Annotated in this window: 102 protein-coding genes, 1 tRNA gene and 1 pseudogene (2 of these 104 cut by a window edge); 57 read left to right on the top strand and 47 right to left on the bottom strand. The window is 47.3% G+C overall.

Annotation, left to right across the window (positions count from 1 at the left end):
• Together U0358_RS00765 and U0358_RS00760 are read right to left on the bottom strand one after the other, a co-directional pair.
• Positions 1 to 822 carry the 5' portion of a phytase gene (locus U0358_RS00765; RefSeq protein WP_322406679.1) on the bottom strand. 987 nt of this gene lie to the left of the window's left edge, so the window shows 822 of its 1,809 coding nt (coding positions 1-822); it begins with the start codon at positions 820 to 822; its stop codon lies off the left edge, out of view.
• Positions 823 to 851: 29 nt separating this feature from the next.
• Positions 852 to 3,392: a TonB-dependent receptor gene (locus tag U0358_RS00760; RefSeq protein WP_322406678.1), complete on the bottom strand. Its 2,541-nt coding sequence runs from the start codon at positions 3,390 to 3,392 to the stop codon at positions 852 to 854.
• A 202-nt stretch (positions 3,393 to 3,594) separates the two neighbouring features.
• Here U0358_RS00760 and U0358_RS00755 point away from each other — a divergent pair, with 202 nt between their 5' ends.
• The 3 genes from U0358_RS00755 to U0358_RS00745 all read left to right on the top strand — a co-directional run bounded on the left by U0358_RS00755 (position 3,595) and on the right by U0358_RS00745 (position 6,348).
• Positions 3,595 to 4,500, top strand: a complete 906-nt coding sequence (locus U0358_RS00755) for a GGDEF domain-containing protein (RefSeq protein ID WP_322406677.1) — start codon at positions 3,595 to 3,597, stop codon at positions 4,498 to 4,500.
• Positions 4,481 to 5,539, top strand: coding sequence for a helix-turn-helix transcriptional regulator (locus tag U0358_RS00750; RefSeq protein ID WP_322406676.1), 1,059 nt, complete (start codon positions 4,481 to 4,483; stop codon positions 5,537 to 5,539). Before U0358_RS00755 ends, U0358_RS00750 begins: the two co-directional genes overlap by 20 nt.
• Before the next feature lie 194 nt (positions 5,540 to 5,733).
• A complete protein-coding gene (locus U0358_RS00745; RefSeq protein ID WP_322406675.1) occupies positions 5,734 to 6,348 on the top strand; it encodes a hypothetical protein in 615 nt (204 codons plus the stop codon).
• Positions 6,349 to 6,371: 23 nt separating this feature from the next.
• On the opposite strand, the gene U0358_RS00740 is transcribed toward U0358_RS00745, so the two are convergent.
• Positions 6,372 to 6,620: a hypothetical protein gene (locus U0358_RS00740; RefSeq protein WP_322406674.1), complete on the bottom strand. Its 249-nt coding sequence runs from the start codon at positions 6,618 to 6,620 to the stop codon at positions 6,372 to 6,374.
• 138 nt (positions 6,621 to 6,758) lie between these two features.
• On the opposite strand from U0358_RS00740, the gene U0358_RS13185 reads away from it, so the two are divergent.
• From U0358_RS13185 to U0358_RS00705, 8 genes are all read left to right on the top strand, one after another.
• A complete protein-coding gene (locus U0358_RS13185; RefSeq protein ID WP_411161935.1) occupies positions 6,759 to 6,914 on the top strand; it encodes a potassium-transporting ATPase subunit F in 156 nt (51 codons plus the stop codon).
• A 9-nt stretch (positions 6,915 to 6,923) separates the two neighbouring features.
• Positions 6,924 to 8,648, top strand: a complete 1,725-nt coding sequence (gene kdpA / locus U0358_RS00735) for a potassium-transporting ATPase subunit KdpA (RefSeq protein WP_322406673.1) — start codon at positions 6,924 to 6,926, stop codon at positions 8,646 to 8,648.
• A gap of 2 nt (positions 8,649 to 8,650) precedes the next feature.
• Positions 8,651 to 10,669, top strand: coding sequence for a potassium-transporting ATPase subunit KdpB (kdpB, locus tag U0358_RS00730; RefSeq protein ID WP_317498064.1), 2,019 nt, complete (start codon positions 8,651 to 8,653; stop codon positions 10,667 to 10,669).
• A gap of 10 nt (positions 10,670 to 10,679) precedes the next feature.
• A complete protein-coding gene (gene kdpC / locus U0358_RS00725) occupies positions 10,680 to 11,288 on the top strand; it encodes a potassium-transporting ATPase subunit KdpC (RefSeq protein WP_322406672.1) in 609 nt (202 codons plus the stop codon).
• 10 nt (positions 11,289 to 11,298) lie between these two features.
• Positions 11,299 to 12,021 carry a TorF family putative porin gene (locus U0358_RS00720; protein WP_110012935.1) on the top strand — a complete coding sequence of 241 codons (723 nt, stop codon included), beginning with the start codon at positions 11,299 to 11,301 and terminating at the stop codon, positions 12,019 to 12,021.
• A 21-nt stretch (positions 12,022 to 12,042) separates the two neighbouring features.
• Positions 12,043 to 14,724, top strand: coding sequence for an ATP-binding protein (locus U0358_RS00715; protein WP_322406671.1), 2,682 nt, complete (start codon positions 12,043 to 12,045; stop codon positions 14,722 to 14,724).
• A 1-nt stretch (position 14,725) separates the two neighbouring features.
• Positions 14,726 to 15,409, top strand: a complete 684-nt coding sequence (locus U0358_RS00710; protein WP_322406670.1) for a response regulator — start codon at positions 14,726 to 14,728, stop codon at positions 15,407 to 15,409.
• A gap of 91 nt (positions 15,410 to 15,500) precedes the next feature.
• Positions 15,501 to 15,737: a hypothetical protein gene (locus tag U0358_RS00705; RefSeq protein WP_322406669.1), complete on the top strand. Its 237-nt coding sequence runs from the start codon at positions 15,501 to 15,503 to the stop codon at positions 15,735 to 15,737.
• Positions 15,738 to 15,761: 24 nt separating this feature from the next.
• On the opposite strand, the gene U0358_RS00700 is transcribed toward U0358_RS00705, so the two are convergent.
• Complete coding sequence (locus U0358_RS00700; protein ID WP_322406668.1) at positions 15,762 to 16,046, bottom strand: sll1863 family stress response protein; 285 nt, start codon at positions 16,044 to 16,046, stop codon at positions 15,762 to 15,764.
• Positions 16,047 to 16,263: 217 nt separating this feature from the next.
• Between U0358_RS00700 and U0358_RS00695 the strand changes: the two genes are divergently transcribed.
• From U0358_RS00695 to U0358_RS00680, 4 genes are all read left to right on the top strand, one after another.
• On the top strand, positions 16,264 to 18,384 hold the full coding sequence (locus U0358_RS00695; protein ID WP_322406666.1) for a methyl-accepting chemotaxis protein: 2,121 nt from the start codon (positions 16,264 to 16,266) through the stop codon (positions 18,382 to 18,384).
• Positions 18,365 to 19,042, top strand: coding sequence for a TorF family putative porin (locus tag U0358_RS00690; protein ID WP_322406665.1), 678 nt, complete (start codon positions 18,365 to 18,367; stop codon positions 19,040 to 19,042). The genes U0358_RS00695 and U0358_RS00690 overlap by 20 nt, the downstream gene beginning before the upstream one ends.
• A 71-nt stretch (positions 19,043 to 19,113) precedes the next feature.
• Positions 19,114 to 19,569 (top strand): MarR family winged helix-turn-helix transcriptional regulator, encoded by a 456-nt coding sequence (locus tag U0358_RS00685; RefSeq protein WP_322406664.1) that lies wholly within the window; start codon positions 19,114 to 19,116, stop codon positions 19,567 to 19,569.
• Positions 19,570 to 19,692: 123 nt separating this feature from the next.
• Positions 19,693 to 20,112, top strand: coding sequence for an organic hydroperoxide resistance protein (locus U0358_RS00680; protein WP_322406663.1), 420 nt, complete (start codon positions 19,693 to 19,695; stop codon positions 20,110 to 20,112).
• Between the two features lie 113 nt (positions 20,113 to 20,225).
• On the opposite strand, the gene U0358_RS00675 is transcribed toward U0358_RS00680, so the two are convergent.
• Positions 20,226 to 21,458 (bottom strand): ParB-like protein, encoded by a 1,233-nt coding sequence (locus U0358_RS00675; RefSeq protein ID WP_322406662.1) that lies wholly within the window; start codon positions 21,456 to 21,458, stop codon positions 20,226 to 20,228.
• 237 nt (positions 21,459 to 21,695) lie between these two features.
• Between U0358_RS00675 and U0358_RS00670 the strand changes: the two genes are divergently transcribed.
• The 4 genes and pseudogenes from U0358_RS00670 (at position 21,696) to U0358_RS00655 (ending at position 28,791) form a co-directional block, all read left to right on the top strand.
• On the top strand, positions 21,696 to 24,413 hold the full coding sequence (locus tag U0358_RS00670) for a TonB-dependent receptor (protein ID WP_322406661.1): 2,718 nt from the start codon (positions 21,696 to 21,698) through the stop codon (positions 24,411 to 24,413).
• 291 nt (positions 24,414 to 24,704) lie between these two features.
• Positions 24,705 to 25,718 (top strand): annotated as a pseudogene (locus U0358_RS00665) (NADH:flavin oxidoreductase/NADH oxidase); the annotation flags it as partial.
• Between the two features lie 206 nt (positions 25,719 to 25,924).
• Positions 25,925 to 26,440 carry a DNA starvation/stationary phase protection protein Dps gene (dps, locus tag U0358_RS00660; protein WP_322406660.1) on the top strand — a complete coding sequence of 172 codons (516 nt, stop codon included), beginning with the start codon at positions 25,925 to 25,927 and terminating at the stop codon, positions 26,438 to 26,440.
• A gap of 188 nt (positions 26,441 to 26,628) precedes the next feature.
• The gene (locus U0358_RS00655; protein WP_322406659.1) at positions 26,629 to 28,791 is read left to right on the top strand and encodes a S9 family peptidase; all 2,163 of its coding nucleotides are present in this window, start codon (positions 26,629 to 26,631) and stop codon (positions 28,789 to 28,791) included.
• Positions 28,792 to 28,877: 86 nt separating this feature from the next.
• Here the strand turns inward: U0358_RS00655 and U0358_RS00650 are convergent, their stop codons facing one another.
• Positions 28,878 to 30,260: an NAD-dependent succinate-semialdehyde dehydrogenase gene (locus tag U0358_RS00650; RefSeq protein WP_322406658.1), complete on the bottom strand. Its 1,383-nt coding sequence runs from the start codon at positions 30,258 to 30,260 to the stop codon at positions 28,878 to 28,880.
• A gap of 193 nt (positions 30,261 to 30,453) precedes the next feature.
• Complete coding sequence (locus tag U0358_RS00645) at positions 30,454 to 31,065, bottom strand: TetR/AcrR family transcriptional regulator (protein ID WP_273025370.1); 612 nt, start codon at positions 31,063 to 31,065, stop codon at positions 30,454 to 30,456.
• A 136-nt stretch (positions 31,066 to 31,201) separates the two neighbouring features.
• Here U0358_RS00645 and U0358_RS00640 point away from each other — a divergent pair, with 136 nt between their 5' ends.
• Positions 31,202 to 31,939 (top strand): methylated-DNA--[protein]-cysteine S-methyltransferase, encoded by a 738-nt coding sequence (locus U0358_RS00640; protein ID WP_322406657.1) that lies wholly within the window; start codon positions 31,202 to 31,204, stop codon positions 31,937 to 31,939.
• A gap of 31 nt (positions 31,940 to 31,970) precedes the next feature.
• Here U0358_RS00640 and U0358_RS00635 read toward each other — a convergent pair whose 3' ends face one another.
• Positions 31,971 to 32,306 carry a zinc ribbon domain-containing protein gene (locus U0358_RS00635; protein WP_011233331.1) on the bottom strand — a complete coding sequence of 112 codons (336 nt, stop codon included), beginning with the start codon at positions 32,304 to 32,306 and terminating at the stop codon, positions 31,971 to 31,973.
• 122 nt (positions 32,307 to 32,428) lie between these two features.
• Between U0358_RS00635 and U0358_RS00630 the strand changes: the two genes are divergently transcribed.
• A complete protein-coding gene (locus U0358_RS00630) occupies positions 32,429 to 32,845 on the top strand; it encodes a YqaA family protein (RefSeq protein ID WP_011233330.1) in 417 nt (138 codons plus the stop codon).
• Between the two features lie 67 nt (positions 32,846 to 32,912).
• Here U0358_RS00630 and trxC read toward each other — a convergent pair whose 3' ends face one another.
• A complete protein-coding gene (gene trxC / locus U0358_RS00625) occupies positions 32,913 to 33,341 on the bottom strand; it encodes a thioredoxin TrxC (protein WP_322406656.1) in 429 nt (142 codons plus the stop codon).
• 97 nt (positions 33,342 to 33,438) lie between these two features.
• On the opposite strand from trxC, the gene U0358_RS00620 reads away from it, so the two are divergent.
• On the top strand, positions 33,439 to 34,086 hold the full coding sequence (locus U0358_RS00620; RefSeq protein ID WP_322406655.1) for a cupin domain-containing protein: 648 nt from the start codon (positions 33,439 to 33,441) through the stop codon (positions 34,084 to 34,086).
• Positions 34,087 to 34,217: 131 nt separating this feature from the next.
• On the opposite strand, the gene U0358_RS00615 is transcribed toward U0358_RS00620, so the two are convergent.
• The 4 genes from U0358_RS00615 to U0358_RS00600 are packed head-to-tail and all read right to left on the bottom strand — an operon-like array spanning position 34,218 to position 39,817.
• Positions 34,218 to 34,526: a DUF3240 family protein gene (locus U0358_RS00615; protein WP_322406654.1), complete on the bottom strand. Its 309-nt coding sequence runs from the start codon at positions 34,524 to 34,526 to the stop codon at positions 34,218 to 34,220.
• Positions 34,516 to 37,584 carry an efflux RND transporter permease subunit gene (locus U0358_RS00610; RefSeq protein WP_322406653.1) on the bottom strand — a complete coding sequence of 1,023 codons (3,069 nt, stop codon included), beginning with the start codon at positions 37,582 to 37,584 and terminating at the stop codon, positions 34,516 to 34,518. The genes U0358_RS00615 and U0358_RS00610 overlap by 11 nt, the downstream gene beginning before the upstream one ends.
• A complete protein-coding gene (locus tag U0358_RS00605) occupies positions 37,584 to 38,624 on the bottom strand; it encodes an efflux RND transporter periplasmic adaptor subunit (protein WP_322406652.1) in 1,041 nt (346 codons plus the stop codon). The genes U0358_RS00610 and U0358_RS00605 overlap by 1 nt, the downstream gene beginning before the upstream one ends.
• Positions 38,621 to 39,817, bottom strand: a complete 1,197-nt coding sequence (locus tag U0358_RS00600; RefSeq protein WP_322406651.1) for a TolC family protein — start codon at positions 39,815 to 39,817, stop codon at positions 38,621 to 38,623. Before U0358_RS00600 ends, U0358_RS00605 begins: the two co-directional genes overlap by 4 nt.
• Before the next feature lie 98 nt (positions 39,818 to 39,915).
• Between U0358_RS00600 and U0358_RS00595 the strand changes: the two genes are divergently transcribed.
• Positions 39,916 to 40,425 carry a helix-turn-helix transcriptional regulator gene (locus tag U0358_RS00595; RefSeq protein ID WP_317498038.1) on the top strand — a complete coding sequence of 170 codons (510 nt, stop codon included), beginning with the start codon at positions 39,916 to 39,918 and terminating at the stop codon, positions 40,423 to 40,425.
• Positions 40,426 to 40,503: 78 nt separating this feature from the next.
• On the opposite strand, the gene U0358_RS00590 is transcribed toward U0358_RS00595, so the two are convergent.
• On the bottom strand, positions 40,504 to 41,814 hold the full coding sequence (locus U0358_RS00590; RefSeq protein WP_322406650.1) for a methyl-accepting chemotaxis protein: 1,311 nt from the start codon (positions 41,812 to 41,814) through the stop codon (positions 40,504 to 40,506).
• A 271-nt stretch (positions 41,815 to 42,085) separates the two neighbouring features.
• On the opposite strand from U0358_RS00590, the gene U0358_RS00585 reads away from it, so the two are divergent.
• Complete coding sequence (locus tag U0358_RS00585) at positions 42,086 to 45,292, top strand: S41 family peptidase (protein ID WP_322406649.1); 3,207 nt, start codon at positions 42,086 to 42,088, stop codon at positions 45,290 to 45,292.
• Between the two features lie 93 nt (positions 45,293 to 45,385).
• Here the strand turns inward: U0358_RS00585 and U0358_RS00580 are convergent, their stop codons facing one another.
• From U0358_RS00580 to U0358_RS00565, 4 genes are all read right to left on the bottom strand, one after another.
• Entirely contained in the window at positions 45,386 to 47,131 is a 1,746-nt protein-coding gene (locus U0358_RS00580) for a PAS domain S-box protein (protein ID WP_322406648.1), read from the bottom strand.
• 569 nt (positions 47,132 to 47,700) lie between these two features.
• Positions 47,701 to 48,444, bottom strand: a complete 744-nt coding sequence (locus U0358_RS00575) for a LytR/AlgR family response regulator transcription factor (protein ID WP_322406647.1) — start codon at positions 48,442 to 48,444, stop codon at positions 47,701 to 47,703.
• A 5-nt stretch (positions 48,445 to 48,449) separates the two neighbouring features.
• Positions 48,450 to 49,448 carry a sensor histidine kinase gene (locus U0358_RS00570; protein WP_322406646.1) on the bottom strand — a complete coding sequence of 333 codons (999 nt, stop codon included), beginning with the start codon at positions 49,446 to 49,448 and terminating at the stop codon, positions 48,450 to 48,452.
• A gap of 16 nt (positions 49,449 to 49,464) precedes the next feature.
• Positions 49,465 to 50,202, bottom strand: coding sequence for a hypothetical protein (locus U0358_RS00565; RefSeq protein WP_322406645.1), 738 nt, complete (start codon positions 50,200 to 50,202; stop codon positions 49,465 to 49,467).
• Positions 50,203 to 50,400: 198 nt separating this feature from the next.
• Between U0358_RS00565 and U0358_RS13180 the strand changes: the two genes are divergently transcribed.
• The 4 genes from U0358_RS13180 (at position 50,401) to U0358_RS00550 (ending at position 53,628) form a co-directional block, all read left to right on the top strand.
• Positions 50,401 to 50,565: an IS3 family transposase gene (locus tag U0358_RS13180; RefSeq protein ID WP_416182998.1), complete on the top strand. Its 165-nt coding sequence runs from the start codon at positions 50,401 to 50,403 to the stop codon at positions 50,563 to 50,565.
• Between the two features lie 422 nt (positions 50,566 to 50,987).
• A complete protein-coding gene (locus U0358_RS00560) occupies positions 50,988 to 51,743 on the top strand; it encodes an alpha/beta fold hydrolase (RefSeq protein WP_322406644.1) in 756 nt (251 codons plus the stop codon).
• A 27-nt stretch (positions 51,744 to 51,770) separates the two neighbouring features.
• Positions 51,771 to 52,457 carry a response regulator transcription factor gene (locus tag U0358_RS00555; RefSeq protein WP_322406643.1) on the top strand — a complete coding sequence of 229 codons (687 nt, stop codon included), beginning with the start codon at positions 51,771 to 51,773 and terminating at the stop codon, positions 52,455 to 52,457.
• Between the two features lies 1 nt (position 52,458).
• Complete coding sequence (locus U0358_RS00550) at positions 52,459 to 53,628, top strand: sensor histidine kinase (protein WP_322406642.1); 1,170 nt, start codon at positions 52,459 to 52,461, stop codon at positions 53,626 to 53,628.
• A 331-nt stretch (positions 53,629 to 53,959) separates the two neighbouring features.
• On the opposite strand, the gene U0358_RS00545 is transcribed toward U0358_RS00550, so the two are convergent.
• Positions 53,960 to 54,036, bottom strand: a tRNA-Arg gene (locus U0358_RS00545).
• A 150-nt stretch (positions 54,037 to 54,186) separates the two neighbouring features.
• Here U0358_RS00545 and U0358_RS00540 point away from each other — a divergent pair.
• Positions 54,187 to 54,990 (top strand): UDP-2,3-diacylglucosamine diphosphatase, encoded by an 804-nt coding sequence (locus tag U0358_RS00540; RefSeq protein ID WP_322406641.1) that lies wholly within the window; start codon positions 54,187 to 54,189, stop codon positions 54,988 to 54,990.
• 107 nt (positions 54,991 to 55,097) lie between these two features.
• On the opposite strand, the gene U0358_RS00535 is transcribed toward U0358_RS00540, so the two are convergent.
• The gene (locus U0358_RS00535) at positions 55,098 to 56,660 is read right to left on the bottom strand and encodes a serine hydrolase (RefSeq protein WP_322406640.1); all 1,563 of its coding nucleotides are present in this window, start codon (positions 56,658 to 56,660) and stop codon (positions 55,098 to 55,100) included.
• A 196-nt stretch (positions 56,661 to 56,856) separates the two neighbouring features.
• On the opposite strand from U0358_RS00535, the gene U0358_RS00530 reads away from it, so the two are divergent.
• On the top strand, positions 56,857 to 58,392 hold the full coding sequence (locus U0358_RS00530; protein WP_322406639.1) for a leucyl aminopeptidase family protein: 1,536 nt from the start codon (positions 56,857 to 56,859) through the stop codon (positions 58,390 to 58,392).
• Between the two features lie 167 nt (positions 58,393 to 58,559).
• Here the strand turns inward: U0358_RS00530 and cydB are convergent, their stop codons facing one another.
• From cydB to alr, 3 genes are all read right to left on the bottom strand, one after another.
• Positions 58,560 to 59,561 carry a cytochrome d ubiquinol oxidase subunit II gene (gene cydB, locus U0358_RS00525; protein ID WP_322406638.1) on the bottom strand — a complete coding sequence of 334 codons (1,002 nt, stop codon included), beginning with the start codon at positions 59,559 to 59,561 and terminating at the stop codon, positions 58,560 to 58,562.
• Between the two features lie 3 nt (positions 59,562 to 59,564).
• Positions 59,565 to 60,953, bottom strand: a complete 1,389-nt coding sequence (locus U0358_RS00520) for a cytochrome ubiquinol oxidase subunit I (RefSeq protein WP_322406637.1) — start codon at positions 60,951 to 60,953, stop codon at positions 59,565 to 59,567.
• A gap of 131 nt (positions 60,954 to 61,084) precedes the next feature.
• A complete protein-coding gene (gene alr, locus U0358_RS00515) occupies positions 61,085 to 62,176 on the bottom strand; it encodes an alanine racemase (protein ID WP_322406636.1) in 1,092 nt (363 codons plus the stop codon).
• Positions 62,177 to 62,314: 138 nt separating this feature from the next.
• On the opposite strand from alr, the gene U0358_RS00510 reads away from it, so the two are divergent.
• From U0358_RS00510 to U0358_RS00500, 3 genes are read left to right on the top strand one after another with little or no spacing between them, the layout of a single operon-like run.
• Positions 62,315 to 64,354: a S9 family peptidase gene (locus U0358_RS00510; protein WP_322406635.1), complete on the top strand. Its 2,040-nt coding sequence runs from the start codon at positions 62,315 to 62,317 to the stop codon at positions 64,352 to 64,354.
• A complete protein-coding gene (locus U0358_RS00505; RefSeq protein WP_322406634.1) occupies positions 64,351 to 65,172 on the top strand; it encodes a prephenate dehydratase in 822 nt (273 codons plus the stop codon). Before U0358_RS00510 ends, U0358_RS00505 begins: the two co-directional genes overlap by 4 nt.
• Positions 65,172 to 65,822, top strand: coding sequence for an alpha/beta hydrolase (locus U0358_RS00500; protein ID WP_317498340.1), 651 nt, complete (start codon positions 65,172 to 65,174; stop codon positions 65,820 to 65,822). Before U0358_RS00505 ends, U0358_RS00500 begins: the two co-directional genes overlap by 1 nt.
• Positions 65,823 to 65,858: 36 nt before the next feature.
• Here U0358_RS00500 and U0358_RS00495 read toward each other — a convergent pair whose 3' ends face one another.
• The gene (locus tag U0358_RS00495) at positions 65,859 to 66,947 is read right to left on the bottom strand and encodes an ATP-grasp domain-containing protein (protein WP_322406633.1); all 1,089 of its coding nucleotides are present in this window, start codon (positions 66,945 to 66,947) and stop codon (positions 65,859 to 65,861) included.
• Positions 66,944 to 67,435, bottom strand: coding sequence for a 5-(carboxyamino)imidazole ribonucleotide mutase (purE, locus tag U0358_RS00490; RefSeq protein WP_011233299.1), 492 nt, complete (start codon positions 67,433 to 67,435; stop codon positions 66,944 to 66,946). The genes U0358_RS00495 and purE overlap by 4 nt, the downstream gene beginning before the upstream one ends.
• A gap of 199 nt (positions 67,436 to 67,634) precedes the next feature.
• Here purE and U0358_RS00485 point away from each other — a divergent pair, with 199 nt between their 5' ends.
• From U0358_RS00485 to U0358_RS00475, 3 genes are all read left to right on the top strand, one after another.
• Complete coding sequence (locus U0358_RS00485; protein ID WP_322406631.1) at positions 67,635 to 68,180, top strand: hydrolase; 546 nt, start codon at positions 67,635 to 67,637, stop codon at positions 68,178 to 68,180.
• A 183-nt stretch (positions 68,181 to 68,363) separates the two neighbouring features.
• Complete coding sequence (locus U0358_RS00480) at positions 68,364 to 68,570, top strand: cold-shock protein (RefSeq protein ID WP_011233297.1); 207 nt, start codon at positions 68,364 to 68,366, stop codon at positions 68,568 to 68,570.
• Between the two features lie 168 nt (positions 68,571 to 68,738).
• On the top strand, positions 68,739 to 70,310 hold the full coding sequence (locus tag U0358_RS00475; RefSeq protein ID WP_322406630.1) for a methyl-accepting chemotaxis protein: 1,572 nt from the start codon (positions 68,739 to 68,741) through the stop codon (positions 70,308 to 70,310).
• On the opposite strand, the gene cysE is transcribed toward U0358_RS00475, so the two are convergent.
• The 4 genes from cysE to U0358_RS00455 all read right to left on the bottom strand — a co-directional run bounded on the left by cysE (position 70,307) and on the right by U0358_RS00455 (position 73,250).
• Complete coding sequence (cysE, locus tag U0358_RS00470; RefSeq protein ID WP_317498344.1) at positions 70,307 to 71,134, bottom strand: serine O-acetyltransferase; 828 nt, start codon at positions 71,132 to 71,134, stop codon at positions 70,307 to 70,309. The two genes, U0358_RS00475 and cysE, sit on opposite strands and share 4 nt — an antisense overlap.
• Before the next feature lie 9 nt (positions 71,135 to 71,143).
• Complete coding sequence (locus tag U0358_RS00465) at positions 71,144 to 71,602, bottom strand: DUF2489 domain-containing protein (protein WP_317498345.1); 459 nt, start codon at positions 71,600 to 71,602, stop codon at positions 71,144 to 71,146.
• Positions 71,602 to 72,015, bottom strand: coding sequence for a GTPase-activating protein (locus tag U0358_RS00460; protein WP_317498346.1), 414 nt, complete (start codon positions 72,013 to 72,015; stop codon positions 71,602 to 71,604). The genes U0358_RS00465 and U0358_RS00460 overlap by 1 nt, the downstream gene beginning before the upstream one ends.
• A 608-nt stretch (positions 72,016 to 72,623) precedes the next feature.
• Complete coding sequence (locus tag U0358_RS00455; RefSeq protein WP_317498347.1) at positions 72,624 to 73,250, bottom strand: c-type cytochrome; 627 nt, start codon at positions 73,248 to 73,250, stop codon at positions 72,624 to 72,626.
• Positions 73,251 to 73,445: 195 nt separating this feature from the next.
• Between U0358_RS00455 and yihA the strand changes: the two genes are divergently transcribed.
• Positions 73,446 to 74,066 (top strand): ribosome biogenesis GTP-binding protein YihA/YsxC, encoded by a 621-nt coding sequence (yihA, locus tag U0358_RS00450; RefSeq protein ID WP_011233291.1) that lies wholly within the window; start codon positions 73,446 to 73,448, stop codon positions 74,064 to 74,066.
• Positions 74,053 to 74,964: a DMT family transporter gene (locus U0358_RS00445; protein WP_317498348.1), complete on the top strand. Its 912-nt coding sequence runs from the start codon at positions 74,053 to 74,055 to the stop codon at positions 74,962 to 74,964. Before yihA ends, U0358_RS00445 begins: the two co-directional genes overlap by 14 nt.
• A gap of 127 nt (positions 74,965 to 75,091) precedes the next feature.
• Here U0358_RS00445 and polA read toward each other — a convergent pair whose 3' ends face one another.
• The 7 genes from polA to dprA form a co-directional block, all read right to left on the bottom strand.
• Positions 75,092 to 77,857 carry a DNA polymerase I gene (gene polA / locus U0358_RS00440; protein WP_322406629.1) on the bottom strand — a complete coding sequence of 922 codons (2,766 nt, stop codon included), beginning with the start codon at positions 77,855 to 77,857 and terminating at the stop codon, positions 75,092 to 75,094.
• A gap of 399 nt (positions 77,858 to 78,256) precedes the next feature.
• Positions 78,257 to 79,096, bottom strand: coding sequence for a shikimate dehydrogenase (gene aroE / locus U0358_RS00435; protein ID WP_322406628.1), 840 nt, complete (start codon positions 79,094 to 79,096; stop codon positions 78,257 to 78,259).
• Positions 79,093 to 80,007, bottom strand: coding sequence for an oxygen-dependent coproporphyrinogen oxidase (hemF, locus tag U0358_RS00430; protein ID WP_322406627.1), 915 nt, complete (start codon positions 80,005 to 80,007; stop codon positions 79,093 to 79,095). Before hemF ends, aroE begins: the two co-directional genes overlap by 4 nt.
• Positions 80,000 to 80,560, bottom strand: a complete 561-nt coding sequence (locus U0358_RS00425; protein ID WP_317498352.1) for an L-threonylcarbamoyladenylate synthase type 1 TsaC — start codon at positions 80,558 to 80,560, stop codon at positions 80,000 to 80,002. Before U0358_RS00425 ends, hemF begins: the two co-directional genes overlap by 8 nt.
• A gap of 27 nt (positions 80,561 to 80,587) precedes the next feature.
• Positions 80,588 to 81,100 (bottom strand): DNA topoisomerase family protein, encoded by a 513-nt coding sequence (locus U0358_RS00420; protein ID WP_322406625.1) that lies wholly within the window; start codon positions 81,098 to 81,100, stop codon positions 80,588 to 80,590.
• Positions 81,100 to 81,573: a DUF494 family protein gene (locus tag U0358_RS00415; RefSeq protein WP_011233284.1), complete on the bottom strand. Its 474-nt coding sequence runs from the start codon at positions 81,571 to 81,573 to the stop codon at positions 81,100 to 81,102. The genes U0358_RS00420 and U0358_RS00415 overlap by 1 nt, the downstream gene beginning before the upstream one ends.
• Positions 81,574 to 81,576: 3 nt before the next feature.
• The gene (gene dprA / locus U0358_RS00410; protein WP_322406624.1) at positions 81,577 to 82,614 is read right to left on the bottom strand and encodes a DNA-processing protein DprA; all 1,038 of its coding nucleotides are present in this window, start codon (positions 82,612 to 82,614) and stop codon (positions 81,577 to 81,579) included.
• 62 nt (positions 82,615 to 82,676) lie between these two features.
• On the opposite strand from dprA, the gene def reads away from it, so the two are divergent.
• From def to trkA, 4 genes are read left to right on the top strand one after another with little or no spacing between them, the layout of a single operon-like run.
• Positions 82,677 to 83,201, top strand: a complete 525-nt coding sequence (def, locus tag U0358_RS00405) for a peptide deformylase (RefSeq protein ID WP_322406623.1) — start codon at positions 82,677 to 82,679, stop codon at positions 83,199 to 83,201.
• Positions 83,201 to 84,151 carry a methionyl-tRNA formyltransferase gene (gene fmt, locus U0358_RS00400; protein ID WP_322406622.1) on the top strand — a complete coding sequence of 317 codons (951 nt, stop codon included), beginning with the start codon at positions 83,201 to 83,203 and terminating at the stop codon, positions 84,149 to 84,151. The genes def and fmt overlap by 1 nt, the downstream gene beginning before the upstream one ends.
• The gene (gene rsmB, locus U0358_RS00395) at positions 84,148 to 85,476 is read left to right on the top strand and encodes a 16S rRNA (cytosine(967)-C(5))-methyltransferase RsmB (RefSeq protein ID WP_322406621.1); all 1,329 of its coding nucleotides are present in this window, start codon (positions 84,148 to 84,150) and stop codon (positions 85,474 to 85,476) included. The genes fmt and rsmB overlap by 4 nt, the downstream gene beginning before the upstream one ends.
• On the top strand, positions 85,473 to 86,849 hold the full coding sequence (trkA, locus tag U0358_RS00390) for a Trk system potassium transporter TrkA (RefSeq protein ID WP_011233279.1): 1,377 nt from the start codon (positions 85,473 to 85,475) through the stop codon (positions 86,847 to 86,849). The genes rsmB and trkA overlap by 4 nt, the downstream gene beginning before the upstream one ends.
• On the opposite strand, the gene U0358_RS00385 is transcribed toward trkA, so the two are convergent.
• Genes U0358_RS00385 through U0358_RS00375 form a run of 3 tightly spaced genes read right to left on the bottom strand, consistent with a single transcriptional unit; the run spans position 86,846 to position 90,775 of the window.
• Positions 86,846 to 87,463, bottom strand: a complete 618-nt coding sequence (locus U0358_RS00385; RefSeq protein ID WP_317498358.1) for a YigZ family protein — start codon at positions 87,461 to 87,463, stop codon at positions 86,846 to 86,848. The two genes, trkA and U0358_RS00385, sit on opposite strands and share 4 nt — an antisense overlap.
• A complete protein-coding gene (pepQ, locus tag U0358_RS00380; protein ID WP_322406620.1) occupies positions 87,456 to 88,814 on the bottom strand; it encodes a Xaa-Pro dipeptidase in 1,359 nt (452 codons plus the stop codon). Before pepQ ends, U0358_RS00385 begins: the two co-directional genes overlap by 8 nt.
• An 11-nt stretch (positions 88,815 to 88,825) precedes the next feature.
• Positions 88,826 to 90,775: a transglycosylase SLT domain-containing protein gene (locus U0358_RS00375; RefSeq protein ID WP_322406619.1), complete on the bottom strand. Its 1,950-nt coding sequence runs from the start codon at positions 90,773 to 90,775 to the stop codon at positions 88,826 to 88,828.
• Positions 90,776 to 90,910: 135 nt separating this feature from the next.
• Between U0358_RS00375 and fadB the strand changes: the two genes are divergently transcribed.
• From fadB to tusA, 3 genes are all read left to right on the top strand, one after another.
• A complete protein-coding gene (gene fadB, locus U0358_RS00370; RefSeq protein ID WP_322406618.1) occupies positions 90,911 to 93,067 on the top strand; it encodes a fatty acid oxidation complex subunit alpha FadB in 2,157 nt (718 codons plus the stop codon).
• Positions 93,068 to 93,087: 20 nt separating this feature from the next.
• Positions 93,088 to 94,251 carry an acetyl-CoA C-acyltransferase FadA gene (gene fadA, locus U0358_RS00365; protein ID WP_317498362.1) on the top strand — a complete coding sequence of 388 codons (1,164 nt, stop codon included), beginning with the start codon at positions 93,088 to 93,090 and terminating at the stop codon, positions 94,249 to 94,251.
• A 140-nt stretch (positions 94,252 to 94,391) separates the two neighbouring features.
• Complete coding sequence (tusA, locus tag U0358_RS00360; RefSeq protein WP_317498363.1) at positions 94,392 to 94,631, top strand: sulfurtransferase TusA; 240 nt, start codon at positions 94,392 to 94,394, stop codon at positions 94,629 to 94,631.
• 18 nt (positions 94,632 to 94,649) lie between these two features.
• Here tusA and U0358_RS00355 read toward each other — a convergent pair whose 3' ends face one another.
• Together U0358_RS00355 and U0358_RS00350 are read right to left on the bottom strand one after the other, a co-directional pair.
• Entirely contained in the window at positions 94,650 to 95,141 is a 492-nt protein-coding gene (locus tag U0358_RS00355; protein WP_317498448.1) for a GNAT family N-acetyltransferase, read from the bottom strand.
• 16 nt (positions 95,142 to 95,157) lie between these two features.
• The gene (locus U0358_RS00350; RefSeq protein WP_322406617.1) at positions 95,158 to 95,757 is read right to left on the bottom strand and encodes a DNA-3-methyladenine glycosylase I; all 600 of its coding nucleotides are present in this window, start codon (positions 95,755 to 95,757) and stop codon (positions 95,158 to 95,160) included.
• Between the two features lie 93 nt (positions 95,758 to 95,850).
• On the opposite strand from U0358_RS00350, the gene glyQ reads away from it, so the two are divergent.
• Positions 95,851 to 96,771, top strand: coding sequence for a glycine--tRNA ligase subunit alpha (gene glyQ, locus U0358_RS00345; protein WP_322406616.1), 921 nt, complete (start codon positions 95,851 to 95,853; stop codon positions 96,769 to 96,771).
• A gap of 12 nt (positions 96,772 to 96,783) precedes the next feature.
• On the top strand, positions 96,784 to 98,850 hold the full coding sequence (gene glyS, locus U0358_RS00340) for a glycine--tRNA ligase subunit beta (RefSeq protein WP_322406615.1): 2,067 nt from the start codon (positions 96,784 to 96,786) through the stop codon (positions 98,848 to 98,850).
• 89 nt (positions 98,851 to 98,939) lie between these two features.
• On the opposite strand, the gene gyrB is transcribed toward glyS, so the two are convergent.
• The 4 genes from gyrB to dnaA are packed head-to-tail and all read right to left on the bottom strand — an operon-like array spanning position 98,940 to position 104,950.
• Positions 98,940 to 101,357, bottom strand: coding sequence for a DNA topoisomerase (ATP-hydrolyzing) subunit B (gene gyrB / locus U0358_RS00335; protein ID WP_322406614.1), 2,418 nt, complete (start codon positions 101,355 to 101,357; stop codon positions 98,940 to 98,942).
• 15 nt (positions 101,358 to 101,372) lie between these two features.
• On the bottom strand, positions 101,373 to 102,437 hold the full coding sequence (gene recF, locus U0358_RS00330) for a DNA replication/repair protein RecF (RefSeq protein ID WP_322406613.1): 1,065 nt from the start codon (positions 102,435 to 102,437) through the stop codon (positions 101,373 to 101,375).
• A gap of 13 nt (positions 102,438 to 102,450) precedes the next feature.
• Positions 102,451 to 103,554, bottom strand: a complete 1,104-nt coding sequence (dnaN, locus tag U0358_RS00325; RefSeq protein WP_322406612.1) for a DNA polymerase III subunit beta — start codon at positions 103,552 to 103,554, stop codon at positions 102,451 to 102,453.
• A 31-nt stretch (positions 103,555 to 103,585) separates the two neighbouring features.
• Positions 103,586 to 104,950 (bottom strand): chromosomal replication initiator protein DnaA, encoded by a 1,365-nt coding sequence (gene dnaA, locus U0358_RS00320; RefSeq protein ID WP_322406611.1) that lies wholly within the window; start codon positions 104,948 to 104,950, stop codon positions 103,586 to 103,588.
• A gap of 405 nt (positions 104,951 to 105,355) precedes the next feature.
• Between dnaA and rpmH the strand changes: the two genes are divergently transcribed.
• Genes rpmH through U0358_RS00290 form a run of 6 tightly spaced genes read left to right on the top strand, consistent with a single transcriptional unit; the run spans position 105,356 to position 110,929 of the window.
• Complete coding sequence (rpmH, locus tag U0358_RS00315; RefSeq protein WP_011235863.1) at positions 105,356 to 105,490, top strand: 50S ribosomal protein L34; 135 nt, start codon at positions 105,356 to 105,358, stop codon at positions 105,488 to 105,490.
• Positions 105,483 to 105,860 carry a ribonuclease P protein component gene (gene rnpA, locus U0358_RS00310; RefSeq protein ID WP_317498371.1) on the top strand — a complete coding sequence of 126 codons (378 nt, stop codon included), beginning with the start codon at positions 105,483 to 105,485 and terminating at the stop codon, positions 105,858 to 105,860. Before rpmH ends, rnpA begins: the two co-directional genes overlap by 8 nt.
• Positions 105,812 to 106,123, top strand: coding sequence for a membrane protein insertion efficiency factor YidD (gene yidD, locus U0358_RS00305; protein ID WP_011235861.1), 312 nt, complete (start codon positions 105,812 to 105,814; stop codon positions 106,121 to 106,123). Before rnpA ends, yidD begins: the two co-directional genes overlap by 49 nt.
• The gene (gene yidC / locus U0358_RS00300) at positions 106,120 to 107,781 is read left to right on the top strand and encodes a membrane protein insertase YidC (RefSeq protein WP_322406610.1); all 1,662 of its coding nucleotides are present in this window, start codon (positions 106,120 to 106,122) and stop codon (positions 107,779 to 107,781) included. Before yidD ends, yidC begins: the two co-directional genes overlap by 4 nt.
• Positions 107,782 to 107,838: 57 nt before the next feature.
• The gene (mnmE, locus tag U0358_RS00295; RefSeq protein ID WP_322406609.1) at positions 107,839 to 109,215 is read left to right on the top strand and encodes a tRNA uridine-5-carboxymethylaminomethyl(34) synthesis GTPase MnmE; all 1,377 of its coding nucleotides are present in this window, start codon (positions 107,839 to 107,841) and stop codon (positions 109,213 to 109,215) included.
• Between the two features lie 34 nt (positions 109,216 to 109,249).
• Complete coding sequence (locus U0358_RS00290) at positions 109,250 to 110,929, top strand: FUSC family protein (RefSeq protein WP_322406608.1); 1,680 nt, start codon at positions 109,250 to 109,252, stop codon at positions 110,927 to 110,929.
• Here the strand turns inward: U0358_RS00290 and U0358_RS00285 are convergent.
• Positions 110,918 to 111,163: a GIY-YIG nuclease family protein gene (locus tag U0358_RS00285; RefSeq protein WP_317498376.1), complete on the bottom strand. Its 246-nt coding sequence runs from the start codon at positions 111,161 to 111,163 to the stop codon at positions 110,918 to 110,920. The two genes, U0358_RS00290 and U0358_RS00285, sit on opposite strands and share 12 nt — an antisense overlap.
• Positions 111,164 to 111,239: 76 nt before the next feature.
• Here U0358_RS00285 and gloA point away from each other — a divergent pair, with 76 nt between their 5' ends.
• A complete protein-coding gene (gene gloA, locus U0358_RS00280; protein WP_322406607.1) occupies positions 111,240 to 111,794 on the top strand; it encodes a lactoylglutathione lyase in 555 nt (184 codons plus the stop codon).
• Between the two features lie 47 nt (positions 111,795 to 111,841).
• Here the strand turns inward: gloA and U0358_RS00275 are convergent, their stop codons facing one another.
• Entirely contained in the window at positions 111,842 to 112,336 is a 495-nt protein-coding gene (locus U0358_RS00275; protein ID WP_317498378.1) for a protein tyrosine phosphatase family protein, read from the bottom strand.
• A gap of 58 nt (positions 112,337 to 112,394) precedes the next feature.
• Between U0358_RS00275 and U0358_RS00270 the strand changes: the two genes are divergently transcribed.
• The 3 genes from U0358_RS00270 to rsmG all read left to right on the top strand — a co-directional run.
• Positions 112,395 to 112,844: a flavodoxin domain-containing protein gene (locus U0358_RS00270; protein WP_317498379.1), complete on the top strand. Its 450-nt coding sequence runs from the start codon at positions 112,395 to 112,397 to the stop codon at positions 112,842 to 112,844.
• Between the two features lie 393 nt (positions 112,845 to 113,237).
• Complete coding sequence (gene mnmG, locus U0358_RS00265) at positions 113,238 to 115,133, top strand: tRNA uridine-5-carboxymethylaminomethyl(34) synthesis enzyme MnmG (protein ID WP_322406606.1); 1,896 nt, start codon at positions 113,238 to 113,240, stop codon at positions 115,131 to 115,133.
• A gap of 9 nt (positions 115,134 to 115,142) precedes the next feature.
• Positions 115,143 to 115,343, top strand: the 5' end (the start) of a protein-coding gene (gene rsmG, locus U0358_RS00260) for a 16S rRNA (guanine(527)-N(7))-methyltransferase RsmG (protein ID WP_322406605.1). Its footprint extends 420 nt past the window's final position; only the first 201 of its 621 coding nucleotides appear in the window; its start codon is at positions 115,143 to 115,145; its stop codon lies beyond the right edge, outside the window.

Below are 115,343 nucleotides of genomic sequence, written 5' to 3'. Positions count from 1 at the left end.
TACCGTCATGTCTTCTTCTGTCAGCAATAGCTCGCCATTTCCTAAATCAGACACATCCGTTAATGCTTCAGCGCCATCAATCGCAAAAGCTTTATCAAACTTAAAACCCTGCTCATTCTGGCGATACACCAACAACCGCGGCGGCTCTTCTTCCAGCACCAGCAAACTGCCATCATCTAGCAACTCCAGCGCTTTCACTTCGCCTTCAATAACCCCAAAAGGCTTGGCTGCTGCAATTAAGTCGCGCCCCTGATCCACTTCCGGCTCTGCGTTATACGCCCACACAGCCTGATCCGCTTCGGCAACGTACAGCTTTTGTTCCGCGTTCGATACAACACAAGCCGTACTGTCAAAAGGTACGTTCATATTGCGGACAACCAGCGGTTCTTTTAGCCACTTTTCGTCCTGCTTTAACAACCGCTGTTCTGCACCGCCACGACCGCCAAGCAGAAATACAGACAGTTGCTGGTTTTCGTTACTCTCGTAAAAGCAGATATCCTCTACCACGCGGCTGGTAATTTCGCCCTTCCACACCGGCTGTACATCTTTGCCGCTAGCACGCCAGAGAAACAGCTCCTGAGTGTTACCTTCCATTGCTCCAACTAAAGTTTCACCATTACTTAACGGCATAGTCCGCAGGTGGAAAAAATCGCCTTCGGCAACGCGTTTATCACCCAGGCTTAGTCCATCAGCAGTAACTTTCAGGTAGTCATTATTCAGTGCGACTTTATGGCGAAGATTCGTTTCTGTCGCTGACGTACCGCAAGCGACAAGTAGCATCAAACTTGATGCTACTGCGCTTAAAATCATTTTATTTCTCATAGTTATCCTTTAAATACCGTTATTTCGTATTACCAGTTAATTAGCTGCACACCCAGAGTAAAGCTGCGGCCATAGCTTTCGTACTGCGCGTTATAGCTCTTCTGGCCGGTGTAAACATAGTAAGGTTCGTCGGTAATGTTGTTGGCAGCAAAGCTAAGGCTGACATGGTCGTTAATTAGCCATTTTGCGGAGAAGTCCAGAGTCAAATTGTCGTCTTCATAAATGTCGTAACGACTGTCTTCAACGTCACCAAGCTCAGCCAGATACTTTGACTTATAGTTAGCAGCCAAGCGTAAGCTGACATCATAAACTTCGTAGCCAAGCGCAAAGTTTGCGGTGGTATCAGACTGACTCGGCAGCGAAATGTCGCGCGACACAAGCTGACCATCATCAGTCCAGTCAACGGTTGCTTCCGAGTCGGTGAAAGTCAGGTTGGTATTGATTAGGAAGTTATCCAGCCAGTTATCAAAACCAGACACCTGGTGCACAAAGTTAATTTCCAAACCGTACACGTAAGCGTCATCACCGTTGATGTAAGTTACGGCTTCATCAAAGTTTTCGTAACCCGGGCGCCCGGCAACATCGGCCTCATAGACAAAGTTTTCAATGTCTTTGTAAAAGGCCATGGCGGAAATAACGCCCAGAGTGTCGTCGTAATGCTCAATACCGAAATCGAGGTTCTGCGTGGTTAATGGTTCAAGTTCCGGGTTACCAAATTCAGCCTTCAGGTCGCCGTCGTCATTTTCCAGATAGTAGCTGGATCTGACCTGTTCAAAGTTTGGTCTGACAAGACCAGTGCTGTAGGCCGCACGAATAATAGTGTCCTTACTCAGGTCGTAGCGAGTCACCACACTAGGAAGCCAGTTTGCGTCGCTGAATTTATCCGAGACCGGTGTAAAGGTTTCCAACTCGTCGTCATAACGGTTGCCGCGCCCGGTGCGTTCCTCATGTTCATAACGTGCGCCAGCAATAACCTGCCACTTGCCAAAGCCCATGTCGGCCATCAGGTAACCGGCACTGATGTCTTCATCAATTTCGTAAGAGGCGATTCTCGATTCAACTTCATCCCGGAAATTTTGTAACTCGAAGGTATTAACCATATCCCAGAGTTTGTCGGCGGAAGCGCCGGGGCCAAACCGATCCAGGCCATACTCAACATTTGACGAGGTTTCGTAGTCAGCAAGCGTTAGCCCGGTAACACCAAGGTCAGCAAAGTCTTCCATAATAAAGATGTTTTCTTCTGCTGACTTTTCACGCTGGCTTAACTTAATACCGCCTTTAAAGGTGACCTGATAGCTGGGTTGTAACCAGTCATAAGCCACATCCAGCTTAACGTTCTTTTCTGTTTCTTCGGTGTAGGCGTCACTTACTTCCACTTCATCAATTTCATATTCTGACCCCTGATAAGCTCTGTCCGGGGCAATTAACCCTAAACGTTTGACGCCGGAGTAGCCCAGCCCGTCATCGAATTCCTGTGTGAATTTGGCTCCACCAATAGCAAAAGGCTGATCTTCGCTGGCTTTGCTGGTACCTGCCTCCAAAGTGACATGCCAGTCATCAAATTTCTGTTTAGTACCCAGCACAATCGCTGTAATTTCCTGGGTTTCTTTACGGTCTTTAAGCTCACGGACAATTTCACCGCCGGCACTAGCTTCTGCGCCAATTGGATCAGAAAATTCAGTCACAATACCCTGACGAATTTCAGTATCCGCAAACTCACTGTACAGCGAGCGTAGGTAGAACTCAGAATCATCAGAAGGACGATAATCGAGGTTTAAGGCTAACCCCGTTCGCTCACGGGTAACCGAATAGGCACGTTGCTCAAATTCTTCCAGTCCCGGCTCATCCAAGTCCCAGTTACCGCCCGTTTCAACGTTGTCGGTAGTAAATGAGCGATCCTGATAGCTACCCGCAAAGGCGATACCAAAACTGTCCGCTTTATCACCGACATCAAAGGTGTTGCTGACAACACCGGAAACTTTCGGGTTCGTTTCGCTGGCCTGCTCGTTATAACCAATATCGGTAGTAAAAGAGTAGAACGAGCCTTCGCGATCAAAGGCTGTCATGCTTTTCAGTTCAATATTCCCACCAAGGCTACCTGCAGAAATATCAGGGGTCAGCGTTTTGTTAACCACAACCGATTCCAACAAATCCGCCGGAATAACATCTAACGCTACAGCTCTGGTGCCCGCTTCAGGAGCGGCCAGGGAGGTACCGTTGTACGAAACCGAGTTCAAATCAGGTGCTAAGCCACGAATCCGAATAAAGCGTCCTTCACCCTGGTCTCGTTCTACAGATAGACCCGGAATTCGTTGTAATGCGTCACTAACGCTATCGTCCTTCAGATTACCCATGTCGTCTTTTTTCAATACATTGATAATACCGCCAGACTCGCGCTGCTCTTGCACAGCACGTTTAATTGAGTCGCTATAGCCAATAGTCAGTACTTCTTCAATTCGCTTTTCTTCGGCTGTTTTATCCGTACTCTCGTCCTGTGTTTCCTGAGCCATAAGCGGCGATGTTGCACCACATGAAACGGCAATAAGCCAAGCTAAGTATGTCTTCTTCATAATCATTCAAACCCTGTCGTTTTTTGATTGATGCGACATACCTTAAAAGCAAAAAGTGACAATATGAGGATGCATATCACTCACTTATGAGCTCTTTTGATGCGGGTCAGTTAAGCTCAGAAAGCGAAATCGGCGTCACCAAACTGTCACAACCGGAGGTTAGAGTGTCTTTGTTCTAAAACCGAGATATGCGGAGACTTCAATGCAATTGTTTAATTTACGCTATATCAGCAACTGGCGAGTTCTGCTCATTGCCGTAGTGGTTCTGGTTTGTTTGCTGCTTAGCAGTCAACTGGGTGTAGTTAAACCTTATGAAATCATTGATCCGCTGGACATTCTTGGCGAGGGTTCAACCCTGTTCCTGACCATTTTAATTGTCATATTTACGGTTACTGACCGGCCACGGGGAAACGTAACCAACCTCTTTTACAGCGGTGGTCTATTGCTTATTTTTTCCATGACGCTGGACGTACTAGATGAATTTTTTCGCTATCCGGATGCCCTGCGGTTATTAAGCTGGCTGGAGTCCTTTCCGCTTCCGGTGGGGCTGATTATCATTAGTTTTGCCGCAGCTGAATGGCGGCGTGAAAACAAAATGCTGTCGCGACAACTTATGGTACGCGAAAAAAACCTGCGGTCTCACCAGTGGGTCGACCCTTTAACCTCGCTATACACCACCCCTTATTTTATCAAGCTGGTTGAGCGGGAAATAGCGTTACAAAACAGTACTGATGCAGAGTCGACTGTACTGGTTAGCGTTAATTTCAAGAACTTCGCCCAGTATAATCATGAAATGGGTACAAAAGCCGGAGACGAACTCCTGCATCAGGCCAGCGAGTTAATGGTGTTACTGCTAAGGCCTCAGGACTGTCTGTGCCGGGAACACAGTGACCATTTCTTAATACTGCTTCCGCAAACTCGCTTATCTCAGGCCGACAGGTTAATGAAGGTTATAGCTCAGAATCTAAACTCCGAACTTGAGTTACCCAATTACATGAGTGTGGAAGTGCATACTCACCGCGTTGAAGAACTCTCAGCTGTTGATGCAATTACTGCATTACACACGCAAGTTGAGGAGATGACTCACTATGCGCCCCTGGCCAACTAGCGACCAGCGCCGTTTGCTTGGTAAGCCCTTTATTCGGGCTCTGCTGCCAATTGCCGAGAGGCGCGGCATTTCCTCTTCGGAGCTTTTCAGGGGCACCTCATTATCTGAACAGAAACTGCAAATAAACAACTTTCGGCTTACCGACCATGAAATGCTGTTGTTACTGACGTCTGCCGAAGAAAAAATTAACGACCCGCACTTATGGCAATTGGTTGTAGAAACACTGTTCAGTGACAGACTAAACCCACTGATTGACCTGACCGTTCATGCTCAAACCCTAAAGCAGGCGCTTATTCATTTGTCGCGCTTTCAAAGCTTGATACAACCCTTTTTATTTGCCCCCACCCAGCGCTTTGAAAATTACTTACAACTAGACTTTATTCCGGTTGAAGGGCTGTCAGGGAAAATGAATCAACTCTGCTATTCTGCCAACTGTAAAATTGGTGTAGCAATACTTCTAATGCTGGGCAGAGCGCGTGGCTTAGCCGTTAACCAGTGGCACGTTGCTCTACCTGAGGATATTTCGCCCTTACCCACCTGGAAAAAATGGGTAAAAGAGGTGAGCTCACGCCCTATTTGCGGACTCTCTATTCCGGCGGAACAGCTTCAGGAACATTCGCCTGAGCGCAACTTAGCCCAATATCATCAGGCTCTTAGCTTTTGCCAAATGCAGCATCAGACACAGGCTCAAGCCTCTGTCATGCTAAGCGTTTTTAAGTGGCTGGATTATCAGCTTAAAACGGACCATGACGCCTCGCTAACCGAGCTGGCAGCTGAAATTGGAATTAGCCTTTCCTCATGCAAACGGCTACTGGCTGGTCACGGCTACAGCTTTCAGCAAATATATGACCTGGTGCGGCTACACAAACTGCTGAACCTGCTCCAAAAACACCCCTACAGCAACGTCGAACTTGCGCAGAAGCTGGGCTACAGTAACCCCAACAACTTTCGACGCGCCTGCAAACGCTGGCTGGGCATTGTGCCCGACGAACTTCGTCAACAACACGCCACTTTATCCCTATCTAAGCCTACTTTGTGAGAACACCTGAGCGGTGAAAGCGTAAAGTTTAATAAATTTAAAAGCCCCCGTACTTGCTAACTAAGCTTCGGCGTGTAAAATGCGCGTCCCGCTAATCACACCTGGGCCCACAGTCGTGACTTTCTCGTCACCCGTCGTTGGCATCAGAAATGTTTTGCTGTCGTTTCATATATGCTGGACAAAGAGATTTATACATGAAAAGAGCGTGTTCCCGTATCGCTTATGCCTTGGGCGAATTTTTTTTATTAACCTTTTTTGCACTTCTTCCTTTTATTGCGGTTTACCTCGACGCCATAGTTATTGGCAATAACCTCAACGAATTTTCGGTAACCGAAATTTCTCAGGAAACCCTGCTATTACTCACTGCCATCATTTTTTGGTACGGTACTTGGCAACATCCTGATAGTCGTGGATTTTTCGCGCTCGCAGGCGGACTTTTCACCTGTGCACTGATACGTGAATCCGATTCCTTCCTGGACGCCATATGGCACGGTTTCTGGGTTTGGCCTGCTACCATATTGAGCCTATCCACAGTTTTTTATGTCGTCATTTATTGCCAAAAATCAGTAATAAAACCGGCTTCTGAATTTATTGGAACAAAGCCTTACTTATTTATAGTCATCGGTTTAGTGACTCTGCTTGTTCTCAGCCGCACGTTAGGCAGTGGAAATTTACTCTGGAATGAAATTCTTGAGGAAGCCTACACCCAAAAGTTCAAGTCAATTTTGCAGGAAGGCCTGGAATTATTTGGTTATGTAATTATTGCTTATGGATCCGTTCTTTTATTTTTCAAACGCTACAACCCATAAGCAATAAGGTTTAAGCCGGCAACTTACTTCGGGGTACCGAACAGAATCTTGTCGGCTTGACCAGCTAACGCAATAATCATAGTCACAGCCCAGCTTCCAAGTATCCACCAAAAAGTTGGCCAGGACATCCACGCCAGGTCTAAAAACAGCAAGTCGAAAATCCAGACAATAAATGCCGCGAATAAAATCGACGGCAGAAAGACAACAAAAAGAACGCAAAGGGCTAGAGGTATCGTGCCCAGAGTTTTCATCCAGTTTAATAAAGAGGACATAATGGTTTCAGTTTAGTGAGAATGGACTGAAGCTACCTTGAGTTGATAGAGATATCAACTCACTCCGTGTTTTTAGATTTTTTATTTCACCATTTCGCCTGTTATTCGCCAAAATTACGAAATCTTTACGCCTCTTCAATGTTCCGTTCTAGAGAATTTACACCCACCCGCAATACATTGCCATTGTCTCAGTCATCAACAGAGGAAATTGACATGACTTGGTTATTGCTACTCATTGGCGTATCGCTATTGGCATATCTTGCCGTAGCGATGTTTGCCCCTGAAAAGTTTTAAGGGGGCTTTATGTTTGAAATTATTCTTATTATGGCGATTGCGGTCGCTCTGGCCTATCCTTTAGGTCGCTACATGACCGGTGTATTCTCTGGCCAGGCGCACTTCTCCGATCGACTTTTTAACCCTATCGAAAAAGTTATTTATCGCTGTATTGGTATTAACCCCGGCGTCTCTATGACCTGGAAAAGCTACGGCGTCGCTTTTCTGTTAAGTAATCTCGTACTGGGCATCATTGCTTTTTTAATTTTGAAGTTCCAGCACGTGTTACCGATGAACCCCGACGGAATTGGTCCGCTTAGCTGGGATTTAGCGCTTCACACAGCGGTTTCTTTCCTGACTAACACGAACCAACAGCACTACTCAGGTCAAGCACAACTGTCTTATCTGTCACAGGGCACCTTAATTGTTACCTTGCAGTTTGTAACTCCAGCTATGGGGCTGGCGGTCTGCGTGGCTATGCTCCGCGGTATGGTCGGCGGTCGCGACGAAAAATTTGCCAAAGACGGTCAGGAGCGCGATTTAGGCAACTACTATGTTGACGTCGTTCGCGGCTTGACTCGCGTGTTTATTCCTCTGGCAGCCGTTGTTGCGCTCATTCTGGCATCACAAGGCGTACCCAGTACCTTTAAAGGAGCTCAGAATGTCGAAACCCTGGACACTCAGAGTGAAGTAACCGAACAAACAATTCCTGTTGGCCCGGTCGCTTCAATGGTGGCAATTAAACAACTGGGCACTAACGGTGGAGGCTGGTACGGCCCCAACAGCAGCAACCCACTGGAAAATCCAACACCTGTATCGAATGCGGTCGAGACCATCGCGCTTGTACTTATACCTATGGGTGTTGTGTTTTTAGCTGGCGGCATGGTGCGGCGTAAAAAATTCGGAGTCATGTCATTTGTGGTGATGGCCGTATTCAGCGTCAGCTTCATCGGCCTGACGGTATACAGCGAACTACAACCTAATGCCGCATTCAATGAACTGGCAGCAGAAGGCTCCAACTGGGAAGGCAAGGAAACCCGGTTTGGCCCTGAACTGTCGGCACTCTGGGGTACCTTAACCACACAAACCTCTAATGGTTCGGTTAACTCAATGCACGATTCGTTTAACCCCGTTGGCGGCCTTATGACTCGCTCGGGCATGCTTATTAACGGCATTTGGGGCGGCATAGGCTCAGGCTTTGTTAATTTTGTTATCTACGTCTGGATAGCCGTCTTCTTATCCGGGTTAATGATTGGTCGCACACCAGAGCTGTTTGGTAAAAAGGTGGAAACGCGCGAGATAACCCTGCTTGGCAGCCTTATTGTTTTGCCAACTATCGTTCTTCTTGGCTTTACTGCAATAACGGTTGCCCTGCCTGCACTCACGGGCAACAGCAACCCTGGTTTCCATGCTATTTCGCAGGTGTTTTATGAGTACACCTCTGCTTTTGCTAATAACGGTTCCGGCTTCGAAGGCTTAGGCGACGATACCGTATGGTGGAACATCAGTTGCGTCATTGTGCTGATTCTAGGTCGCTATTTGCCCTTAATTATTCCGTTAGCAATAGCCGGAATGATGGCGAAAAAACGCACCATACCAACCAGCAAAGCAAGCTTAAGCGTCGAAAGTGTGACTTTTGGTGTCACTTTAGTAGCGGTTATTCTCATTCTTAACTTTCTTTCATTTCTTCCTGCGGCGGTTATCGGCCCTATTGGTGAAGCACTGCAGCTGGCATCATTTGGGGTGGAGGGCTAATCATGACTACTCAAGCTAAAACATTGTCGTCCACAGCAATAAAAGGCGCTCTGGTCGACGCACTGAAAAAAATGGCGCCCCGCTATATGGCGAAAAATCCGGTAATGTTTGTGGTTCTTATCGGAACCGTCATTTGTATCGCGACCACAGGCATAAAAATAGCCAGTGGTCTGAGCTTCGGGTTTGAGCTCATCACTTCTTTAATTTTGTTCGTAACACTGTGGTTTGCTAATTTCGCAGAGTCGGTTGCGGAAGCCCGCGGACGAGGCCAGGCGGCAAGTCTCCGCGCAACGAAACAAGCCTTGGTTGCGTTCAAAAAAGAAGGCAGTGAGTTCGTTAAAACCGAAGCCACAGATCTCCGAAAAAATGACGTTGTTCGGGTTCAACAGGACGAATACATTCCTGCCGACGGCGAAATTATTGAAGGTGTTGCTACGGTCAACGAATCGGCAGTAACCGGAGAATCGGCGGCGGTATTGCGCGAAGCAAACACAGACCATTCCGGCGTTATTGGTGGTACCAAGCTTTTGACCGGAGAAGTTCTCATTAAAGTGTCTGACGATCCGGGCAACAGTTTCCTCGACAAAATGATTGGTTTAGTCGAGGGCGCAGAACGCAAGAAAACGCCGAACGAAATAGCGCTGACGGTTCTGCTTGCAGCACTCACTGCGGTCTTTCTTATTGTCGTCATGACGCTGCCCGCACTGGCCTCCTTTGTCGATGTCGAGCTCAACTACATCATGCTCATCGCCTTGTTGGTTTGCTTAATACCAACCACCATCGGTGGTTTGCTTCCGGCTATTGGTATTGCCGGAATGAACCGTGCTTTGACCTCAAATATTATCGCTAAATCCGGTAAGGCTGTTGAGGTAGCGGGTGATATAGATATCTTGTTGCTGGATAAAACCGGAACCATTACCTACGGTGACCGTCAGGCAACTGATTTCATCCCGGCGCAAGGTGTGAGCAAAGACGAACTCATTCAGGCAGCTTATCTGGCGTCGGTTGACGACCCGACTCCTGAAGGCAAATCCATTGTTAAGCTTGCGAAACAAAGCAAAGGGTTAGATGAAAGCTATCCGGAAGGCGCTGAGTTTATTCCTTTTTCGCCAACCACCCGGCTTTCGGGTCTAAAAATCAGCAACGATGAGTTTTTTGTCAAAGGTTCCGGTGACGCTATCCACACCTTCGAGGAAGAAAAGGGTGTGTCCTGGCCAAACAACCTTAATGCTGAAATCGGGAAAGTCGCCAAACAGGGGGCAACTCCGTTAATAGTCGCCGATCAGGATAGAATTCTGGGTGTTATTGCATTGTCCGATGTCATAAAACCCGGTGTTGCAGAACGTTTTGCAAGACTGCGCAAACTTGGTGTAAAAACCGTCATGGTGACTGGTGACAACCATGTAACTGCCGGTGCAATTGCCGCGGAAGCCGGTGTTGATGATTTTATCGCCGAAGCAAAGCCGGAAGATAAGTTAAGCCTTATTCGCGAAGAGCAGGCAAAGGGACACTTGGTCGCCATGGTCGGTGACGGCACCAATGATGCCCCGGCACTGGCACAAGCGGACGTTGGCCTTGCTATGAATTCGGGAACCCAGGCGGCGAAAGAAGCCGGTAACATGGTCGATTTGGACTCCGACCCAACCAAACTGCTGCAAGTAGTTGAAGTGGGTAAACAACTACTGATTACTCGCGGCGCAATGACCACGTTCTCGCTGGCAAACGATGTTGCGAAGTATTTCGCTATCATTCCTGCGGTTTTCGCCAGTGCCCTGCCGTTAATGTCGACACTGGACATTATGAATTTAGGCAGTCCGCAGTCAGCCGTTATCTCAGCATTAATTTTTAACGCTTTGATTATTCCTGCTCTGGTTCCACTGGCTCTGCGCGGCGTTAAGCTGAAAAGTAACAGCGCTGAGAAAATCTTACGCAATAACATGCTGATATTCGGTCTTGGCGGTATTGTTCTGCCATTCATCGCTATCAAACTTATTGACCTAGTCGTCAGTCTGTTCATTTAAGGAGCGAGTCATGACTACATTAAATTCAAGCTCTGCAGGCAGCATCATTACAGGAATTCGCTTTAGCGCCACACTCATTATTGTGTGTGGTGTTATCTACACCGGTGCCACAACGCTGGTCGGCGAGCAGTTATTTTCGCATCAGGCCAGCGGCAGCATAATTGAAAAGGACGGCAAGGCTATTGGATCTGAACTTATCGCACAGGACTTTCAGGCTCCGAATTATTTCTATGCCCGTCCCAGCGCCGCGGGATACGATCCAACAGGAACCGGCGGAAGTAACCTTGCACCTTCTAATCCTGAGTTGCGTGATCAGGTCAGAGCTCGCAGCCAGTCCATACAAGCTTTAGAAGGTGTGGACGCTAACAAGATACCTCCAGAGCTCCTGGCTGCTTCAGGCGCTGGGCTTGATCCACACATTAGCCCACAAGCAGCAGAGTTTCAGGCTCCGCGCATAGCAAATACTCGCGGTCTGCAACTTAATCAGGTAAAGGCGTTAATTGATGAACACACCGAAGGCAAGCAATTGGGCTTATTCGGTCAACCCCGGGTGAACGTTCTCAAGCTTAATATAGCGCTTGATAACGCATCCATGAAAAACGAAAACACAGAGGATTAGCAACGTGAAAATGATTAAAACCGCACTTTTTTCACTGGTTACCTGCGCGCTGGGCACAAGCTCAGCGTTAGCAAATGATTACAGCGTTTCTTCGAACCTGACATTAACCAGCGATTATGTGTTCCGCGGCGTGTCACAGACCAATGAAGATCCAGCTATTCAAGGTGGCTTTGACCTGGCACTCGAAAATGGTTGGTACGCTGGTGTCTGGGCATCTAATGTCGGCTTTGGTGAAGGCAGTACCGAAGCCGATATCTATGCCGGCTGGAGTCAGTCACTTAACGATGAATGGGCATTGGATTTTGGTGTTATTCGCTACCTTTATCCTAGCGGTAACGGTGTAGGAGCTGAGTTTAACTACAACGAAATTTACACCAACATCACGTTCCGGGACTTTAACTTAAACATAGTCTATTCAGACGACTACTTTGGAACCGGAGTCGACAGCTTTTACTACGTTGCTGGTGACTACGGTTATCAGTTTACGGAGAAATGGTCCGTGAATTTGCATGCCGGTCTGAATCAGTTTGATTCCGAAAATGAACTGACGCAGTTCTTGGGGGCAGCGCCGACAACAGACGATGCATACTGGGACTGGTCAGTGACGTTAAATTACAGCCTGACCGATAGCATCAGCCTGGATTTAGGTTATATTGACACCGATATTGATAAACAGTCCTGCGTCGACATTTGTGACGGTCGTATGGTTGTTAGCCTGTCATCGTCGTTTTAAATTTTTAAGAAGAGGCCAATAATGGACGACTCGAATCGCGAGCAAAAGGCAGATGCTATTCTACAGCGTGTAGAACAAGAAAATAGTGGACGCCTGACAGTATTTTTGGGTGCGGCACCCGGGGTAGGAAAAACCTACTCCATGCTAGCTGCAGCCAAAGAAAAACAGCAAAGCGGTCGGGAAACCATTATTGGCCTGGTCGAAACTCATGGGCGCTCAGACACCCAACAAATGGCTGATGGTTTTGAGCAACTGCCGCTGACTCAAATTGAGTATCACGGAACTCAGTTGTCAGAATTTGCTGTCGATGCCGCTTTGCAACGCAAACCCGACCTGATACTGGTTGACGAACTGGCCCATACCAATGTTCCCGGCAGCCGCAACAAGCGGCGTTATCAGGACATTGAAGAATTATTGAATGCCGGTATAGACGTTTACACCACCGTAAATATTCAGCATATGGCCAGCGTGAACGACCTGGTTTTGCAAATGACCGGCGTTAGAGTGAATGAAACGGTGCCCGACCATTTTGTCGATAGTGCCTATGAAATTCGATTTATTGATCTGCCACCGGCGACACTGATTGAACGCCTGCAACAAGGTAAAGTGTATTTACCAGAATACGCGCGTTCAGCTTTATCATCGTTTTTTTCATCGGCGAACTTAACCGCATTGCGAGAGCTGGCGATGAAAAAAGCGTTGGAACGGGTCGACGCCAGTATGTTAAGCGAGCTGGCCGTTAATCAGGAGTCAGGACTTGGCATTTATATGGATAAGTTGCTGGTGCTGGTTAGCGCAAACAGCGACCATCGTTACTTAATTCGGGTTGGCCGACAAATTGCCGAACGCAGACAAATTCCCTGGGCTGTCGCCTGGGTGGATACCGGCAAAACCCGAAGCCCGGAAAAATCCCAGACTATTGAGCTCAACCTTGCGCTGGCAAAAGAGCTGGGCGCACAAACAAAAGTACTTAAAGGAACAAGTACTATTAGCGCCGTCAGCGAATTTATAAAGGATAATGCGGTTTGCACTGTACTGGTAGGCGCCGGACGCAGAAACCGTTTTAACTGGTGGCGAAAACGCCTGTATCACCATTTAATCAATTTAGGGCTCCCTATTGAGGTTACGGTATTCCGGGCCAGATCAACACCGGTTCAGAAAAAGAAAAAGCTAACACCACCAGCAGTTCAGAACTTCTTTGGCAAGTTGAGCGGTTATGTCCATGGTGTCATTGGCGTTGGAATAGCTTCATTATTAGCCGTTATTCTCGAGAACTTTCTGAATGTCGGTAACCTGGTTTTAGTTTACACGCTGGCGGTTATCTTCGTTGGCCTTACCTCTGGCTCGCGGCCGGCAATGTTTACCGCGATACTCTCGTTTTTAAGCTTTAATTTCCTGCTTACCGAGCCTAAAAATACCTTGATGGTTTATAATCATGACGATGTAACCACACTCATCTTTCTGACAGTAATAGGGCTTATCTGTGGTCCTGCAGCATCACGCATACGCAGTCAGTTTTTACTGCTCAAACAAGCCAATCATTATGCCGAAACCTTACGCGATTTAGCTCAGGAACTGGCAACTGTCAGCGATGAAACGGGCTTATGGAAGCGCCTGAGTAAATTATTAAGGAAATCAACGGAAGTTGATTGCCTTATTGCAGTACCTGACGAAGATTCAGACTTCAGGTTTGTAGAATCGCCTCCCGCCCCACCTCATAAATTAACCGAGGCAGCCATTCGCTGGAGCTTCAAAAACAAAGCCAGTGCGGGGGTTACAACCGAAACCCTGTCCGCAGCTAAAGCGACTACCTACCCGGTGATTGTTGATGACACCGTGGTTGCAGTCGCTGCCGTTCCTTTAACAGAACAAAGTAATGACATTAACAGCGCCAGCACAAGTTTAATTCTCGCCATGCTTAATCAGGCTTCTAATGCCTGGCGTCGTATTCATCTGGCTTCCGATTTAGAAAGTGCGCGAGTCAAAACCGAGGTAGAACAACTTCGTTCGGCCTTGTTGTCTTCGGTGTCTCATGACCTGAAATCGCCACTATCGGCTATGATGGGGGCAGCAGAAAGTCTAAAACTGTTGCATAACCAACTTCCCGATAAGGACAGAATAGAGTTAATTGAAACCATCATTTCAGAAAGTCAGCGGCTTGATAGCTACATTCAGAACTTACTGGATATGACCCGCCTTGGTCACGGCACACTAAAAATTGAGCGCGACTGGGTTTCTGTAGACGACATTATCGGCAGTGCCATTAGACGATTAAAGCGCTATTGGCCATCAACCAACGTACAAATTGAACGAATGGGTGAACCGCCTCTGCTTTACGTTCATGCGGCATTAGTTGAACAGGCAATTTTTAATATCCTTGAAAATGCGGCTAAATACAGTCCCGATGAATCCCCTATTTTTGTTGAACTGCATAAAGGCCGCGCGCAATGTTTAATCGCCATAGAGGATAGGGGCCCCGGCATTCCATCTGACCAGCGCGATAAAATTTTTGATATGTTTTACATTGTTGCTGACGGTGACAAGAAAAAACAAAATACGGGTATGGGACTGGCCATCTGTAAAGGTATGATCGGCGCACATGGCGGCAACGTTGTCGCAACCTCTGCCAGGGATGGTGTAGGTACTCGTTTCGAAATTACATTGCCGTTAGACTACGGAAATAACCAACAGGAAGAGTCGTAACGTGGCAACAAAAATTGTTGTGATTGATGATGAGAAACAAATTCGTCGCATGCTTAAAATCGCTTTGTCTAGTGCAGGCCATGAGGTCACCGAAGCGGAAAACGGTACTGACGGACTAAGTTGCGTTGCCCGCCAGCAACCCGACCTTGTCATTCTGGATTTAGGGCTGCCCGATATCGACGGCAAACAAGTGTTAAAAGAAATTAGGGAATGGTCGCCTGTGCCAGTTATCGTTTTATCAGTACGCAATCAGGATCAGGAAAAAATCATCGCCCTGGACTATGGCGCTCAAGACTACGTGACAAAACCTTTTAGTGTCGAAGAGCTACTGGCCCGGGTTAGAGCTAATTTGCGAGATCACTTACAAGCAGACACCTCACCACTTCTTGAAATAGACGACTTGTCTTTTGATTTGTCACGCCGCATAGTCAAGAAATCGGGACAGCCCGTTGAACTTACACCGAAAGAGTATGCGGTGATCTCCCGCTTGGTAAAACAACCCAATTGTGTGGTTACCCAAAGCCAGCTGTTAAGTGAAATATGGGGGCCGAGCCACAAAGAAGACACTCACTACCTGCGCATTGTAATTAGCCACTTGCGGCAAAAGTTGGGCGACGACCCAACCGAACCCAAATACTTAAGAACCGAAGCCGGTATAGGCTACCGATTTTGTGTTGACGGTTAATAAGAGCAATTAGCCCTAGAGCCTAAAGGTTGGCTATAAGCTGCTGTTGGGACTACATTAATAAAAATAAAACCCTCAGTCTGGAGCAGGCATGACACAAGAAGAAATCAATTCTCAGGAATGGCGTGACGAAAGCAACTGGTCACGGCCTTTGTGGCTCGGCATATACTTTAGCAAGAAAGATACGCGCAGCTGGGTGCCGAAATTTTATCCAATACTTGGCTGGACAATTAATTTAGGAAACCGGGCTGGGGCTGCATGGTTTATCGGTATTATTGCCGGGGCACTTGTCGCAGCATTTTTTGCGGGGTGGCTAACAGCCAGCTAGCTGCCACCCCTTTGCCCTTTATTTTTAAAATTGCTGACTGGCCGATTTCAGCGCCGTTGATAAAGACTCTGTCGCCGACTCCAGTCCCTTACTAACGTCAGACCATGCGTCTTTGCTGGATTTCTTAACCTCTTCCAGCTTAGTTTCTGCATCATCTTTTAACGATTCAAGTTCACTTATTTTTTCTTTGTACTTAATTTCAGATTCCGCCTCTGACTGCTTTGCTTTGGCTTTTAAGCGGTCAATCTCAGCTTTCATTTCCTCTATTTTTGCTTCGTGCTTTTTCTCAAATGCGTCTTTGTTTTCCATTTAAACCTCCAAGTTTTTTACCGTTACTTAGTAACTTAATCAAAATAAGCATGGTCAAAAATATCTAGGGGATCAAGCGACATTTTTGATCGAGAGCAAATAAGGCGCTTTAGCACTATTAACAAAAAATAACTTTTTAGCGCATTTTTTGCTCATTGTTTGCACTTTATGTCCGATATAGCTATATAACCTTTATATCGAATGTCTGGATACTTTTATGCAAACAGCGTCACTGCGTTTTAAACTTATATTTGGTGCCGCCTGCCTGCTTATACTAAGCATGGGCTCCCTGACACTGTACAGCTGGTACTCAATGAACCAGGCCGGACAAAATGCTATTGAGCAAATTAGTGAGCCTCTGGAAGAGCAAGTAACCGCATCTTTAAATGACACAGCATTGCGCTTTGCCGGCAATACTGAGGCTTTGCTGAACCGTAGCTTCGATATTCCGGCAGGCCTTGCGTCTATCATGCGCCATACTGCCGTAGGCAGTGGGGGAGAGCCTTACACTAGGGGTGAAGTACAGTTTTTAACCAGAAATTTGTTGCTCGCCCACCCATCAGTGTCTTCTATATATAACCAATACGAACCCAATGGTTACGACGCACTTGATGACGAATACAGCTCCAGTGAGCCACATACGTCGAATCAGGGTACCCTGGAAATTTACTGGGTATCGGAAGGCGCAGATCAGGCTCGATTTATCGAGACCGAAGACACGTCAGAGAAATATCTTACAAATTTAACTGAACAAGGGTTCCGCGAAGCCGAATGGTACCTTTGTAGCCGTGATAGCTTAAAGCCCTGCCTCATAGAGCCTTATTTATATGAGATCAGCCCCGGCGAAGAAATGCTGTTAACTTCGCTGGTTTACCCTGTTGTTGTTAATAACGAATTTCGCGGTGTTGCGGGTGTAGACATTAATTTACCGGTATTGCAAAAACGTATTCAGCAACAATCCCAGGAGTTTTATCAGGGCAAAGCTAATATGTTTCTGGTCAGCAGCAACGGCTTCGTTGTCGCCAGTAACCAACACCCTGACCGCCTCGGGAAGTCGCTGGAATCTATTAATGCCGACTTAGCTGAGCTTCTCGACAGTCCCGGCCAGTCAGAATTTAACGTCGCCGACAACATAGTGGTTAAACAACCGGTTTATACCGAAGCCTCTGATACCACCTGGTGGATCATTGTCTCCGTCCCCCGCGAATTAGCTTTTGCAACCGTTCACGAACTGTCTGAAAGTCTCGAAGAAGATACAGCCTCAACGGTCTGGGGCTTACTACTAATTGCAGCATTACTATTGGCCGTATTTGTTACTCTGGTCTTTTTCTGGGTCAGCGCATCGACTCGCCCGCTGAATAACCTGAGTATGCTAATGAAGGAGTTAGCCGGTGCAGAGGGTGACCTTACCCGACAGCTAGAACGAACCTCGCACAGTGAATTAAACGACTTGGCCGACGGATTTAACTTATTTACTGCCAAACTTCGCGATTTAGTCCGCGCTTTAAAACAAGTTGCCGAAAACGTCGCGATGGAAAGCCGTCATATGCTAGACAGCTCGAAACAGGCTTCCAGTGCTACCGAAATACAGGCCGACCAGGTACAGCAAGTGGCTACCGCCATGAATGAAATGACCGCAACAGCGAATCAGGTTGCATCATTAGCCAGTGACACGGCACAAGGCGCTGAAGAGTCGAGTAAGTCATTGACAAGAGCCAATAGTCTGGTCAACCAAACCCTAAAAGCCTTCCAGCAAGTGGCTGAAGAATTCGGCCAGGCGCGTCACCAGTTTACCGAAGTTGCTGCCCGCAGTGACGAAGTGACCGGCATTACGCAGACCATTGATGGCATTGCCGAACAAACAAACCTGCTGGCATTAAATGCCGCTATTGAAGCCGCGCGGGCGGGCGACCAGGGCCGTGGCTTTGCCGTGGTCGCCGATGAGGTGAGAACTCTGGCACAGCGTACCCGCCAGTCAACCGAAGAAATTAACGGCTTGATTCAGGGTCTGCAAAAACAGGTTCAGGCAAGTGTTCAGCAAATGGAAAGCAGTGCCGTAAAAGTGACACAGACACTTGAAGGCGCACAGCAAGCATCTGAGCAGCTCAATTCAGCCACCGAACAAGTACAGTCAATTAATGACAATGCGTTCCAGGTAGCTTCAGCCGCAGAAGAGCAGAATCAAGTAAGTGAAGAAATCAGTCGAAACATCAGCGCTATCAGTGACGCTACGCACGATTTAGAAAAACTGTCGGGCCAGATTACTCAGATTAGCAGTGCGCTGGATAACGCCTCAGGCGAAATGGAGGAGCAACTCAATGCACTTAAAAGCGATTAATACAGCCCTGTTTTTCGGTTTACTCGTCAGCGGGACCTCACAGGCATCCTGGGACTTAACCGCAACGGCAACCAGCGACTATTTATTTAATGGGGTCACACAAACAAGCGACGACCCGGCGCTACAGTTTATTGCCAATAAAAACTTCGACAACGGCTGGTATGCCGGAGGTTTTGCTTCCAATGTCGATTTTGGAGACGACACCTGGCTGGAGCTGGACGCGTTTGGTGGACGCTACTGGCAAATGAATGATGAGATTGGCGTTGAACTGGGTGCTTTATATTACAGTTATTACGGTGAAGGCAGCGATATAAACTACACAGAAACAACAGCCGCGGTTGATGTCAGCGACTTCCGTTTTCAACTTTGGTACGCCTGGGACTACGCCGGTACCGATGCCAAACATCTGGTTGCAGCGGTTTTTTATCAGGTTTACAGCGATGGTGAAAATGGTGTCAATTTAGGTTTTAGTCAGTCGCGCTCTTTGGATTCTGAAGATTTTCAATGGGATACTCGTGACCATTATAACCACGCCTGGATAGCTTATGACAGAAACTGGCAGCAGTGGAACTTCATGGTTTCCTATAATCACACCACTCTAAGTAGTGACTGGGGTGGCGGTAATACCCTGACAGCGAACGTGACTTACACCTTTTAAGTGATGTCACAAATGTTTTGTTTGTAAGCTGACTTTGCGTATCATTGAAACAGACGACAAAGGAGCAACGCATGGCAGACAATAGCAGTAATAAAGCGCTCAGGCTGGATAACCAGCTTTGCTTTGCGTTGTACTCAACCTCGCTAGCAATGAACAAGCTCTACAAACCTCTGCTCTCCAAGCTTGATTTGACCTATCCGCAATACCTTATTTTACTGCTTTTATGGGAGCGAGATGGTGTCACCATTACTGAAATAAGCCGCAAGTTGTTCCAGGAAAAAGGCGCTTTAAGTCCGGTTATTAAGCGGCTGGAACAACGCGGGTTAATAATTCGAAAGCGCAATACCGACGATGAGCGTCAGCTGCATTTATACCTCACCGAACAAGGTCGGCGACTGGAACAGTCTGCCTGCGATGTTCCGGAGCAGGTTTTCTGTGCCTCTAAGCTTGAGCCTAATGAAGCCCTTGCCTTAAAACACACCCTTGAATCACTGCGGGCACAGCTACAAGACAAGCCCGACCGCTAACCAAATCAAATGCATCGAAAATATCGATAATACTATTCGGAAAATACTGTTATCGCGATAACCATTATTGCAATAACATTATGTGTGTTAATTCTCAACACACCAACTAGCAAGGTAATCGTTATGGATATTCTGTATAAAGCGGTAGCAACATCAACCGGCGGACGCGATGGTCAGTCAGAGTCTGACGACGGCCAACTGAAAGTAAAACTGACAACGCCTAAAGAACTGGGTGGCGCAGGCGGAGACGGTACCAATCCTGAGCAATTGTTTGCGGCCGGTTATTCGGCCTGTTTTATCGGCGCACTGAAATTCGCTGCCGGGCAGGAAAAAGTCACACTGCCCAAAGACACTGAAGTTAAAGCTGAAATAGGTATTGGCCAGATTGAAGGCGGGTTTGGTATTGAAGCCACGCTGAACATTCATTTGCCAGGCATGAGCCAGGACGAAGCGGAATCTATTGCTGAAAAAGCACACCAAGTTTGTCCGTATTCAAACGCGACGCGTAATAATGTCGACGTGCGCCTGAACGTCACTGTGTAACCGCAGTTAACCATAAAATCATTAAGCATGTGGGTCGACCGACTTAGCGTATCGGCTCACGTCCTTATGGTTTGATATCACCCAAGAGCGATACATTCATAACAGACGCAATACTACGGCACCTGATCATCAACTCCTAGTTGAGTCGCTCTATTCCCTTTGCCCTTATAATTGGTAAACCAGGTCCTGAAAATATCAGTCACGCCCGGAAACTCCGTCTTTAACTGCGTCACTGAAGAAATATGACCAAAAGGCGGTTGCTCTGGTACGACTGCAATAAATTTATTATCGCGCTCATTGTTATCCAGCATGGTCATACGTCCGATGATCCTAACTGGTACCTCAATACCTCTGGGCAAAGCCTCGCCTAGTATCAGCACATCAAGTGGGTCGCCATCTCCGCCGGACTTTTTATCTGACAAAGTGCCGGGAATAGCTCCGTAATTTGCCGGATAACCCAGATAGTCAATGTAGCGAGGTTGTTGAACGTCACCTTCCATTTCCCACTCAAGCATGTCAGTTTGGTGTTTATTGATTTGCCACTTTTGGCGGCTTCCGGCTGGAATTTCAACAATTGCAGGCCATGTCGTTTCATTTTTCGAATAGCCTGAAATATCGATGACAGGCTGGCTGTACTGCGGAATTTCAAGTTGCCCCATAACTTTAGCGGATTCGCCGTTGGGGCCAATGGGTGTCTGACTGGGTATTTCTGCAATAAAATTACCAAGTGCGGCATACCACCTAGCATCATTTAGTGCGGTCCTTGTTTCCGGAGGAGTCGACAAGGCAGTATGCTGACGAAGATAATTTGCCCAGTAAAACTCTAAAAACGGTATCGGGTTCTCAGGTTTTTCCAGGTAATGCCCCCTCAAAAAGTACATTGCACCACGCACTGGGTCATCATCTAGCCTATTACGCCCCACAGTTTCAGGAATTGCCTTATGGGAAATTGGCTGCCCGTTGCTGTCATGAAGCCAGGTCTGATGGGTATCTTTAAGCCACTGCCAGAAGTCGGTTTCGGAGAGGCTGGATTTATCCGCAGTGATCTCTACCGTCACTTGCTGTTCGTCGCCACGGGGGCTGAATTCGACCATAGCACTGAAAGTATGATGGCCATCGGTCAGGTAGTAACGCCCTTCCGGACCCAGTACAGCGGTTTTAAAAGGCTCTTCAATAAGGTCTTTTTGAAAAGCTTTGTCGTCGCGCTTATATTTAGCGATTTTATTAGCGACCTGGTCGTGAGAAATAACGGCTTGAGTTGGGTGCAACTGGCTAATTCTGAGCTGAACTTCCTCTGCATTTGCACTGCTGAATAAGAACCAGACAACAACAAAAAACCTCAACATTTTAAGCTCCCTTTTGCTTTCCTTGGGTTCAAGTATAAAGAACGTTTATGACAAAGCCATTGCATCGTTACCTAGTCGTCACCTTTTTGAAATAAAGGTGTCATTAAAACGCCTTACAATCCGGTGCGAAATATTTGAAGAAAGCATTCCACAATTAAACTCAGGGACTGATATTTTATGTCACTCTTTAGAAGTAATAGAAAAACCTTGTTAAGTTACAGTATTTTAGCTGCCCTAATGGCTCCAGTAAGTTCTGTTGTTTATGCTGCGACAACAGTTGAAGGTCAAGTCACGACATCTGACGGTTCCCCTCTGGCAGGAGTTCGTGTCACTGTCGCCGGAACAGCGCAAAGTGCCTTCACTAACAACCAGGGCCGCTACACACTACAGCAAATTAGCGAAGGTGAGCAGACATTAATATTCGAATATATTGGCCTCCCAAAAAAACAACAAGTTGTACAGAGCTCAGACGGCACCCAGCAATTGGATATCCAGCTTGATACCGAAGAAGACATTGAACGCATTCAAGTTACCAGCCAGCGTGATTCAAGTAACCGGGCGTTAAACGACTACCGTGCAGCCGATGCTATCACTAACTTTATCGCCTCTGATGATATGGGTCAGTTTGTTGACCAGAATGTCGCTGAGTCATTGCAACGTCTGCCCGGCACAAGCATTTCCCGTGACCAAGGGGAAGGTCGTTTCGTTAGCGTCCGGGGTATCTCTCCTGGCTTAAATGCTGTGACTATAAATGGCGTAAGAGTCGGAACACCGGAAGACGGTTCGCGGGCAGTAGCCCTTGATGTCATTCCCACTGGTTCAGTTGAAAGCTTGTCCTTAGTAAAAGCCCCAACTGCAGATATGCCCGGCGATGCGATAGGCGGCTCTATCAACATTGAAACACCCTCGCCATTTGACCGTCAGGATAAGCAGGTACGGTATCGTGCGGAAGCTTCCTATAACGACTTAAGCGGCGAAGTGAGCCCGAAAGTGGAATTCAACATCAGCGATCAGTTAAGTGATAAGTTTGGCTATGCTTTTGGCATAAACTATCTTGACCGCAAACTGGAATCTGACAACGTTGAGGCAGAGTACGATGAGGTCGATTTCGGTGACGACGAAGTATTTTCCATAATCGAACTACAGCAGCGTAAATACTATGTGAACCGCGAGCGCCTCGGTAGCAACCTAAACCTTGAGTATCGCCCGGATAACAATTCCCGTGTTTACTTCAACACTATGTACAGTGAGTTCACCGATAAAGAAACGCGCCAACGCAGCATTTTTAGCTTCGAAGATGGCGACGTAACGGAATTCAACGATACCAGCGCCCGCGTGGACTTACCCGCAGATAGCATGAAGCGCCGCATTCGCTTCCGTACCAAAGAACAAAAGACCATGGCAATGGACATTGGCGGCGAAAACCGGTTTGAAGACTGGACTCTGAATTACCGTGCGGGCTATACCCTAACCGAAGAGCGCGTGCTTGACGAAAACGAAGGTCGCTTTGAGTCAACACTGGAAGGCTTGAGCTCTGAGGTGTCTTTTGGTAAAGGGTTACCGTCTTTCCGTATCTTAGAAGGCGACACATTAAGTCAACGCCATTTAGACAACAGCAATTTTGTTTTAGACCGCGCCGTTTTAGAGCCAAAATTAATTGATGATGACGAAGTCAGCTTCGGCCTCGACGCGGAAATACCTTACGCCTTCGGAATCACCTCTCTCACCTTGAAAACCGGTATTGATGTGCGCATGAAAGATAAAGATGCGGACGTTAATGAATATGAGTTCCGTGATGTTCCTGACTACTCTCTCGATAACCTGACCACCGGGTCACCGGAATACGGGCTAGGTAACCTTGGCGATGGAATAAGCAAGGAAGCTTATCTGGATTACTATTATCAAAACACCGAGCTGTTCTCTGAACGCGACAAGGACGTTGCCGAAAACCGGGCTCTACGCGCCGGAGGTGACTTCACAGCAAGTGAAGATGTCTACGCAGGATACTTGATGGGGACCTTTGATTTAGAACGTACCCGCATAATTCCGGGCGTCCGCGTTGAACAAACGCAATTCGAGGCTGAAGGCACAGAGCTGCTGTTCGACGAACAGGGTGACCTAACCATCGGTTCACGCTTTGCCGACAGCGACTACACTAACGTTTTGCCAAGCATCCATGTTTTACACGACCTTTCCAGCGACATGCGTTTACGTGGAGCCTGGACGAACACTATTGCACGCCCAAGCTTTAATGACATTTCGCCACGTGCCGAAATTAACCGTGACGACATGGAAGCCGAACTTGGCAACCCCGAGCTTGACCCATACGAATCGATGAATTTTGATTTGATGTTCGACTGGTTCTACGCAGAAAGCAGCCTATTCACTCTCGGCGGTTTTTACAAAGACATTGACAACTATATTGTTGATACTGTCAGCAACAACGTAGATGGTTTCACGGGTTTTGAAGTAGAGCAGCCAGCTAACGCGATCAGTGCTTCTGTCAAAGGACTTGAAGCTAGCTGGCAGCACAGCTTTGTTGGCAGTAGCCTGGAAGGCCTGTTAATTGGTGCCAATATAACTCTACTTGATACCGAGCTCGAACTCCTGGAACGCGACGGAGAAAGCTTTTCAATTCCCGAAGCGGCCGACTTATCCGGCAACGCTTTTGTTGGCTACGAAAGCGGTCGGTTTAGTACCCGGTTGAGCCTAAGTCATCGCGATGAGTCGCTGGACGAAGTTGGTGATGATCGCCGTTATGATATCTACACTTCGCCGCACACTCAGCTGGACTTAACAGCCTCTTACCGTCTTTCAAAGAAAGCTGAATTGGTATTTGAAGCAACTAACATCAACGATGAACCGTTAGAGCTTTACCAGGGGTCTCGTGATTACATACTCCAATTCGAAGAATATGGCCCGACCTTTTCTCTCGGTCTCAAAGGCAGCTTCTAAAGCTGGATTATAAAACTTGCGCGCAAACTCTTATCACAGGGAGTTTGCGCTTTTGTCTCCAACCTCTTACATTTTTAACCTCAGGGCCCTGCCTTTCAAGTTGCTCGATAACTCTCATCAATCGGCAACAGCAAGTGCAATTATCGTGAAAATAAAAATGAGTTGTAAACATTCACTTTTTCGATGGTTGAAATAGATTATTTCTAATTATCTCAAACGAGTTTCCGAGCTAGTATAGGCTCCCCAAAATTGCTTTGACAGCAAGCGCAGTAATTAACAGGAGTACTTAAGGTGTCCGCACTATTTCAACCGTTCGAGTTAAAAGACGTCCGTTTGCGTAACCGCATAGCCGTTCCCCCAATGTGCCAGTATATGGCTGAAGACGGTGTCGTTAACGACTGGCATTTAAGCCATTACACCAGCCTGGCGCGTGGCGGTGCCGGCTTAGTGATTGTCGAAGCCACCGCGGTTTCACCTGAAGGGCGTATTACCCCTAACTGCACAGGCCTCTGGAGCGACGAACAGGCACATGCTTTTGCGCCGGTTGTAGAAAATATAAAAAAAGCAGGCGCCGTTGCCGGTATTCAAATTGGTCATGCTGGACGCAAAGCCAGCGCAAACCGTCCATGGGACGGTGACGATCATATAGCGGAAGGTAATGCTAAAGGTTGGCAGACAATATCGCCCTCTCCTATCGCTTTTGGTGCAAACCTGCCTCGCGAACCTGAAGAAATGTCGCTGGACGACATAAAACGCGTGCAAAACGACTTTGTTGCCGCTGCGGAACGAGCTCGTGACTTAGGATTTGAATGGCTTGAGCTGCACTTTGCTCACGGCTACTTAGGGCAGAGCTTCTTTTCCCCTCATGCGAACCAGCGTACTGACGAATATGGTGGCTCGTTTGAGAACCGTTCCCGATTCCTGGTAGAGACAGTTCGTGCGGTAAAACAAGTATGGCCAGATAACTTCCCGCTAACCGCGCGCTTTGGTGTGATTGAATTTGATGGTAATGACGAGCAGCAGATGCAGGAGTCCGTTAAACTGACTCAGTTGCTAAAAGCAGAGGGACTGGACTTTTTAAATGTCAGTATCAGTTTCTCAACACCAAACGCCGAAATCCCTTGGGGCCCAGGCTTTATGGCGCCTATTGCGGAGCGCATTCGTAAAGAAGCAGATATTCCAGTAGCTTCCGCTTGGGGCATCGATTTACCTCAGCTGGCAGAACACACGGTTGCACAAGGACAACTGGATTTAGTCATGGTTGGTCGCGCTCATCTGGAGAACCCTCACTGGCCTTACAATGCAGCCAAAGCACTGCGTGTCGATAAGCCTTCGTGGGTATTACCTGCGCCTTATGCGCACTGGCTTGAACGCTACTAGGCAATAAGTTTTTCGCGCTTTCGGCAACGACGGCCACCATATAGGGTGGCCGTCGTTGCTTGCTAAGCGTAGAGATCCATTGCGTCGATTTACGCGTATGAAGGGGTGATGAACAAATAACAGGAGGAATAATGAATACAAGTGATAAAACAGCTGAATTCACCGCCCCTGGGATAAAAGATAAGTCTGCCCAAGACACTATAGCGCTGCTCGACGACCGTCTGGTTGCACTGCTTGACCTTCAACTGACGCTTAAACATGTTCACTGGAACGTGGTTGGTCCAAACTTTATTGGCGTACATGAAATGCTGGACCCACAGGTTGATAGCGTTCGTGAAATGACCGATACCATCGCAGAGCGCATAGCGACCTTAGGCGGCGTACCCGCCGGTACCCCGCAGTCAATTGTGGACCGCCGTTCATGGAAAGACTATTCGATAGGCAGAGGCTTGGTCACTGAACATTTAGTTGCACTTGATAAAGTGTACAACGGTGTTAATAAAGACCACAGAGATGCACTCAATAAGCTCTCTGAACTTGACCCTGTTTCAGAGGACATGCTCACTGGCCAACTTGCCGAGCTTGAACAATTCCAGTGGTTCGTCCGTGCTCATATTGAATCAGCATCGGGTGAACTCAAAAGCTAATTAATTTGCACAATTAGCAAACACTCTGAAAGCCCGGCAACGATGTTGTTGGGCTTTTTGCTTTTAAAGCCAGGCTACTGCAGTTAAGAAATGCCTATCAATACTAGACTCCCCCCGATATAGCTAACAATTTATAACTTTGTTAATATCATTTGAATTAAAAATAATCATCATAACGAGATCCCCACATGCAAAAGCTTCGTCCCCTTTATATTGCTTTATTAAGTGCTGCATTATTGCAGGCCTGCTCTCCGGCGAGTCAAAACACCGAAACCAGTTCATCAACCGCTAAAGAAAGTACTGAAGCTCCGATAGCAGAAAAAGTCCCTCATGAAATGACCATTCATGGCGATACCCGCATCGATAATTATTACTGGATGCGGGACGATGAACGTAAAGACCCTAAAGTACTGGCTTATCTTGAGGCTGAAAACGCTTATACGGATAAGATGCTGGCTCACACGGAAGATCTGCAGCAAAAGCTGTTTGAAGAAATGAAAAGCCGCATTGCCAAAGATGATAACTCCGTGCCAGTGCGTGACGGCGGCTACTATTACTCAACAGAAATGCGAGGCGATAACGAGTATCCGATTTACGTTCGCAGTAAAGATTTTTCCGGTACCGACAAGCAAATTTTGTTAAATGTTAACGAGCTTGCTGAAGGTAAGGATTATTACTCCGTAGGCAGCCTTGAAGTCAGTCCTGACGATGCGATTCTAGCCTATAGTGAAGACACCGTTAGCCGCCGTATGTATGACATTAAACTCAAGGATATGAAGACCGGTGAGTTACTCCCGGATCAAATCGAAAATACGTCGGGCAGTATTGTCTGGGGCAACGACGGGCAGCATTTTTACTACATAAAGAAAGACCCGGAAACCCTGCTAGGTTATCAAGTCTATCGTCATAAAGTGGGTACCGAACAGCAACAAGATGAGCTGGTCTATGAAGAGCAGGACACAACTTTTTACACCGGCATCGGCAAGAGTAAAGACGACTCTCAAATTTATATTGTCCATGACGCGACCGAGTCAAAAGCTGTATCACTTATCGATGCCAATGATCCCAACGCCAAACCTGTACCCTTTGTCCCAAGGGAAGACGGCCTGGAATACAGCATAGCGAAACACGGCAATGATTATTATGTCTTGACCAATCTGGATGCTGTGAACTTTCGCCTGATGCGGGTAAGCGCCGATAAGCTTGGCGACAAACAACACTGGCAGGAAGTTATTCCGCATGAAGAAGACACCCGACTGGAAGACATTGAGCTGTTTGACCAGCATTTGGTCTATAAACAGCGCCAGCGTGGCCAGACCCAGGTGTTTGTGCGAAATCTAAATACCGGTGATGAACAAGAGCTTTCCTTCCGGGATAAAGCTTACACGCTGTATTTTTATGGCAACAAAGAAGCCGATAACCCTGAGTTGCGCCTATACTACACCAGCATGACTACTCCGGGCAGCCACTATGATGTGGATCTTAACAGCCTGGATAAAACCCTGTTAAAGCAACAGCCAGTACTGGGCGACTTTAAACCTGAAAACTATGCTTCCGAACGCTTATTTGTTAAAGCCCGGGACGGTGCTGAGGTTCCGGTAACATTGGTTTATCGTAAGGACAAATTTAAAAAAGACGGCACCAGCCCACTATATCAATACGGTTATGGCTCTTACGGTTCTACTTCAGAACCCAGCTTTAGCAGCAACCGTCTAAGCTTACTGGATCGCGGCTTTGTTTTTGCTATCGCCCATATTCGCGGCTCACAAATGCTCGGCCGTCCCTGGTACGAAGACGGCAAAAAACTGAGCAAGAAAAATACCTTTAATGACTTTGTCGATGTGACTAAGGCATTGGTTGAGCAAGGCTATGGCGCAGAGGATAAAGTCTTTGCCATGGGTGGTAGTGCTGGTGGTCTGTTAATGGGCGCAGTGATCAATCAGGCTCCGGAACTTTACCTTGGCGTAGCGGCGCATGTGCCTTTTGTCGATGTTGTGACGACCATGCTGGATGAGAGTATTCCTCTCACTACCAACGAGTTTGACGAGTGGGGTAACCCGAAAGAGAAAGTTTATTACGACTATATGCTGTCGTATTCACCTTATGATCAAATCAGCGCACAGGACTACCCTAATCTGCTGGTAACCACCGGACTCTTTGACTCGCAAGTGCAGTATTTTGAGCCGGCCAAGTGGGTCGCTAAGCTCAGAGATTATAAAACCGATGATAATCTGCTGCTGTTTAAAACCGAAATGGAAGCGGGTCACGGTGGTGTTTCCGGGCGCTTTAAGCGCTTGCAAAACACGGCGCTGGAATACGCTTTCTTTCTCGATTTACTGAAAGGCAAATAAGCCAGTTCACACAGTCTCGAACTGATAAAAACCGGCCACTCCTCAAAGAGTGGCCGGAAAAACTTAAAAATGAACCCTGCGTGGAGTTACTCCTTAACCACGTTAATTGCCTTAACATTAACAAACTCATGCATGCCAAAACCGCCATGTTCGCGGCCGTAGCCTGAGTCCTTAACACCACCAAAGGGCATCTCTGGTGTTGCAACTCCGAAGCCGTTGATGAAAACCATACCGGTATCGAAGTACTTGCTCGCCAACTCAGTGGCACGCTGCACATCTTTTGAAATAATACCACCACCGAGGCCGTAGCGGCTGTCGTTAGCTATGCGCATAGCATCTTCGTCATCCTTAGCACGAATCAATGCGGCAACTGGGCCGAACAGCTCGTCCTCGTAAGCCGGCTGACCCGGTTCGACATTTTCCAGCACAGTCACCGGATAAAAAGCACCTTTGCCCTCAGGTTTCTCCCCGCCACAAAGTATGCGGGCGCCTTTACTCACGCTTTCTTCAACCTGTTTATGCAATTGGTCTCGCAGATCAACACGGGCCATAGGGCCTACATCCGTATCACTTTGCTTAGGGTCTCCAACTTTCAGAGCTTTCATTTTTTCAACATAGCGCTCTTTGAATGCCTCGTAGTTAGCCTCGGTTACTACGAACCGCTTGGCAGAAACGCACGTCTGTCCGGTGTTGAATACCCGTCCCATAACGCAGGTATCTACTGCAACCTCCAAATCGGCATCGTCGAGCACCAGGTACGCATCGTTAGAACCAAGTTCCAGAACTGTCTTTTTAAGGTGCTTAGCAGCCTGAGTCGCCACTTTACGTCCTGCACCGTCGCTTCCGGTGAGAGTGACACCACGTACCAGTGAGTGAGCAATGACTTCATCCGAAGTCTCGTGGGAAATAACCAAGGTGCGGAACACGTTTTCGGGCAGTCCTGCTTCGCGATAAATTTTTTCCAGCAACAAGCCGCTACCGGTAACGTTCTCAGCATGTTTCAGCAGCACAGTGTTGCCGGCCATGATGTTAGCTATCGAATAGCGTACGACTTGATAAGCGGGAAAGTTCCATGGCTGGATACCGTAGACGATACCAATTGGCGAATAAGTGACTATACCGCGCTGACCGTTTCCTGGCTTGCGTTCTTCATCAGCCAGCTCTTCCGGGCCATGTTCAGCAGTGTAGTCGCATATACCCACGCACAGGTCAATTTCCTGACGAGCCTGTTCCGGCAGCTTGCCCATTTCTTTAACCATAAGGTCGGAAAACTCTTCCTTGTGTTCCTGCAGCGCTTTACCGATAGCTTTCACGCTCTTAGCACGCTGCTCCAGCGACTCAAGACGCCACTGTAAAAATGCAGCGTGGCTCTCTTCGATTATCTGAGTGGCCTCGGCAAGGTCCATTTTCGTATAGTTTTTCAGCTTTTCGTCGTTTGAGGGATTGATCGTAGTAATTTGGTTACTCATTCTATCTCCCGTTCATTGTCTATAAATAAACATTGGTAAATTCTCTAAACCAATCAGATTTTAGATCGACGTGTTTTAACGCCTTGCGCTATAGACGACCGGTCTATTCTTAACTGTAGCGGACAACGAGCAATTCTGTCAAATCGATTCAAAGTGATGACCCGGAGACCCGGGTATAGCGGGAAACTGGCCTTTAAGTCTTGGTATCGCTGCAATCCAGCATTAGAAGAGTTGAATTCCGTGCTTGCTGCAGTGGTTCCTTGTCCTGGCTTAACTTAGCGAGCAATGCGGCACCCATCCACATCTGGTAAAGCATTCGAGCCAATTGAAGGGGCGGAACTCCGTCAGCTAGCGAGCCGTCATTACGACCATTCTCAATCAAAGTCGCAATCTTTACTATGAGCTGCTGCACGCCGTCATCCAGGATTTGCCGCATAGTCTCAGACATATCCGCAACCTCAGCTGCAAGCTTCACCACCAGACATTCTTCCGCCCAACCACGTGTCGGGTCATCAGGGTCAGCTATCCAGGCATCCCAGTAACGCATTAAATTGTCTCGGCCACTACCCGATGCCGTAAACAGCTGATCAAACTTACATCCGTAATCATCGGTGTACTCTTTCAACAACTCACAACCAAAGGCTTCCTTAGATGGGAAGTAATGATAGAAAGAACCTTTGGGGATACCACAACTCTTAAGAATTTCCTGCAATCCGACAGCAGAAAAGCCTTTTTTAAGTACCAACCGGTAACCCGTTTCAAGAATGTGCTGGCGTTTGGTTGCAGCTTTTTTTGTTCGTTGCATTAATAGAACCTCTAATTACGTCGCCGGAACGTGCCTAATTTTCTAAATAGTTTTAAGCGCTACAATATAACTTAAAATAGAAGTACTTATTAGTGGATGGTGGTGTATCAATTCGTTAGGTTTAAAGGTACTGATTATGTCTGACTACACTCGCATTGAAAAAGCCATGACTTATATGTCAAAACATGTATCGAGCCAGTCGACGCTGGAGCGCAGCAAACGCATGCTGAAAGACGAGGGCTCTCTTATGGATGTTTCCCCCAGCATGGGGTTAAGTGGAGGATCGCGACTGTATGACCACTTTGTTAAGCTAGAAGCCGTAACGCCGGAGGAATACAGGAACGAAGGTCAAAAGGTTACTATCCAATACGGCATAAATGAAACCCCTTTTGGTAAGATATTTGTCGCAATTACCCCGCAGGGCGTATGCCGCGTTGAGTTCTTGGGCTCCAGAGCTGTTGATGAAATACTTGCCAATGTACATAAAGACTGGCCCGAAGCCTCGCTCTTAAGCAATGACAGCGCGACGAACTATGTGGCTAATCTACTGTTTGGTCGTTTAAAAGACTGGCTATCTGCCCCCTTGTCATTGCACATTATGGGTACTAATTTTCAAGTCGCCGTATGGCGAGCGTTATTGAGGATACCGCCCGGAAAGCTGGCGAGTTATTCGCAAATTGCCAATGTACTCGGCTGCCCGGGGGCATCTCGTGCAGTTGGTAATGCTGTTGGCTCCAACCCTGTTGCCATGCTAATTCCTTGTCACCGCGTTATTCAGAAAAGTGGTGCTTTAGGCGGTTATCGCTGGGGTTCAACGAAGAAAGAAATGCTTCAGGCATGGGAGCTGCTGCACGAAGAGCCCGAAGAACAGTAGCATCGTTCGGTAATCGCGTTATTGCTCTTAATTAAGAAGAATGCGAACGCCAAATTCTAAAGCGCGTCACGATGTACCAGATAAGACCGCCGATAAACATAACCAGAGGTATCACATTGATTTCGTTACTTTGTTGAGATTCCTCGGAGGTTAGAAAAAACCAAAGCACACCCACGATAAGAATAACGAGAGACAACACGCCTTGTATCTGCAAGCTCTTCGATGTGTTCTCAGACGTAATCGCGCTGTTTTCGCCCGGTTGATTCTCTTGTTCCGATTTTTCACTCTTCACAAAACCACAGGCCGGACAGCTATAGTTATTATCCAGTACCTGATCTTCACACTTTGGACATTTTTCAAATGCCATTGAGGTACCTCTCTGTTTTATTGATGAGTGTTCATTGTTTAGTGTAGTCAAAAACTTTTGTGTTTGTCATTTCCAGTACGCTGATGACATCCGTTATAAGCTGTGCCGCGTAATAGGGTTTTATGTACTTAAGTATATTTCTGACAGCGTTTCTGGCCGCCACAATACTGCCAGCTCAGTCTGAGTTTGTGGTCGTGGCAGCCCAGCGCATGGATTACGATGTCTGGATAATCTGGTGGCTGGCCTCAATCGGTAATACGCTGGGGTCAGTGGTTAACTATGTTCTGGGCCGTTTTTTGGTGCGGTATCAGGATCGCCGCTGGTTCCCGTTCAAACCAAAATCTCTTGCCCGCGGTCATCGCTGGTTTGAACGCTTTGGTAAGTGGTCGCTGCTGATGGCCTGGGCCCCCTTCATTGGTGACCCTCTCACCTTTATAGCCGGTATGCTGCGATTAACCTTCTGGCAATTTTTGATTCTGGTTTTTATTAGTAAAGCTGGCCGCTACGCTATTTTGCTGGGTATTACGCAGTTGTTTTAAACATAAGTTTCCGGAGAAGCCAGATGCTCAGGTGAGCAAACCCCGTACCAGAGGATAATTGAGCGTATTAATACCGAGCTACCCACTGCTGAATCTGTGACGCCGACATGACACCAGCTTGTCGAGCCACTTCCTGACCATTTTTAACAAACAGAGTTGTCGGAATACTTCGCACAGCATATTGTTGCGCTAAATGGGGCTCTTTTTCCGTACTTATCTTTAAAAATTGAGCGTCATATCGCATATTTGTAGCCGCCTGTTCGAAATGAGGACCATACTGCTGGCAAGGCCCACACCAACTCGCCCAAAAGTCTACAACGAGAGGCATATCAGCACTCTGATGAGCTCGAAATTCATCACTATTTACGACAATAATTTTCCCGCTAAAAAGTAATGACCGACAATGACCGCAAACAGCGTTCTCGTTTCTTTTATCGACCACAATGCGGTTTTTCTTGTGGCATGAAGGACATGCAACAATCATTTTTTCAGCCATTCTGCTGTTTTCCTTTTGCCTTTCGCTCAGCGTGAACTATTAAGGTGTTAATTTACGTAAGTGTAATACGGTTTTTGACGGATGTAAGACTTAGGTAATGTTAAATTTAGATTTTGCTAAACGAGTCATTATTGAAACGGCGAAACAGGAGTGGGTCGACAGCCCGGCTTCTGGTGTGCGTCGTAAATTATTGGAGCGTGAAGAGGCTGAGCGCGGTCGTGCGACCAGCATCGTTGAGTATAAGCCAGATGCATCATTTAGCACTCATGAGCATCCACTGGGTGAGGAAATATTAGTTCTCGAAGGTGTTTTTTCTGATGAAAACGGTGACTATCCAGCTGGTACTTATATTCGTAACCCACCAGGAAGCTCACATGCCCCCTTTAGTAAAGATGGCTGCAAATTACTGGTTAAGCTGCATCAATTCCAACCAACCGACACTCAAGTTGTGCGCATTAACACCCATGAAGCTGAGTGGTTACCCGGCCAAGGCGGGCTAGAAGTTATGCCGTTACATAGTCATGGCACTGAGCACGTTGCACTGGTAAAGTGGCCAGCAAATGAAGTGTTCAAACCACACCGCCACCTGGGCGGCGAAGAAATACTGGTGTTATCCGGCGAGTTCTGTGATGAACACGGACGCTATCCCGAAGGCACCTGGATGCGCAGTCCACACAGGAGCGTGCACCATCCCTTTGTTGATAGAGAAACCATAATTTGGGTTAAGACAGGACATTTGGGGTAAATAAGATACTCATGAGTTTTAGTAGCGGCTTAACAAGCCCAACATAAATCGCGCGATAACTTACCCTTAATTTGAAAAGCATCGCAGAAACATCAGGGGAGAGATCCCCCCCCCTGTTCCAACGAAATAGGTTAGATATAATCACTATGTCCAACATCCTCTACTGACTGCATCACGTAGCGGACTGGCTCTTTGAAGTTTAGCTGCGATAAAGCCTCACGAATACGGGTTACATCATCAACAGAACAAATTACTTCAGCCATCATCATCCGGCGTGCGCCACGAATTTGCTCGCCGATATCAAAGCGTTCGTGATTGCGACTAAAACCGTCAATGTCATAAAGGCTAAAGCCGCTTAAATAGTCGAGTTGAATCAGGCAGTCGACCAAATCGGCTTTTTGTTCTCGGCTAAAATAGAGTTTTAACAACTTATTGGACATCACGAGCTTTCCTGTTTACGAGTAAGTATAAAATAGGCAGCAACAGCAGGGTGGCCAGCGTTGCCGTTATCAGCCCACCTATAACCACAACCGCCAGAGGCTTTTGCACTTCTGAGCCGGGACCACTGGACATTAACAGCGGAATCAGGCCAAAAATAGCGGTAATGGCTGTAATTAAGACCGGCCGCAGACGGTCTTTAGCTCCTTCAATGACTAAGGTTTTAAAGTCGGAGAAATGAACTCGAGTCTGCTCGAAGTGGCTTACCATGACGATACCGTTAAGTATGGCAACGCCCATCAAAGCAATAAAACCGACCGATGCCGGAACAGACATGTACTCACCGCTTAGCCAGAGCGAAATTGCCCCGCCACTCAGGGCAAACGGAATATTCGTCAGCACAATCGTTGTCAGGCCAACCGATCCCATCGAGCTAAACAGTAAGATAACAATTAACAGCAAAGCAACAGGAATAACCATTAGCAAATTGGCACTAGCCCGCGCCTGATTTTCGAACTCACCGCCGTACTCAATGAAATAGCCGGGGTCAAGGTTTACATTGGCGCTGACACGTTGCTGTAGCTCGTTAACAAAACCAACGACATCGCGGTTTTCAACATTGCTGGTGATTAACGCGTAACGGTTAGAGTTTTCGCGCTCGATAATGGCTGGGCCATGCTCGAAAGTGATGTCAGCAAGTTGCTGCAGTGCAACCGTTTCGCCGTTGTCGGTGACAATTGGCAAGGACTCGATGTTGCTGACCGAGTGATAATTACCCGCAGGTTTTTGCGAGCCCATCACAATTGGTGTGCGGATACGTCCATCCACCGCTTCGCTGACCGGGAAGCCGCTGAGTTGTGAAAGAACAAATTCACTAAGGTTTTGTTTCGTAACGCCATAAAAGCGCAGTTGCTGCATATTGGGGACAATACTTAAAAAGCGTGCGCCGGTAATCACGCTTGCCTGAACGTCGACCGCCCCTTGCACTTGCCTGGCTTGCTCAACCACCCTTCCGGTGACCTTGGCAAGGGTGTTCATGTCATCACCAAACACTTTAATAGAGACGTCGCCACTACTGCCGGTTAGCATTTCAGAAATGCGCATTTGAATAGGTTGGGTAACGTTAACGTTCATGCCAGGATAGCCTGAAACCACTTCGCGAATGGCATCAATCAGTTCTTGTTTACTATCAAAACGCCAGCTGTCTTTAGGGTTAAGTTCCATGAACACATCGGTTTCGTTTAAACCCATGGGGTCTAAACCGAGTTCATCTGAGCCGGTTCGGGCAACGATTTGCTTTATCTCCGGGATCTTAGCAAGTAGTTCACGCTCAACCTGTGTATCCAGCTCTATCGATTCCTGTAAAGAAATGGTCGGTGACTTTTCCAGTTGCACGATAATGTCGCCTTCATCCATGGTAGGCATAAAGATTTTTCCGACCATGATAAAGCTGATTACACTTAAGGCGAGCACTGCGGCAAACCCCATTAGTGTGGCACTTCGGCGTTTAATTGCGCCGGATAATATACGTTGATAGCGCGCCTGCATAAGCTCAAGCGATTTATTACGGCGAGCTTTGGGTCGCATTAGCAGCGAACCTAGAGCAGGGATTAGCGTCAGCGAAGTCACTAAGGCGGCAGTGATTGCGATAACAATGGTCAAAGCGACCGGTGAAAATAACTTACCTTCCAGGCCAGTCAGAGTGAGTAGAGGTAAAAACACCAAAATAATGATCACAGTGCCGCTAACCACAGACGGCGCCACAGCCAGGCTGGCGCGATAAATTTTGTGCAGCAAGGGCAACTGTTTTTGCGAGTTTAACTCGGTCTCGATTTTTTCGGTGATCACTACCGACGAGTCGACAATCATACCGATAGCAATAACTAACCCGCCTAAACTCATCAAGTTCGCCGATAAGCCGAGTAATTGCAGGCAAATAAAGGTGATCAGCGCCGCCACGGGGATCGATAACGAGACCAGAATCGACGCACGAACATTACGTAAAAAGAAAACCAGTACCGCTATAACTAACACGATGGACTGCATCAGAGCATCAGAGATTCCAGCTATGGCAGTGTCAATAAGGCCTTTACGGTTATAGAACACGTTGATGTCCGTGTCTTTTGGCAAACTAGGCTGTATTTGTGCCAGTTTTTGCTCAACCGCTTCAACCACCGCCGCGGCATTAGCCCCTTTTAAGCCGACTACCAGGCCTTCGACAGCTTCTTCTCCATCCTTGGTAATCGCGCCAAAGCGCGGTAGATAACTAAGCGCAACATCACCCAGTTGGTCTAGTCGATACACTTGCTGGTATTGATTCGTCACACTAATGGCCGCCAGATCGTCAAGCGCGACAATACGTCCGGTAACCCGTGCGCTAAACGTTTCGGTACCTTGGGTGATGCGACCTAAATTACCGACTTGGTTGGCATCAGCCAATGCATCCTTAATAGCTTGTAGCGAAATGCCAGCATCACTTAATTTTGACGCCGACGGCGTAAACTGAAAGGTTCTGACTTTCCCGCCTAAATTAGTGACATCTGCTACCCCTTCAACCGTGCGTAATGTCGGTCGAATCACCCAATCTAGCAGGTGACGCTTTTGCTCCAGGTTCATGCCGGGGTTTTCTACCGTGAACATGAACATTTCGCTTAATGGCGTGCTCATCGGTGCCATACCGCCTTGAATACCGCCCGGCAGGTCTTTACTGACGGCAGCGAGTTTTTCCGCAACTTGTTGGCGCGCCCAATAAATATCGGTGTCTTCTTCAAAGTCGAGGGTTATCGAGGTAATACCGTACTTGGTGGTTGACCGCAGAATGGTTTGATTTGGTATACCCAATAATTCGGTTTCTAACGGGTGAGTTACCTGGTTTTCTACCCGTTCGGCAGCCATACCGGGGGCGCGTAAGATGACGTTAACCTGAGTCGGTGAAATCTCTGGAAAAGCATCCACCGGTAGTTGGCGAAGCGACTGGATACCGGCCGCTATTAACAGCAGAAAAGTAATAAAAACAAACAGACGATTTTTTAGCGAAAAGCTCAGTATGCGGCTAACCATTACTGCGCCCCCTCGTCTTCTGCTATAACCTTAAGTGCTGCGACAGAATGCGTTGCGATGATGTTCAGAGGTGTCGTTGATCGTACAAAGTAATGCTCGCCGCTTAAGCTTAATAGTTCGATAGGCTCAGCGTTAATTGTCGCATTTTCTATACTAAAGATAACGGGTTCATCCTGCAGTGTGGCAATGGCACTGGCCGGCAAAAGATAGGCATTTTCAATTGTTGCCTGGGGTACAACGTTAACGCGTTGACCGATGGTCCAGTTGATATTTTCTGGTGGCTCGCTCCAAATTCGTACAAAGCCATTACGCACCGTTTGTTCACGTTGGCTTACCCGCAGCTTTTGACCGTTAATGTTTAGACTCGAGATACGTTTTGCCTGTTCTATCGGTACCTCGGCAACGATGGCTAAACGCGCATGAGCGGTTAGCGTACCCAGCTGTTGCCCATTACTGCTGGTTCGCCACACTCCTGGCTCTGTTGCGATCAATTGTGCAGACTGCGCAGCGGTTTGTTTTACCCGCCGCAGGACAACGTTAATTTCATGCAGGGTGTCATTCAGGCTAATGTATTGCGTTAGAAACTGCTGCCACTCATCGGCGGCAATGGCATTGTTTTGGTATAACTTCTTTTTGCTCTGATACTGCTTAGCGGCAACATCGTACTGCTCTTGTAGTGTTTCAACACGGTGAAAAAAGTGTTCTACCGAGGGACCATGTAGTTGCGCAATAAGGGTACCGGATTCCACCGCCTGCCCATCAACAACTTGATAGTCTACTGCCGCGTTTTCAAACGGGTTGGGCAGAGTTAAAACACTGCCTGGGGTCGTCTGGTAACTTCCCGTGACCGGTGCAAAAGCTACGTTATCTGCTTTCACTGCCGCTTGCGGGCGTAAATCGTAGTTACTTACCTGCTCGACAGAAATTGATTGCGCCGCTAACACAGTCGTTGTTGTCGCAAGCCCTGACAGAGCAAGTGCTATGACACTAACTATGGGACTAAGAGTAGCGGCGAGACGAGATAGGTTACAGCGTTTCATAAAGTCATTCCCTGTGCTTGGTTTAATAAGGCATTTGCCAGTTGTAGCTCTATCTGGCTTAGCTGCGCCGCTTGCTGATAGGACAACTGCTCGAGTAATCTCTCGATATACAAGCGAGTGTCAATTTGACCTTGTTGATATAGGTTGTCGAGCTGCTCGATGGCGTTGTGGCTTAACTCGGCATTTTTACGGTCACTTTGGTGCTTTTGTTTCAACTGCTCTAACTGGCTTTGCGCGTTAGCTATGTTGAGTTCAAGGCGGATTTGAGTCTGCCGGAGTGACTGGTTAAGCTCGCTTTGTTGCTGTTGCAACGCAACAAGTTCACTAGCATTCAGTGAGTGTGAAAAATCGAGCGGAAGACTAAAGCCTAGTCCCCATTGATTTTCACTTTGGTTGGGCGCGTCAATGTATTTATAGCCCGCGTTAATGCCCCAGCTTTTTTGCACAGCAACGGTCTGTTGCGTAGCATTTAGCGCTAATTGCCATTGCAACTGAAGGGTTTGTAATGCTGGATGCGCTGCCGTTGAGGCGTGTGGACGAACAGATTCCTGTAGCGACTGTGGCACGTTATTAACGCCGGTCAGTTGCTGCCATACGCGCTCGAGCTGCTGCAAGGCTATTTGCTTTTCTGCAACTTGGCTAAGCGCACGTTGGTGTTGTTGCTTCACTATAATACCGGCATAAGCTGGACGTTCACCGGCTTCCACTAACGACTGAGTCTGGCGCTGAAGCTGATGTAATTGAGTGGTAACTTTTTCAGCATAAGCGAGTTCAGCCTGCAGGCGCTTAGCTTGCCAGAAAAGCTCTCGTATGACGCCGCTGGCGGTTAATTCTAGCTGACGTTGTTGAAGCTGTTGGTAGCGTTCAACGAGTTTTTCAGAGTTGTTAATTAATTTGCGCTGCGCGGGGGATAAAAATTCCAGCTCTAATACCAGCTCTGTTTCGTTTGAGCCAATAGCATCATCGTTAGTCTGCCAATGCATGAGGGATAACCGTGGCGTCGCAGACAACCATTGGCGCTGGCTAAAATCGGTATCGATAAGAAGACCATCTGTTTTGAGCCGTTCAACAACGGATTCCAGCAATGTTTGCTGCGATAGGTTATCGCCCTTAGCCAAAGGGCTTAGCAAAAAAAATGTACTTGCCAATAGGCTGAAAAATAATTTACCAGAGGTAGCGCGGAGCAAAGACATCAAAGCCTCCATCGGTTAATATCATTATTAACATTAAGGTTTTTAAGGCGTCGATGCATCGGGCGGATGCCCTAAGCGCACTAATTTATGAGGAATTTATGACAATTGACCGACTGTTAATGGTGATATTTTTATTAATTGCGTTTGCTAACGTCTCTGACGTGGTAGCCGATTACCATATGCAAGTGGCAACCTGGCATTTGGCCATTGAGGGAATTACTGTGGTCATTTCGATTACGGCATTTATTGTGCTGTGGAAGCGGGTATTGCTGCGCAATCAAGAACTGAAGCAGGTAAAAGTTGCGCTATCGAGACACCAGCAGCGTGAAAAGGAAAGCACAGCGAACCATGAGTCGGAAAAAGAACGTGATAAATCGCCAGATTCTTATACCGCCGTACAGTCCTGGTTCAAACAATGGAAGCTGTCTCCCAGTGAGCAAGAGGTTGCAGTGTTATTAATCAAAGGGTTGAGCTTTAACGAAATAGCCGAAGTTCGTAGCACCAAGGAAAAGACCGTCCGCCAGCAGGCATCATCAGTCTATGCTAAGTCTGGTTTGAGTGGTCGCAACCAACTATCGGCCTGGTTGATTGATGCGTTACTAGAGTAAGCGTTTTTCTATTCGAAAAATTATCTCACCAACCTGTCCATCGCATTTCATCAAATTAACATTCAAACCACCGATTGGTTAATCTGAAATAAATTCGTCTAATAAACCAACGACCCGATCGGACGTCGCAATAAGCTCTTCTACCATCGGCTCTAATTCATCGTGGCTAGCGCCACTTTTAGCTTTAGCAAAGATTTCACGCCCCAATTGATGCACCTTAGGGTGTATATTGCTATAAAGCTCAGGAAAACTCGGCTTATTCGCCAACAACGACTGTCCGCGATCCGAATCAAGAAACTTACCGAGGCGGCATTGAGTGTGATCTTTCAGCTCTCCTTCACTGAGTGACGTTTGACCGAACATCGCATAGCGAACGACTTTATCAACCCAGACAATATGGTCTGATTTAGCGAGTCGCAGTAACATTTGAGGTTCGTCGCTCGGGAGAAGTTGAAGTTCTTCCAGCTGGTTTTCGCGCAAGTGGCGCATCACTTTAGCTATATCATTAAAAGACGAGCTCGCAGTTTTAACTGAGTCAGACACATGCTGCAGGCGCTGTGACATATCAGTGGCAACACTCGATTGCTCCCGAGTTGCTGTGGAAACCTCTGTAGTAGCAGAGAGGTTCTGTTCGGCTGAATCACGCGCACGCTCTAGAATATCGCAAACTTGAAGGCGATCCTCACGAGACTCGGTTAAAGCATCGTTACTCCTTTCAATCACTGATTCAATCTCGCGGGCTCCATTTACGACGTCATTGACAATGGTATCAATTTCAGTGGCGGCCTCGGAACTGCGGTTGGCAAGCTCCCGTACTGCGTCAGCGACGACAGAAAAACCACGACCGGCCTCACCTGCACGGGCCGCCTCAATAGCGGCATTGAGCGCTAAGAGGTTAGTTTGATCGGCGATCTCATTAACCGTCTGGGTTAAATGCGTGATCCGCTCGGTCTGATTTACAAAAGTGCGAGTGTGCTCAGTCACCTGTGCAATTGATGTCTCCACATCACTCATGTGTTTCACCAGTGTTTTCAGCTTTTTGAGGCCGTCATCTGCATCGCTGGCCGATTGCTGTGCAGCAGACAAAACTTGCTCAGCATAGGAAGCAACCTGTGTTGCTGAAGACGACATTTCTTCTACTGCCGTAGCTAATTGTTCGGCATCCGCCTCAATGCGATTAATCTGCTCTTGAAATGTTAACCCCTCACGCCCGAAGCGAACAATATTACGAATCGAGTCGACGCTACTATCCGCAATACCATAAATGTCCGTCGATGGTTTTTGCGATGTAAATAGTGGCGACATCCAATCTGGTGCGTCATTTGCAGAGAGTTCACCACGACTGAAAGCTTCCAGGTAGGCTTGAGCCTTTCTGTGAGTTAGTAACATATGCTTTATCCTTATTGACTACATGGTTATTTTGTCACAAACCTGTACAAATCCAAGTAGAATAATCCCCGTTTTAATGATTCTTTTGGTTAAGCAGAATTCATTTTTTACGCTCTGAACTTATAATCCGGATCTACCCCCTTTAGTATTCTAATTGTCGCGCTAAATGCGCGACTTGCCGAGTAATACACTCAACCTCAACACCTCACCCCAATATATTTGCTAACATCAGAACACAACTAATAATACTAACTAAAACAGGCAACTTACTATGAAGCGTTTGGTCACAAGCCTACTTGTTTCTGCAGCATTTGGCGTATCTGCATCTGATGCTATGTCAGAGCGACCCTTAATCATGCAGCCCGAAATCAGTCCTGACGGGACTCAAATCGCCTTTAGTTACCAAGGTGACATTTGGACAATGTCGACATCGGGCACCAATCCAAACCGTTTAACCATCCACGAAGGCTATGAAAGCTCACCTAAATGGTCAAAAGACGGTAAATCCATCGCTTTTAGCAGCGACCGGTTTGGTAATGATGACGTGTTTATTATGCCAAGCAAGGGCGGCCGCCCCGATCGTTTGACCTATCATAGCGCCTCGGACCAGGTGTTAGGCTTTAATAACGACAACCAAGTACTCTTTAACACTCGCCGTTTGTACGCTGAAGTTGAACGAGAGTGGGAAGTGTACAGTGTGGCACCAACGGGTAACGCAACAGAGTCTCGCTATATGGATGCCCTGGGCTTTGATGCCGTGGTTTCTCCGGACGGCACAAAGATTGCCTTTGTGCGCAGTACCGCCAGAGTATCGCGTGAAGATTACCGTGGCCCGGCCAACCGTAATATCTGGGTTTATGATACTGAAACTGACGAGTACGAACAGTTAACCGACTTTGATGGTAATGACTTTATGCCTCAATGGTCGAGCAATAACGAGTTATATTTTATCTCTGCTCGTGCAGGTAAATACAATGTATTCAAGCAGCAGCTAGGGTCCAAACGAGCAACACAAGTTACCGATGAACGTGAGTTTGGTGTTGAGCACTTTAGTATTGATAAGCGAGCAAACCATCTTGTTTATCAAGCTGCCGATAAAGTTCAGCTTATTACTGGTGACCAAAGCAAATCGCTCGACCTATCGATTCCTACGGATTTTCGTTTTGACCCTGTCACGAAAAAGTCAACCACGGACTCACTTGACGAATACAGTGTGTCCCCTAACGGTAAGTTAATTTCTTATGTCGTACGTGGCGATTTATTTGTAAAGCGCAACGATAAAGACGATAAACGGTCAGTCAGGCTCACAACAGGCGCAGCACGAGACAGAGATGTTACCTGGCTTGATGACAACACTCTGCTGTTTGTGTCTGATCGAGACGGCCAAAACGATATCTTTGCGGTGACATCGGCGGACTCTGACGAGCCGAACGTGTTTAAGTCGCTCAAGCATTCCATAACACCCGTCACACGCACCGACGCGCAAGAACGCGAACCCCTGGTTTCTCCTGATGGCAACAAAGTGGTCTATCGTGAAGGGCGCGGTAAGTTAATTGTTGCTGACGTTACCGAAGGCAATTCACTAACCAACACTGTTACCTTGTTAGACGGCTGGGCAACACCCAGTGGCGTGAGTTGGTCGCCAGACAGTAACTGGCTAGCTTATGCTAAATCTGATTTATCCTTTAATAGTGAAATCTTTATTCATGCTGCAGATAACTCGCAAAAGCCCGTTAATGTCAGTATGCACCCGAAAGGCGATTACAGCCCGGTTTGGTCACCCGATGGCAGCAAGCTCGGCTTTACGTCCATGCGTAATAACGGCGACTACGACATTTGGTTTGCCTGGTTAACAGAAGGCGACTGGCAGCGCTCTAAAGAAGAGTGGAAGCGCGATGAATTTGTAGAAGAAACGGCTGATGCCAAAAAAGATGAAGACGACTCGGAAGCTTCTGTGAAAGCAGTCGAGCCGATGCAAATTGACTTAGAGCGCATCTATGAACGCCTGGTTCAAGTCACGCGCTTTGCCGGTAATGAATCTGGCTTAGCATTCGATAAGGAAGGCGAGCATGTTTATTACACCATTGGTGGTGCTGGTCGTCAGAACTTTAAAATGGACCAAGACCTGTTCAAAATTAAGTGGAACGGTGAGGACAAAAAGCAGGTCATTGAGGGTAACAAAAGACCACGTAGCTTATCACTGAGCAGCGACGGCAAGCACTTGTTTGCGTTAACCGGTAAAGGGCAGTTAGTCAAAATAGACACAAAAAAAGACGAGCCTGAAATCTTATCGACCGTATCGCAACAAAACATCGAGCATATGGCCGAGCGTGAGCAGATCTTTGATGAAGCCTGGCAAGCACTTAATGCCGGATTTTACGATCCTGAATTTCATAACAATGACTGGCAGGAGCTAAAAGACAAATACCGTCCTTTAGCATTAAAAGCGTCAACCAAAGAAGATTTTCAGTATATCTTCAACTTGATGTTGGGTCAGGTCAATGCCAGTCATATGGGCTTATACCGCGGTGAAAACCAAAAAGAAACCCAAAAGACTCAAACCGGCTTGGTCGGTATTGAGGTTGTACCAACCGATGAAGGGCTGAAGGTTACCTCAGTTCTTAACAAAAGCCCTGCCGCCCGCGACGACAGCCGTCTACGAGTCGGTGATGTGATTACACAGGTCAATCAACAGTCGGTCGAAGACGCCAACTTCTATGAGTTACTGAATGGATACGCAAATCAACGGGTATTGCTTGACATAAAGCGTGCCAATGAGAACACCGAAGTGGTGTTGTGGCCAACAACGCGTTTAAGTAACGAAAAATACGACAACTGGGTCGAAACGCGCAGAGCAATGACCGAAAAGTATTCAAACGGACGCTTGGGTTACTTGCATATTCGCGGTATGAACTGGACCAGCTTTGAGCGTTTTGAGCGGGAACTGATGGCTGCGGGTTACGGCAAAGACGGTATTGTCATTGACGTACGTTATAACGGTGGAGGCTGGACAACTGACTATTTGATGGCAGTGTTAAACGTTGAACAGCATGCTTACACGATTCCTCGCGGTGCTACAGACAACCTGGACAAAGACCAGAAAGAATTCAGAGACAAGTACCCCTACTCTGAGCGTTTACCGCTATCGGCCTGGACTAAGCCATCTATTGCCATGAGTAACGAAAACAGCTATTCAAATGCTGAAATCTTCTCGCATGCCTATAAATCGTTAGGTATTGGCAAGTTGGTGGGTCGCCCCACATTTGGGGCCGTCATCAGTACAGGGGCTGAACGCCTTGTTGATGGCTCAATTATCAGAATGCCATTTAGAGGCTGGTGGGTTAAAGAATCCGATGCCAATATGGATTTTACCCCAGCTCAGCCAGACATTGAGGTATTTAATCCACCGGCTTATAAAGCCAAAAACGTGGATCCACAGTTAGAACGTGCTGTCGAAGAGTTGTTAAAGACCCTTTAGACTAGTCGCTGAGTAGATAAATAAAAGGTGAGCTCTGCAGAAGAGCTCACCTTTTTTGTGTAACTTAATAAACTTGATTACATCACTTTAAGACTAATCAAGTCTCGACAAAGCTCTGACAAGCTCATCAATTAGCCTATCGCTTTCCTGAATGACGTTATTAATTTCAGATGCGGCTTGTGACGAGCTGTTCGCGAGCGCCCTCACCTCGTCTGCAACAACGCTGAATCCTCTGCCTGCTTCGCCTGCTCTTGCAGCCTCTATAGCAGCATTCAGAGCTAATAGGTTTGTTTGGTCTGAAAGGCCGTTGATAGTGGTCACAAACTTCGTAATACGCTGGGTTGAGTCCACTAACTGCGTTGAAGTTTCTTTTGTCTTTTCCTGAGCGCGTTGCCGTTCCGTGATATCAACACCAAAAAATACCAGCTTAGAAATGTTGCCATCTCGGTCGTTGATGCGGCATAAGCGCCCATCAATTGATCTTTGTACCCCTCCGGCTTCAGTGAATTGGACTTTTTGTTCAGCAAGACCATTTTCGATACTCAGTTTTACCACATCATCAGTAAGCCCGGACCATAGACTTTTGGCAGCTCTTTCCGGGTCATTTGAACAAGACTGTTTAAACAGTTCGTTAATTTCTGTGGGTTGTCCGTCTGATGAGAACTCTATAGTGACAAGCGCAGACGCCATCGCATCGGTTTTAGCGTAGTACTCATCGCGAGCAAGCTTATTTTCTGTAATATCAGTTTGTATCGAAATATAACGGCTGATTTTTCCACCCTCAAATACAGGGCTGATTGACAGGCTTATCCAATAAGCATTGCCGTGTTTATCGTAGTTAAGAACTTCTTCATAGATCACCTCGTTTGCGGCGATCGCTTGAGCGAGGCGACTAACCGTATCGGGATCGGTCTTTTTACCTTGAAGAAAATCCCCCGGCTTTCTACCTTTCACTTCATCCATTTCATAGCCGGTCATTTTCGTAAACCCTCTGTTTACGTACTCTATTGCTCCTCGGCTATCGGTAATCACAACCGCATTATCGGTCTCATTGGCTACCAGTGACAGCATTTCGACTTCTTTGCGGCGCTTAACCTCTTCATCAATATCTCGGAAGAACGCGACGTAAAATAATTTGTCTTCACCTAAATCAACCTTAGAAATAGTCACTGACGTCCATACGGTAGAACCATCAGCTCTGGGTACTTCGATCTCGACGGGACGTCCTACTAAACGGTTTTCTCCGGTTCTTCGGTTTCGGTTGACATATTCGTCGTGATTACCCTGCTCGCTGCGAGGAACCAGCATTTTGACATTATTGCCGAGCACCTTTTCTCGGGAATAGCCCCATAAATTTTCAGCTGCCTTATTGAAGGTAATAACGTTATTGTGCTCATCAATAATAACTACAGCGTCTAACGTTTGCTCAAACGACTGATTTAAGATTGCTCGGTTTTGGCGATCCTTACTAACATCACGAGCAAACGCGGTATAGTGCTTTTTACCGTCTATAATAACCTTGCTCAGTGAAAGCTCCGCATAAACCGTGCTACCGTCTTTCTTTTTTATTGGAACTTCGCGTGTTGAGTTAACGATGCGATCCTGATCCGTATTCCGATGTCGGTTAACATAACCGTCATGGCCTGCTGCGACATCGTCATGCATTAAAATAGCAACATTTTTACCGAGCACTTCATCGGCAGTGTAGCCCCACAAACTTTCTGCTGAATCATTGAAGAATGTAATCAAATTACTCTCGTCAATATTGACGACTGCAAAAACACTACTTGCCATCGCTTCGGCCAGTTGACGGCGTTGTTTTCGTTTTCTAAAAAACATTTAAACCTCTGTGGGATATTATTTGAAGTTACATTTTAAACCTTTAACCACTCTTCTGTTATCGGTTAAATTTATCTTATCTCAGCTATCGGCCGCACCGGCTATCATCTTAATGATTATTCATTAGGAAACGTTTTTTTGTGTCAAGCAGTATCGTTATTATCGCTGTTTGGCAGCTGGATCAGTCGCTTGGCGCATGATCTACCTAGTGTTTAATTAGCAAGCATAATTACGCTGCGTCATCTCAAACGGATCAGAGTTTCTAAGAAGCAAAATTTCGTTTGGGGTTTGTATGAAACTCTAAGCGAAAACTGTATGTGAGGCTCAGAAACACTGGACTTTATTAAACATAGGCTGTCATCTATTTACCAAAACTATGACTTCAACGACTTACTGCTCATTGGTCATTCAAGCAGGCTTTAAGCTTGAAGACTTCATTAATGCGCGTAGCGTAGGTTTCAATAATGGTTTTGCGATGCACTTAAGCTTTTACTGCGTGGCTAAAAAGTGAAATGAATTCGACGAGTCACGGCAACTCATCGAGTACGTTAAATTCAATCTGCGCTCCGCTAACTAGCTAGCCATTTTTTAAACTCGCTAGTGCGTGTTTTGCTAGTGATGAGTGGCTCATTGATATGACTTAAGTTTACTGCCAGCGTTTCTTTGCCATAGTTTTCAAATGAAGTAACAAAGTGAATATTCACAATATCGCTGCGATTAAGCCTAAAAAAGTGATCGGGATTAAGCTCGGCTTCAAGTTCGGTCATCGAATTGCCCGATAACAGATGGTGATTACCCACATTATCATACGCTGAAAGTACGCCCGATGCAGCGCGGATACACACAACATCTTCCACATTTAAAATGGCCACGGCATTGGCGTGTTTCAGTAAAAAACGCGATTTATAGCGGTTTGTGCTTCGATTTTGAATCAGCTGTTTCGTTTGATTTAAATTTGCTTTTAACGATTCATAATTCGTCATTGCGCTTGTAAAACGCTTATAAGTAAAGGGTTTTAATAAGTATGCGACGCCCTGATTATCAAAAGCCTGGGTCCAAAATGCGTTATACGACGTCGTAAAAATAACAGGGCAAGGTAAATCGATTTCTTCAAAGGCGCTAAATACTTGGCCGTCTAGCAATTCAATATCAGAAAAAATCAAATCAACCGCGGGTTCAGTTTGAAAAAACGAAATGACATCGGCAACCTTATCGCATATTTTTTCCACATTGGCACTGCCATCAAAGCGCGTGATGTAATTAACCAGTTTCTCTGCCGCCAGCGGCTCATCTTCAATAATGACAATATTCATGCTACTTAAACTCCAAGAGGCAATGTGAGTGTGAAATGGCCGTCGCTTTCATTGACTAAAATTGATTGATTAAAAATGGCTTGGCACTGCGCATTTAAATGCGTCAGACCAATTTTTGTCGATTGTACTTTAAACTCTTTTAAGCGAAGCGGGTTTCTAATTACAATGCAATCACTTTGAATATCTATTGTGATTTCAAGCGGGTTATCACTACTCGCCGCGTTATGTTTTACCACATTTTCAATGGCTAGTTGCAGTGCGCACGGAATAATTTCTGATGCATTTGCTCCCTCGCTTTGCTTCACATTGAGCGTGTAGGCACCATTAAAGCGCGCATTAATAAGTGCCATGTAATGCTTGGCAAATGCGAGTTCATTTGTCAGGCGCACTAAATTTTTTGACTTGTTTTCAAGAATATAACGATAAATATCGCTGAACTGCGCTAAATATTCTTCTGCCTCATCGGGATCTTTTACGATTAAGGCGGACAGCACATTTAAGTTATTAAATAAAAAATGCGGGTCAATATGCTGTTGCAGGGTTTTGACTTGGCTATTGAGCAAGGCTTTTTCTTTTTTTGCCAACACTAATTGCTGTCTTTGTAATCGTGTTACCAACTCAAAGGCTAGCGAGTAGGCACCCACTAGCGCATGTAACAAGGCGTTCATACCAAGCGTTGCAACCATGTGTATGCCATCGACTTGCTGAATGCCAATGGCAGTTTCAAGTACTAAAACAAATGCAGTAATTAAGGTACTAAACACTAGGTTACTAGCAAAAAACACCTTAGCTATGTGCGCCATTATTGAGCTATTACCTTGCTTTACAAAACGATAAACCTTAAGGGTTAGCCACTGGGCAATCACGCATTGTAAGAATATCCAAAAAGGCGCATCTAAATGAATGTTAAGGCTTTGCCCATTCGGTGTTGTTAATAGTGCTGCGTAGAGCACTATTAACAATGAAAATACAAATAGAACCAGATAATTAATTGCCTTTGGCACGCGCTTATTCCTATTTTTATTGTTCAGCTGTTTCTGGAAGGCGCATAATAACCTTTCCATTAGCATCTAAAAATTCTAGTTTAGCTTCACCGTCTTTGGTTACTACCATTTGAATACGTTTTTTACCATCCGCATCGCTTAATTGCAGACGAGAATCACCATTTAGCGTGCCGTAAAATGCGCGGCGTGCACCGAGTAATTTATTCTCAACCATGTACTTCTCAATTTCATTCATAGCTTTTGTATCGCCTGCTTTTTGCGCTTCCATAAAGCGGTTAGTCATTTCAAAGTCCATCGCGGTGTCTGGTCTATCCATCACGGTTAGGCCGGTTATCATGTAATCATCCATTTCGATGTGTTGCATCATTAAGGTTTGGTCTTGGTTGTAGCGGTCAAATGACATGTGCAAACCATGATTCACTTTGTCGTTCAACTTTTCGCCGCGAAACACAAAGCCACCGTTTTCTGTACCTTCGTCGTTATAGAAAATCATGCCTGGCCGCGGTGTATTGTGTTTAAACACTTCCTTACCTTGTTTAATGGCACCTGGCGATTTATCTGAGTTAGCAAGTACCATACGGTTATAACCATTTTTCTCTACAATGTTTAAGCGCTCGACACTAATTTCTTCAAACTCAGCAACCGTTGGCTTGGCAAGGCCAACGTATCCCGCTAGTGAAACGAGGCCAATGCTAAGTGCTACGTTAATGCGTTTTTGTACGGTAAGTTGTTTTTTTACGTTGTTGTTATTCATGTTTTTACCTCTTTGCTAGTCGTTATGAACTGATAGGGTCAAGACTAACCACGAAAACATCGCGCTTTAATGCAAAAACAATAAGTGGGGGAAAATGAGAATTAACAGGGGGAAAAATCAAATAAATGATTTTCCCACTCGTAAAAGCTGAATATAAGCCGCTTTATAATGGGAACATCAGCATGTTAAAACGCGTTAATTAATATAAAAAAATCAAAAATTCACAGTTTTAAAATATGTTTTTTTGATAGTTGTTGCGTGGCTTTTACACATCGGCGGCGCGCGGGCCAAGATGTATTTGACTACATTGAGATGTTTTACAACATGAAACGCCGGCATAGTTCCAATGATCAGTTGGGTTAATGCCAATGTTTCCAGAGAACAGCTTAACGTTTAGGTTAATTAGTTCTGGTATATGTTTATTTATTGGTGGCCTGTTTGCTGTTGGCATTTGGCAGCAATGGACAGTTTTAGGTGACAAAGATGCTTAAAAAGTTACTTAATGTCGTTCCGACTAAAAAAGCGGAGCTCCCATTACAATGCCTACGTTGCGCTGCGGAATCCAATTAGCAAAGAGTTAACGTCCGCTCCTGGCTACGAGCGATGAGCAGACGTTGGGTTTGCTCTGCCCTGCCGCATACTAAATAATAGTTCTAGCCTCTATGTTTTCCGTAGGAAAATGCGACTACTAATATCCGGCTTTATCAGATAGAAGCGATCTTTTTTGACCGCTATTTCACCTTTGCTCTGATAATTTCATTTGAAATTACACAAAGGAGCAATTCATGTGTCTACATAAAATTATTTATTGTTTGTTTTTACTAATCCCGACTTACTCTGTTGTGGCAGAAGAAGTAACTGTTATTTTTGAATCTGGGTTCGGTGTCGACGGAGAAGTTTGGAACCCAGTCATCGAACAGCTACCGACCAATATCAAAGTCATCAATCCAACTCGCCTCAGCCTGGCCCCTGCAAACACTCAGCCGACAACTATTCAGCAAGACGTTAGTTCATTAATAAAGCAGATTCAGCGTGAGAGTGAACAGCGTCAAGTTATTGTGGTAGGCCACTCCTACGGAGGTTTAATTGTGACCGAAGCTATTCGTGAGGCTAGCTCGCAGGTACTTGGCGTGGTGCTTATTGAACCAACAGTTAAGGTTCAACGCGTGCGTTATCGAAAACTCGATTCTGAGCGCGTCGCACGCGATGACAAAATGATGGCAAAATACATGCCACCGCATCTATTGCCGCACTATAAGTTGCTCATGCAAGAACTCGATAGCACTGATGAAAACTTGATACCGTTACCTGCTGATCTGCGTGTGACACTTTATACTTCGACGCAGCTCCACCCTGAGCCAATGTTTATCGAGGAGACTAAAGCTGGCAAAGAATTATGGATGCAAATGCATAACGAGCTATTTAGTTTAATTCGGGCTGGCCAGCATATTCGTTCCGACAAATGGGGTCACTCGATTCATAGTGAATATCCAGCAGAGATAGCGAATGCTATTTTGAATCTTGCCGCCGAAGGCCCATAATAAGAAAGTCTTTAAGAGGAGCACACCATGCCCAAAGAGCGTTCAATTTTACTGATCGAGGATAACTTAGCGATTGCCAGACAGGTCGTCGACTTTCTCGAAGGGTTGGGTTGGAACGTGGATTTTGCCTCCTCTGGACAGTTGGGAATAAAACTAGCATTAAACGCGCAATTTAACGTAATCTTACTTGATTTGAATCTTCCTGACACAGATGGCCTAGTCGTCTGTCAGGCTATCAAAGAACACGCCCAACGCAATCAGCCCATATTAATGGTAACTGCGCGTGATGCCTTTGAAGATAAAGCCAAAGGCTTTGGTCATGGTGCCGATGATTACCTGACGAAACCATATGATTTACGTGAACTAGCACTGCGCTGCGAGGCGCTCTCTCGACGCCCCGAACTCCACCGGGACAGCTTATTAATCGAAGGCGGTTTGCGAGTCGATATGCGTGCGATGACCGCACACTGGCAGCAGACACTAATACCACTGACGGGCATCGGCTTAAAGCTTTTGAGCGAGTTGCTCGTTGCCCATCCTTATCCAGTGAGTCGCTCCGACCTGATAAGTGCTATTTGGGGCGCAGACCCACCTGAAAGTAACGCATTAAAGTCCCATATCTATTCTTTGCGTAAGATATTAGAGCATGTGAGCGGACGACAGCTTCTGTTTACTATCAGTAATGTGGGCTACCAACTCAAAGGACTGGATTAGGATGAAAGCTAACAGCATAAGAGCCAAGTTATTCATCTCATTTGGCGTTTTGGTTGTCATCATTGGCTTCGTCTACATGCGTCTGAGCTATCTCGCGATCACCACATCTGAAGCCGTTACAGCGTCAGTCTTGTTAGAAACTGACCCACCTGGAATGATAACGACAGTGTATTCCGAAGTAGACTTGCCAGCGTGCAACTCAACGTCTTTACTCCATGATACGAAGATAACTGTCTATGAATGCGCAGAGCAGACGGTTTATAGCTACCCAACCAAAGACGCGCAAGGTGTCCCGGTATGGAAACTGTTAGACGCAACCGAGGCGTTACCTTTTTCGAGATTTAATGATGTATTAGCTTTTTTTTACACCAGTTTAGCGCTGGCTGCTATCGTATTGGCTTTGCTTGCTACTTGGATTATCGCGAACCGAATAGCTCAGCCCATTCGCAATCTGACGGAGCAGGTTCTTCGGCAACGTGACAATGCTGACGCGTCGATTAAGCGTTTATCTCGTGAGGACGAAATTGGCCAGTTAGCGGATGCTTTTTATTACACCTACTCTGAATTGCAGAGCGCTTTGCAACGTGAAAAAGATTTTACGCGCGACGTTAGCCATGAATTACGTACACCGATTACGTTAATCAAAAACACCCTGACACTCACTCGTGATGACGCCCTACAACCTGACACGATGAAGCTTTTGCAGCATGCAACGAGTGAGCTCCAACAAACAATCAATGTGTTACTTGCTCTGGCTCGCAAGGAAAACCTCAACTTTACTGAATTGGGTTTTGTGCCGCTGCTTGAGGAGGCCATTTTAGGAATTCATCGTGTGCACCCGGACCTTGTTTTTGACTGTCATGTCGACCTTCCCCCCCAACTTAGAGTATACGGCAATCAACATTTAATCACTTTGTTGTGTCAGAACCTGATAAGCAATGGTTTTTACCATGGCGATGCTAGCGGTCTCAGGGTTAATCAAAGTGATGGTGGGGCGATTGTTTTTGAAAATAGTTTGGGGGAGTCCTCAGAGCGTCCTTACTATCAGGGCTTGGGTCATGGTCAGTATTTAGTAAAACGCGTCGCTAAAGTTATGAACTGGAGCGTGAGTATCGAACAAACTAGCGATATTTATCGCGTCAAAATAATTCCCACTACGGTACTCGCGTAAGTTAATTAAAGCGGCGAGGTCAGGTGATACCACGGTCCGCTATTGGCACAAAGCGGAAGTAAACACAAAATTAACGGGCTTCCGACTAATCTCCATGGCCTATTCGACTCTCAATATAAGTTGCTGGGGTCACTACGAATTCCAAAGTATAACGTCGAATATTTTCAACACCTAAACTCAGGTTTTTCTGGCTCTGATTTAAAAATTGTAGGTAAAGGTCAAAATTTGGCTAATGCAAAGTTAGTCCGAAAATGTTGGCCACATTCTGGACACAATTTGGACACATTAAACTTTTAGTAAGTGATTACTATCAAGGAAAGTTGCACAGCGATGGCGCACCCGATAGGAGTCGAACCTATGACCTCTGCCTCCGGAGGGCAGCGCTCTATCCAGCTGAGCTACGGGTGCGTCGTTAGGAGTACTCAGAGCAGGCGTGGATTTTAGGGAATATCGGCTAGAATGTCCAGCACTGCAAGTGTCACAAAAGCTTAAATGAACTGTCAACGGCGGTTCATCTTGGTTGCGGAGTATAGACGAAACCCACCATGGGAGATCGCTATGCCCCAAGCTCGTCTGGATGCCCGCACGTTGTTTATTTCCGATATTCATCTTGGTTCGAAAGACTGCAAAGCCGAGTTTCTACTTCATTTACTCAAACGCGTCGATGTCAAAAAGCTGTATCTGGTTGGTGATATCGTCGACTTCTGGGCAATGAAACGGCAGATTTTCTGGCCCGCACCGCATCACCAAGTCATTCAACAAATACTCTCTATGGCGCGCAATGGCGTGGAGGTTATTTATATTCCCGGCAATCATGATGAGGTGATGCGCAAGTACCGCCACCCCGACGTGGCCAGTATTCGCATTCAGCGCCAGGCTATTCATACCACCGCCGACAAAAAACGCTTGCTGGTTTTGCATGGCGACATGTTTGACGCAGAAACGTGCCACAGCAAGCTACTCTCTTTTGTTGGCGATCACCTTTACGACTTTTTGCTATGGCTAAATCGCCAGACACATCGCGTGCGCAATCTGTTTGGCCATAACTACTGGTCTTTGTCAGCTTACGTAAAAAGCCAAATTGGAAAAGCAGAGGAAGTCATTGGCCATTATCGTGCAGCGGCGCTTCGTGAAACCAGTAAACGCGGTCTGGACGGCATAGTCTGCGGGCACATTCACCATCCCGAGCTGGTCGAGTCCGATAAGCTGCTTTACGCCAATACCGGTGACTGGGTTGAGAACTGCACGGCGCTGTTCGAAAGCCATGAAGGCGAGTTGTCGTTGATGAACTACACACTGTCTGATGCGAAACCGGCTCGCTTTAGTCGCCGCCGTCAACGTTCATACAATAATGCTGCATGATACCCACGCTATGCGTTCGATGACGAGTTGATTCAGACTTAGAAGACAAATGAAAATAAGCAGCCAGAAGGCTCTGGCTGCCTGTCGGTTATTCGACATTTATCCGCCTACTGCTTTTCCAGTTTTAGATTATGAAAATCAAAACTAAAGTCGGTAAAGTCAGCCACGGCTTGCATGGTTGCACTTTCGACCCTATTGCTCTGACTCACATCAAACTCGATAAAAGCATCCGCTTCTAATAGCGGCTCGTCCCAGCGCACAATAAAGGTATTGCCGTTATAGTGCTCCAGCGAACCTTTCAGCATATCGGTATGGGTGAAGTCTATGTTCAGAGCGTCGCCCTTCTCAGAAATAACGACCTCACCATACCAGTCGTCTTTATAGGTTCCGACATATTCCGATAGCGCCAACGCAGGCTGCGGATCATCAACTGCTTCTACCTTAAAGTCGGCCTTTTTCTGAATGAACTCATGATATTTCTTGCTTTCCTTTGCCACCCAGTCCTCGTCCGGCACACCCAGAATTTCTTCCAGAGACTCCTGTACTATAGCGGTCAAAGCACCGAACGCTTGCTGGTTACTCATAACCGTAATGGCGAATTCTTCCTCAGGAATGACCGTGGTAAACGACAACATTCCCAAAATACCACCACTGTGAGACACATGCTTAACGCCGTAATAATCTTTCACGAACCAACCTAAACCATACCCTCTGAAATAGGTGCCCTGCTCTGCCGCATCAGCTGATACCGGCAATGGCGTGGTCAGTTGCCACATGTCGTGCAGTAATTCTTCGGTAAACAACCGCTCTCCTGTAGGTGTCTCGCCTTCATCCAGCAGGGTCTGCAACCAACGGCTCATGTCATCTGCGCTTGCCGCTGTTGCGCCAGCCGCCGAAAAGTCTTCAAGAAAGTCGAGTGGAAAACGATGCAGTTCGCCATCCATTTCAATGGTACCTACCGCCACATTGTCGTAACCCCCATCAATGCGCGAGAAGCCGATAGTGCTCTCATCCATCTGCATAGGCTCAAAGAATGTTTGTTCCACATACTGCTGGTAAGGCATATTCGTCACTCGACTAATCACTTCGCCCGCGGTGACGAACATCAGGTTGTTGTAGTCAAAGCGTTCACGAAAGCCATGCTCAATGGGCACATTGGCTAAGCCGGCAATCACTTCGTCAGTGGTTTTGTCGGTGTTCGGCCAAATCATCAAATCACCGGCACCCAACCCCAGGCCAGAACGATGACTCAACAAGTCACGAATAGTTAGCTCTCGGGTAATATAAGGGTCAGCCAGTTTAAAGCCCGGCAAATGCTCAACGACTTTATCGTCCCACTCCACTTTTCCCTGCTCAACCAAGGTAGCCATAGCGGCAGCGGTAAAAGCCTTAGTATGCGAGGCTATACCAAACAAAGTGGTTGGCGTAACCGGTTGCTGCGACTCAATATCCCGAACGCCGAAGCCCTCGGCTAAAATGACTTCGCCGCCTTTAACGGCAACAACCGCCAAACCCGGAATGTTAAAAGCATCGAGAGACTGTTCAGCGGTTTGACGAATTTTCTGCTCTAGAGAGATGCCGTCTTTTTTATCTGCGGACGCTTGTTCTGAGCAAGCCAGTAAGGTACTTGCGGCAAGACTTAAAAACAGAACTTTGGTTAGTTTTTTCATGGCAATTCCTTTTTATTTTTTGTAAAGACTACCACATGTATTTTGAATTTCACTTTTCCGTAAGCTTGCTCTTATTGCTGCCTCCTAATTCATCGTGCTTTTAGCGGAGTTGGCCTTAATCGCTTTGCCTGTCAGTGGGTTATGGTTTTATAGTAGACGCAGACAACTCAAGAAAACCTAATTCAAGGAAAATATTATGTCGTTAAAACAGGTCATGAGTGCTCTGGCTGTCTCTTCGGTTTTATCACTGCCCTCTATGGCAAGTGACTACCTGGACACTTCCACGAGCTTTTCTGATGAAAACAAAAACACCAAAACTCGCGTTATTTTTGTGCCGGAAGGTGCTGCAGTTGAGCTACCGGAATGGTCAGACTCTGGGGTAAACGCCGTTAGCCGGGCTGCCGATATTGAAGAATTTGAAGGCGAAGCATCGCAGTTAACCACGTTTATTGCGCCTGAGGGCACCAAAGCCAATCACCTGCTTCTGGCTGGTGTGGGTAACCCGGCTGAACTTTCACGTTTTGAAGCTGAAAAGCTAGGCGCGTCTATTGCTGCTGCTTTAAAGCCTGAGTTAGAAAACGTTGTTTTCGACACTCGCCTCATTAGCAATCCGGGTATTGCTGCTGAACTGAGTTCGCACATTGCTCATGGCATCGACTTACGTAACTATCGCTTTGACCGTTATCAGTCCGAGCCTAAAGAGCGCCCGCAAACAGCCTATCACTGGTTAGTGAAAAGCCCTGACATGGCTGAGAAAAAGTACCTTGCCTCTCGCGCCATTGCTGAAGGCGTGTTTGTTGCCCGCGACATTACCGCTCTGCCCGGCAGCGACGGCTACCCTGAAGCCATTGTGAAGTTAGCTCAGGAAGCCATGAAAGATATGAATATCGAACTGACTATCGTCACGCCTGAGCAAGTTGAAGAAATGGGCATGGGCTTGCTTCACGGCGTAAGTAAAGGCAGCCAACACGGTTCTTACCTGCTGGCCGCACACTATAAAGGCAGTAACGCTGACCCAATCGCATTGGTCGGTAAAGGCAATACCTTTGACACTGGTGGCTATAACTTAAAAACCAGCTCCTCTTCTATTTTGCGCATGCAGACCGACAAAGCTGGCGCAGGAGCGGTCATTGGTGCCGTTATGGCACTGGCAGCACAAGAAGCACCGGTCAATGTGGTTGCTGTAGCACCACTGTCGCATAACCTCATTTCTGGTTCAGCGACATTACCAGGAGACGTTGTTAAAGCGGGTGACGGCACCTTAGTAGAAATTGCTAACACTGACGCAGAAGGCCGACTGATTCTTGGTGACGCCAACTGGTATGCCAACGACAAGTTCAAACCTCGTGCCATTGCCAATATTGCGACCTTAACCGGCTCCAAAGTTGGTGCATTGGGTACGGGCTACGCAGCTTTATTTGCGTCTGAGGACGACTTACGCAGCACGATCATTGAAGCCGGGAATCTCACTGGTGAAAAAGTCTGGGAGCTGCCTTTAGAAGGCTATGACGGCATTATCGACAGTCCGCTGGCCGATATTCGTAACATTGGTTCTCCGGGCACACAGGCGGGCGCAGCGTTTCTGAAGCACTTTGCTGGCGACACCCCGTGGATCCATATTGATATGGCTGCCGACGCTATGGTCAGTTCTGATACCGGTATTCATCCGGCAGGACCAACCGGATTTGGTGTACGCTTGTTAACTGAGTGGGTTCATCAGTTAGAACAATAAGCAACACCAGTCCTCTTATTAAAAGGCACCCGTCAGAGGGTGCCTTCGCTAGTGACTCGTCTCTTACAGTAAAGCCCAGCGAATGAGCCCCCCCACTAAGGTGACCGCCAGTACGCCCAGGCACCATAACCCCACAAACCACAGCCATTTTTTAAGTACAGGCTTCATCAGTCGTGGTATCCGCTGTCAGGGTCAACTTTGCCGCGGAACACCCAGTAGGTATAACCGGTGTAAGCGAAGATCATAGGCAACAGGAACACAGCGCCCACGAGTAAGAACTTCAGGCTGTTGTCCGGTGCTGCGGCTTCCCACAGGGTAATGCTGCGGGGTACCAGATACGGGAATATGCTGACCGCGAAGCCGGTGTAAGCCAGCAGGAACATGCCCAAACCCCAAAGGTAGGGGCGTCCTTCCTGTTTTCTATGCAGCGAGCGCAGCAGGCCTATAGTCATCACCGCCAGCAATATTGGCAAAGCCCACAGGCCAACGGAGGCCGGGTAAGTGAACCAGCGCTCGGCAATAAACACATCGACATAAGGTAAGTAAAGGCTCACAAAGGCAATACAGGCCACCAGCAATATCGTGGTGTACCAGCCGGCACGGTAGCTTTGACGCTGCAGGTCGCCGCTGGTTTTCATCACCAGCCAGGTCGCACCCAGCATCATGTAGCCGATAACCACCGCCACACCGCAGAAAAGAGTAAAGGGTGTCAGCCAGTCGAACCAGCCGCCGGAGTATTCCCGTCCGGTTACCTGAATGCCCTGCAGCATAGCGCCCAGCATAATGCCCTGACTCATGGCCGCTATCAGCGAGCCGGTAATAAAGGATAAGTCCCAGATACCTTTGGCGCGTTTGGTTTTAAAGCGGTACTCAAAAGCCACGCCGCGGAAAATAAGCCCCAGCAACATGGCAATAACCGGCATATAAAGCGCCGGCATCAGCACCGAGTAAGCCAGCGGGAACACCGCCAGCAGGCCCCCACCGCCCAGCACCAGCCAGGTTTCGTTACCGTCCCAGACCGGCGCCACGGTGTTCATCATCACGTCACGGTCTTCTTCTTTTTTGAACCAGGGAAACAGCAGCGCTATCCCTAAGTCAAAGCCATCGAGTGCGACGTAAGCAAATACGGCGACCGAAATTAATACGGCCCAAATCAGTGCGTAATCCATAGCTTACACCTCCTCATCGTAGATGCGCTCAGCGGCCATAGTGGGCTTATGCTTCGCGTAGTCGGGAATAGTAACCTGCTCCGGGTTCCCCGCCATTTTGCGCAGAATGTAGAAGGTGCCCGCACCAAAAATGAGGAAGTACACCACAATAAAGGCTATCAGGCTGCCCGCCACACCGGCCTTATCAATGGGCGATGCCGCATCGGCGGTGCGCAACAGGCCATAGACCACCCAGGGCTGACGCCCCACTTCGGTGACTATCCAGCCGGCAATGACCGCCACAAAGCCCATGGGTCCCATAAATAGGCTAAAACGCAGCAAGGTTTTATTGTCGTACAGTTTGCCGCGCAGGCGCTGGAAGCCCGACCAGAGTCCGGCAAGCACCATCAGCAATCCGATACCGACCATTATCCGGAAAGCCCAGAATACGGTTGCCACCGGCGGCCAGTCTTCCCGCGGGAACTGGTCAAGACCGGTCACTTCTGCGTCTATGTCGTGCTTAAGAATGATGCTGGCAAGCCCGGGAACTTTCAGAGCGTAGTCCACTTCCGCAGTTTCCTGATTCGGCATCCCGAATAAATACAGCGGTGCCCGGGCTTCGTTATGGAAGTGCCCTTCCATTGCCGCGACTTTCGCCGGTTGATGCTCCTGCGTATTCAGTCCGTGGAAGTCTCCGACAAGAACCTGCAGCGGTGCCACAATGAGTGCCATCCACATGGCCATGGAGAACATTTTACGGGCTGCGGCGTTGGTTTTGTCTTTCAGCAAATGCCAGGCACCCACCGCACCGACCACAAAGGCCACGGTTAAATAAGCTGCCAGCAGCATGTGCGCCAGCCGATAAGGAAAGGACGGGTTAAACACCACTTCAAACCAGTCGGTAACCACGAACTGCCCCACGTCATTCATGGCGTAACCTGCGGGCGTCTGCATCCAGCTGTTTACCGATAAAATCCAGAAGGCTGAAATAGCCGTGCCCACCGCCACCATCAGGGTGGCAAAAAAGTGCAGCTTCTCGCCGACCTTATTCATGCCAAACAGCATGACGCCAAGGAAGCCGGCTTCAAGAAAGAACGCCGTCAGTACTTCGTAACCCATTAGCGGGCCGATAACCGGACCGGCTTTATCGGAAAATACCGACCAGTTGGTGCCGAACTGGTAGCTCATCACAATACCGGAGACCACGCCCATACCAAAGGCCACAGCGAAGATCTTCACCCAGTAACGGAACAATTGCTGGTACACCGGGTTGCGGTTTTTTAAGTACAACCCCTCCAAAACCGCCAGGTAACTGGCAACCCCGATGGTAAAAGCAGGAAAAATAATGTGAAACGCGATGGTGAACGCGAACTGAAAGCGCGCTAAAAACAGTGCGTCGAAACTTTCGAACATAGCAAGCACCCTAATTAAGGTTTGTCTCAAGTATACGCTTTTGTTGACAAAGATCAGGGGTGTCGATGTAAAGCTTGTAGGATAAATACTAATAAATGCCATACTTTTTGTATGGCTCATAAACGAAAAGCCTATACAAGTACTCTGGGAACCCGGCCGCTAACGCCGGTCAGCAAGTGCCAGGAAATAGTATCAGCACAGGCGGCGACTTCTCGCACGTCAATATTAGGTCCCCAAAGCTCGACGTCATCACCTAACTGCAGATTTTCAATACCGGTAACATCAATCGTCAGCATGTCCATAGAGACTCGTCCGGCCAAACCCACACGTTTTCCGCGAACCATTGCCGGTGTGCCATTCTTCGCCTGCCTCGGGTAACCGTCAGCGTAGCCCATAGCCACCGTCGCTATAACACTGGGTTTCTCGGCACTCCAGCCACTGCCGTAACCTACCGACTCGCCTTTTTCCAACTGGTGCAATGCAATAACCGGAGCAACTAAGCGCATTGCAGGCTTCAGTTCTGCCTGCACTTCAGTCACCGTAGACGGATTCACACCATAAAGCAGTAAACCGGCTCTGGCCCAGTCATTGTGCTGAAGTGACCACTGAGTATCCGGGTTTAAAAGTCCGGCTGAGTTGTGAAAGCTCCGCGCCTGATAGTCGTTAAGGGTTTCCGACAACTGACAGAGTTGCTGTTTTTGATGGGTGTTTAAACGATGCTCTGCATCGGCGTTGGCTAAGTGCGACATTAAGGTTACACCGGCGACATTCTTGCTGGCTCGCAGGCGCTTTAATGCTTGCGGTGCCTGCTCTTCAGACCAGCCTAGCCGATGCATACCGGTGTCCACTTTTAACCAGACCCACAAAGGGCTAGTCAACTTTGCCTGCTCAATGTACTCAAGTTGCTGTTCACAATGCACCACCGGACTCAACTGATGTTCACAACACAGTGCCAGTTCAGCCGCTGAGAAGCACCCTTCTAGTATTACCAAGGGCCCTTTGTAACCGGTTTCACGAACCGCTAACGCTTCTTCCATAAAACCCGCAGCCATGCCATCAACCAGCTCTGCCAAGGCTTTAACCGCGGGAGCTACGCCGTGTCCGTAACCGTCAGCTTTCACTACGCCCAGAAGTTTTCCACCTGCCATTTTACGGCGTACCCACTTCGCGTTGTGCTGTATAGCGGAGGAAGAAATTTCAGCGCGAGTTTGGCGGTAGTGCATGGGGGTTCCTTTTTAATTTTCGTCCGGCTTTTCGAAAAGGCCTTCAGTTTACCGTATTTTCCAACAACTTGAACGGAACTCTTTGCATCGCTCCACAAGCTTGAGTAACGTAAAGCTATAACCAAAAGGAGAATAACAATGTGGTTAAAGCAATCTGTCATTGTCGGTAGCTTAGCGTTACTTTTTACTTCCGTTCCAGCCTTATCACAAGAAACCTTTCAGGCGGACGACATTTTCCAGCTTGAGTACGCCAACCAGGTCAGTATTTCACCCGACGGCAAATACATTGCGTACATCCGCAACAGTTTTGACGACATGAAAGACAATACCCGGCGCTCATTATGGCTAATTGATACCGAAACCGGTCAACATTTACCAATTTTTGACGATAAGTTTAACTACGGCAGCCTCGCCTGGTCGAATGACGGTACTCGCCTTGCCTTTGCCTCTAACCGTTCTGAAAAGAACCAGATTCATGTGCACTGGATTAAAGAACAACGCACCGCCAAAGTCACTCACGTAAGCGAAAGCCCGGGCAGTATTAGCTGGTCTAACGACGACACCCAACTGGCTTTTACTCTGTCGGTTAAAGCCGAAGCTACGCCTTTTGCTAAAAGTGTGAAAAAGCCAACCAAACCTGAGGGCGCTAACTGGTCTGACTCTCCCATTATTGTTCAGGAAGCCTATTATCAGCGTGATGGTCGTGGCGTATTAGAGCCGGCGCACACTCAAATTTTTGTGGTACCTGCAGAGGGTGGCAGCGCTCGTCAGCTAACCGACGGACCTTATCGGCACGGTGGTCCTTTAGCCTGGACGGCCGATAACAAACATATTGTTTTTTCTGGCAACCGCGCTGAAGACTGGGCCTATCAGGTCAATGAAAGTGACTTGTATAGCGTTAGCTTAGATTCAAAAGAAGTAACCCAGGTGACCGACAAACCCGGTCGCGAGTCATCGCCGCAATTTTCTCCTGACGGCGAGCATCTGGCTTACTTACACAGCTCGAACGAGCCGGTGCCTTACCATAAGTCACAACTATGGATCATGGACTGGAGCGAAAGCTCAGAGACTGAACTCCAGGCTGACTTCGACCGTTCTTTCAGCTCGCCACAGTGGACTGGCAATGACTCACTGGCGGTTTCTTACGCCGACCAGGGGAAAACCGTGGTTGCTGATGTCACCTTGAGCAATGAGCTGACAAATCGGGTGGACGATGTTTCCGGCGTTTATGTCAGCCGTCCTTATACCATGGGCTCATTTACTGCCTCACAAACTGGCGCTATTGCCTACACCAAAGGCTCTGAATACCGTCCGGCAGATGTCGGTTATCAGCCTAAAGGCGGTGAAGCGGTTCAGTTTACTCAGCTAAATGAAGACCTGCTTGGCCACCGTGAACTGGGTAAGGTTCACGAAATTCGCTATGAGTCACGCTACGACGCTCAGGAAATTCATGGCTGGTATATTACCCCGCCAAATTACGATGAAAGCAAAGAGTATCCACTGCTACTGGAAATACACGGTGGCCCTCACCTGTCTTACGGTCCGCATTTTGCCGCCGAACACCAGCGTTACGCTGCCGAAGGCTATGTGGTGCTTTATGTAAACCATCGCGGCAGCACCTCTTACGGTAAAGACTTTGCCATGCTTTTGGACGGCAACTATTCGTCACCCTATGACTTTGCTGACCACATGACTGGCATCGACTTGCTCATTGATAAGGGTATTGCTGACTCCAACAACCTCTTCATTGCCGGCGGTTCTGCAGGCGGTATAGCTACAGCCTATGCGGTAGGACTAACCAATCGTTTCAACGCGGCGGCGGCCACTAACCCTGTGATTAACTGGGTGAGTAAAGTGCTGACGGCTGACAGCTCAATTGGTCAAATTACCAACCAGTTCCCGGGTATGCCATGGGAAGAACTGGAGCATTACTGGCAACGCTCCCCACTGTCTATGGTGGGTGACGTTGAAACACCTGTACTGCTGTTTACAGGAGAGAATGACCGCCGTACGCCGATATCGGAAACCGAGCAGTTTTACCAGGCGTTAAAGCTGCAAAAAGTCGATACCGCAATGGTGCGCGTACCAAGTGCTTTTCACGGTGTTACGGCGCGCCCTTCTAATATGATAGCCAAAATTGAGCATGCACTGGCCTGGTTTGAGCAGTATAAGAAATGAGAATAGCGACACTGGGCCCTGCCGGCACCTTTTCAGAGGTTGCGGCAGGGCTTTATCAACCCGAAAAGCGACACCAAATTCAGTTACTGGACAGCCTGGTAAGTTGTCTGAACGCAATTGGTAATGACTGCGACGCTGCGGTTGTGCCTATCGAAAACTTAACCGAGGGCTTTGTCTCTCCGGTGGTGGACTACCTGGTTCAGCGTCCGTTACATATTCAGGCGGAAATTCGCATTCCGGTTGGTTTTCAGTGCCTGGCCAATAATGCTCAGCCGCAGCAAATATGGGCACAGTTCGTCGCCGCCGGTCAATGCAATCAATACCTGAATGGATTGGGGCTTCCGGTTATCCATACCGCAAGTAATGCATTGTCGCTGGATGCTTTGCTGGCCACTGAAAAGCCATCTGCGGCGGTGGTTCCCAAGCACGTAAACTGCCCCGCTTCATTACAGATTCTGAACAGCAACATTGCTGACAACCCACGTAACGAAACGCGCTTCGTGGTATTATCCGCAACATCTGAAACGCCGGAATTTGATAAAAGTACGCATTGGAAAAGCAGTTTGCTGCTCATTGATGACAACGATCACCCTGGCTTATTGGTCGACAGCTTACAGGTTTTTGCAAAACAGCAAATTAACTTAACCTCCATTGTTTCAAGACCGGCGGGCAGTCAGTTTGGTGACTATCATTTCTTTATTGATTTTGACGGGCACCTCAGCGAACCAGGTGTAGCAGCCGCTTTGCAGGAGTTGGCTAAAATGAACAACATTCACTGGCTGGGTTCGTACCCGGCCGCAGCTATAGGGAATCAGTAATGTCTCTGGAAGTTATTAAACATGAGCCGGCGGGTAACGCCGATGCAGTCATTATTTGGCTTCACGGTTTAGGTGCGTCGGGTAACGACTTTGTACCCATGACAGAGCACATAAAAATTAATAATGCTCAGGTTCGCTTTTTATTTCCGCATGCCCCGCAAATGCCGGTCACCATAAACCAGGGCATGGTCATGCCAGCCTGGTACGACATTACCGACATGAGCATTGACCGCCAAATTGACAGCCAGCAGCTGCGTGAGTCTGCAGCCAAAGTGCACGCCATGATCGACGAACAAGTTGCTCAGGGCATAGACAGCAAGCGCATTATTATTGCCGGATTTTCACAGGGCGGCGCGGTCGGCTATGAAGCGGCGTTAACCTACCCTAAACCACTGGCCGGTTTAATGGCACATTCCACTTACTTTGCTACCGCCGGTGACATTGAGGTAAATGAAGCCAATGCGCAACTGCCGATTTTGGTTCAGCACGGTACGCAGGATCCGGTAGTGCCGGAAGTTCTGGGTCAAAAAGCCTGTGCGGTATTAAAAGAAAAAGGTTTTTCAGTAACGTATCAGACTTACCCCATGCCACATTCACTGTGTATGGAGCAGGTTCAGGATATGCAGAAATGGCTGAATGAGCGGTTTTAGCCGCTCATTCACAGAAACGTTACAGCTCTAAAAAGTTTAGCCAGCCAGCAGTTGCAGCTTTTCAGCCCAACTGCTGGCCAGGTTCTCGCCGCGCTCAAACGAGTCGATCATGATATTAACGTGACCCACCTTACGGCCAGGACGTGCTTCTTTTCCGTACCAGTGACACTCGGCAGCGGCGGCTTCCCACAAGGCTTCCGGAATACCGGCAACACCAATGACATTAACCATTAACGTTGGGGCTATCAGTAAGTCAGGCAATGGCAAGCCGGTAATAGCACGTATATGCAAATTAAACTGATCGCAGTTGGCACCGCTCATGGTCCAGTGACCGGAATTATGAACCCGCGGCGCCACTTCGTTAACCAGCAAGTGTTGGTTGTCACCTTCACCGACTACAAAGAACTCAATGGCTAATACACCGACGTAGTCCAGCGCATTGGTCAGTTTCTGATGATGTTCTTTGGCTAAGGTTTCCAGTTCTTTTGAAAAATGCCCTGCACCCGCCAGGCTATACGACAAAATGCCCTGAGTATGTACGTTCAACGTCAGCGGGAAACAACGCTGTTCACCTTTATGTGAACGCGCACCGACAACCGACACCTCATCAGTAAAGTCGATCATATCTTCGACAATACCTGGGCGTTGTCCGGCATCTTCTGCAACCGCAGCAATGTCGTCACCCGGACGCCAGCGCCACTGGCCTTTGCCGTCGTACCCACCTTTGGCAGATTTAATCACAACGGCATGGTCACAAGTGTTTAAAATTGCGCTTAACTCGGCAACGTTTTCGTATGCCTCCCAGGCCGATGTCGGTATATCCAGCTCATCGCACAGGGCTTTTTGAGAACGCCGGTCAACCAGCTGATTAAAGCGCTCAGGTTGCAACAGAAACTTGTCGGCAGCTTTAGCCACCAGCTCTTCACCTAAATGCTCGTGCTCCCAGGTAGTGACGTCAGCCCATTCATTCGCTTCCGCTAACGTCATCGATAACGCCTGCTGGCTGCCCAAAGCCATGACTTGATCTTGTCTGTCGCTGTATAAAACACATTCATGCCCCTGCTGGATAACCGCTTTACCTAGCATTTGTCCTAACTGGCCGTTGCCAAGGATCAGGATTTTCATTTTGGTAACTCCAGATCTGAGTTAGCCATCACTTTTTCTTTTTGCGCTGTGCGGAATTCGTGTACACGTTTGCGCACGTCACTGTCGAAGCTGCCAATAACCTGTGCGGCCAGTAAGCCTGCGTTTGCCGCTCCGGCATCGCCAATAGCCAAAGTACCAACAGCCACACCCTTAGGCATTTGCACAATGGACAATAAACTGTCTAAACCTTTTAACTGCTTGCTAGGAACCGGCACACCAAACACCGGAATGGCCGTATAAGCCGCCAGCATACCCGGTAAATGAGCAGCACCACCGGCACCGGCGATAACCACAGGCACACCATCTTGTTCCGCTTGTTCCATGGTGGATTTAAGCAAGTCCGGCGTACGATGTGCAGAGACCACTTTCGCCTGCCATTTAATGCCCAGAGACTCGAGCATTTCTGCCGCTTTTTGCATTACCGGCCAATCGGACTGGGAACCCATTAGAATCAATACCGGAGCCATGGTGTCACCTTTTGTTTACTGTTTGGATGTGCATCTGCATTTGGAAAGGCGGGGATTGTAGCCATTGACCGCCTTAACTGCAAATTTCACGCATAATTATTAACCAAATTTATTAACTCAGTTTAGACTTTTTGCTGATGGTAGTGTTAATCAGCTAGAGTTAGTATCTGTTATCACTTAGTACTAACAGGAATACATCATGCTACTTTCTGCGAAAGACTCTTTACTACTGATTGTTGATGCTCAGGAGAAGTTACTGCCTGCCATCCACCAACGCGATGTGGTTACTTCGCGTATGCGCTGGCTAGGTGAAATTGCCATGCAGCTGGATTTACCTATTCTTATTACCGAACAGTACCCGAAAGGCTTGGGCTACACCGTTGATAGCCTGCAAGATATTATTGAAGCAGCGCGTGTGGTGGAAAAAACACATTTTAGTGCGGTGCGTGACGACACCTTTCGCGACGTGCTTTCTGAATACAATAAAAAGCATGTGGTTATTATGGGCATGGAAACGCACGTCTGTGTCTTGCAAACAGCAATAGAGCTTCAGGCTTCAGGTTATCAGGTCTTCTTACCAGCTGACACTGTAGGCTCGCGCCGCCCTACAGATAAGGACAGCGCCATTGAGCGCATGCGAAACGCCGGCGTTGAAATTATTACGTCTGAAATGGCGGCATTTGAATGGTTAGAGAAATCAGGAACGGATACTTTCCGCAATATCAGCCGTAACTGGTTAAAATAACGCAAGGTATTGTTGACTCGGGTTATATTAAGCGTATACTCAAAGCCGCTGAGAAAATTTCGGCTATTGATTTGAGATTTTTTACGAAGTCCTTTTTGCTGTACCTCGTTTTGTAAGTCCAAGTAATACCTAAGTTTTTTGAGCAATACATTGATTTCAACATGCACTACGAGGAATATCAGCATGTCTACTACTACTGGTAAAGTAAAATTCTTTAACGAAGCTAAAGGCTTCGGTTTCATCGAACAAGAAAACGGCGCAGACGTTTTCGTACATTTCAGCGCTATTCAGTCTGACGGTTTTAAAACTCTGGCAGAAGGCCAGCAGGTTTCTTTCACCGTAGCTCAAGGCCCTAAAGGCCCACAAGCTGAAAACGTAGTTCCTATGTAAGGAACCTTCAGTACCCTCTTGGGTGCCGAACGTTTACACAAAGAATTTCAAAAACGTCGCTTTTAGCGGCGTTTTTTTATGGCTAAATGCCTACTTCGCTAAACTTTTTCTAGAAAATCACGATAACCTTACTAATATTGATATTAATCAAACAACTTTAAGGCGCTTATGAAAAATAATGGTCCGGTAACAGGAAAGGAAAACCGCTTTCCAGACCACTATCGGTTGATATCATCAACCGATCTAAAAGGGGTCATCAGACACTGTAACGAAGACTTCGTTAATATTAGTGGCTATACACGCAACGAACTAATTGGTTCACCGCACAACCTTTTGCGTCACCCCGATATGCCGGCCAGCGTTTTCGAGCATATGTGGAAAACCATTAAACGCGGTAAACCCTGGATGGGCTTAGTTAAAAACCGCTGTAAAAGTGGCGACCATTATTGGGTCAGTGCGTATGTCACACCAATAATGGAAAACGATAAGCCCGTGGGTTTCGAATCGGTGCGGGTTGCCACCTCAGATGAACTTAAAAGACGCGCACAAGGTATCTACGACAGACTGAACGCCGGTAAACATGCCATTCCATTTGGCAAGCGTGTATGGTTGGGCTGTAAAGATTTAATACCCGTGATAGTTCCCGGTGCCATAGCCAGTGCCATTATAGCCTCACTCGGCAACCCCTTAGCGGCACTTATCACGTTAGCAGGTACAGCGGTATCAACACTTGCTTATGGGGCCTATGTTGGTCGTATGTTGCAAGGGTTGTTAACTTTACGCCCTGACGCTTTCGACTCTGAGCTGGTCGGTATGACTTATTTCAACAAGCAGGGCCGGGAAGCCAGGCTTGCGATGCAGCTTATTAGCGAAGGCGCGCGTAACCGAACCGCCTTAAGCCGAATGAAAGATGCGGTTGGCGGTCTTCTTAAAGTGACCGAAGATACATACAATCAGGCGCAGCTGAGCAGTCAGCATGTCGATAAACAAACCGCAGCGACACAGCAGACGGCAACCGCGATGAACCAAATGGCCACCGCCATTCAGGAAGTAGCCGACACAATAGAACGTAATGCGGAGCAAGCCGAATCAGCCAAAACCAACATTAACGAAAGTGTCGAGCTGGCAAGAGAAGCCAGTGAAGTTATTATCAGGTTGCATGACGCAGTAAAAGAAATCGCCAAAACGGTGGAAGAGCTTGATCAATCTACCGGGGCTATCGGCGAGGCTGCGGATTTAATCTCATCTATTGCTGATCAGACCAACTTACTGGCATTGAACGCCGCAATCGAGGCCGCTCGTGCCGGTGAACATGGCCGCGGGTTTTCCGTGGTCGCTGACGAGGTTCGCTCTCTGGCTTCCAGAACGACTCAGTCTACCGAAGGTATTCACAAAGTTATTCAGCAACTGCGCGACCGTGCCCGTAATGCCGTAGAAGTATCGAAACAAGGCGAGCAGGCAGCATCGGAGGGGGTGGAAAAAGTTCGTTTAGCAGACAGCGCGCTGGGTGAGATTTCAGTGGCAATTCGGGATATTTCTGACATGTCAGCGCAAATGGCGTCTGCTGTCGAAGAACAAAGTGGTGTTGCCGACCATATCAGTGAACAAATTACTCAGATTGCCGATACTGCCAGCGAGACTCAAAAGACGGCAGACCAAACTCAGCACTCAAGCAACGAACTGCAAAATACCAGCAAAGAGTTGTATTCATTGATTGAGCGCTTTAACTTAAAAAGTTAATGGTTCTGATCGTCTGATACAGAAGCATCATCTTTGTGAGCGCGTCGTTTAGCGGCGCGTTCGCTTTCTTCCAGAAACTCGACGTCATCCATATCAACTTCAGGGATCTCTCCGCAGACATCACCACCAAGCTTATTAACCGCCTGGCACAGGTCTGACACTTTGTTATCCAGCACCTGCACATGATCAAGCATTCGGCCTATTGCCGTTGCCACCGGGTCAGGATTATCTGCCGAGATAGCGTAAGCATCAAAACCGTATTCCTGAGCCATTTTCTTGCGCCGCTCAGTCGTTTCTTTATCAACACCAGACTGAGCTACACGAGCCGGAATACCTACTACCGTTGTTAACTCGGGTACGTCACGGACAACGACAGCGTTAGAACCAATACGGGCAGACTTTTCGACCGTAATCGGACCCAGCACTTTAGCGCCGGCACCGATAACCACTCCGTCTTTTAACGTCGGGTGTCGTTTACCTTTATTCCAGCTTGTACCACCCAGAGTGACACCATGATAAAGAGTGACATCGTCGCCAATCTCCGCAGTTTCACCAATAACCACCCCCATACCGTGGTCGATAAAGAAGCGACGGCCAATTTTAGCCCCGGGATGGATCTCGATACCAGTAAACCAGCGTGAAATATTAGACACAAAGCGGGCAAGCCAATACAGTTTCCAGCCCCAAAGCTTATGGCTTATGCGGTGAAACCAGGTGGCATGAAGTCCTGGATAGTGAAATAACACTTCCATGGTGTTACGCGCAGCTGGGTCTCTTGAAAAAACGCTAGCTATATCTTCCTTTATACCTTTAAAAAACGCCATGCCGCCTCCTCAGGCCGCTGGAAATTGCTTTAATAGCTTATCAACGTCAGCAAGAATAATATCGCGCATCGACTTTTCATAGCCCTCGCGCTGGTCGTCCATTTCCTTCACTTTCTTCTTCGGGAATTTCTTACGCGACTCATGCGTCGGCATATGCTTTATTTTCTCATACATATCGTGCATCGCAGGGTAGTCATTTGAGTAATCGTAATCAACCGCTTCAGGTCGATGATCAAGCAGGACCACGATCCTCAGACATCCTTCAGACAGCGGACATTGCTCCTGCTGCATTGCTTTGGCTATGGTAATAATGCTCTCATCAATACGGTCAACGCGTTTTTGCACCGCAGCTTCGCGAACTTGAGTCTGAGTACGCAAGCGCAACAGTAAAGTCGAAGCGTACCAACCCAGAGCTACAATAATCAATACGCCTACAATGGCGATAATCCAATAGAATTCGCTGGACATTAGCTCTCCTCGTCGTCCCATTCTTCATCGAGTTCATAACCCAGTTTCGCGATCAGCTGCTCGTAACGCTCAGACTTCTCGTCAAGATAGCTTTGCTCTTCTGTTGTCAGAGACTCATCGTTTTCAAAGCGTTCAGCCAGTAACTGCAGTTTGGTATCTTCCTGTAACTGCTTCAGCTCCTGCTCAGGTGTCATCACCAAAGCTATTTTACGGCGACTTCCGTGCCGGGGATCTTTCTCATCCCCTTTTGTTTTGCTTTGTTGCAGAACTTTAGCCGATGAATGTCGCTGACCGGGAGCCTGTCCCTTTCCTTTTTTCTTGCCCTTGGATGCCGCATCTGTTGCGCGTGCATCTCGGGGAGTTTTAGGCTGTGCCAGTGGTCCGGCCTTGCGTGTTTTTTTGCGGCGAGTCATGGTCGCTCCTGGATAACAACTAATATGGTTCATTGTAACGCAATAACATGAATTACGTCAGTGGGAAGCACCGAATTACAAGTTTGTAATGGATTTTAGGCAAGAAAAAAGGCGATGCTCTCACATCGCCTGATTCGCTCATAACATTGGCAGCGCACTGCAACTATGAGAATGGTTGTCACTGTTTCCGAGTTTTTATTGCGGTTTTCCGTAACCTGTCTGCTTTTTATTATTGTTATTATTAAGTGGAGCAACCGCGAGCCTATTGGCTTTACTCCCTGGATTATCGAGAAATAAGATAATATCTGACTTTTCGATAACCTCTCGACCTCTTGTTATTTTTTTGTGTCGAGTCAGCTGTATTTTTACAGTCTTTTTATTATTTTCTCAAGGACTTTTAACATCTTTTTTTTGTTTTTTTCTGTATGGAAGCTCCCCGAGCGTTGTTAAGACTACTTGAACCAAATATTAATTCAATGATTTTATTGATCTAAGAAACAACTTTTTTATTACTTTTTGTTAACAAGAAAAAAAGCACGTCGCTCATAAAATTTCTTATGCTCATAAAAAAAGCGGCCGAGGCCGCTTTTCTATTCGCAAATACGAATTTAATACAAGCCACTCAAGAACTTAGACAGCAACTCAATTTCCTCGTCTGTCATTTTCTCTGTAACGCCTCGCATCATTCCATTCGGGTCGTTTGCACGCTCACCACTACGGAACATTTCTAGCTGAGACTTGGTGTATGCGGCATGCTGGCCTGAAATGTCAGGAAAAGCAGCTAACCCCATACCGTTTCCCCGAGGACCGTGACAGCCAGCGCATGAAGGCATATTGGTTTCTGGGTTTCCGCGGCGGAACAAGTCTTCGCCTTTAGCAACGATGTCCTCAGGTGTCTCACCTTTCGGTTCGTCTTTTGCTGCATAAAACGCAGCAAGATCGGCCATATCTTGTTCTGACAACGAAGCGACTTGCCCCATCATAATGGCGTTGTTACGACCTTCTTCGCCACCGGTTTCTGAAGCCAATTTAAAGTTTTTCAGCTGCTTGAATAAATATTTTTCGTGCTGACCGGCCAAATGCGGATACATATCGGTCGGAGATTCACCATTGGGTCCATGGCAAGCCGCACAAACTTGCGATTTCTCTTTTCCGGCTTCAGCGTCTCCGCTTTGTGCTACTGCGATACCGGCGGTACCGAAGAAAAGTCCCAAAAAGATTGCGAATTTTTTCATGTTTGCTTCTCTTCTGTTCTGGATGGCGCCACGCGCCCCAATAAATCACCTTAAGCAGATTGCTATTTTACACAAAACTTGTGTGGATTAAATGATTAAAACCGAATCAATTGCTAAATGATCATTGGAGATACTGTCCGGATACTTCATAATGTGCGTAGATGTTCCGTTTTTTTAATAAAAGTGACCTTAATAGTGGCAGATCAGCAATTAGATTACGCATCGGCAAAATTTGTGACCAGTGCACCCGATATCAGCAAACTGCCGCCGGACTCGGGCATTGAAGTTGCTTTCGCCGGCCGTTCTAACGCAGGAAAATCCAGCGCGTTAAACACTCTGACTCGTCAAAAAGCGCTGGCCCGTACCAGTAAAACGCCTGGACGAACTCAGTTAATTAACGTTTTTGAGCTTACTACAGGTCAGCGACTGATAGATTTACCCGGCTACGGATTCGCTAAGGTTCCATTGGCAGTCAAAGAGAAATGGCAACGTTCGTTAAGCGAGTATCTTCAGCAACGGGACAGTTTAAAAGGCATCGTGGTATTAATGGATATTCGTCACCCTTTCCGCGAAACTGATCAGGAACTCATTTACTGGGCTGTCGACTGTGACCTGCCGGTACTCGCTTTATTAACCAAGGCAGACAAACTCAAGCAAGGCGCGCGAAAATCAACTGTTTTAAAAGCTAAGCAAGCAGCGATAGCCTTCAACGGCGACGTTCAGGTTGAAGCCTTTTCCTCATTAAAACGTATAGGTGTGGAGCAAGTCGAAGAGAAACTCAACCAGTGGTATAGCAAAGAGTATGACGACGAATAACACACCACCGCTTAGTGCTTGGTTATTATTAGGGCTACTCGCATTGATTTGGGGGAGCTCTTTTTTACTGATAAAAAAAGGCTTATTGGCCTTTGGCCCAATGGAGGTTGGCGCACTACGCATCAGCTCAGCAGGACTTGTGCTTGCGCCTTTCATTGCCCGTCGACTGAATAAAATCACCCGCAAGCATTGGTTAAAGCTTGCCAGTGTCGGGCTGGTAGGCAGTCTTATTCCGGCTTTTATGTTTGCCATTGCACAAACACAGCTGGCAAGCGGCGTTACCGGAGTTCTTAATGCGTTAACCCCTATCGCAACACTGGTTATTGGTGCATTGTTCTTCCATCAGAAAGCGCGCTTAGCACAGGTTATTGGCGTAGCCATTGGCTTGTTTGGTACCTTGCTCCTGGTTACCGCATCGGCGAATGGAAGCTGGGACGTTAATCTGTACGCCTTGTTAGTCCTGGCCGCAACAATTTGTTATGGCCTTAATCTGAACCTCATTAAGCACAAAATCAGTGACTTATCGCCATTAACCATTACCGGCATATCTTTGCTTATGGCTGCCGTTCCGGCAACCATCTACTTGTTTGCAGGAACAGATTTTATGACTCAGGTTCAGCAGCCGGACGCAATGTTGTCGCTGTTTTCTGTTCTGGCTCTGGGTATTGCAGGAACCGCCGGCGCTTTGGTTATTTTTAACCATGTTGTGCAGCTCACCAATACCGTTTTTACCAGTTCAGTCACCTACCTCATTCCCATTGTCGCTCTTATATTGGGGATACTTGATGGCGAAGACTTTTGGTTGCAGCAAGGGTTTGGAATGCTTGCCATTTTAGTTGGAGTTTGGTTCGCTAACCGCAGAGGCCGCTCCGGTCTGGCTGGCATACCGCAAAAATAGGCAGAAAAAAGCCCGGCTAAAAAGCCGGGCGAAAAGTAATCCAGGGAGAACAATTTTTTGAGGGAGGATTAATGCCCTCACTTGTTGTGACTAGACCCTTTATAAAAAGTTCAGACAATTCTCAAAATTAATGAGCTTCATCCCAGTTATTACCTTTACCGGCTTCCGCTATTAAAGGCACATCAAGGCTTGCAGCCTTTTCCATTACTTCAGTTAATTGTTCAATATAATCCGTTAATTTCGACTCTTTTATTTCAAACACCAGTTCATCGTGAACTTGCATTAGCATACGCACATCATCCTGACAGTTATTACGGTCAATCCAGTCGGCAACCTGCAGCATAGCTTTCTTAATGATGTCGGCTGCAGTGCCTTGCATTGGTGCATTGATAGCAGCACGTTCTGCCCCTTTTCTACGGGCACCATTACTGGCTTTTATATCCGGCAAGGGCAAACGACGTCCAAACAAGGTCCTAACGTAGCCTTGTTCTTTTGCCTGCTTGCGCGTGTCTTCCATGTAACGCAAAACTCCAGGGAAGCGTTCAAAATACTTGTCCATATAGTGCTGAGCTTCATGACGGGCAATACCCAATTGCCGCGCGAGCCCAAAGGCTGACATGCCGTAAATTAGCCCGAAGTTCACCGCTTTTGCCTGACGCCGCTGGTCATTAGTAACTTCATCGGACTTACAGCCAAAAACTTCGCCAGCTGTCGCACGGTGAATATCCAAACCTTCGGCAAAGGCTTTAAGCAAAGATGCGTCTTGCGACAAGTGCGCCATAATACGCAGTTCAATCTGGCTGTAGTCGATAGCGACAATCTTGTAACCTTGCTCAGGAATAAAGGCCTGACGCACTCTGCGCCCTTCAGCGGTTCGGATTGGAATATTTTGCAGGTTTGGGTCTGTTGAGGACAAACGTCCGGTTGCGGTTACCGCCTGCTGATACGAGGTGTGTACTCGTCCCGTATCTGGGTTAATCATCTTCGGCAACTTGTCGGTATAGGTTGATTTAAGCTTCGACAGGCCACGGTGCTGCAGGATCACATCCGGCAAGGGGTAGTCATGTGCCAGCTCGTGCAAAACTTCCTCAGCCGTTGACGGCGCGCCTTTTGGCGTTTTCTTCACAATTGGCAACTCAAGCTTTTCAAAGAATATGCGTTGCAGTTGTTTCGGTGAGCCCAGGTTGAACTCCTCGCCGGCAATTTCAAAAGCCTTTTTCTCTAAAGCATCGAGCTTTTCCGCAATTTCCTGGCTTTGCTTACCCAGCAAGTTTGCGTCAATACGCACACCGTATTGCTCCATATCGCACAAGACAGGCACTAAGGGCACTTCGATGTCGGTAAGAACACTTTGCAGCTCGCTGCCGGTTTCTTTTACTTTATTCCAGAGCACATCATGCAGCCGGTAGGTAATGTCCGCATCTTCAGCCGCATAGGGCCCAGCCTGCTCTAAAGCAATCTGATTAAACGTTAATTGCTTCGCGCCTTTACCTGCAATGTCTTCAAAGCTAATGGTTTTGTGGTTCAGGTAATGAAGGCTTAAGGTATCCATGTCGTGCCGCGAACCAACACTGTTAAACACGTAGGAAGCGAGCATGGTGTCATTTAAAATTCTCGCCAGGCGGACTTTATAGCGACGCAGAATATGCGAGTCGTATTTCAGGTTTTGCCCCACTTTTTGCGGCTTTTCAGCTTCAAGTAAAGGCTTTAACTGCTCCAGTAACCAGTCCCGCCCAACCTGATCCGGCGCTTCCATATAATCATGCCCGACAGGTATATAAACAGCTTCGCCAGGTGCCATGGCTAACGACACACCAACCAGTTGAGCTTCCATATAATTAAGGCTGGTTGTCTCGGTGTCAAAAGCAAAGTAATCACATTTCTTCAGTTGCGTTATGTAATCGCTGACCTCTTTTTCAGTCATCAATACGCGGTACGCATCTCTGTTGATATCGCTGGTTGGCTTTTCACCATCGGTTTCCCCCAGCGCCTGATCCGTTGCCGCCCCAGTTTCCATTAATTCGCCAAGCCACCGGCGGAATTCACAACGACTGTAGAGCTCCTGCAGTTTTTCGCTGTCTGCCGTCTGTATTTTCAACTCTTCCGGTTGTAAGTCCATTGCCACATCGAGCTTAATGGTCGCTAGCTCACGCGACATCAGCAGCTGTTCTTTATATTCATTAAGCTTAGCCGGCATAGACTTCGCACCACGAAAAGAGAGCTCAGTTACTGCATCCACATTTTCGTAAATAGCGTCAATGCTGGAAATACTTTGCAGCAGTGCCTGTGCTGTTTTCTCGCCCACTTTGGGCAGCCCAGGAATATTGTCTGAGCTGTCACCCATAAGCGCTAAGTAATCAATAATTTGGTCTGGCTTAACCCCGAACTTTTTCTCAACCCCTTCAGGGTCCATTAAAGTATCGGTCATGGTGTTAATGAGCATGACATGTTCATTGACCAGCTGAGCCATATCTTTATCGCCGGTACTAATCAGCGTAAAGCGACCTTTCTCACCAGCCTGTCGCGCCAGCGTGCCAATCACATCATCGGCTTCAACATCGTCAATGCAAAGCAGCGGTAAACCCATAGCCCGGACAATGTCATGCAAAGGTTTAATCTGACTTCGCAGATCGTCCGGCATTGGCGGGCGATTTGCTTTGTAGTCCTGATAAATGTCGCTACGAAATGTTTTGCCTTTGGCATCAAAAACTACGGCCATATGGCTCGGTTTATAGCGCTTTAGCAGGCTTCTCAGCATATTAACGACGCCGTAAATAGCGCCGGTCGGTTCACCTTTAGAGTTAGTTAAATGCGGCGGCGCATGAAAAGCGCGGAATAAATATGAAGAACCATCGACAAGGATAAAAGGATTTTCTGGAACAGATGTGGCCATAGTTAAGAACCTAAATTAAGCGTTACCTATAGGATGCCACAGAACGACAATTCAGACCACTGAACAGAGTGTGTATAACCTGTTAATAACTCTGTTAACAACGGTTCATGCCACAGCCGGAAGTTTGAATTTCCCCGTGTCCAGAATTTTCTTAACTCATTGATAGTATGGGATTTAAAACGGCAGGTTTCCCGAAATACCTAGTACTTTTTATTGTTATGTTTCACTGTGGAAACTATTCTGCTCTTGTCCTGAAATAGAAGGAAATGCTTCAAAAACAGGCCAAACAGATTACCATAAAATCAGCAATGATCTACTGACAAATTCAGTTTTTTTATAACCTTTTGTTCCTCATTTTTCTTTACTTATAAAAAGCAAAGAAAACCCCTTTTCAATCAATCAACTAGGGGCTCGCATTTCAGCCATAACAAATGCAGTATCGGGACGTTCGCCTTCCATCCAAAGTTGGTAAGATGATGCGGCCTGCTCAATCAACATGCCAAACCCATCGCTGACATTTTTACAGCCGGCCTGCGTCAGCTGCTCCATAAAGACCGTTGGTTGGTCTGCATACATTAAGTCATAGCCAGAGGCATTTTCGGATAGTACCGAGGGGAGCGTTAAACGCTGTCCATTCAAGCTGCTGCTGGTTGCATTAATCAGCAGATCTATGGGCTCGTCAATTTCAGACGCAGACGGGCGTACCTGAATTCGGTTCGCTGCAACCAACCCTAATGCCTCTAGCTGAGATTTAAGCGTTTCAGCTTTCTCTGCTGTTCGATTAACCAAATACAGACACCGCGGCTTTTGCTCCAGAAGAAGAGGTAGTATTCCGCGCGCTGAGCCTCCGGCGCCAAAAACAACAAGTGAGCGCCCACTTACTTTAAACCCTTTGTTCTTAAGGTCGATAATTAAACCTTCGCCGTCAGTATTATCACCTAAAAGCTGGCCATTGCCGTAGGGAATTAAGGTGTTTACTGCGCCCGCTAACCGCGCACGATCGGACAATTTAGTAACCAACGATGCAGCCTGCTGTTTAAATGGCAAGGTGACATTAGCACCCTGCCCGCCACGGCGGAAAAATTCAGCAACCCGGCGGGGAAAATGCGCAGGCGTGGATAAATAGCGTTGATAGTTAATTGAGTCCTGCCGAGTCTGCGCAAATAACGCATGAATACGCGGGGACAGGCTATGCGCTATAGGATTCCCGAATACGCCCAGGCTGGTCACTAGTTTCATACTGACAGCCAGTCTCTGGGTTTTAAATAATACTCAGTAAGTTGCTCTTCCTCAGAACCGGGCTGAGCCTGCCAGTCGTATTCCCAACGCGCCAGCGGTGGCATCGACATTAAAATAGACTCCGTTCTGCCACCGGTTTGCAGGCCAAACAAAGTTCCCCTATCCCAGACCAGGTTAAACTCCACGTATCGCCCGCGGCGATATAGCTGGAAGTCTCTTTGTTGCTGAGTATAAGCTAAGTTTTTGCGGCGCTCGACAATAGGCAGATAAGCTCTAGTGAAAGCATCCCCCACCGCTTTTATAACCGAAAAGCACTCGTCAAATGAACGGTCATTAAGGTCGTCAAAGAATATACCACCCACACCACGCGCTTCATCGCGATGCTTAAGGAAAAAGTAGTCATCGCACCAGGCTTTGTACTCCGGGTAAAGCTTTTCATCGACGCTATCGAGCGCGTTTTTCGCCTGTTGATGCCACTCAATAATGTCTTCGTCAAAAGGGTAAAACGGCGTTAAATCGAAGCCGCCACCAAACCACCAGACCGGTTCTTCACCTTCTTTTTGCGCAATAAAAAAACGCACATTCATATGGACCGTCGGCACCATAGGGTTTTCCGGGTGCATTACCAGAGAAACGCCACAAGCATTAAAGTCGCGCCCTTCCAGCTCCGGTCGATGTGCCGTTGCCGAGGCAGGCATTTTCTCACCGTAAACGTGCGAAAAGCCCACACCGCCCTGTTCAAAAACCGAACCGTTTTTTATGATCCTCGAGCGACCACCGCCGCCTCCCGGCCGGTCCCAGCTGTCTTCCTGAAAGCTCTGCTCACCATCCGCCTGCGCCAACTGTTGGCAAATAGCATCCTGCAACGACATGAGGTAACTTTTTACCTGCTTCAAGTAATCATTATGCATCGTCTCTGAGAACCTGATTATTTAGTGGGTTTATAATACGAGTAGGGTTTGCGGCTCCACCGGTGTTTTCATCCATTATCCAGTCCACGCTGTCACCAAATTGCTGACGAACCTCTGCCGCGGTTCGGGCGGGTTCCTGGCCAGTTAAATTGGCGCTGGTAGAGACTAAAGCATGGCCCAGTTCGCGGCACAGCGCTCTGGCAGGTTCATGCGCAGTTACTCGCACAGCGATGGTATCGCGACCGCCCGTCAATAAGGTTGATACGCCCTTTCTTACCGGCAGAATTAATGTAACTGGCCCAGGCCAATGTGACAAAACGCTGAAACGTTTGTCCTGCGCAATAGCGGAGTCCTCAATATAGGGAAGTAACTGACTGTAATCGGCGGCAATTAATATAAGACCTTTCTCAACGGGCCGCTGTTTCAGGCTTAATAGCCTCTGCACAGCAACCTCATTGCGAGGATCGCATCCCAGTCCGAATACCGCCTCTGTCGGATAGGCAATAATGCCCGTTTTTATAGCGCGGTGCGCTGCTTCCCATGTGTCTGCCATAATCACTCCTCAACTCAATGAGTCGAATTATAACGCGTCCGACTTATAGTCGCATTGCTTTTGCGGGCAGACTTTGCGAATTCCAGCGGCGGTTTTCTTTTTCACCAGCAGCGGGTACTGGCATTTCGGACAGGCTTCATCGACCGGAGGCTGATTCACGGTAAACTGACATTTCGGGTACTGGTCGCAAGCATAGAATACGGTACCGCGCCGCGATGTTTTTTGGTGTAGCTGGCCTTTGCCGCATTCAGGGCAGCGAATTGTCTCTTCTTCCTCAACGTTCGGTTCAGTAACGAACTCACATTCAGGAAAATCGCTGCAGCCAACAAATAAGCCATAACGACCGCTCTTTAACTGCAGTTCTTTGCCACACTCAGGACAGGGGACGCCAAGATCTTCAGGCTCAATTTCAGATTGCTCCCGAAGACCTCGCTTATAATCGCAGTCAGGGTAACCAGTACAGCCTAAAAAGCTGTTATGCCCAACATGTTTAATAACCAGTGGTCGCTCACAACAGGGACAGCGCTCATCTGATGACATTAATGCAGGGGTCCTTCAGCTTCCTCAAACAGCAAACCTTCCATTTGGTCGTACGCGGCTTCCTGGCCCGGAACATTAAACAACACCATAAGTACAACCCATTTCAGGTCATCCAGAGTAAAGTTCGGCGTTTCCAGTTCCATCACACGGTCAATGACCACTTCGCGCGTAGCAAAATCAAGCACACCCAGATTTTCCAGGTACATCAGAAAACCCCGACTCTGGCTGTCCAAACGAGTCATCTCTGCCGCAGTATAAATACGGGTTGACTGCTGGGGAGCAACATCCAGATAAGATTTGGTTTCCATTTGCTGTAAATCGGCCAGGCGTTCTAGCCACGCCAAAGCCTTCTGGATTTCCTGGTGACGGAAACCAGCCCGGGTAAGTTCATTGGTTAACTCATCGTGATCAACTACAACTTCCATTTCCGAATGAATGTAGTTTTCAAACAAGTACATGAGGATATCAAACATACTTTAGCGCCTCCCCACTTTTATATAACCGCCTGGTACGGCTGCCACTAGCCCTTCTAATTCGAGTAACACTACTTTCTCCATGACTTCAGCAACCTCGAGTCCGGACAATTGTACCATGTCATCAATTGTTCGTGGCTCTGAACTCAGACTAGCGAACAATCGATTGTTTGCCAAGCTTTCATCGCGACATTCTGTATCACCTTCTATGGCAACCTCAGTATCGTCAACCGAGAACCAGTCGAGAATGTCCTGCGGCGTATTAATTAACTTAGCGCCCTGTTGAATTAACCAGTGGCAGCCCTGATGCTCCGGCAACAACACAGACCCCGGCACCGCTCCAACTTCACGCCCTTCGTTCAACGCGTGTATTGCCGTTGAAAGCGAACCACTTTTGCGTGCTGCTTCAACCACTACCACAGCCTGACTGATACCACTAATAATACGGTTACGGCGGGGGAAATGATCGACTCGCGCGGTTTGCCCCGGCGGAAATTCAGAAATCAGCAGCCCCTGATGCGCAATAAAATCCTGTAAGGCTTTATTTCTTCTAGGGTAATACTGATCGATACCGGTACCTAAAACCGCTATGGTTTTTCCTTTATCGGCTGCGGTTTTATGTGCCTGAGCGTCAATGCCCATAGCCAGACCGCTAACCACCACAACACCCGCCGCCACTAAGCGCTCGCTAAACCAGTCAGCAATTTGTAACCCACTGTGAGTGGCTTTGCGGCTGCCAACAATAGCCACACTAACACCCTGCAGCAGCTCTTTACGGCCCCGGTAATAAAGTAACCAAGGCGGATTAGCTATGGCTTTTAACGCAGTTGGGTAATCTTCACTAAAGTAAGAAATAACGCCCTGATAGTCACTACGACACCAGCTTTCAGCGGCGTTTAACCAACGCGGCTCTACCGGTTTTAGCGATTGTCCCCATCGCTCAAAAATGGCTTCCCAGTTCTCACATTCCCGAGCAGCTTTCTGTACCTTGTTTGATGCGCGTGTCATCCCCATTAATACACATAATTCCTGTGTGTTCACAGACTGTCCTTGACCTACCAATTTAAGGTAAACTAAGGGTAGATGAAGAATTGGAGGTTCTAATGGCAAAAATGACGGTTCTGCAATATCCGGACGAACGTTTGCGCAAAGTCGCACAGAAGATTGAAAAGGTAGATGACAATATCCGCTCGGTTATCGACGATATGTTTGAAACCATGTACGAAGAACAAGGCGTAGGCCTTGCGGCAACCCAGGTTGACGTGCACAGACGGCTGTTTGTTTCTGATTGCAGCGAAGATCAAAACGAACCGCTGGTGTTCATTAACCCGGAAATTACCGAAGCGGAAGGCCACTTTAAGAACGATGAAGGCTGTCTGTCGTTTCCCGGCGTTTACGCAAAAGTTGAACGCGCTGAGAAAATTACAGTGACTGCACTGGATAAAAACGGTGAGCGTTTCAGCCGTTCGGCTGAAGGGCTACTGGCTATTTGTATTCAGCATGAAATGGATCACTTAGACGGTAAACTCTTCGTCGACTATTTGTCGCCACTAAAACGCGAGCGCATTCGCAAAAAGCTTGAGAAAGAGCAACGTTTAGCCGAGAAGCAAGCGGCGGAAGCACAATAATGCGAATTGTCTTTGCCGGTACTCCGGACTTTGCAGCACAACACTTACAGCAACTACTTGATGAATCTCATCAGGTAGTGGGTGTTTATACGCAGCCCGACAGGCCTGCAGGACGAGGTAAAAAGCCACAACCCAGTGCAGTTAAAAAGCTAGCTCTTGAGCACCAGCTTCCTGTTTATCAGCCCGAGTCTTTAAAGTCGGATGAGGATCAGGCTGCACTAGCCGAGCTAAAACCTGACGTTATGGTTGTGGTGGCTTATGGCTTACTGCTTCCGCAGGCGGTATTGGATATTCCCGCAAAAGGATGCCTGAACGTACACGGTTCTTTGTTGCCCCGCTGGCGAGGTGCCGCTCCAATTCAACGCGCGATATGGGCTGGCGATTTAGAATCCGGTGTCTGCATTATGCAAATGGAAGCCGGCCTGGATACCGGTCCGGTGCTGCACGAAGAGCGCTGCGCTATCAGTCCGGACGAAACCTCGGCTTCGCTTTATCACAAGCTTGAAAGCCTGGGGCCTAAGGCATTAATTAAAGTTTTAGAAGACCTCGACGGCTATCAGAGCCAGGCTAAGCCGCAAAGTGACGCCAATGCCACTTATGCGAAAAAGCTGACCAAGCAGGAAGGTAAAATAGACTGGACACAACCGGCGGCCTTTATCGAACGCTGCGTACGAGCGTTTAACCCCTGGCCAATGAGCTGGTGCCAGTCAGAAAATTTAAAAGCCGGACAGAACACACTAAAAATTCACGCAGCTGAACTTATTCAGGGTGCCAGCAATAAAGGTCCGGGAACGATTATTAACAGCACACACGAAGGCATCGACGTGGTGACGGGGGACGGTATCTTACGTATCACTCAAGCGCAGATGCCAGGCAAAAAGGTTCAGCCAGCCAGTACCCTAGTAAACGGTTATAGTAATGTCTTTAGCCCGGGACTGGAATTACAATGAGCCAGCAGAAAAAGCCAGAAAACAGCGGTCAGGGAGCAACTAGCCGGGCCGCCGCTGCAACCGCCCTCTTTCATGTATTAGAGAAAGGTGAGTCGCTTTCCGCAGCTTTACCCCACGCCACCGGTAACCTCTCTGACGCAGACAAACGTCTTGCCAGTGCAATTAGCTACGGTGTTTTAAGGGTTCTGCCCAACCTTAACAAGCTGGTTGGGGCTAAACTGGATAAGCCACTTAAAGGTAAGCTTAAAGTATTGCACTACTTACTACTGGTAGGTGCCTATCAGCTTTATTGTCTGCGCATTAAAGATCACGCTGCCGTCAGCGCCACAGTAGAAGCGGCGCGTATTCTGGGCAAACGTAATCACAAAGGCCTGGTAAACGGTATACTCCGTCAATTGCTTCGCGAAGCGCCAACTGCAGATGAGTCACAGCAGCGCGAGCTGCCTGTTGACGCGATGGAAAATCATCCGCGCTGGTTGTTTGACGCAATTCAGGCAGACCACCCGCAAAAAGCCAGCGACATTCTTTTAGAAAACAACGCTCACCCGCCCATGTGGTTGCGCGTGAACCGTCGTTTTTTCAATCGCGATGACTATTTGAGACAACTGGAAGACAGTGGTATTGCTGCCGAAGGCGACACCCTCGCCAGCGATGCTATTCGGCTGCATTCACCTGTTCCGGTTGAAAGGCTTCCGGGCTTTGACCGCGGACACGCATCGGTGCAGGACCGTTCGGCACAGCTGGCTGCTGATTACCTGAACGTAAAGGCTTCCCACCGCGTACTCGATTGTTGCGCTGCTCCAGGAGGCAAGCTATTGCACCTGCTTGAGCGAAACGACTTTGAACAACCGGTTCAGGCCATTGATATCGATGCTAAACGTCTTGACCGAGTGGACGAAAACCTGGAGCGCGCCGGTTTAAGTGCCGTAGTTCATTGCGCCGATGTTTCTGTAACCGACGACTGGTGGGACGGCGAGCAGTTTGACCGCATACTTTTGGATGCCCCATGTTCTGCAACAGGCGTAATACGCCGCCACCCTGATATTAAATGGCTGCGTCGCGCTGAGGACATTAATGAGCTCGCACAATTGCAAAACCAGATACTCAATTCGCTTTGGCCTTTACTTAAAAACGGCGGGGAACTGCTTTACGCAACCTGCTCTATTCTAAACCAGGAAAACCAAACTCAAATTGAGTCTTTTCTAAAACAGCAATCGAGTGCTAGTCTGATACCTATTGATGAAAAGCAGAAAACTCTGCAACTGCTCCCGGGTGAACATAACGGGGATGGTTTCTTTTACGCGAGATTGAAAAAAGTCGAATGAAAATTATCATACTCGGTGTTGGCCAGGTTGGTGGCACATTAGCAGAAAACCTGGTTGGCGAACGCAACGATATCACCATAGTTGATACCAATAACGATTTACTAGACGATTTGCAGGATAAGTATGATCTGCGGGTCGTCGTTGGTAACGGAGCCCATCCTGATGTTTTACGTCGCGCGGGTGCCGACGATGCCGACTTACTTATTGCAGTAACCAGCAGCGACGAAACCAATATGATTGCCTGTCAGGTTGCTTACTCGATATTTAATACACCAAAGAAAATAGCCAGAATTCGCTCTGAAGAATATATCCGCTATAAAGATCAGCTTTTTCATAATCAGGATGCACCGGTTGACCACATCATTTCACCGGAACAACTGGTAACCAGCTATATTCGCCGGCTGATTGACTACCCCGGCGCTCTGCAAGTTATGGAGTTTGCCAACGGACGAGCCAGTCTGGTGGCGGTAAAGGCCTACTACGGCGGAAAGCTGGTTGGTCATGCTATCTCAACACTGCGGGAGCATATTCCCAATATCGACACCCGGGTTGCGGCTATTTATCGTCAGGGTAAGCCTATACGCCCTACCGGAACCACAATCATCGAAGCCGATGATGAAGTCTTCTTCATTGCAGATACTCGCCACATCAGCACCGTAATGCAGGAACTGCAAAAGCTGGAAGATAAGTACCGCAGAATAATGATTGTTGGTGGCGGGAACATTGGTGCCGGTCTGGCGAAACAACTGGAAGTTGATCACCGGGTTAAGCTGATAGAGCGCTCAGAAACCCGCGCGGAAGAACTTTCTCAAAGCCTTGAGCATACCTTAATTTTCCGCGGTGACGCGTCCGATCAAAAATTGCTGGAAGAAGAGCACGTTGAAGACATCGACGTATTTATTGCGGTTACCAACGACGACGAAGCGAATATTATGTCAGCCATGCTGGCTAAACGCATGGGCGCCCGTAAAACCATGGTGCTCATTCAGCGTAGCGCCTACGTTGACTTGGTGCAGGGAGGCGAAATTGATATTGCCATTTCACCGCAACGCGCCACAGTGTCAGCTCTACTAACTCACGTACGCCGTGGCGATATTGTTAACGTTTACTCACTGCGAAAAGGTGCGGCCGAAGCTATTGAGGCAATTGCACATGGTGATGAAGACACCTCCCGAGTGGTGGGTAAAGCCATTAAAGATATCAAGCTTCCGCCGGGAACCACCATTGGTGCGGTTGTCCGAGGACAAGAAGTGCTTATGGCGCACAGTGAAACCATTATTCACTCCGACGACCACGTTATTCTTTTCTTGCTGGATAAAAAGTACATTGATCAGGTTGAAAAAGTCTTCCAGCCAAGTGCGATGTTCTTTTAGTCCAGTTCTTTCAACTGCACCCGGCCACGGGTGGCAGCTTGTAGCTTCTTCTGCAACGCCCCAACATTCACGGGGCGTAGCAACACCTTAAGCCGCACACTCTCTTCATACTCCGAAGATTCCATTTCAGCATTGGCCTCAAGCAAAAGTGGTTCAACATCGCCCTGATCGGTATAAGCAAAGTTTAACTGAAAGCGTTGTTTAAAAACCCGCTGCTCTCTTTCAAGCTCATTCAGTGCAGCAACTGTCGCGTCGGTATAGGCCCGCTGAAGTCCGCCCGTTCCCAGCTTCACTCCACCGAAATATCTCACAACTATAGCGGTAACCTCACCTACACCACTATTTTGTAGCGCCATAAGCATAGGTCGCCCTGCCGTTCCGGAAGGTTCGCCGTCGTCGCTGTAAGCCATACTTTGACTGTTATTAGGCGCGGAAAAAAGCGACGCAGAACAGTAGTGAGAAGCTTTGGGCCAGCGCTTTCTTACGACCGCCAGAAACTCAGCGGCGCTATCGGCGTTTGCTGTATGTGCCAGGCACGCAATAAAGCGGCTGCCTTTAACTTCTATTTCGACTTCCGTTTCCGAAGCCGGAATGTCGTAATCCTGATCATGCAAGACGGGTAACCTTTTTCACGTACTCATCTAAAGCAGTTTGGCGTGTAAGGTTATCATTTCGCTCCCGGTAAACCACAATATTATCCTCAACTCGCACGCCACCAAAGGGTTTAAATTCATCCACTCGGCGCCAGTTAATTAAATGCTTATTGCGCGAATTTGCCAGCTTCTGCAGCAAAGGCTCAATAAAGTAGATTCCAGGTTCAATGGTATAAACCTGTCGAGGCTCTACGGTACGAGTGGTTTTTAACGTAAGGTGACCACTTGGTGGTGCTATTGGAGTGCCCCTTTCATCAGCCTGCGCGGCACCAACGTCGTGTACCTGCAGGCCCAAGGGGTGCCCTAAGCCATGCGGAAGAAATACCGTGGTTATACCGTCTTCAATCATTTGTTCTGGACTGCAACTGACAAAACCAAAAGCAAACAGTACATTAGCAATTTGTTCATGAGCCAACTGGTGCAGCGCAGGGAATTCAACGCCCGGCTTCATTTTATCAATTAAAGCCAATGTAATTTGATCAAGTGCAGCTATCAGCTCTTCGTATTCATTGTGTTGTTTAGACCAGGTACGGCTAACATCGGCAGCATAACCGCAAACCTCAGCGCCCGCATCAACCAGCATCGACTTGAGCGAGCCTGAAACTTTCTTGTCGGGCATCCAGTGATGCAAAACACTGGCATTTTCATTTTGTCCAATAATGTGATTATAAGGCACTTCGTTCTGCCCTTGCCGAGTAGCCGCCATGTATTTCAGCAGACAATCAAACTCCGACTCACCGTTAAAAAACGCGTCAGCGGCCGCAACATGGCCTTCAGCCGCAAGGTGGTTTGCCTGGGTTAAACAGGCAATTTCGTAGTCGGTTTTAAACAAGCGATGATAATGAAAAAAGTGAAGCACAGGATCTGGGTTTATATTCTCAAAACCCAGAGCCTTGGCAACCTCAATATGTTCACCAAGGTAAGCCGCGTTTTTCTTTCCGTAAGGAAGCAGTTTTTCAATGGCCTCTGGCGAACTGATGTGTTCCACGTGGAACTCTTCTAACCAAGGAGCACCCTCGAGGCTTGCCGTCGTATGCCAAAAGTCCGGAGAACTTAATAAAACTAGTGTCGGTCGAGTGTTCGGCTTCAAGATAATCCAGGCATTAGGCAACTGGGTTTCCGGGCACCAGGCTTTAAAATGAGGATTAGCACGAAAGGGATAATTCATATCATCCAAAAACCAGCGCTTTTGCTGGCCCGAATGAATAGCAACTAAATCTAAATTTTCTCGTTTAAAAAGTCGTTCAGCACGAGTCTGAAGCTGTTTTATATGGTCAGGAAACAACGGCCACAAATCTGCTATTGCAGTCATATTGGATTGCCTTATTCAGTATCAACAATTGTCATATCAACAACTTGCTCAAACAAATTATCCTCGTTACCACCCAACATCCTATAAATTTGCTGATAACTCAATACCGCTTTTACGTAATCTCTCGTTTCATGGTACGGAATGGTTTCGACCCACTCGTCAGCAGCAACAGGTTCGTCGGGTAACCAGTCTTTAACTCGATAATAACCTGCATTATAACTTGCTGTAGCTAATAACCAATTATTCTCAAAGCGGTGTTTCAGTCGACTTAGATAGTCAGTGCCCAGGCGCACATTAACAGCGGGGTCGTTCAACCGCCGCCAACTATTATTTTTAGTGTCCAGTTGCTTTGCGGTACCAGGCAGAATCTGCATTAGCCCCCTTGCACCGGCACTTGAATAGGCATCGTGCCGAAAATTACTTTCCCGACGCGTAACAGCTAAAGCCCAGCTTTCATCTATTCCGGCGGCTTGTGACGCCCGCCCTAATATGTCTTTGTAAGCTAATGGGAAACGAATGCCCACAGCGTCAAAATGCCCTATTTGCGCTAATGTCCATATCGCCTGATCGTGCCATCCCCACTCGCTGGCGAGATAGGCCGCGACCTTTTGCTCCTCGCCATCAAGCTGCGTCAATAAATGGTTCCATTCGCGCCGGGCGTCGACCCAGCGCTCCAGTTGAATCAGTTCATACGCACGTTGCACGCTAGGATGATTACGAATTTGCTCGAGTTGAACAACACTGACTTCAAGTTTCTCTTGTTCAAGGCTCACCGGCTTTTGTAATCGTGCGGCCGCCAGAAAGCCGTAGTAATGCCGTTCGTCTGATAAATCTTCGTACAGTTCTTGTGCGGCCAAAGCGTTACCGGTTATCTCTTGTGAACGAGCCAGCCAGTAACGCCATTGATTGCCCTGCCGAATGGCAACCGGCAAACTTTGGATCGCATCTCTCAGGCCTTCGTAATCTTTGTCCTTAAGATAAATAGCCAAACGCCACTGTAAAACTCGTTCATTTAACGCGTTGACCGGAACGCGGTCATGCCAGACACGAGCTTCAGGGTGAGAGTTTAAGCTTAATGCAACAGCAAATTCTTCCGCAATACGCCCTTTTTGTTGTTCGGTAAAGGGTAGTTGTGAGCTCAGCTTTTTATAGCTTCGCAGAGCAATGTTTTCGTTACGCCAAACCAGCGTAGTTAAAGCATAGGTGACTATTTGTGCCTCTTTTCCAGGATAGCGGCCCTTGTACCAGGAGTCGTCCTCTATAGCGGCGGGTGAATACCTAACCTTATGATAAAACTCACCCAGATACTGCTGTAACTCAGGCAATAAACCGGTTAAATACGGAAGTAGAGTCGGGTTACCGTGTTCGGCCGCTAATTCCAGTCGCTCCCAAACCTTTTCTTCAGTGCGCTCACCCAGTTCCGCCCATTCGTCCAGGACAGGGTCACAAGCCGAAGGAAGCGAAAACCCATGCTTCCAGATAGCGTCCACTTGGCGTAGAAAAGGCCCATCTTCCAGACCCGTTTTACGTTGTGACTCTATAAACTGACAGCGATGAGTTAGGGTTCCCGGATGCCGGAAGTCCCGGATAAAGCGTGAATATTCCTCCTGCCCTGCCAAATAGGTAAGCCAGGGTTGCCTTAATTGCCAGTCCAGAGGGGTCTTTTCGTACTTTTCAAGAAAGGCCAAAACGCGGTCTTCATTGGCCAGGTATCCAATTTGCTCAAGTCGAGCCAGTTCCAGATACGGCAGCAATGGATAACCTTTCAGCTTTTTCAGTAATAACCGATACTCGTTCAGACGACCACGTTTAGCCGCGTACTCTGCTTTTTTGAATAGCTCACGCTGCTGCTCCCGTTGCTTTGTATCAACAGGCTCAGACTGAACCGCACCAGCGCTCAGCAAGAACAAAGCGAGAAACAATGGCGCACTGTAACGTATGATAAACGACTGCTTTTTCATTAATTCAAACGCATGTTTAAATAACCGTTGAAAAATTGGCGTATTCGCGCCAAACTCTATCTACCTTAACCCAAAGCTATATCAGAATCAGTTTCTTTATAGCAACAAATTAATGGAAGTCGTGGGAGACCCAAGATGATCTATCAAGGTGAAAGCATTCGGGTCGATTTTATCGAACCAGGTTTCGCAGAACTACAATTTGATGCGAAAGGCTCGGTTAATAAATTCGACCAGGCGACATTAGAAGAATTCAGTGAAGCACTGACAAAATTACAAAACACTAACGACCTGCGCGGCGTCATTGTCACCAGTAGCAAGTCGACCTTTATTGTCGGCGCTGACATTACCGAGTTCCTGACACTATTTTCTGATCAGGAAAAAACCCGCAGCTGGGTGGCAAAAGCTTCTCGCGTATTTGACCAGTTGGAAGACCTGCCAGTACCAACAGTTGGTGCGGTAAAAGGTTTCGCATTAGGCGGCGGTTGTGAAGCCTTGTTAGCCTGTGACTACCGTGTAGCGGACACCACAGCAACTCTCGGCCTGCCGGAAGTTAAACTGGGCCTTATTCCTGGCTTTGGCGGCACCATGCGTTTACCTCGCGTAATTGGTCCGGACAACGCACTTGAGTGGATAACCACAGGTAAAAACAACAAAGCTCATGATGCACTAAAAGTCGGCGCTGTCGATGCGGTTGTTGAACCAGAAAACCTGACCAAAGCAGCTCTTAATTTGGCGAAGGAAGCTGCAGCCGGTCAACAGGACTGGAAAGCCAAGCGTCAGCCAAAACTTGAACCATTAAGAGCTAACGACACCGAGTTGATGATGACTCTGGTTACCGCTAAAGGCTTAATTGCAGCGAAAGCAGGCAAACACTACCCGGCACCGCACAAAGCGTTAGAAGCGATAGAAAACGGCGCGCGCGAACATCGTGAAGGCGCATTAAAAGCAGAAAACAACGCGTTTTTCGACCTGACCCAAACCGACGCGTGTCAGGCACAGGTTGGTATCTTCCTGGCGGACCAGGCGGTTAAAAGTAAGTCTAAGAAGTACGCGAAAGCAGCAACCAAAGAAATTAAGACAGCAGGTGTTTTGGGTGCCGGCATTATGGGCGGCGGTATCGCTTACCAGTCAGCGCTTAAAGGCGTACCGGCGGTTATGAAAGACATTAAGCAAGACGCTTTAGACTTAGGTATGAAAGAAGCCGGCAAGATCCTGAAGAAAGGTGTCGAGCGCGGCAAAGTTAACAGCGAGAAGATGATTAAAATCTTGTCTTCTATTACGCCTACGCTGCTGAATGACGCAGTCAAAGACGTCGATATTGTCGTAGAAGCCGTTGTTGAAAACCCGAAAGTTAAAGGCTCGGTACTGGCAGAAATTGAAGGCGTAATAGGCGATGACGCCATTTTGACGTCAAATACTTCGACCATTTCTATTACTGAACTCGCTAAGAACCTGAAGCGCCCTGAAAAATTCTGCGGTATGCACTTTTTCAACCCGGTACACAAAATGCCATTGGTTGAAATTATCCGTGGCGAGAAAACCTCAGATGACACCGTTAATGCGGTAGTCGCCTATGCGCTTAAACTTGGCAAAACCCCTATCGTTGTTAACGACTGCCCGGGCTTTTTAGTCAACCGTGTATTGTTCCCGTACCTGGCAGGCTTTGCCGGCATGGTGGATGAAGGCGTTGATTTCGTCGGCATCGACAAGGTTATGGAGAAGCAGTTCGGCTGGCCTATGGGTCCTGCTTATTTGAGCGATGTGGTCGGTATCGACACAGCTGATCATTGTACCGTTGTGATGGAAGCAGGCTTCCCGACCCGCATGAAGCGCGACGAGTCAAGCGCCATTGCTAAACTGGCGGCTGCTGAGCGTTACGGTCAGAAAAACGGCAAAGGCTTCTACGTTTACGGCACCGACAAAAAAGGTAAGCCAACCAAAGAGGCAGATCCAGCCACTTACGAGCTGTTAGGTTGTGAGCAAGGCAAAAAACTGGATGCTGACGAAGTCATTGCGCGTTGCATGATCCCTATGGTGAACGAAGTCGTTCGCTGCCTGGAAGAAGACATTGTTGGCTCTGCTGCCGAAGCAGACATGGCGCTGCTTTATGGCTTAGGCTTTCCTCCATTCCGAGGCGGTCCTTTCCGTTATCTGGAAACGCTTGGCATGGACAACTTTATTCAACTGGCAGACAAGTACGCGCACCTGGGTGAAATTTATCAGGTTACCGACGGCATGCGTGAAATGGCTAAAGCCGGTAAATCTTACTTTGACACAACCAGCGCGAAGTAAGGCTTGAGGAGGTTATTAAAATGAAAGACATCGTCATAGTAGATTGTATTCGTACGCCAATGGGGCGTTCAAAAAATGGTGTTTTCCGCCATACTCGTGCCGAAGACCTCTCAGCTGCGCTGATGAAGGGCTTACTTGAGCGTAACCCGGAAGTAAACCCGGAAGAACTGGAAGACATTTACTGGGGTTGTGTACAACAAACCTTAGAGCAAGGCTTTAACATTGCGCGTAACTCGGCACTCATTGCGGGTATTCCACATAAAGTAGCCGGTGTGACGGTTAACCGTTTGTGTGGCTCTTCAATGCAGGCACTGCACGACGCAACACGCGCAATTATGAACGGCGACGGTGATATTTTTATGGCCGGTGGTGTTGAGCACATGGGTCACGTACCAATGACTCACGGAATCGACTTTCATCCGGGCATGAACAAGTCTGTAGCGAAAGCCTCAGGCAGCATGGGCATGACCGCTGAACTGTTGTCTCGTAAGTTCGGTATTACCCGTGAACAGCAAGACGAATTCGGCGCTCGCTCTCATCGCAAAGCGCACGAGGCGACCGTTGAAGGCCGCTTTGCTAAAGAAATTTACCCAATTAACGGCCACAATGCCGACGGCGAACTGGTGCGCGTTACTGAAGACGAAGTAATTCGTCCAGAAACCACTGCTGAAGGCCTGTCACAGCTTCGCCCAGTGTTTGACCCCGCCAACGGTACGGTAACCGCAGGTACCTCATCAGCCTTGTCTGATGGCGCCGCTGCCATGTTAGTAATGTCTGCTGACAAAGCCAAAGAGCTGGGTCTGACGCCACGCGTTAAAATCCGCTCAATGGCCGTTGCAGGCTGCGATCCGTCCATTATGGGTTACGGACCGGTTCCTGCAACGGAAAAAGCACTCAAGCGTGCTGGCGTCTCTATTGATGACATCGATGTTGTTGAACTGAACGAAGCCTTTGCCGCGCAGTCTTTGCCTGTTCTTAAAGGCCTGAAACTGTTCGACAAGATGGAAGAAAAAGTGAACCTGAACGGCGGTGCTATCGCTTTAGGTCACCCACTAGGTTGTTCTGGCGCACGTATTTCAACTACGCTGATCAACTTAATGGAAGAGAAAGATGCGAAGCTTGGCCTAGCCACTATGTGTATCGGCTTAGGTCAGGGTATTGCGACTGTGTTCGAGCGCGTCTAGAAAGACTGGGGCAACTGGGTAGTTTACTCTTTTGCCCTATGAGACAGGGGGCGCGGGAAGGCTCGCCCCGCTCCCCTGACTCTTACGCAAGCAAAGTGTTAAACTACCCAGTAATTACACTTAACGTCTTTAAAAAAATAATGGCTCAAATTAACTGCGACAAAGAACTGGACACCTTAGGCCTTAAATGCCCGGAGCCGGTAATGCTGGTACGTGCGGCTATCCGCAAGATGTCGGTAGGAGAGACTTTACTGATTATTGCAGATGATCCCGCAACAACCCGGGATATTCCGGGATTTTGCGAGTTTATGGAGCATGAGTTGGTGGGGTCTGAAACTGAGAAAGTGCCCTATAGCTATTGGGTGAGAAAGTCACATTAATAACCTGACGCGGGTGCGTCAGGCGTTTTCTTTATTCAGATACAACTCCCAAAATTCCGCTTTACCTACGTCACCTAATTCATAAGGTGCAAAGCCGAAGTTCTCATAGGCTTTTTTCGCCCGGTCATTGTTCTCAAGCACTTCCAGTGTCAATTTTACGCAGCCACGAAATTCCGCCAGCGTTTTCACTTCTTCTAATAGCTTTTTAGCAACGCCCTGACCACGATAATCCGGGATAACGGCTATGTCATGAATATTCATTAACGGTTTTGCTGCGAAGGTTGAGAAGCCTTCGACGCAGTTTGCAACGCCAACCGGAGTATCACCATCGTAGGCCAGCAAAGAAAAGACATGGTCTCGTTTTGCCATTTCGTCTATTAGGCTTTCTTTGACGTCATCAGATATGCCTTCGCCACCACCCATAGGGTCTTTAGCATAAGCATCTAACATAGCAATAACCGCATTACGGTGTTTAGGGTTGCTGTAGTCCGCAAGAGTAATTTCTATCATTCTTCCTTCGCTCATTTTACAACGTAAACTGTTTCATTTGTTCAGCAACAGGCTGATAGCAATGACAGCTAGTAACATGGTCGTTCACCATACCAACTGCTTCCATAAAAGCATAGCAAATGGTCGGTCCGACAAACTTAAAGCCTTCCTTTTTTAACGCTTTTGCCATGCTTTGGGAAGCTTCTGTTTCTGTTGGGATCTCACTTTGCGTCGGGTACGCATTAATAATCGGTGAGCCGCCCACAAACGCCCACAGCCAGTGCTCAAACTTAATGCCCTTTTCTTCCATTCTTAAGTACGCTTCAGCGTTAGTAAAAATGGCATCAATTTTGGCTTTGCTACGGATAATATCACGGTTGCTGTAGAGTAATTCACGATCAGCGTCATTCATAGCCACAATAGCTTGTGGGTCAAAACCTAAAAAAGCTTTCTCATAGCCGCCCTGTTTACGCAGAATAGTTAACCAGCTAAGTCCCGCCTGCTGCCCGTCCAGACACAGTTTGGCAAATAGTTCTATAGGATCGCTTACCGGACGCCCCCACACATTGTCATGATAAGCACGGTAGTCTTCAGCAGATTCACACCAGGAACACCGTTCTGGCTGATTATTTGTCATGCCTTCCCCTATAACCAAGGCGATTCAGAGGGTATAATCTACGCATATTTTTCGACCTTCGGTCAACCACAAATAACAAAGCAGAGAATGCGTATGTCGACGTACGATGTGAAAACCTTTCAGGGGCTTATTCTTGCTCTTCAGGATTACTGGGCTCAGCAGGGCTGTGCCGTGGTTCAGCCACTCGATATGGAGGTTGGTGCCGGTACCTTCCATCCAATGACCTTTCTGCGTTCATTGGGCCCGGAGCCAGCGAGTTTTGCCTATGTGCAACCTTGCCGCCGCCCTACCGACGGCCGTTATGGCGAAAACCCAAACCGCCTGCAGCACTATTATCAGTTTCAGGTCATTATGAAACCTTCGCCTAAAGACATTCAGGAGCTGTATCTGGGTTCTTTAGAAATGCTGGGCTTTGACACACTGACTCATGACATACGCTTTGTAGAAGACAACTGGGAATCTCCTACTCTGGGCGCCTGGGGCTTAGGTTGGGAAGTATGGCTTAACGGTATGGAAGTCACTCAGTTTACTTACTTCCAACAGGTAGGCGGTTTAGAGTGCCGTCCTGTGGCCGGAGAAATCACCTACGGCCTTGAGCGTTTAGCTATGTACATTCAGGGCGTAGACAGCATTTATGACCTGGTCTGGACAGACGGCCCGCGCGGTAAAATCTTGTATCGGGATGTTTTCCATCAGAACGAAGTTGAGCAATCGACTTACAACTTTGAATACGCTGACGTTGATGTGCTGTTCCGCCGCTTCGACGACTGCGAAAAAGAATGTGAACTGCTAATTGAAAAGTCTCTGGCTTTACCTGCGTACGAGCAGGTTATGCGTGCATCTCACGCCTTTAACTTACTGGATGCCCGACACGCTATTTCTGTGACCGAAAGACAGCGCTACATACTTCGCGTGAGAACCATGGCGAAGGCTGTTGCCCAAGTCTATTATCAGGCGCGCGAAGCTCTTGGCTTCCCTTTAGCCGACAATAAAAACAAACCAGCAGCGAACTAAGGAGAGCGAGCCGTGCAAAAAGAAAACTTATTAATTGAGTTAGGTACTGAAGAGCTTCCTCCAAAAGCCTTAAAATCGCTGCGTGACAGCTTAAAGTCGGGTATTGAGTCAGGCTTAAAGAGCGCAGAATTGAATTTTGATAGTATTGAGGCTTATGCAACCCCTCGCCGACTGGCTGTTCTGGTGAAACAAGTTGAAACTGAGCAGCAGGACAAAGAAGTCGAGAAGCGCGGGCCAGCAGTAACTGTGGCTTTTGACGACTCTGGTAAACCGACTAAGGCAGCTGAAGGTTGGGCTCGCTCCAACGGCATTACGGTAGAACAGGCTGACCGCCTTAAAACGGACAAAGGCGAATGGTTATTGCACAAGGCTACTGTAAAAGGCCAGGCTCTCGCTGACTTAGTTCAGGGTATGTTGGAAGCAGCCATTAAAACACTACCTATTCCTAAGCCGATGCGCTGGGGGGGCAGCACCGCGCAATTTATTCGCCCTGTGCACACACTCACTGTCATGCTGGGCAGCGAACTTATTAAAGCTGAAATACTGGAAACGCAGAGTGCCCGTTTTATACAGGGTCACCGCTTCCATTCGTCTCAAGGTTTTGAGCTCGACCATGTCGACAACTACTTACCTAAACTTCGTGAAGCGAAAGTGATCGCTAACTTCGAAGAGCGTATTGAAACCATTCAGTCGGAAGTATCACGTCTTGCCTCAGAACTCGGCGGCCAGGTTATTCAGGATAACGAATTAGTGGAAGAAGTTGCTGCCCTAGTGGAATGGCCCGTTGCTTTAACGGCAAGTTTCGATCAAGGTTTCCTCGCGGTACCAAAAGAGCCGCTTATCGTTACCATGAAAGACGACCAACGTTACTTTCCAGTCGAAGATGGCAAAGGTAACTTACTGTCGCAATTTATTTTCATCACCAATATTGAAAGTCGCGACCCTCAACAAATCATCAAAGGTAACGAAAAGGTTGTTCGCCCTCGCCTGGCGGATGCCCAGTTTTTCTTTGAGTCTGATAAGAAAACGACTTTAGAATCGCGAGTTGCTGCACTGGACTCTGTTCTGTTCCAAAAACAACTGGGTAGTATTGGCGACAAAGCTCGTCGTATATCGGTGTTAGCAGGGAAAATTGCAAACCAGTTAACTGCCGACGTAAAAGCCTCAGAACGAGCCGGTCTGCTGTGCAAAGCTGACCTGGTTTCCGATATGGTTTCTGAGTTTCCCGAAACCCAGGGTGTTATGGGTAAACACTATGCGTTAAACGACGGCGAAAGCCCGGTAGTAGCCGAAGCAATAGAGCAGCACTACTGGCCTCGTTTTTCTGGGGACGAATTACCTTTGACACGAGAGGCTTGTGCCGTCGCTTTAGCAGACAAGCTGGATACATTGGTCGGTATATTCGGTATTGGTCAGGTACCGAAAGGTGACCGTGACCCATTCGCTCTGCGCCGTGCAGCTCTTGGTTTGTTGCGCACCCTGGTCGAGCGACAGTTGCCACTAGATTTACATGAACTGTTAGCGGCATCCGTCGAAGGTTTTGGTGATAAGCTATCGAATAACACTGCCACTAACGATGTCTTCGACTTTTTACTTGGTCGTTTTCGTCCCTGGTACCAGGATCAGGGCATTTCCGTCGATGTTATTCAGTCGGTACTGGCACGGTCGCCGTCAAAACCAACCGACTTTGACCAAAGGGTAAAGGCTGTTCAGTCATTTAAGTCTATGGATTCTGCTGCTAGCCTTGCCGCAGCCAATAAGCGGGTGGGTAATATCCTGGCAAAATCAGACGAAGAGATATCCGGTAACGTGGATGAAACTCTTCTACAGGAAGATTCTGAAACAACACTTTATCGTTTGGTTAAACAGACAGAAGGCGCTGTTAAGCCACTGATTGCTGATGGTCAATACAATAACGCTCTCACGCATTTATCTGAGCTTAAAGAGCCTGTGGATGCTTTTTTTGAGCATGTCATGGTCAATGCCGATGACGATAAAGTCCGTATTAACCGCCTGAACTTATTGTTCCGCTTGCGTCAACTGTTCCTGGAAATAGCGGATATTTCTTTGCTTCAGTAATTGATACTCTAACTTTAATAAATAAAAAAGCCGGCTTCATTTTCATGAGCCGGCTTTTTTGTTGTCTGTTGCTAATGTCGCTGTTAAGCCTAGACGTCCAAATTGGCAACCTTAAGAGCGTTTGATTCAATAAAGGCTCTTCGCGGTTCAACTTCGTCACCCATTAACGTGGTAAACAGTTGATCAGCGCCAATAGCGTCTTCAATCGTTACCTGAAGCATACGACGAGAGTCAGGATCCATCGTAGTTTCCCACAGTTGGTCAGGGTTCATTTCGCCCAGACCTTTGTAACGCTGAACGTATAAACCACGCTTAGATTCACCAATAAGCCATTCCACAGCTTCAACAAAGTGCGTAACTGGCTGCTTCTTCTCACCGCGAAGCACGTACCCATCCGCTTCAACCAGAGAGTCAATCTCCTCGCCGATAGTCACTATTTGTTCGTAGTCTTTAGACATTAAAAATTCATAGTTCAGCGGGTAGTCAGTGTCGACACCGTGTTGACGAATCGTCGTTGTCGGCAGCCACATTTTACGTTCGGTATCTTCATGTAAAGAAACGGTATAAGTTGCCGAATTAATTTCACGGGCAGTTAGGTCATCATTCAATGTTTTAACCCACTTCTCCATGTAATCTTTATCTTTCAGACGCTCATCTGTTAAACGAGGCGCATAAAACAAACGCTGTAAGAAGCGTTCTGGCATACGGCGACTCAATCGCTTAATATTTTCCTGAGCCATCTGATACCCGTTAACCAAAGTTTCGAGCTTCTCACCAGAAATACCTGGTGCAGTTTCATTAACGTGCAGCGATGCTTTATCCAGAGCCAAGCTGGTAAGATAGCGGATCAATGCGGGGTCATCTTTTATGTAAACTTCTTGCTTACCTTTTTTCACTTTATATAAAGGAGGCTGAGCAATATAGATATATCCGCGTTCGATAATTTCAGGCATTTGACGATAGAAGAACGTCAGCAACAAGGTACGAATGTGTGACCCATCAACATCCGCATCCGTCATAATAATAATACGGTGATAACGTGTTTTATCCGGGTTGTACTCATCACGCCCAATACCACAGCCCATGGCAGTAATTAATGTACCAACCTCGACGGAAGACAGCATTTTGTCAAAACGCGCCTTTTCTACGTTAAGAATTTTACCTTTAAGTGGCAGAATGGCTTGGTTTTTACGGTTACGACCCTGTTTAGCGGAGCCGCCTGCAGAGTCACCCTCCACTATATAAAGTTCAGACAACGCCGGATCTTTTTCCTGACAATCGGCTAATTTTCCAGGTAAGCCCGCAATATCCAGAGCACCTTTACGGCGTGTCATTTCACGTGCTTTACGAGCGGCTTCGCGAGCTCTTGCTGCATCAATAATTTTATTGATGATAAGTTTCGCTTCGCCCGGGTTTTCTAATAAATAATCCGCTAACTGCTCGTTCATTGTCTGCTCAACAGCCGATTTCACTTCTGAAGAAACCAGTTTGTCTTTTGTTTGAGACGAAAACTTAGGATCAGGAACTTTAACAGAAATAATGGCAGTTAGACCTTCACGCGCGTCGTCACCTGTTGCAGAGGTTTTGGATTTTTTATTATAACCCTCTTTTTCCATGTAGGTGTTCAATGTACGCGTCAAAGCGGCACGGAAGCCGGCTAAGTGTGTACCACCGTCTCGCTGAGGAATGTTATTGGTAAAGCAATAGATGTTTTCCTGGAATGAGTCATTCCACTGCATACTGACTTCAACACCAATACCGTCTTCTCTTTGTATTGTGAAGTAGAAAGCTTTTTGGTGAATTGGCGTTTTATTCTTATTCAAATAATTAACAAAGGCAGCAATACCGCCTTCGTATTTAAATAAATCTTCGCGGTCGTCACGCTCATCGCGCAAACGAATACCAACACCTGAATTCAGAAACGATAGTTCGCGCAAGCGCTTAGCCAAAATATCGTAGTGGAATTCAGTATTGGTAAAAGTTTCGTGGCTCGGCCAAAAACGTAATTCAGTACCCGTTGTATCCGTATCGCCAACAGGTGTTACATCGCTGTCAGGTTCGCCCATGTGGTAGGTTTGCTCATAAACTTTACCCTGCCTGCGAATGGTCAACTGCAGTTGTTCAGATAGCGCATTTACAACAGAGATTCCAACCCCGTGCAAACCACCGGAGACTTTATAGGAGTTATCGTCGAACTTACCGCCGGCGTGCAGTACGGTCATAATAACCTGAGCAGCAGAAACACCCTCTTCTTCATGTATATCAACTGGAATTCCACGACCATCATCTTTCACGCTGACAGAACCGTCAGAGTGAATGATAACCATAATTTCTGAACAGTGACCCGCTAAGGCCTCGTCAATAGAGTTATCGACAACTTCAAAAACCATGTGGTGCAGACCAGTTCCATCATCCGTGTCACCAATGTACATACCCGGGCGTTTACGAACCGCATCCAACCCTTTAAGAACCTTGATACTCGATGAACCGTAATTATTTTCTTCCATAGTATTATCTCGATATCATTCGTTTATTACCCCATGTTCCACGTGGAACATTCGGGGTGATTTTTGAAATTTATCCGACAACTGCTTTCCAGTAATTGCGGTGATAAACACTTGTGCGTCTAGATTTTCTAACTCACGACAGAGTAACGCTTGGTTTCTTGAATCAAGCTCTGACGTTAAATCATCGACTAAATAAATGCAGGGTTGCCTTTTTATTTTTTGGTAATGCTTCCCTTGCGCTAACTTTAAAGCGGTTATCGCGGTTTTTAATTGTCCGCGAGACAGGCGATGTTTTACTTCTACCCCATCCGCTATCACTTTTATATCTGCCTTATGTGCCCCAACTGAGGTGAAGCCGTATTTCTTATCTTTCTCTGTATGGCTTTCTAAGGCGTCAAATAAGCTTTGGCTAGTATCCCAGCCCGATTTTAATCGAACCTCCATTGTAACATCGGAGAGAAAAGATTTCGCTAGTTCTTGTATATAATCATTCAGTTCTTCTAGGTATTTTTCGCGACTTTTACTAATGCGCTCACCGTAAAAGGCTAACTGCCCTTTCCAATATCGATCTTCTCTCACAGGAAGCGAGCGCTGCTTGAGTAAACTGTTTCTTTGTTTTAAGAGTTGAGAGTACGCGACCCAGTCAGAATAAAATGAGTGTTCCACGTGGAACACGCCCCAATCTATAAACTGCCTTCTCTGTCCTGGACCTTCCAACAAAATATCGACGGACTCAGGCGTTAAGAGTTGTACCGGTACCAAACGCGCAACATCGGACATTCGCTGAACGTTAACGCCATTCAATCTAAGCGACTGCTCCCCATTGGTACTGCGTCTTACACCTATAGCGTAATCTTGGGAACGGCAAAATACGGTAAAGCCCTGGCTCCCTTCTTTGATCAACTGACGGAAACCACCCGGCCGAAAAGAACGCCCAAAGCCAAGCAAATAAATAGCTTCGAGCAAGCTGGTTTTGCCGGAACCATTATCGCCGGTTATCACATTAATTTTGGGGCTGGGAGATAGAGCCACTTCTGAAAAGTTTCGGAAGTGGCTTAAATTCAACGTCTCAATGAACATTTATGAGGCAGGGTTACAAACGCATGGGCATAATAACGTAACAGCAAGACTCGTCGTGCTGAGGTTCAATTAAAGCACTACTGTTTGAGTCAGACAAAGTAAAAGAAACTTGTTCGTCATCAATGTTATTTAAGACATCTAGTAAATAGCTAACGTTGAAGCCAATTTCCAGATCATCACCTTGATAATCCACTTCTATCACTTCTTCCGCTTGTTCCTGCTCGGGGTTCGTTGCCGTAATACAAAGTTCACCACTACTCAAGTTCAAGCGAACACCGCGAAACTTCTCGTTAGAAAGAATGGATGCACGTCCAAAAGACTGACGCAACGCATCGCGATGGGCAACAATAACTTTGTCTCCACCACTCGGTAAGACACGACGGTAATCAGGGAAACGACCATCTACCAGTTTACTTGTAAAAACAAGCTCTGGTGTTTCCACCCGAATATGGTTATTTCCTATCGACACTGACACTTCCTGATCATCGTCACCTAACAATCGAAGTAATTCGACAACACCTTTACGCGGAACAATAACCTGTCGTTGAGCCAAACCAGGCTGATCTATAGCACAAGTGCTCATGGCTAGACGGTGGCCATCGGTCGCGACGGAACGCAACATGCCGTTATCCGTTTCGAACAACATGCCATTTAGATAATAACGCACGTCCTGATTCGCCATAGAGAAATGTGTTTTCAACATTAAATCTTTTAATACCGCCTGCTCAGTTACCAGGTGGATATCGCTTTTCCAGTCGTCGATATTTGGAAAGTCATCTGAAGATAAGGTGCTTAATTTAAATTTACTGCAACCAGACTTGACTGTGGCACTGTCTTCCCGCGAGGTAAACTCGATGGTCGAGCCCTCGGGCAAACTTCGCACAATATCCAACAACTTCTTAGCTGGAACCGTAACAGCCGCATCCATATCGGCTGACTCAAGCGACACCGCTGAAACTAGCTCAACCTCAAGGTCTGTTCCGGTTAGTTTAAGCTGGCCGTTATCGACCTGGAGCAACAAATTCGACAAAATAGGTAAGGTATGCCGCCGTTCAACAGCGCCACTTACAACCTGCAGCGGCTTTAAAAAAGCATCGCGGTTAATTGAAAATTCCATGACTGAGTCCCCTGTTTATAACGACATACGTTTATGACGACAATGTGCGAATTAAATTTCGATAATCTTCTTTAATGTCGTGCTGCGCATCTTTTAATTCTTGTATCTTCCGACAAGCATGCAAAACAGTCGTGTGATCACGACCGCCGAATGCGTCGCCTATTTCCGGTAAGCTATGATTGGTTAATTCCTTCGCTAACGCCATTGCTAACTGGCGTGGACGCGCCACAGACCGGCTACGACGTTTTGATAAAATATCGGCTAACTTAATATTGTAATATTCCGCTACCGTCTTCTGAATATTATCAATAGTCACTAATTTTTCCTGGGCAGCAATTAAGTCACGCAGAGCTTCGCGTACAAAATCGATAGTTATAGGCCGGCCAGTGAGTTGAACGTTCGCGACAACCCGGTTCAATGCGCCTTCCAGCTCACGGACATTTGAACGCAAACGTTTAGCTATGAAAAAAGCAACTTCGTGAGGCATATGCAAACCACGTTCGTCAGCCTTTCGCATTAAAATAGCCACCCGGGTTTCTAATTCCGGGGGCTCAATGGCAATGGTAAGGCCCCAACCAAAACGTGACTTCAGTCGATCTTCCACTCCATCTATTTCCTTGGGGTAGAGATCGCTGGTCATAATAATTTGCTGATTACCTTCCAACAAAGCATTAAAGGTATGGAAAAACTCCTCCTGCGAACCTTTTTTATTTGCAAAGAAGTGAATGTCATCAATCAATAACGCATCGACAGAACGATAGTAACGCTTAAACTCGTTAGTCGAACTGTTACGTATGGAGTTCACCATGTCCTGCACAAAGCGTTCGGCCCGAATGTAAAACACCTTGGCGTCCTTTTTATGCGCCATAATGCCATTACCAACCGCATGCAACAGGTGAGTTTTACCCAGGCCCGTACCACCATAAACGAACAGCGGGTTATAAACGCCACCGGGATTCTCGGCGACCTGAATAGCCGCCGCACGCGCCAACTGGTTTGATTTACCCTCAACAAAGTTATCAAAGGTATATTCCGGGTGAATATTGCTTTCGAAAGGCACTTCTACATCGGTGTTACCTGATGAGAAGTTAGGTGTTTTTCTACGGGTTGCTGCCGCGCGTTGCGGTGAGCCGCTATCACGTTGTGCTGGTGACGCTTCCCCAACTTTTAAAACCACGTTAGGTACTTTGTCGTCACACAAAGCTTCTAAATAGGTATTAATGGTTTTAAGGTATTTATCACGCACCCAATCCACCGAATAAATATTCGGAGCAAACAAGGTTAATGTTTCGCCATTAAGCTTGGCCTGTAGGGGTCTGATCCACGTGTTGAACTGCTGTAACGGTAACTCCGATTGCAGTCGCTCTGCACATTGTTGCCAAAGCGAATTATTCACACTCTTCTCCTGGATCGTTTCTCTATAAACATAACCAGAGATTGTACTTCACTCAGCTCATATTCGCTAGCATAAACTGCCTGAAAACGCCGTCAATAAAGGAGTTAAAAAATAGTCGACAATACCGGAACTGGCGCATAAATTGCTTAAAAGTCCATATTCCCCTGAAACCAGAAAACAAATCAAATAGTGAATAACTGTTAATTTATCCACATTATTAATGTTATTATCTTAAAAGATTGTGGATGATATTATTTTAGGATTTATTGCCTAAAAAAGCCTCTGGTCATTGACTTAACAAGAAAAGATCGGTAAGATCCGCGCTCTAAAAAATTCCGTTCACGTTTGGTTTCAACTTATTCGGCCAGCGTGGGACATAGCAAACTGACCGATGGAATATTAGTTATGAAAAGAACATTTCAACCAAGCGTATTAAAGCGCAAGCGTTCACACGGTTTCCGTGCTCGCATGGCAACAAAAAATGGCCGCAAAGTACTGGCTCGTCGCCGTGCACGTGGTCGTAAAGTACTGAGTGCATAAAAGTATCTCATACGAAAGGGAGTTACGTCTGTTAACTCCCTCTCATTTCCAGACCGTATTCTCAAACCCTCCTGTAAAAGCCGTTACTGCTCATGTCACTATGTTGGCAACTCCCAATGAGTTAGGGCATCCACGTATTGGCGTTACTGTCAGCAAAAAGCGAGCTAAGCGCGCAGTTGACCGAAACCGCATAAAACGACAAATACGTGAAACCTTCCGTTTAAGGCAACATAAAATTCCCGCTTTTGACATTGTAATTATTGCTAAGCAGGGTATTGTCGAGCAGGATAACGCCGCATTACGGGATACGTTGAATTATTTATGGCGAAAATTAGCAAAGCGTTGCGAACAATACCAATCGCGTTCATAAAGGTTTATCAGTGGTTTATCAGTCCACTGCTGGGCCCGCGTTGTCGTTTTTATCCATCTTGCTCACATTATGCCTGTGAGGCCATACAAAAACACGGTACAATTCGTGGCATTGGCCTTGCTGCGGTACGAATCAGTAAATGTCACCCCGCTCATGAGGGCGGCTACGACCCGGTTCCACTCGCTAAGCAAGACGCCAAACCAGAAAATAACAGCGAATCCGAATCTTTACTAAATCAGCCAACAGAGACGAAATCACTATGAATTCGCCACGCACGATATTATTTATTGCCTTTTTGGTGGTGTCTTTCTTCCTATACCAGAATTGGATGGTGGAAACCGCACCCGGAACAAAAGCACCCGAAAACGTTACCTCAACACAATCGAGCAATAATTCTGAAAACAGTGATGTGCCCTCAGGCAATTCATCCGTTTCGGCAGACGTTCCGGAAAGTGATCAGCCGGTTGTAAACCAGCGGTCTGAAACCACAATTCGTGTCCGCACCGACGTGCTAGATCTTGAGATAGATACCCGCGGTGGTGATGTTGTTTCGACTCACTTACTGAAGTTTGCCAAAACTCAGGGCTCCGAAGAACGCTTTCAACTTCTGCAAAACAGTTCAAACAACGTCTACGTCGCTCAGTCAGGTCTAATTGGTCCAGACGGAATCGACGGCAAAGAAGGTCGCCCTTCTTATAATTACGAACAAGAAAGTTACGAGTCTACAAGCGAGGTTATTGAAGTTCCTTTAACCTATACGGCTGAGAACGGCGCTGTTTATCGTAAAATATTCACTTTCACTCCGGGCAAATACAATGTCGACGTCCGTTTTGAAGTGCAAAATAACACCGACAACACGTTGAACACCCAGTTTTACGGCCAGCTAAAACGCTCCGTAGGTTCTGGTGAAAGCGGCAATATGATGATGCCCACCTACTTCGGTGCAGCTTACTCCCACGATGACGACAAATTCGAAAAGTACGACTTTGACGACATGCAGGATAAAAAACTGAATGTCACCTCACAAACCGGTTGGGTCAGTATGCTTGAACATTACTTTGTTTCAGCATGGGTACCGGAGCAAGGTCAACAGAATCGTCTATTTTCCCGCGTTGCGAATAACAGCCAGGCTATTATTGGCGTTATTTACCCAATGACAGAAGTTCAGGCCGGCAGTTCTGAAACCATAGAGTCACAGCTTTATTTAGGTCCGAAAGACCAGGACGCTATGGCTGAAGTCGTCGAGTATCTGGACTTAACCGTCGACTATGGTTTTCTTTGGTGGTTAGCCCAACCGATATTCAAACTGCTGCAGTTCTTACAAAGCATTGTTATTAACTGGGGTCTGGCTATTATTCTGACCACCGTTATTGTTAAAGCGCTATTGTTCCCGCTAACTAAGGCACAATACGTTTCAATGGCTAAGATGCGCATGTTGCAGCCAAAAATGACGGCTCTGCGTGAGCGTTATGGCGACGACAGACAGAAAATGTCCGGCGCCATGATGAAGCTTTATAAAGAGGAGAAAGTGAATCCTCTGGGTGGTTGTCTGCCCATGCTTTTACAGCTTCCAATATTCCTGGCACTGTACTGGGTTCTGCTGGAAAGTGTTGAACTGCGTCATTCTGCTTTTGTGTTCTGGATACAGGATCTGTCAACCAAAGACCCATACTACATCCTGCCTATTTTAATGGGTGCTAGTATGTTCCTGATGCAACGACTGCAGCCGACACCGACAGCTGACCCGATGCAACAGAAACTGTTCCAGTATATGCCGGTTATCTTTACCGTATTCTTCCTGTGGTTCCCATCGGGTCTGGTACTGTACTGGCTGGTCAGTAACTTGATTACCATTGCACAAATGCTGATCATTTACCGTGGGTTAGAGAAGAAAGGGATTAACGTTCGAAACAAGAAATAATCCAGCATTAAGGCCCGGCTAATGCCGGGCTTTAGTCCTTTTGGGAGCAATGAAAAAATGCAAGCCGATACAGATTTTGACGACACCATAGTAGCTCAGGCAACGCCTCCCGGACGCGGTGGTGTTGGTATTGTTCGCGTGAGCGGAAAAGCCTGTAAAGAGGTTGCAGAAAATCTGTTAGGCCATTGCCCCAAACCTCGTAAAGCCGAGTACCTGCCGTTTTACGATTTACAGAAACAACTGTTGGACGAAGGTATCGCGCTCTTCTTCCCCGGCCCGAACTCCTTTACTGGAGAAGATGTACTAGAGCTGCAAGGCCACGGCGGGCCGGTTCTTATCGATATGATCATTAAGGCGATTCTGGAAATACCCGGTATTCGCCCTGCTCGTCCTGGTGAGTTTAGCGAACGTGCTTTCTTAAACGACAAACTCAATCTCACCCAGGCGGAAGCTATAGCCGACTTAATTGATACCAATTCAGAGCAAGCCGCAAAAGCCGCCTTACAAAGCTTAAAAGGCGAGTTCTCACACAAAATTGATTTGTTGGTGGACGCCGTTATTCATTTGCGGATGTATGTCGAAGCGGCCATCGACTTCCCTGACGAAGAAATTGATTTTCTTTCCGATGGTAAGGTCTCTGGCGACTTAGCTGAAATTATCGACCAGCTGTTTCACATAGAACAGGAAGCCAAACAAGGCACGCTGATGCGCGAAGGCATGCGCATTGTTATTGCCGGACGACCCAACGCGGGTAAGTCCAGCTTGCTTAACGCGCTGGCGGGCCGTGAGTCAGCTATTGTGACGGAAATAGCCGGAACTACCCGCGATGTTCTGCGGGAGCACATTCAAATAGACGGCATGCCGCTGCACATTATCGATACCGCAGGTTTACGCGAAAGTCCCGACCACGTTGAGAAAATAGGTATTGAGCGCGCCTGGGATGAAATACGCCAGGCTGACCGCGTGCTGTTTATGGTTGATAGTCAGGAAACTTCTGCCATTCATCCCGACGATATTTGGCCAGAATTTTTCGCACAACTACCCGAGGACATGCCCTACACCGTTATTCGCAATAAAGTCGATTTATCGGAAGAGCCCACGGGTATAGATGAACACAACAACATTCCGGTTATTCATCTTTCAGCCAAAACCGGACATGGCATTGAATTGCTTAGAGAACACCTAAAACATTGTGTTGGTTACAGTGCAACCTCCGAAGGCAGTTTCATGGCAAGACGCCGCCATTTAGAGGCTCTGGCGAAAGCGAAAGGACATCTACTGCAAGGTCAGGAACAGTTAGAAGCCAATATGGCAGGTGAAATACTGGCCGAAGAACTGCGCCTAACTCAGCAGCACCTCAATAAAATTACCGGCGAATTCACTTCTGATGACCTCCTTGGCCAGATTTTTGGTTCGTTTTGTATTGGTAAATAAAGCTTTTTCTTAGTCGTACAACTAAGGAGCACCAGTGAAAGACAAGTTAGCGCAATGGGGGTTTGACTATGTTCGCCTGCGGTTTGGCTTCCGAACCGGCGTTGCTGCCTGCTTATCTCTTATTATTGCCTGGGCTATGGGTCTAGAGCATCCTCAATGGTCAGCTATGACGGTTTGGGCTGTTTCCCAGCCAACTCGTGGTCTTCTTATAGAAAAAGCCGCATACCGGGCGTTAGGCACACTTCTGGGAACAATGTTCGGAATGGTGCTGGTGGTTTCTGCCGGTGGCGAGATCATTTGGCTGGTGGCCGGCTTAACTCTGTGGGTATCGCTTTGTGTTTACACGGGCAATTTACTGCACGGGCTCATTTCTTACGGCACCATACTTGCCGGGTATTCGGCATCCATGGTGGTGTTGCTAACACAAAGCCCTGACGCACTCATGCCCCTCGGAATTGACCGTCTACTCACGGTTTTTGTCGGCATTATGACCTCACTGATTATTGGCTGGGCTTTTACTTATAAACGGGCCGAACAAAGCTTAATTAACCAACTTCGCCGACAAACTGCCGCTAACTTACACGACATTAGTCGTTACTTCGCCGAACCCAAAGATAACGATTTAAACCTTGCCGATAAGTTATCAAAACTGGCAGCGCTGGAAGCTCAGTTACTCGATCACGGCACCGGCTCCGTTAGTGCTCACGAATCGGCTAAAACCTTACGCGTGGTCATTAACAGCCAATTGGGTTTTCTGGCCGAACTCAATATTCAGGAGCCAGAAAAAAACCAAAAAGTAAGCGATTACTTACTTGATGCATCAAATAAATTAAATGCTTCCGCTAAACGAACTGAAATTGTAGAGCCTCTCAAAAATGCTCTAGAACTCATTAAAAACGCCGCATTGAAAAAGCGCTTTAATGAATTCGTTGAAGCAACCAATGACCGGTTATCTTTTCGTGATTCAGGGAAAACAGCCACTTCCACCTTACTCAGCAAAACCATTTTGCATCGCGACTGGCTGGGTGCCCGCCAGGCCGCCATACGCACTTTAGTTATTATGGGGCTCATTGGCGCAAGCTGGTGGTATACCGAATTATTTCAGTTTGCTTATTTAATGCTGGGCGCATCGGTTATGTTGACGCTATTCTCCACGGCGGACAACCCGGCATTAACCATGAGATATGTGTTTTTCGGACAATGTGCCGGCGCTCTGACAGCAGTACTTATACAGGCAACGGTCTGGCAATATCAGGATTCCATCTTATGGATGCTGGTTGCTCTAATGCCGGTTATTTTGCTGGCGGGTTTTCCTATGGCTCATCAAAAAACGGCGAACGGCAGTATGGACTTCAACCTGGTCTTTTTACTGTTAATGCAGCCCTCTATCGGTTATTCGTTCCACCTTGGTCATTCAGCGAGTATTGCTCTGGCCGTGGTTGCTGCTCCCTTGCTTTCGTTAGTTGCTTATCGGCTTATTTATCCAACCAATTTAAAGGCACGTTATCAAAGCTTACTGCAAACTCTGACCGAAGAAATTGACCAGCTGAATAAAACAAAACTCACCGAAAGCCAGTACAACCGACGTAAAGCACGTTTCTACCATCGCGTAATCAAGCTCACCCAAATTAGCGACAAACTGGGAATGAAAGACAAAGACGCCATTCTCGGGCATCTTTTAACCGGCCAAAAGCGACTAAATTCAACCGGCTAACTTTGCCTTTCTAGCGCGCGGCCACCGTTTTATTTCATATTCACGCTGGCATGCTTTCGCTCTGTTCGGATGTTTTTCACTCCAGACAAGCACCACAGGACGACGAGATCGTGTGTACTTAGCGCCTTTTTTATCGTCCGTATTATGCTCGGTCACACGCCGTTCAATGTCCGTTGTGACACCGGTATAAAACGTATTGTCTGCACATTTAATTAGATAAACCGACCAGCTCACGGCTTGAACTCTCTCCTGCTAAACCCAATACATAGTGTAACAACAGTTACTCAATGAACCGACTAAGGATGACATTATGAGCAGACATTTTGATGAAGCCAAGGGTCTGTCTGAACAACACGACCCCGCAACACACGACTTTGTGTTCAACCAGACCATGTTTCGCATTAAAGACCCGGAACGCACCTTAAAATTTTACAGTGACGTTCTGGGTATGACGCTGGTTAAGCGTTTCGACTTTCCGGAAATGGAGTTTACGCTGTATTTCATGGCTGCCATGTCGCCGGAACAACGTAAAGACTGGTCAACCGATAACGACAAACGTATCGAACAAACCTTTGGTCGGCCGGCCATGCTGGAACTGACTCACAACTGGGGCGACGAGAACAACGACTCGGTGTCATACCACAGTGGCAATGAAGAGCCCAAAGGTTTTGGTCACATTGGCTTTGCCGTACCGGATATTAATGCCGCTTGTGAGCGCTTCGAAAAAATGGGCGTAGAATTTCAAAAACGCCCGAGCGACGGAAAAATGAAAGGCATTGCCTTTATTAAAGACCCGGATGGCTACTGGATTGAAATATTCACGCCAGAACGCCAACCGGAATTGCTGAAAGAGCATTTAAAATAACGACGGCAAAAGGCCAGTTCATCCGCATGAGCTGGCCTTATTCTTTACTACTCTGAAAGCATCGACTTCACTTTATCTTCCAGAGACGTCATTCCATGCTCCCGTCCAACCTCTAACGCGTTTTCTACCGACATACCATCTAGCCAACCGGCACGTAATGCCATTAACGCACCAACCCGGTTACTGGAAGCACAATGAATCAGCACGGTTTTATCGCTGTTCTTTAGTAAAATACGATCGACCAGGCGTGCGTTAGCAAGCGTTACTCCATCGGCTCCATTGACCGGAACATGGTAATACGCCATACCATTACGGGTTACCACCGCGGCTTCCTCACTGTCGGTCATTTCTTTTTGTGAGAGCAGATTGATAACGACCTCACCACCTTCATCTGAAAAGTCAGCCAATAGCTCTTTCGATGGCGTGCCCATCACCCATAACTTATCTGACACCTGTTTCGGTGACTCAATGCCAGCAAAAACATTCGTTGAAACTATTGCTACACTAAAAGCGACTAATACCTTAACCAGAGCTTTTACCATTTGGGTTCTCCTGTATGATTCGAGTGTTTTTAATAGTAGCAAATGAGTTTGAAATTTTATGACTGTTTTACATCTTTTAGTGGGGACAACCTCCGGAAATACCGAGTTTTTAGCCGATACTGTCAGCGAAAAGTTAAATCAGCAGGGCATTGAAACCGAGCTGCATTACGAACCGGAGTTCGAGAAACTGCCCAGCGATCAACCCTGGTTAATTTTTCTTGCCAGCCATGGTGCGGGCGATTATGCCGACTCCATGCTGGATTTCTACGACGAAATAAACGATCCCCAAAGCCCGGATTTAGCCGGACTGAACTATGCCGTAGTGGCTGTTGGTGAGTCCTGTTATGACACCTTCTGCGAAGCAGGTCGACATTGCGATAAACGCTTACAGGAATTAGGCGGGACACAAATGACCGATCGTTTAGAAATCGACATGCTGGAAGACGATCCAGAAGAGAAGACATTAAACTGGCTCCCCGCGATCGCTGATGCTGTAAAGGCTCTGTGATCATACCCACAGGCTTGTGCACAAGGATTTCAGCTTGTGATTAAGGTTGGAATAAGATCACTTAAGCACTGTCAGTGAAGTGGGTATAACACTGGGGATAAACTGATCTGTGTATAACTACCCTACTTATCCACGATCTATGATCCCGGTTCAAGGTCACTTATCTACAAAGAGTGATCTTGCTCTAGAACAGATAAAAAAAGGGCTTCAGCGATCTATTCACAGAAATCCGCTGACTAGTAGTAATAGTAATAAAAGATCTAAATAAGATCCTTTACTGATCTTCTTTAAGATCTTTAACAGCACTGAACGAAACTTAACCATTTAGATTTAAGTGAAATCGCGTTAAAATAATCGGCTAACTTCCTATTCTTCAAACAAAGGTCACTTTGCATGTCACAACAGAGCCAACAACACTTTGACGTTATTGTTGTCGGTGGAGGACACGCCGGAACAGAAGCTGCGTTAGCCGCCGCTCGTTTAGGTGTTAAAACCCTATTGCTTACGCATAATATTGATACTTTAGGGCAAATGTCCTGTAACCCGGCCATTGGGGGAATAGGAAAAGGTCATTTAGTAAAAGAGATCGATGCACTTGGCGGCGTTATGGCCAAAGCTGCTGACAAAGCCGGAATTCAATTCAGAACACTGAATTCATCCAAAGGTCCTGCAGTGCGCGCAACCAGAGCTCAGGCTGACCGACAGCTCTACAAACAAGCGATCCGCTACGCACTGGAAACTCAGCCGAATCTGTCAATATTCCAACAAGGTTGTGATGATCTGATCGTCGAGAACGATCGCGTTACTGGCGTTGTTACCCAAATGGGTCTTAAATTTACGGCAAAAACCGTGGTGCTAACCGTAGGAACATTCCTCGGGGGACAAATTCATATTGGTATGGATAACTACCAGGGCGGTCGCGCAGGCGATCCTCCATCAAACGCGTTAGCTAAACGCTTACGTGCATTGCCATTACGAGTTGAACGCTTAAAAACCGGTACACCACCACGTATAGCCAGCCACAGCGTCGACTTTTCCGTTATGCAGGAACAGCCGGGTGATAATCCGACTCCGGTATTTTCTTACATGGGTTCTCGTTCTGATCACCCAAAACAAATTCCGTGTTACATCACACATACCAACGAAAATACCCACGAGATTATTCGTTCAGGGCTTGATCGTTCACCCATGTATTCTGGTGTGATTGAAGGCGTTGGACCACGCTACTGCCCATCAATTGAAGATAAAATTGTCCGTTTTGCTGACAAAGGCTCGCATCAAATTTTTGTTGAACCAGAGGGCCTAGATACCTTTGAAATCTATCCTAATGGCATCTCAACCAGCTTGCCTTTTGATGTTCAGCAGCGCCTGGTTCAGTCAATTAAAGGGTTTGAAAATGCGCATATCACACGCCCGGGTTATGCGATCGAGTACGATTACTTTGATCCAAGAGATCTGAAACAATCTCTGGAAACCAAAGTGATTAACGGCTTATTCTTTGCTGGCCAGATTAACGGCACAACAGGCTATGAAGAAGCCGGTGCGCAGGGTCTTATTGCTGGTTTAAATGCCGCGCTGCAGGCACAGGACAGAGAATCCTGGGCTCCACGACGCGATCAAGCCTATATGGGCGTGTTGATCGATGACTTATCGACTCTGGGTACTCAGGAACCCTACCGTATGTTCACTTCGCGCGCCGAATATCGCCTGTTGCTGCGTGAAGATAACGCCGATATGCGATTAACAGAAATTGGCCGTAATCTTGGTTTAGTCGATGATGAACGCTGGGCTGCATTTAATAAAAAAATTGAATCGGTTGAGCAGGAAAAACAACGCTTACAAACCACTTGGGTGCATAAAGATCATGCCTCGGTGGAGCAAATTAATGCGTTGGTAAAAAGCCCTGTCACCAAAGAAGTCAGTGGCGAAGAACTGTTACGTCGCCCGGAAATTCATTACAAAGATTTAGCCTTAACAGACTTTTTTGCGCCGGGGTTAGACGATCCTTTAGCGGCAGAACAGGTTGAAATACAAATTAAATACGCGGGCTATATAACGCGTCAGCAGGAAGAAATAGCAAAGCAACAGCGTCATGAAAATACTTTGCTGCCCTCGCCTTTCGATTACGCTAAAATTAAAGGCTTATCGAACGAAGTGATTGCAAAGTTAAATGACCATCAGCCAGAAACAGTGGGTAAAGCAGCGCGTATTTCTGGTATCACACCTGCGGCTATTTCTATGCTTCTGGTTCACCTGAAAAAACAGGGTTTATTGCGTAAAAGTGCCTAAGGAAGAAATGTGAAAGAGCAGTTAAAGGGATTATTAAATCAGGCACAAATAGACCTGTCAGAAGCACAGATCGAGCGACAACTGGCGTTAGTTGGGTTACTGGACAAATGGAACAAAGCCTATAACCTGACCAGCGTGAGAAATCCGAAGGATATGCTGACTCGACATATTATGGACAGTCTGACTGTTCGTAAGTATTTACACGGGCAG

The organism is Idiomarina sp. PL1-037, assembly GCF_034422975.1.
GTDB lineage: Bacteria > Pseudomonadota > Gammaproteobacteria > Enterobacterales > Alteromonadaceae > Idiomarina.
The sequence above is the reverse complement of the archived record's forward strand: the minus strand, read 5'-3'. Positions and strand labels throughout refer to the sequence as shown.

Bases quoted from the DNA above. Each gene is read 5' to 3' on its own strand.
- rpmH (WP_011235863.1), top strand. From the start codon at position 105,356: ATGAAAAGAACATTTCAACCAAGCGTATTAAAGCGCAAGCGTTCACAC.
- fadA (WP_317498362.1), top strand. From the start codon at position 93,088: ATGAAAGACATCGTCATAGTAGATTGTATTCGTACGCCAATGGGGCGT.
- U0358_RS00580 (WP_322406648.1), bottom strand. From the start codon at position 47,131: ATGTTTTTTAGAAAACGAAAACAACGCCGTCAACTGGCCGAAGCGATG.
- glyQ (WP_322406616.1), top strand. From the start codon at position 95,851: ATGTCGACGTACGATGTGAAAACCTTTCAGGGGCTTATTCTTGCTCTT.
- U0358_RS00595 (WP_317498038.1), top strand. From the start codon at position 39,916: ATGACAATTGACCGACTGTTAATGGTGATATTTTTATTAATTGCGTTT.
- U0358_RS00630 (WP_011233330.1), top strand. From the start codon at position 32,429: ATGTACTTAAGTATATTTCTGACAGCGTTTCTGGCCGCCACAATACTG.
- hemF (WP_322406627.1), bottom strand. From the start codon at position 80,007: ATGCATAATGATTACTTGAAGCAGGTAAAAAGTTACCTCATGTCGTTG.
- U0358_RS00620 (WP_322406655.1), top strand. From the start codon at position 33,439: ATGTTAAATTTAGATTTTGCTAAACGAGTCATTATTGAAACGGCGAAA.
- U0358_RS00500 (WP_317498340.1), top strand. From the start codon at position 65,172: ATGTCTCTGGAAGTTATTAAACATGAGCCGGCGGGTAACGCCGATGCA.
- trkA (WP_011233279.1), top strand. From the start codon at position 85,473: ATGAAAATTATCATACTCGGTGTTGGCCAGGTTGGTGGCACATTAGCA.
- pepQ (WP_322406620.1), bottom strand. From the start codon at position 88,814: ATGACTGCAATAGCAGATTTGTGGCCGTTGTTTCCTGACCATATAAAA.
- trxC (WP_322406656.1), bottom strand. From the start codon at position 33,341: ATGGCTGAAAAAATGATTGTTGCATGTCCTTCATGCCACAAGAAAAAC.
- U0358_RS00415 (WP_011233284.1), bottom strand. From the start codon at position 81,573: ATGTTTGATATCCTCATGTACTTGTTTGAAAACTACATTCATTCGGAA.
- U0358_RS00520 (WP_322406637.1), bottom strand. From the start codon at position 60,953: ATGTTCGAAAGTTTCGACGCACTGTTTTTAGCGCGCTTTCAGTTCGCG.
- recF (WP_322406613.1), bottom strand. From the start codon at position 102,437: ATGTTCATTGAGACGTTGAATTTAAGCCACTTCCGAAACTTTTCAGAA.
- U0358_RS00640 (WP_322406657.1), top strand. From the start codon at position 31,202: ATGTCTGACTACACTCGCATTGAAAAAGCCATGACTTATATGTCAAAA.
- cysE (WP_317498344.1), bottom strand. From the start codon at position 71,134: ATGGCGTTTTTTAAAGGTATAAAGGAAGATATAGCTAGCGTTTTTTCA.
- fmt (WP_322406622.1), top strand. From the start codon at position 83,201: ATGCGAATTGTCTTTGCCGGTACTCCGGACTTTGCAGCACAACACTTA.
- U0358_RS00505 (WP_322406634.1), top strand. From the start codon at position 64,351: ATGAGAATAGCGACACTGGGCCCTGCCGGCACCTTTTCAGAGGTTGCG.
- U0358_RS00275 (WP_317498378.1), bottom strand. From the start codon at position 112,336: ATGGTAAAAGCTCTGGTTAAGGTATTAGTCGCTTTTAGTGTAGCAATA.
- U0358_RS00420 (WP_322406625.1), bottom strand. From the start codon at position 81,100: ATGTCATCAGATGAGCGCTGTCCCTGTTGTGAGCGACCACTGGTTATT.
- U0358_RS00465 (WP_317498345.1), bottom strand. From the start codon at position 71,602: ATGTCCAGCGAATTCTATTGGATTATCGCCATTGTAGGCGTATTGATT.
- U0358_RS00750 (WP_322406676.1), top strand. From the start codon at position 4,481: ATGCGCCCCTGGCCAACTAGCGACCAGCGCCGTTTGCTTGGTAAGCCC.
- U0358_RS00760 (WP_322406678.1), bottom strand. From the start codon at position 3,392: ATGAAGAAGACATACTTAGCTTGGCTTATTGCCGTTTCATGTGGTGCA.
- U0358_RS00495 (WP_322406633.1), bottom strand. From the start codon at position 66,947: ATGAAAATCCTGATCCTTGGCAACGGCCAGTTAGGACAAATGCTAGGT.
- U0358_RS00560 (WP_322406644.1), top strand. From the start codon at position 50,988: ATGTGTCTACATAAAATTATTTATTGTTTGTTTTTACTAATCCCGACT.
- fadB (WP_322406618.1), top strand. From the start codon at position 90,911: ATGATCTATCAAGGTGAAAGCATTCGGGTCGATTTTATCGAACCAGGT.
- U0358_RS00715 (WP_322406671.1), top strand. From the start codon at position 12,043: ATGGACGACTCGAATCGCGAGCAAAAGGCAGATGCTATTCTACAGCGT.
- purE (WP_011233299.1), bottom strand. From the start codon at position 67,435: ATGGCTCCGGTATTGATTCTAATGGGTTCCCAGTCCGATTGGCCGGTA.
- tusA (WP_317498363.1), top strand. From the start codon at position 94,392: ATGGCTCAAATTAACTGCGACAAAGAACTGGACACCTTAGGCCTTAAA.
- U0358_RS00745 (WP_322406675.1), top strand. From the start codon at position 5,734: ATGAAAAGAGCGTGTTCCCGTATCGCTTATGCCTTGGGCGAATTTTTT.
- U0358_RS00610 (WP_322406653.1), bottom strand. From the start codon at position 37,584: ATGGTTAGCCGCATACTGAGCTTTTCGCTAAAAAATCGTCTGTTTGTT.
- alr (WP_322406636.1), bottom strand. From the start codon at position 62,176: ATGCACTACCGCCAAACTCGCGCTGAAATTTCTTCCTCCGCTATACAG.
- U0358_RS00585 (WP_322406649.1), top strand. From the start codon at position 42,086: ATGAAGCGTTTGGTCACAAGCCTACTTGTTTCTGCAGCATTTGGCGTA.
- kdpA (WP_322406673.1), top strand. From the start codon at position 6,924: ATGTTTGAAATTATTCTTATTATGGCGATTGCGGTCGCTCTGGCCTAT.
- U0358_RS00550 (WP_322406642.1), top strand. From the start codon at position 52,459: ATGAAAGCTAACAGCATAAGAGCCAAGTTATTCATCTCATTTGGCGTT.
- U0358_RS00675 (WP_322406662.1), bottom strand. From the start codon at position 21,458: ATGTTGAGGTTTTTTGTTGTTGTCTGGTTCTTATTCAGCAGTGCAAAT.
- U0358_RS00575 (WP_322406647.1), bottom strand. From the start codon at position 48,444: ATGAATATTGTCATTATTGAAGATGAGCCGCTGGCGGCAGAGAAACTG.
- dnaN (WP_322406612.1), bottom strand. From the start codon at position 103,554: ATGGAATTTTCAATTAACCGCGATGCTTTTTTAAAGCCGCTGCAGGTT.
- U0358_RS00690 (WP_322406665.1), top strand. From the start codon at position 18,365: ATGCACTTAAAAGCGATTAATACAGCCCTGTTTTTCGGTTTACTCGTC.
- U0358_RS00755 (WP_322406677.1), top strand. From the start codon at position 3,595: ATGCAATTGTTTAATTTACGCTATATCAGCAACTGGCGAGTTCTGCTC.
- mnmE (WP_322406609.1), top strand. From the start codon at position 107,839: ATGCAAGCCGATACAGATTTTGACGACACCATAGTAGCTCAGGCAACG.
- U0358_RS00590 (WP_322406650.1), bottom strand. From the start codon at position 41,814: ATGTTACTAACTCACAGAAAGGCTCAAGCCTACCTGGAAGCTTTCAGT.
- U0358_RS00700 (WP_322406668.1), bottom strand. From the start codon at position 16,046: ATGGAAAACAAAGACGCATTTGAGAAAAAGCACGAAGCAAAAATAGAG.
- aroE (WP_322406628.1), bottom strand. From the start codon at position 79,096: ATGAAACTAGTGACCAGCCTGGGCGTATTCGGGAATCCTATAGCGCAT.
- U0358_RS00600 (WP_322406651.1), bottom strand. From the start codon at position 39,817: ATGTCTTTGCTCCGCGCTACCTCTGGTAAATTATTTTTCAGCCTATTG.
- U0358_RS13185 (WP_411161935.1), top strand. From the start codon at position 6,759: ATGTTCCGTTCTAGAGAATTTACACCCACCCGCAATACATTGCCATTG.
- gloA (WP_322406607.1), top strand. From the start codon at position 111,240: ATGAGCAGACATTTTGATGAAGCCAAGGGTCTGTCTGAACAACACGAC.
- U0358_RS00475 (WP_322406630.1), top strand. From the start codon at position 68,739: ATGAAAAATAATGGTCCGGTAACAGGAAAGGAAAACCGCTTTCCAGAC.
- rsmB (WP_322406621.1), top strand. From the start codon at position 84,148: ATGAGCCAGCAGAAAAAGCCAGAAAACAGCGGTCAGGGAGCAACTAGC.
- kdpC (WP_322406672.1), top strand. From the start codon at position 10,680: ATGACTACATTAAATTCAAGCTCTGCAGGCAGCATCATTACAGGAATT.
- U0358_RS00655 (WP_322406659.1), top strand. From the start codon at position 26,629: ATGCAAAAGCTTCGTCCCCTTTATATTGCTTTATTAAGTGCTGCATTA.
- U0358_RS00510 (WP_322406635.1), top strand. From the start codon at position 62,315: ATGTGGTTAAAGCAATCTGTCATTGTCGGTAGCTTAGCGTTACTTTTT.
- U0358_RS00355 (WP_317498448.1), bottom strand. From the start codon at position 95,141: ATGATAGAAATTACTCTTGCGGACTACAGCAACCCTAAACACCGTAAT.
- U0358_RS00530 (WP_322406639.1), top strand. From the start codon at position 56,857: ATGTCGTTAAAACAGGTCATGAGTGCTCTGGCTGTCTCTTCGGTTTTA.
- dps (WP_322406660.1), top strand. From the start codon at position 25,925: ATGAATACAAGTGATAAAACAGCTGAATTCACCGCCCCTGGGATAAAA.
- U0358_RS00270 (WP_317498379.1), top strand. From the start codon at position 112,395: ATGACTGTTTTACATCTTTTAGTGGGGACAACCTCCGGAAATACCGAG.
- mnmG (WP_322406606.1), top strand. From the start codon at position 113,238: ATGTCACAACAGAGCCAACAACACTTTGACGTTATTGTTGTCGGTGGA.
- yidD (WP_011235861.1), top strand. From the start codon at position 105,812: ATGGCGAAAATTAGCAAAGCGTTGCGAACAATACCAATCGCGTTCATA.
- U0358_RS00695 (WP_322406666.1), top strand. From the start codon at position 16,264: ATGCAAACAGCGTCACTGCGTTTTAAACTTATATTTGGTGCCGCCTGC.
- U0358_RS00485 (WP_322406631.1), top strand. From the start codon at position 67,635: ATGCTACTTTCTGCGAAAGACTCTTTACTACTGATTGTTGATGCTCAG.
- gyrB (WP_322406614.1), bottom strand. From the start codon at position 101,357: ATGGAAGAAAATAATTACGGTTCATCGAGTATCAAGGTTCTTAAAGGG.
- U0358_RS00670 (WP_322406661.1), top strand. From the start codon at position 21,696: ATGGCTCCAGTAAGTTCTGTTGTTTATGCTGCGACAACAGTTGAAGGT.
- def (WP_322406623.1), top strand. From the start codon at position 82,677: ATGGCAAAAATGACGGTTCTGCAATATCCGGACGAACGTTTGCGCAAA.
- U0358_RS00720 (WP_110012935.1), top strand. From the start codon at position 11,299: ATGATTAAAACCGCACTTTTTTCACTGGTTACCTGCGCGCTGGGCACA.
- U0358_RS00460 (WP_317498346.1), bottom strand. From the start codon at position 72,015: ATGACTCGCCGCAAAAAAACACGCAAGGCCGGACCACTGGCACAGCCT.
- U0358_RS00645 (WP_273025370.1), bottom strand. From the start codon at position 31,065: ATGCAACGAACAAAAAAAGCTGCAACCAAACGCCAGCACATTCTTGAA.
- U0358_RS00680 (WP_322406663.1), top strand. From the start codon at position 19,693: ATGGATATTCTGTATAAAGCGGTAGCAACATCAACCGGCGGACGCGAT.
- polA (WP_322406629.1), bottom strand. From the start codon at position 77,857: ATGGCCACATCTGTTCCAGAAAATCCTTTTATCCTTGTCGATGGTTCT.
- U0358_RS00350 (WP_322406617.1), bottom strand. From the start codon at position 95,757: ATGACAAATAATCAGCCAGAACGGTGTTCCTGGTGTGAATCTGCTGAA.
- U0358_RS00565 (WP_322406645.1), bottom strand. From the start codon at position 50,202: ATGAATAACAACAACGTAAAAAAACAACTTACCGTACAAAAACGCATT.
- U0358_RS00685 (WP_322406664.1), top strand. From the start codon at position 19,114: ATGGCAGACAATAGCAGTAATAAAGCGCTCAGGCTGGATAACCAGCTT.
- yidC (WP_322406610.1), top strand. From the start codon at position 106,120: ATGAATTCGCCACGCACGATATTATTTATTGCCTTTTTGGTGGTGTCT.
- cydB (WP_322406638.1), bottom strand. From the start codon at position 59,561: ATGGATTACGCACTGATTTGGGCCGTATTAATTTCGGTCGCCGTATTT.
- U0358_RS00740 (WP_322406674.1), bottom strand. From the start codon at position 6,620: ATGTCCTCTTTATTAAACTGGATGAAAACTCTGGGCACGATACCTCTA.
- kdpB (WP_317498064.1), top strand. From the start codon at position 8,651: ATGACTACTCAAGCTAAAACATTGTCGTCCACAGCAATAAAAGGCGCT.
- U0358_RS00425 (WP_317498352.1), bottom strand. From the start codon at position 80,560: ATGGCAGACACATGGGAAGCAGCGCACCGCGCTATAAAAACGGGCATT.
- U0358_RS00650 (WP_322406658.1), bottom strand. From the start codon at position 30,260: ATGAGTAACCAAATTACTACGATCAATCCCTCAAACGACGAAAAGCTG.
- U0358_RS00635 (WP_011233331.1), bottom strand. From the start codon at position 32,306: ATGGCATTTGAAAAATGTCCAAAGTGTGAAGATCAGGTACTGGATAAT.
- U0358_RS00480 (WP_011233297.1), top strand. From the start codon at position 68,364: ATGTCTACTACTACTGGTAAAGTAAAATTCTTTAACGAAGCTAAAGGC.
- U0358_RS00705 (WP_322406669.1), top strand. From the start codon at position 15,501: ATGACACAAGAAGAAATCAATTCTCAGGAATGGCGTGACGAAAGCAAC.
- U0358_RS00615 (WP_322406654.1), bottom strand. From the start codon at position 34,526: ATGTCCAATAAGTTGTTAAAACTCTATTTTAGCCGAGAACAAAAAGCC.
- U0358_RS00535 (WP_322406640.1), bottom strand. From the start codon at position 56,660: ATGAAAAAACTAACCAAAGTTCTGTTTTTAAGTCTTGCCGCAAGTACC.
- U0358_RS00555 (WP_322406643.1), top strand. From the start codon at position 51,771: ATGCCCAAAGAGCGTTCAATTTTACTGATCGAGGATAACTTAGCGATT.
- U0358_RS00375 (WP_322406619.1), bottom strand. From the start codon at position 90,775: ATGAAAAAGCAGTCGTTTATCATACGTTACAGTGCGCCATTGTTTCTC.
- U0358_RS00445 (WP_317498348.1), top strand. From the start codon at position 74,053: ATGACGACGAATAACACACCACCGCTTAGTGCTTGGTTATTATTAGGG.
- U0358_RS00605 (WP_322406652.1), bottom strand. From the start codon at position 38,624: ATGAAACGCTGTAACCTATCTCGTCTCGCCGCTACTCTTAGTCCCATA.
- U0358_RS00540 (WP_322406641.1), top strand. From the start codon at position 54,187: ATGCCCCAAGCTCGTCTGGATGCCCGCACGTTGTTTATTTCCGATATT.
- U0358_RS00455 (WP_317498347.1), bottom strand. From the start codon at position 73,250: ATGAAAAAATTCGCAATCTTTTTGGGACTTTTCTTCGGTACCGCCGGT.